The 115,343-nt window shown below is 62.9% G+C and carries 100 protein-coding genes, 2 tRNA genes and 1 riboswitch; of the genes, 51 read left to right on the top strand and 51 right to left on the bottom strand.

Translation table 11 applies throughout. The features are described from left to right. Window positions 1-360 precede the first annotated feature (360 nt). The 8 genes from LB533_RS17250 (at window position 361) to LB533_RS17285 (ending at window position 9,862) form a co-directional block, all read left to right on the top strand. A complete protein-coding gene (locus LB533_RS17250) occupies window positions 361-822 on the top strand; it encodes a MerR family transcriptional regulator (protein WP_140497287.1) in 462 nt (153 codons plus the stop codon). 265 nt (window positions 823-1,087) lie between these two features. Then, the gene (locus tag LB533_RS17255; protein WP_140639930.1) at window positions 1,088-2,878 is read left to right on the top strand and encodes an acyl-CoA dehydrogenase; all 1,791 of its coding nucleotides are present in this window, start codon (window positions 1,088-1,090) and stop codon (window positions 2,876-2,878) included. Between the two features lie 110 nt (window positions 2,879-2,988). Continuing rightward, window positions 2,989-4,158, top strand: coding sequence for an acyl-CoA dehydrogenase family protein (locus LB533_RS17260; protein ID WP_140639929.1), 1,170 nt, complete (start codon window positions 2,989-2,991; stop codon window positions 4,156-4,158). A 31-nt stretch (window positions 4,159-4,189) separates the two neighbouring features. Then, complete coding sequence (locus LB533_RS17265) at window positions 4,190-5,398, top strand: acetyl-CoA C-acetyltransferase (protein WP_140639928.1); 1,209 nt, start codon at window positions 4,190-4,192, stop codon at window positions 5,396-5,398. A 14-nt stretch (window positions 5,399-5,412) separates the two neighbouring features. Then, the gene (locus LB533_RS17270) at window positions 5,413-7,632 is read left to right on the top strand and encodes a 3-hydroxyacyl-CoA dehydrogenase NAD-binding domain-containing protein (protein WP_224677810.1); all 2,220 of its coding nucleotides are present in this window, start codon (window positions 5,413-5,415) and stop codon (window positions 7,630-7,632) included. 55 nt (window positions 7,633-7,687) lie between these two features. Further along, the gene (locus LB533_RS17275; protein WP_140639926.1) at window positions 7,688-8,233 is read left to right on the top strand and encodes a thioesterase family protein; all 546 of its coding nucleotides are present in this window, start codon (window positions 7,688-7,690) and stop codon (window positions 8,231-8,233) included. A 121-nt stretch (window positions 8,234-8,354) separates the two neighbouring features. Continuing rightward, window positions 8,355-8,999, top strand: a complete 645-nt coding sequence (locus LB533_RS17280; RefSeq protein ID WP_140496665.1) for a helix-turn-helix transcriptional regulator — start codon at window positions 8,355-8,357, stop codon at window positions 8,997-8,999. A gap of 11 nt (window positions 9,000-9,010) precedes the next feature. Beyond that, on the top strand, window positions 9,011-9,862 hold the full coding sequence (locus LB533_RS17285) for a thermonuclease family protein (RefSeq protein WP_348641692.1): 852 nt from the start codon (window positions 9,011-9,013) through the stop codon (window positions 9,860-9,862). Here the strand turns inward: LB533_RS17285 and LB533_RS17290 are convergent. Next, entirely contained in the window at window positions 9,828-11,474 is a 1,647-nt protein-coding gene (locus LB533_RS17290) for a lysine--tRNA ligase (protein WP_140639925.1), read from the bottom strand. The genes LB533_RS17285 and LB533_RS17290 overlap by 35 nt on opposite strands. A 160-nt stretch (window positions 11,475-11,634) precedes the next feature. On the opposite strand from LB533_RS17290, the gene LB533_RS17295 reads away from it, so the two are divergent. Continuing rightward, window positions 11,635-12,042: a tellurite resistance TerB family protein gene (locus LB533_RS17295; RefSeq protein ID WP_140550041.1), complete on the top strand. Its 408-nt coding sequence runs from the start codon at window positions 11,635-11,637 to the stop codon at window positions 12,040-12,042. 69 nt (window positions 12,043-12,111) lie between these two features. Here LB533_RS17295 and LB533_RS17300 read toward each other — a convergent pair whose 3' ends face one another. Next, the gene (locus LB533_RS17300; RefSeq protein ID WP_140639924.1) at window positions 12,112-12,963 is read right to left on the bottom strand and encodes a transporter substrate-binding domain-containing protein; all 852 of its coding nucleotides are present in this window, start codon (window positions 12,961-12,963) and stop codon (window positions 12,112-12,114) included. 238 nt (window positions 12,964-13,201) lie between these two features. Between LB533_RS17300 and LB533_RS17305 the strand changes: the two genes are divergently transcribed. The 3 genes from LB533_RS17305 to LB533_RS17315 all read left to right on the top strand — a co-directional run bounded on the left by LB533_RS17305 (window position 13,202) and on the right by LB533_RS17315 (window position 15,450). After that, window positions 13,202-13,951 carry a helix-turn-helix transcriptional regulator gene (locus tag LB533_RS17305; RefSeq protein WP_224518984.1) on the top strand — a complete coding sequence of 250 codons (750 nt, stop codon included), beginning with the start codon at window positions 13,202-13,204 and terminating at the stop codon, window positions 13,949-13,951. Window positions 13,952-14,047: 96 nt separating this feature from the next. Then, on the top strand, window positions 14,048-14,686 hold the full coding sequence (locus LB533_RS17310) for an acyl-homoserine-lactone synthase (RefSeq protein WP_140496654.1): 639 nt from the start codon (window positions 14,048-14,050) through the stop codon (window positions 14,684-14,686). Between the two features lie 14 nt (window positions 14,687-14,700). Continuing rightward, window positions 14,701-15,450: an enoyl-CoA hydratase-related protein gene (locus LB533_RS17315; RefSeq protein WP_140496652.1), complete on the top strand. Its 750-nt coding sequence runs from the start codon at window positions 14,701-14,703 to the stop codon at window positions 15,448-15,450. 56 nt (window positions 15,451-15,506) lie between these two features. Here the strand turns inward: LB533_RS17315 and ppk2 are convergent, their stop codons facing one another. Then, window positions 15,507-16,415: a polyphosphate kinase 2 gene (gene ppk2 / locus LB533_RS17320; RefSeq protein WP_140639923.1), complete on the bottom strand. Its 909-nt coding sequence runs from the start codon at window positions 16,413-16,415 to the stop codon at window positions 15,507-15,509. Window positions 16,416-16,609: 194 nt separating this feature from the next. On the opposite strand from ppk2, the gene LB533_RS17325 reads away from it, so the two are divergent. From LB533_RS17325 to LB533_RS17335, 3 genes are all read left to right on the top strand, one after another. Beyond that, window positions 16,610-17,875, top strand: coding sequence for a sensor histidine kinase (locus LB533_RS17325; RefSeq protein ID WP_140639922.1), 1,266 nt, complete (start codon window positions 16,610-16,612; stop codon window positions 17,873-17,875). A 112-nt stretch (window positions 17,876-17,987) separates the two neighbouring features. After that, window positions 17,988-18,713 carry a phosphate signaling complex protein PhoU gene (gene phoU / locus LB533_RS17330; protein ID WP_140513249.1) on the top strand — a complete coding sequence of 242 codons (726 nt, stop codon included), beginning with the start codon at window positions 17,988-17,990 and terminating at the stop codon, window positions 18,711-18,713. 95 nt (window positions 18,714-18,808) lie between these two features. After that, window positions 18,809-19,816: a magnesium and cobalt transport protein CorA gene (locus LB533_RS17335; protein ID WP_140639921.1), complete on the top strand. Its 1,008-nt coding sequence runs from the start codon at window positions 18,809-18,811 to the stop codon at window positions 19,814-19,816. A gap of 120 nt (window positions 19,817-19,936) precedes the next feature. Here LB533_RS17335 and LB533_RS17340 read toward each other — a convergent pair whose 3' ends face one another. Then, window positions 19,937-20,455, bottom strand: coding sequence for a GcrA family cell cycle regulator (locus tag LB533_RS17340; RefSeq protein WP_140639920.1), 519 nt, complete (start codon window positions 20,453-20,455; stop codon window positions 19,937-19,939). Window positions 20,456-20,810: 355 nt separating this feature from the next. On the opposite strand from LB533_RS17340, the gene LB533_RS17345 reads away from it, so the two are divergent. From LB533_RS17345 to LB533_RS17355, 3 genes are all read left to right on the top strand, one after another. After that, the gene (locus tag LB533_RS17345; protein ID WP_140639919.1) at window positions 20,811-22,010 is read left to right on the top strand and encodes an aspartate aminotransferase family protein; all 1,200 of its coding nucleotides are present in this window, start codon (window positions 20,811-20,813) and stop codon (window positions 22,008-22,010) included. 14 nt (window positions 22,011-22,024) lie between these two features. Further along, window positions 22,025-22,936, top strand: a complete 912-nt coding sequence (gene argF, locus LB533_RS17350; protein ID WP_140580389.1) for an ornithine carbamoyltransferase — start codon at window positions 22,025-22,027, stop codon at window positions 22,934-22,936. 123 nt (window positions 22,937-23,059) lie between these two features. Beyond that, the gene (locus LB533_RS17355; protein ID WP_140639918.1) at window positions 23,060-24,091 is read left to right on the top strand and encodes an Hsp33 family molecular chaperone; all 1,032 of its coding nucleotides are present in this window, start codon (window positions 23,060-23,062) and stop codon (window positions 24,089-24,091) included. 199 nt (window positions 24,092-24,290) lie between these two features. On the opposite strand, the gene apaG is transcribed toward LB533_RS17355, so the two are convergent. Continuing rightward, window positions 24,291-24,683, bottom strand: coding sequence for a Co2+/Mg2+ efflux protein ApaG (gene apaG, locus LB533_RS17360; RefSeq protein WP_140639917.1), 393 nt, complete (start codon window positions 24,681-24,683; stop codon window positions 24,291-24,293). Between the two features lie 231 nt (window positions 24,684-24,914). Here apaG and LB533_RS17365 point away from each other — a divergent pair, with 231 nt between their 5' ends. Beyond that, window positions 24,915-26,066 (top strand): ceramide glucosyltransferase, encoded by a 1,152-nt coding sequence (locus tag LB533_RS17365; RefSeq protein WP_140639916.1) that lies wholly within the window; start codon window positions 24,915-24,917, stop codon window positions 26,064-26,066. Window positions 26,067-26,096: 30 nt separating this feature from the next. Here the strand turns inward: LB533_RS17365 and LB533_RS17370 are convergent, their stop codons facing one another. After that, window positions 26,097-27,287 (bottom strand): O-succinylhomoserine sulfhydrylase, encoded by a 1,191-nt coding sequence (locus LB533_RS17370; RefSeq protein WP_140639915.1) that lies wholly within the window; start codon window positions 27,285-27,287, stop codon window positions 26,097-26,099. A gap of 57 nt (window positions 27,288-27,344) precedes the next feature. Next, window positions 27,345-27,422, bottom strand: a riboswitch (SAM riboswitch). 77 nt (window positions 27,423-27,499) lie between these two features. On the opposite strand from LB533_RS17370, the gene LB533_RS17375 reads away from it, so the two are divergent. Next, a complete protein-coding gene (locus LB533_RS17375; protein WP_140639914.1) occupies window positions 27,500-28,594 on the top strand; it encodes a 2'-deoxycytidine 5'-triphosphate deaminase in 1,095 nt (364 codons plus the stop codon). A 98-nt stretch (window positions 28,595-28,692) separates the two neighbouring features. Further along, complete coding sequence (locus tag LB533_RS17380) at window positions 28,693-29,466, top strand: ABC transporter substrate-binding protein (protein WP_140639913.1); 774 nt, start codon at window positions 28,693-28,695, stop codon at window positions 29,464-29,466. A gap of 215 nt (window positions 29,467-29,681) precedes the next feature. On the opposite strand, the gene araD1 is transcribed toward LB533_RS17380, so the two are convergent. The 4 genes from araD1 to chvE form a co-directional block, all read right to left on the bottom strand. Beyond that, window positions 29,682-30,674 (bottom strand): AraD1 family protein, encoded by a 993-nt coding sequence (gene araD1, locus LB533_RS17385; protein ID WP_140639912.1) that lies wholly within the window; start codon window positions 30,672-30,674, stop codon window positions 29,682-29,684. Between the two features lie 201 nt (window positions 30,675-30,875). Next, entirely contained in the window at window positions 30,876-32,168 is a 1,293-nt protein-coding gene (gene mmsB / locus LB533_RS17390) for a multiple monosaccharide ABC transporter permease (RefSeq protein WP_140496616.1), read from the bottom strand. Next, on the bottom strand, window positions 32,165-33,697 hold the full coding sequence (gene mmsA, locus LB533_RS17395) for a multiple monosaccharide ABC transporter ATP-binding protein (protein WP_140639911.1): 1,533 nt from the start codon (window positions 33,695-33,697) through the stop codon (window positions 32,165-32,167). The genes mmsB and mmsA overlap by 4 nt, the downstream gene beginning before the upstream one ends. 98 nt (window positions 33,698-33,795) lie before the next feature. After that, entirely contained in the window at window positions 33,796-34,866 is a 1,071-nt protein-coding gene (gene chvE / locus LB533_RS17400) for a multiple monosaccharide ABC transporter substrate-binding protein (RefSeq protein WP_140496611.1), read from the bottom strand. 289 nt (window positions 34,867-35,155) lie between these two features. On the opposite strand from chvE, the gene LB533_RS17405 reads away from it, so the two are divergent. Then, window positions 35,156-36,145 carry a LysR family transcriptional regulator gene (locus LB533_RS17405; RefSeq protein ID WP_140513261.1) on the top strand — a complete coding sequence of 330 codons (990 nt, stop codon included), beginning with the start codon at window positions 35,156-35,158 and terminating at the stop codon, window positions 36,143-36,145. 543 nt (window positions 36,146-36,688) lie between these two features. Here the strand turns inward: LB533_RS17405 and LB533_RS17410 are convergent. The 4 genes from LB533_RS17410 to LB533_RS17425 form a co-directional block, all read right to left on the bottom strand. Continuing rightward, a tRNA-Gly gene (locus LB533_RS17410) sits at window positions 36,689-36,762 on the bottom strand. A gap of 108 nt (window positions 36,763-36,870) precedes the next feature. After that, complete coding sequence (locus tag LB533_RS17415) at window positions 36,871-38,763, bottom strand: acyltransferase family protein (RefSeq protein ID WP_140639909.1); 1,893 nt, start codon at window positions 38,761-38,763, stop codon at window positions 36,871-36,873. 202 nt (window positions 38,764-38,965) lie between these two features. Further along, window positions 38,966-40,456 (bottom strand): hypothetical protein, encoded by a 1,491-nt coding sequence (locus LB533_RS17420; protein ID WP_140639908.1) that lies wholly within the window; start codon window positions 40,454-40,456, stop codon window positions 38,966-38,968. Window positions 40,457-40,526: 70 nt separating this feature from the next. Then, window positions 40,527-41,555, bottom strand: coding sequence for a glycosyltransferase family 2 protein (locus LB533_RS17425; protein WP_140639907.1), 1,029 nt, complete (start codon window positions 41,553-41,555; stop codon window positions 40,527-40,529). 446 nt (window positions 41,556-42,001) lie between these two features. On the opposite strand from LB533_RS17425, the gene LB533_RS17430 reads away from it, so the two are divergent. Further along, complete coding sequence (locus LB533_RS17430) at window positions 42,002-42,265, top strand: DUF6460 domain-containing protein (RefSeq protein WP_140496599.1); 264 nt, start codon at window positions 42,002-42,004, stop codon at window positions 42,263-42,265. Window positions 42,266-42,268: 3 nt separating this feature from the next. Here LB533_RS17430 and LB533_RS17435 read toward each other — a convergent pair whose 3' ends face one another. Continuing rightward, on the bottom strand, window positions 42,269-43,171 hold the full coding sequence (locus LB533_RS17435; RefSeq protein ID WP_140639906.1) for a histone deacetylase: 903 nt from the start codon (window positions 43,169-43,171) through the stop codon (window positions 42,269-42,271). A 132-nt stretch (window positions 43,172-43,303) separates the two neighbouring features. On the opposite strand from LB533_RS17435, the gene LB533_RS17440 reads away from it, so the two are divergent. Further along, window positions 43,304-44,644, top strand: coding sequence for an MATE family efflux transporter (locus LB533_RS17440; RefSeq protein ID WP_140639905.1), 1,341 nt, complete (start codon window positions 43,304-43,306; stop codon window positions 44,642-44,644). Here the strand turns inward: LB533_RS17440 and LB533_RS17445 are convergent. Continuing rightward, the gene (locus LB533_RS17445; protein WP_140639904.1) at window positions 44,637-45,716 is read right to left on the bottom strand and encodes a quinone-dependent dihydroorotate dehydrogenase; all 1,080 of its coding nucleotides are present in this window, start codon (window positions 45,714-45,716) and stop codon (window positions 44,637-44,639) included. The genes LB533_RS17440 and LB533_RS17445 overlap by 8 nt on opposite strands. Beyond that, complete coding sequence (locus LB533_RS17450; RefSeq protein ID WP_224677811.1) at window positions 45,713-46,063, bottom strand: DUF952 domain-containing protein; 351 nt, start codon at window positions 46,061-46,063, stop codon at window positions 45,713-45,715. Before LB533_RS17450 ends, LB533_RS17445 begins: the two co-directional genes overlap by 4 nt. 106 nt (window positions 46,064-46,169) lie before the next feature. Between LB533_RS17450 and LB533_RS17455 the strand changes: the two genes are divergently transcribed. Next, entirely contained in the window at window positions 46,170-46,604 is a 435-nt protein-coding gene (locus LB533_RS17455) for a hypothetical protein (protein WP_140639902.1), read from the top strand. A gap of 127 nt (window positions 46,605-46,731) precedes the next feature. Next, on the top strand, window positions 46,732-47,391 hold the full coding sequence (locus LB533_RS17460) for a response regulator transcription factor (protein WP_140639901.1): 660 nt from the start codon (window positions 46,732-46,734) through the stop codon (window positions 47,389-47,391). 170 nt (window positions 47,392-47,561) lie between these two features. On the opposite strand, the gene LB533_RS17465 is transcribed toward LB533_RS17460, so the two are convergent. Continuing rightward, window positions 47,562-51,068, bottom strand: a complete 3,507-nt coding sequence (locus tag LB533_RS17465; RefSeq protein WP_140639900.1) for a PAS domain-containing hybrid sensor histidine kinase/response regulator — start codon at window positions 51,066-51,068, stop codon at window positions 47,562-47,564. Window positions 51,069-51,308: 240 nt separating this feature from the next. Between LB533_RS17465 and mscL the strand changes: the two genes are divergently transcribed. Then, window positions 51,309-51,731: a large conductance mechanosensitive channel protein MscL gene (gene mscL / locus LB533_RS17470; RefSeq protein ID WP_140639899.1), complete on the top strand. Its 423-nt coding sequence runs from the start codon at window positions 51,309-51,311 to the stop codon at window positions 51,729-51,731. Window positions 51,732-51,841: 110 nt separating this feature from the next. Continuing rightward, window positions 51,842-53,008, top strand: a complete 1,167-nt coding sequence (locus LB533_RS17475) for a pyridoxal phosphate-dependent aminotransferase (protein ID WP_224677812.1) — start codon at window positions 51,842-51,844, stop codon at window positions 53,006-53,008. 72 nt (window positions 53,009-53,080) lie between these two features. Here LB533_RS17475 and hemA read toward each other — a convergent pair whose 3' ends face one another. Then, window positions 53,081-54,358, bottom strand: a complete 1,278-nt coding sequence (hemA, locus tag LB533_RS17480; protein WP_224677813.1) for a 5-aminolevulinate synthase — start codon at window positions 54,356-54,358, stop codon at window positions 53,081-53,083. 274 nt (window positions 54,359-54,632) lie between these two features. On the opposite strand from hemA, the gene galE reads away from it, so the two are divergent. Together galE and LB533_RS17490 are read left to right on the top strand one after the other, a co-directional pair. Continuing rightward, a complete protein-coding gene (gene galE, locus LB533_RS17485) occupies window positions 54,633-55,628 on the top strand; it encodes a UDP-glucose 4-epimerase GalE (protein WP_224677814.1) in 996 nt (331 codons plus the stop codon). 107 nt (window positions 55,629-55,735) lie between these two features. Then, window positions 55,736-56,986: a D-amino acid dehydrogenase gene (locus LB533_RS17490; protein ID WP_224677815.1), complete on the top strand. Its 1,251-nt coding sequence runs from the start codon at window positions 55,736-55,738 to the stop codon at window positions 56,984-56,986. 16 nt (window positions 56,987-57,002) lie between these two features. Here LB533_RS17490 and LB533_RS17495 read toward each other — a convergent pair whose 3' ends face one another. From LB533_RS17495 to LB533_RS17525, 7 genes are all read right to left on the bottom strand, one after another. Further along, entirely contained in the window at window positions 57,003-58,379 is a 1,377-nt protein-coding gene (locus tag LB533_RS17495; protein ID WP_224677816.1) for an FGGY-family carbohydrate kinase, read from the bottom strand. After that, a complete protein-coding gene (gene rhaM / locus LB533_RS17500; RefSeq protein WP_224677817.1) occupies window positions 58,376-58,693 on the bottom strand; it encodes an L-rhamnose mutarotase in 318 nt (105 codons plus the stop codon). The genes LB533_RS17495 and rhaM overlap by 4 nt, the downstream gene beginning before the upstream one ends. Next, window positions 58,693-59,688, bottom strand: a complete 996-nt coding sequence (locus tag LB533_RS17505; RefSeq protein ID WP_224677818.1) for an ABC transporter permease — start codon at window positions 59,686-59,688, stop codon at window positions 58,693-58,695. The genes rhaM and LB533_RS17505 overlap by 1 nt, the downstream gene beginning before the upstream one ends. Continuing rightward, the gene (locus LB533_RS17510; protein WP_224677819.1) at window positions 59,685-60,662 is read right to left on the bottom strand and encodes an ABC transporter permease; all 978 of its coding nucleotides are present in this window, start codon (window positions 60,660-60,662) and stop codon (window positions 59,685-59,687) included. Before LB533_RS17510 ends, LB533_RS17505 begins: the two co-directional genes overlap by 4 nt. Beyond that, entirely contained in the window at window positions 60,659-62,200 is a 1,542-nt protein-coding gene (locus tag LB533_RS17515; protein ID WP_224677820.1) for a sugar ABC transporter ATP-binding protein, read from the bottom strand. Before LB533_RS17515 ends, LB533_RS17510 begins: the two co-directional genes overlap by 4 nt. Before the next feature lie 81 nt (window positions 62,201-62,281). Next, a complete protein-coding gene (gene rhaS / locus LB533_RS17520) occupies window positions 62,282-63,277 on the bottom strand; it encodes a rhamnose ABC transporter substrate-binding protein (protein ID WP_095775218.1) in 996 nt (331 codons plus the stop codon). 57 nt (window positions 63,278-63,334) lie between these two features. Beyond that, window positions 63,335-64,138, bottom strand: a complete 804-nt coding sequence (locus LB533_RS17525) for a DeoR/GlpR family DNA-binding transcription regulator (RefSeq protein ID WP_140496559.1) — start codon at window positions 64,136-64,138, stop codon at window positions 63,335-63,337. A 187-nt stretch (window positions 64,139-64,325) separates the two neighbouring features. Here LB533_RS17525 and LB533_RS17530 point away from each other — a divergent pair, with 187 nt between their 5' ends. The 3 genes from LB533_RS17530 to ggt all read left to right on the top strand — a co-directional run bounded on the left by LB533_RS17530 (window position 64,326) and on the right by ggt (window position 69,722). Then, window positions 64,326-66,428 (top strand): bifunctional rhamnulose-1-phosphate aldolase/short-chain dehydrogenase, encoded by a 2,103-nt coding sequence (locus LB533_RS17530; RefSeq protein ID WP_224677821.1) that lies wholly within the window; start codon window positions 64,326-64,328, stop codon window positions 66,426-66,428. A gap of 171 nt (window positions 66,429-66,599) precedes the next feature. Beyond that, on the top strand, window positions 66,600-67,892 hold the full coding sequence (gene rhaI, locus LB533_RS17535) for an L-rhamnose catabolism isomerase (protein WP_224677822.1): 1,293 nt from the start codon (window positions 66,600-66,602) through the stop codon (window positions 67,890-67,892). A gap of 90 nt (window positions 67,893-67,982) precedes the next feature. Beyond that, a complete protein-coding gene (gene ggt, locus LB533_RS17540) occupies window positions 67,983-69,722 on the top strand; it encodes a gamma-glutamyltransferase (protein ID WP_140639887.1) in 1,740 nt (579 codons plus the stop codon). A gap of 115 nt (window positions 69,723-69,837) precedes the next feature. Here the strand turns inward: ggt and LB533_RS17545 are convergent, their stop codons facing one another. The 8 genes from LB533_RS17545 to LB533_RS17580 form a co-directional block, all read right to left on the bottom strand. After that, window positions 69,838-70,182, bottom strand: coding sequence for a hypothetical protein (locus LB533_RS17545; RefSeq protein WP_140639886.1), 345 nt, complete (start codon window positions 70,180-70,182; stop codon window positions 69,838-69,840). Between the two features lie 70 nt (window positions 70,183-70,252). Then, a complete protein-coding gene (locus LB533_RS17550; protein WP_140639885.1) occupies window positions 70,253-70,546 on the bottom strand; it encodes a hypothetical protein in 294 nt (97 codons plus the stop codon). 787 nt (window positions 70,547-71,333) lie between these two features. Next, window positions 71,334-72,074, bottom strand: coding sequence for a ribonuclease activity regulator RraA (locus tag LB533_RS17555; protein ID WP_140496549.1), 741 nt, complete (start codon window positions 72,072-72,074; stop codon window positions 71,334-71,336). Window positions 72,075-72,098: 24 nt separating this feature from the next. Continuing rightward, the gene (locus tag LB533_RS17560; RefSeq protein ID WP_140639884.1) at window positions 72,099-73,262 is read right to left on the bottom strand and encodes a mandelate racemase/muconate lactonizing enzyme family protein; all 1,164 of its coding nucleotides are present in this window, start codon (window positions 73,260-73,262) and stop codon (window positions 72,099-72,101) included. 21 nt (window positions 73,263-73,283) lie between these two features. Next, window positions 73,284-74,381 carry an ABC transporter ATP-binding protein gene (locus tag LB533_RS17565; RefSeq protein WP_140639883.1) on the bottom strand — a complete coding sequence of 366 codons (1,098 nt, stop codon included), beginning with the start codon at window positions 74,379-74,381 and terminating at the stop codon, window positions 73,284-73,286. A gap of 124 nt (window positions 74,382-74,505) precedes the next feature. Then, window positions 74,506-75,396, bottom strand: coding sequence for a carbohydrate ABC transporter permease (locus LB533_RS17570; protein ID WP_140639882.1), 891 nt, complete (start codon window positions 75,394-75,396; stop codon window positions 74,506-74,508). Continuing rightward, the gene (locus LB533_RS17575; protein ID WP_140639881.1) at window positions 75,393-76,352 is read right to left on the bottom strand and encodes a carbohydrate ABC transporter permease; all 960 of its coding nucleotides are present in this window, start codon (window positions 76,350-76,352) and stop codon (window positions 75,393-75,395) included. The genes LB533_RS17570 and LB533_RS17575 overlap by 4 nt, the downstream gene beginning before the upstream one ends. 77 nt (window positions 76,353-76,429) lie before the next feature. Continuing rightward, window positions 76,430-77,908, bottom strand: a complete 1,479-nt coding sequence (locus LB533_RS17580) for an ABC transporter substrate-binding protein (RefSeq protein WP_140639880.1) — start codon at window positions 77,906-77,908, stop codon at window positions 76,430-76,432. A 216-nt stretch (window positions 77,909-78,124) separates the two neighbouring features. Here LB533_RS17580 and LB533_RS17585 point away from each other — a divergent pair, with 216 nt between their 5' ends. From LB533_RS17585 to LB533_RS17610, 6 genes are all read left to right on the top strand, one after another. Beyond that, on the top strand, window positions 78,125-78,835 hold the full coding sequence (locus tag LB533_RS17585) for a GntR family transcriptional regulator (protein WP_140496537.1): 711 nt from the start codon (window positions 78,125-78,127) through the stop codon (window positions 78,833-78,835). A gap of 52 nt (window positions 78,836-78,887) precedes the next feature. After that, on the top strand, window positions 78,888-80,054 hold the full coding sequence (locus tag LB533_RS17590; RefSeq protein WP_140639879.1) for a mandelate racemase/muconate lactonizing enzyme family protein: 1,167 nt from the start codon (window positions 78,888-78,890) through the stop codon (window positions 80,052-80,054). 59 nt (window positions 80,055-80,113) lie between these two features. Beyond that, window positions 80,114-81,472 (top strand): mandelate racemase/muconate lactonizing enzyme family protein, encoded by a 1,359-nt coding sequence (locus LB533_RS17595; RefSeq protein ID WP_224677823.1) that lies wholly within the window; start codon window positions 80,114-80,116, stop codon window positions 81,470-81,472. 100 nt (window positions 81,473-81,572) lie between these two features. After that, a complete protein-coding gene (locus LB533_RS17600) occupies window positions 81,573-81,899 on the top strand; it encodes an NIPSNAP family protein (protein ID WP_140639877.1) in 327 nt (108 codons plus the stop codon). A gap of 9 nt (window positions 81,900-81,908) precedes the next feature. Beyond that, entirely contained in the window at window positions 81,909-83,108 is a 1,200-nt protein-coding gene (locus LB533_RS17605) for a mandelate racemase/muconate lactonizing enzyme family protein (protein WP_140639876.1), read from the top strand. A 136-nt stretch (window positions 83,109-83,244) separates the two neighbouring features. Further along, complete coding sequence (locus tag LB533_RS17610; RefSeq protein WP_224556954.1) at window positions 83,245-84,468, top strand: T6SS phospholipase effector Tle1-like catalytic domain-containing protein; 1,224 nt, start codon at window positions 83,245-83,247, stop codon at window positions 84,466-84,468. Between the two features lie 116 nt (window positions 84,469-84,584). Here the strand turns inward: LB533_RS17610 and LB533_RS17615 are convergent, their stop codons facing one another. From LB533_RS17615 to LB533_RS17645, 7 genes are all read right to left on the bottom strand, one after another. Next, a complete protein-coding gene (locus LB533_RS17615) occupies window positions 84,585-85,532 on the bottom strand; it encodes an ABC transporter permease (RefSeq protein WP_181169380.1) in 948 nt (315 codons plus the stop codon). Continuing rightward, window positions 85,529-87,112: a sugar ABC transporter ATP-binding protein gene (locus tag LB533_RS17620; RefSeq protein ID WP_140639874.1), complete on the bottom strand. Its 1,584-nt coding sequence runs from the start codon at window positions 87,110-87,112 to the stop codon at window positions 85,529-85,531. Before LB533_RS17620 ends, LB533_RS17615 begins: the two co-directional genes overlap by 4 nt. Window positions 87,113-87,176: 64 nt before the next feature. After that, the gene (locus tag LB533_RS17625) at window positions 87,177-88,319 is read right to left on the bottom strand and encodes a substrate-binding domain-containing protein (protein WP_224677824.1); all 1,143 of its coding nucleotides are present in this window, start codon (window positions 88,317-88,319) and stop codon (window positions 87,177-87,179) included. A gap of 76 nt (window positions 88,320-88,395) precedes the next feature. Beyond that, complete coding sequence (gene aldA, locus LB533_RS17630) at window positions 88,396-89,880, bottom strand: aldehyde dehydrogenase (protein WP_224677825.1); 1,485 nt, start codon at window positions 89,878-89,880, stop codon at window positions 88,396-88,398. Window positions 89,881-89,921: 41 nt separating this feature from the next. Further along, window positions 89,922-90,953 carry a 4-hydroxythreonine-4-phosphate dehydrogenase PdxA gene (pdxA, locus tag LB533_RS17635; RefSeq protein WP_224677826.1) on the bottom strand — a complete coding sequence of 344 codons (1,032 nt, stop codon included), beginning with the start codon at window positions 90,951-90,953 and terminating at the stop codon, window positions 89,922-89,924. A gap of 223 nt (window positions 90,954-91,176) precedes the next feature. Beyond that, entirely contained in the window at window positions 91,177-92,259 is a 1,083-nt protein-coding gene (locus LB533_RS17640) for a four-carbon acid sugar kinase family protein (protein WP_224677894.1), read from the bottom strand. A gap of 4 nt (window positions 92,260-92,263) precedes the next feature. Then, window positions 92,264-93,208: a DeoR/GlpR family DNA-binding transcription regulator gene (locus tag LB533_RS17645; protein WP_318012502.1), complete on the bottom strand. Its 945-nt coding sequence runs from the start codon at window positions 93,206-93,208 to the stop codon at window positions 92,264-92,266. Between the two features lie 8 nt (window positions 93,209-93,216). Between LB533_RS17645 and LB533_RS17650 the strand changes: the two genes are divergently transcribed. Further along, on the top strand, window positions 93,217-93,666 hold the full coding sequence (locus tag LB533_RS17650; RefSeq protein ID WP_411970895.1) for a DUF1403 family protein: 450 nt from the start codon (window positions 93,217-93,219) through the stop codon (window positions 93,664-93,666). A 44-nt stretch (window positions 93,667-93,710) separates the two neighbouring features. On the opposite strand, the gene LB533_RS17655 is transcribed toward LB533_RS17650, so the two are convergent. Beyond that, window positions 93,711-93,786: transfer RNA gene (locus LB533_RS17655), tRNA-Phe, on the bottom strand. A gap of 171 nt (window positions 93,787-93,957) precedes the next feature. Then, entirely contained in the window at window positions 93,958-94,830 is an 873-nt protein-coding gene (locus tag LB533_RS17660; protein WP_140501013.1) for a helix-turn-helix domain-containing protein, read from the bottom strand. Window positions 94,831-94,934: 104 nt separating this feature from the next. Between LB533_RS17660 and LB533_RS17665 the strand changes: the two genes are divergently transcribed. The 5 genes from LB533_RS17665 (at window position 94,935) to LB533_RS17685 (ending at window position 101,211) form a co-directional block, all read left to right on the top strand. After that, window positions 94,935-96,206, top strand: a complete 1,272-nt coding sequence (locus tag LB533_RS17665; RefSeq protein ID WP_224677827.1) for an extracellular solute-binding protein — start codon at window positions 94,935-94,937, stop codon at window positions 96,204-96,206. Between the two features lie 159 nt (window positions 96,207-96,365). After that, window positions 96,366-97,226 carry a carbohydrate ABC transporter permease gene (locus tag LB533_RS17670; RefSeq protein WP_140501017.1) on the top strand — a complete coding sequence of 287 codons (861 nt, stop codon included), beginning with the start codon at window positions 96,366-96,368 and terminating at the stop codon, window positions 97,224-97,226. Next, entirely contained in the window at window positions 97,223-98,059 is an 837-nt protein-coding gene (locus tag LB533_RS17675) for a carbohydrate ABC transporter permease (RefSeq protein ID WP_224677828.1), read from the top strand. The genes LB533_RS17670 and LB533_RS17675 overlap by 4 nt, the downstream gene beginning before the upstream one ends. An 8-nt stretch (window positions 98,060-98,067) precedes the next feature. Then, complete coding sequence (locus LB533_RS17680) at window positions 98,068-99,147, top strand: ABC transporter ATP-binding protein (RefSeq protein WP_224677829.1); 1,080 nt, start codon at window positions 98,068-98,070, stop codon at window positions 99,145-99,147. Window positions 99,148-99,183: 36 nt separating this feature from the next. Continuing rightward, window positions 99,184-101,211, top strand: a complete 2,028-nt coding sequence (locus LB533_RS17685) for an aldo/keto reductase (protein ID WP_224677830.1) — start codon at window positions 99,184-99,186, stop codon at window positions 101,209-101,211. 37 nt (window positions 101,212-101,248) lie between these two features. On the opposite strand, the gene LB533_RS17690 is transcribed toward LB533_RS17685, so the two are convergent. Further along, complete coding sequence (locus LB533_RS17690; protein ID WP_263487591.1) at window positions 101,249-102,124, bottom strand: AraC family transcriptional regulator; 876 nt, start codon at window positions 102,122-102,124, stop codon at window positions 101,249-101,251. A 244-nt stretch (window positions 102,125-102,368) separates the two neighbouring features. On the opposite strand from LB533_RS17690, the gene LB533_RS17695 reads away from it, so the two are divergent. The 6 genes from LB533_RS17695 to LB533_RS17720 all read left to right on the top strand — a co-directional run bounded on the left by LB533_RS17695 (window position 102,369) and on the right by LB533_RS17720 (window position 111,350). Further along, window positions 102,369-103,835 (top strand): alpha-glucosidase/alpha-galactosidase, encoded by a 1,467-nt coding sequence (locus tag LB533_RS17695; protein WP_140643245.1) that lies wholly within the window; start codon window positions 102,369-102,371, stop codon window positions 103,833-103,835. Window positions 103,836-103,944: 109 nt separating this feature from the next. Next, window positions 103,945-106,026: an ABC transporter substrate-binding protein gene (locus LB533_RS17700; RefSeq protein ID WP_140643243.1), complete on the top strand. Its 2,082-nt coding sequence runs from the start codon at window positions 103,945-103,947 to the stop codon at window positions 106,024-106,026. A gap of 111 nt (window positions 106,027-106,137) precedes the next feature. Next, a complete protein-coding gene (locus LB533_RS17705; protein ID WP_224677832.1) occupies window positions 106,138-107,145 on the top strand; it encodes an ABC transporter permease in 1,008 nt (335 codons plus the stop codon). Beyond that, window positions 107,146-108,282 carry an ABC transporter permease gene (locus tag LB533_RS17710; RefSeq protein ID WP_140643239.1) on the top strand — a complete coding sequence of 379 codons (1,137 nt, stop codon included), beginning with the start codon at window positions 107,146-107,148 and terminating at the stop codon, window positions 108,280-108,282. Between the two features lie 10 nt (window positions 108,283-108,292). Next, window positions 108,293-109,960: an ABC transporter ATP-binding protein gene (locus LB533_RS17715; protein WP_140643237.1), complete on the top strand. Its 1,668-nt coding sequence runs from the start codon at window positions 108,293-108,295 to the stop codon at window positions 109,958-109,960. A gap of 19 nt (window positions 109,961-109,979) precedes the next feature. Next, a complete protein-coding gene (locus LB533_RS17720; RefSeq protein WP_140643235.1) occupies window positions 109,980-111,350 on the top strand; it encodes an alpha-glucosidase/alpha-galactosidase in 1,371 nt (456 codons plus the stop codon). Between the two features lie 15 nt (window positions 111,351-111,365). On the opposite strand, the gene yacG is transcribed toward LB533_RS17720, so the two are convergent. From yacG to LB533_RS17755, 7 genes are all read right to left on the bottom strand, one after another. After that, window positions 111,366-111,563: a DNA gyrase inhibitor YacG gene (gene yacG / locus LB533_RS17725; protein WP_140552671.1), complete on the bottom strand. Its 198-nt coding sequence runs from the start codon at window positions 111,561-111,563 to the stop codon at window positions 111,366-111,368. Next, on the bottom strand, window positions 111,560-112,186 hold the full coding sequence (locus LB533_RS17730; protein ID WP_140643233.1) for a Maf-like protein: 627 nt from the start codon (window positions 112,184-112,186) through the stop codon (window positions 111,560-111,562). The genes yacG and LB533_RS17730 overlap by 4 nt, the downstream gene beginning before the upstream one ends. Before the next feature lie 22 nt (window positions 112,187-112,208). After that, a complete protein-coding gene (infA, locus tag LB533_RS17735) occupies window positions 112,209-112,427 on the bottom strand; it encodes a translation initiation factor IF-1 (RefSeq protein WP_006200926.1) in 219 nt (72 codons plus the stop codon). 196 nt (window positions 112,428-112,623) lie between these two features. Further along, window positions 112,624-113,034 (bottom strand): low molecular weight phosphatase family protein, encoded by a 411-nt coding sequence (locus tag LB533_RS17740; RefSeq protein WP_140643229.1) that lies wholly within the window; start codon window positions 113,032-113,034, stop codon window positions 112,624-112,626. 48 nt (window positions 113,035-113,082) lie between these two features. After that, entirely contained in the window at window positions 113,083-113,568 is a 486-nt protein-coding gene (locus LB533_RS17745; protein ID WP_140643227.1) for a UPF0262 family protein, read from the bottom strand. A 5-nt stretch (window positions 113,569-113,573) separates the two neighbouring features. Further along, window positions 113,574-114,866, bottom strand: coding sequence for a histidinol dehydrogenase (gene hisD / locus LB533_RS17750; protein ID WP_140643225.1), 1,293 nt, complete (start codon window positions 114,864-114,866; stop codon window positions 113,574-113,576). A 3-nt stretch (window positions 114,867-114,869) separates the two neighbouring features. Continuing rightward, complete coding sequence (locus LB533_RS17755; RefSeq protein ID WP_140643223.1) at window positions 114,870-115,304, bottom strand: DUF2948 family protein; 435 nt, start codon at window positions 115,302-115,304, stop codon at window positions 114,870-114,872. Between the last annotated feature and the right edge of the window lie 39 nt (window positions 115,305-115,343).

Consider the following 115,343-nt stretch of genomic DNA (forward strand, 5'->3'; position numbering starts at 1 on the left):
CCCTCCCCCCCCCCCCACCCCCCCATAACGCGACCCGTAACGCACCGTAACGCGCTGCCTGTAAGCCATTGATACGGCTTTTCTATTTTTCAAGCTACGCTAACAACGCGTTAACCAAGCTTAAGAAGTTGCGACGAAGTTCGCGGTGAACCGCCCGCTGCGGCATAAAGCGCCGCCCGCACAACGCCCTTGCGTCATGAGAGGGCTATCGGTATAGAATTGACGTAAACGTAAAAGGCGCATCAAGCGTGCTGTTTGCGATTTGTTTGTCGAAACCACGGCTGGAAGCACGCCCCCGCTTTCAGTCAGGCATCGCTTGGTCCAGGACCGCGACGCCACAGACGGGGAAAGCCAGTGACCATGAAGCTTATCTCGGCCGGCGAGACCGCGGCCAATACCAACACTATATCCGTTGACTCGGGCGAGGACCTCGTCCGCATCGGCGAAATGGCCAAGAAATACGGCGTGACGCTGCGCACGCTGCGTTTCTACGAAGACAAGGGCCTGCTCAACCCACAGCGCGACGGTTCAACCCGCCTCTACACGCGCCGCGACAGGGTTCGGCTGAAACTGATCCTGCTCGGCCGCAAGGTCGGGTTCTCGTTGCGCGACGTCAAGCAGATGATGGATCTCTATGATCCCACCGGCTCCAACACCAAGCAGTTGCGGCTGGCATTGGACAAGTCGGAGAAGCAGCTTGCCCGCCTCCAGAAGCAGCGCACGCTCATCGATGACGCCATTAGCGAGTTGAGCACCTCCATGGCTGCCGTCCGGCAGATGCTGGTCGAGCGCTCGGCGCCGCAGGCGAGCGTCGCCGGCTGATTTGGCCTCGCCGCCTTGCGGCGCAACATCCGTGATCGACAAAAGCCGTGTGGCGAGCGCCACGCGGCTTTTTCATTGAGGGTCCTCCACATGAACTGCATCGCGTCCCGTTTGCTGCGGTGCAGGAGAAATTTTGTCGCATTGGCTGAATTGACGTTTACGCAAACGTCAATTTTTGTTATCTCCCGCTGCAACATGGGTCCGCATGCCGCCCTGACATGAATTTGGGGGTTTCGGATCAGGTTCCGCAGGGTGGAGGAAGAGCATGCCGATCTACAGGGCGCCGGTGCAGGATACGCTGTTCGTGCTCAACGAGGTGCTGGGCTACCAGCGCTATTCCAATCTCCCCGGCTTTTCCGATGCAACGCCCGACGTGCTGGAAGCGATCCTCGCCGAGGGCGCCAAGCTCGCGGAAAACGTCATGCATCCGCTCAACCGTGTCGGCGACATGGAGGGCTGTGTGCGCCATGACGACGGCTCGGTGACGACGCCGAAGGGCTTCAAGGAAGCCTTCGACCAGTATCGCGACGGCGGCTGGATGGGGTTGGCGGCGCCCGTCGAGTTCGGCGGCCAAGGCCTGCCCTATGCCGTGCATACCGCCGTGGCCGAGTATATGGTGTCGGCCAATATGTCGCTGATGATGTATCCGGGCCTGACGCAGGGCGCGATCGCGGCGATCATCACCCATGGCACCGACGAGCAGAAAGCCAAATGGCTGCCGAAGATGGTCGAGGGTGCCTGGACCGGCACCATGAACCTGACCGAGCCGCATTGCGGCACCGATCTGGGCCTGCTGCGCACCAAGGCCGTGCCGAATGGCGACGGCACTTACAAGATCTCGGGCCAGAAGATATTCATCTCGGCCGGCGAGCACGACATGGCGGACAACATCGTCCACCTGGTGCTGGCCCGCATCGAGGGGGCCCCCGAAGGGGTGAAGGGCATCTCGCTGTTCATCGTGCCGAAGCTCAAGCTCGATGCTTCTGGCAATCCCGATGAGAGGAACACCGTCTCCTGCGGTTCGATCGAGGAGAAGATGGGCATCCACGGCAATTCGACCTGCGTCATGAATTATGACGAGGCGCAAGGCACGCTGCTGGGTGAGGCCAATGGCGGTCTCAGGGCGATGTTCACGATGATGAACGAGGCGCGGCTCGGGGTCGGCCTGCAGGGGCTGTCGCTGTCCGAGATTGCCTACCAGAACGCCGTCGCCTACGCCAAGGACCGCTTGCAGGGCCGCTCGCTGTCGGGGCCGAAGGCGCCGGACAAGAAGGCCGATCCTATCATCGTCCATCCCGACATCCGCCGCAGCCTGATGACCATGAGGGCCTTCAATGAGGCCGGCCGCGCGCTGGCGCTGTGGACGGCGATCAAGTCGGACATCGCCCATCGCTCCGCCGACGACAAGGACCGCCAGGCGGCCGACGACTACACAGGGCTGATGACGCCGGTGGTCAAGGGCGTGCTCACCGACAAGGGCTTCGATCACGCCGTGATGGCGCAGCAGGTGTTCGGCGGCCATGGCTACATCGAAGAGCACGGCATGAGCCAGTTCGTGCGCGATGCCCGCATCGCCATGATCTATGAAGGCGCCAACGGCATCCAGGCGCTCGACCTCGTCGGCCGCAAACTGGGTCTGAACGGCGGCCGCGCCGTGCAGGCCTTCTTCAAGGAAGTCGGCGAGTTCTGCGAAGAGAACCGCGCCGACGAGAAGATGGCCCCCTTCACCAAGGCATTGAAGAAGAGCCTCAACGATCTTCAGGCGGCGACCATGTGGCTGCTGCAGAACGGCATGGCCAAGCCCGACAACGCCGGCGCCGCCTCGACCGACTACATGCATCTCTTCGGCCTCGTGGCGCTCGGCTATATGTGGGCGCAGATGGCGAGGGCCGCTCAAGGTAAGGCGGGCGCCAACGGCGTGTCGTCCTTCTACGACAACAAGCTGGTGACGGCGCGCTTCTTCATGGAGCGGATCATGCCGGAAACCGCGACGCGTCTCGCCCGCATCTCCAGTGGCGCCGATACGTTGATGGCACTGCCGGCGGAAGCGTTCTAGAAATAGTCCCTCTCGCTTGAGGGGAGGGCGGTCCAAAGGGCCGGGAGGGGTCGCCGCGACAGTGCGCGGATTTCAATTTCGATGGCAGACCTTGGGAGGAAGATCATCGCATGACCAACCCAGCCGAAATCCTTGGCCTGCCGAAGCCCGCCTGGGCGGCGGACGAGGTCGGCATGCTCTACGACATGGCGCACCGCTTTATGTCCGAAGAGATCGCGCCGCGTTACGACGAGTTCGAGAAGAACGAAATGGTCGACCGCGAGAGCTGGCTGAAGGCCGGTGCCGCCGGCCTGCTCTGCGCCTCCATGCCGGAGGAATATGGCGGATCGGGCGGCACCTTCGCCCATGAGAGCGCCATCATCGAGGCCATCGGCCATGTCGGCGTCGACGGCTTCGGCATCGGCCTGCACAATTCGATCGTCGCCCCCTACATCCTCCACTACGGCTCGGAGGAGCAAAAGAAGAAATGGCTGCCGAAGCTCGCCACCGGCGAACTGATCGGCGCCATCGCCATGACGGAGCCCGGCGCCGGCTCCGACCTGCAAGGCGTCAAGACGCGGGCCGAGAGGGACGGCAACCAATACAAGATCAATGGCTCCAAGACCTTCATCACCAATGGCCAGCTCGCCAATTTCATCATCGTCGTCACCAAGACCGATCCGGACAAGGGCGCCAAGGGGACTTCGCTGATCGTCGTCGAGACCGACGAGGTCGACGGCTTCGAGCGCGGCCGCAACCTCGACAAGATCGGCCTGAAGGCCAATGACACGTCCGAACTGTTCTTCAACGATGCGCGTGTGCCGACCTCCAACCTGCTCGGCCACGAGGAGGGACAGGGCTTCATCCAGCTCATGCAGCAATTGCCGCAGGAGCGTTTGCAGATCGGCACCGGCGCGATTGCCATGGTTGAGCGCGCGCTGGCGCTGACCATCGATTACGTCAAGGAGCGCAAGGCGTTCGGCAAGGCGGTCATCGATTTCCAGAACACCCAGTTCAAGCTGGCCGAACTGAAGACCGAGGCCACGATCGGTCGCGTCTTCTACAATGATTGCGTGGCGCGCCACATCGATGGCGGTCTCGATCCGGTGACCGCGTCGATGGCCAAGTACTGGCTTTCCGACCTGCAAGGCAAAGTCGTCGACGAATGCCTTCAATTGCATGGCGGCTATGGCTACATGAATGAATATCCGATCGCCCGCATGTTCCGCGACGCCCGCGTCCAGCGCATTTATGGCGGCACCAACGAGATCATGAAATTGCTGATCGGCCGCTCGCTCTGAGCATCGATCGGCAAACCCAAGGAGCAGGAAAATGGCCGAAGCTTACGTCTATGACGCCGTTCGCACGCCGCGCGGCAGGGGCAAGAAGGATGGCTCGCTGCACGAAGTGCCGGCAGTGAGGCTCGCCGCCAGGACGCTGGAGGCGTTGCGCGACCGCAACGGGCTCGACACCGGAAATGTCGATGACATCATCTTCGGTTGTGTCGACCCGGTCGGCGAGGCGGGGTCGGTCATTCCGCGCGCCGCGGCCTTCGAGGCCGGCTACGCGACCTCGGCGCCCGGCATGCAGATCTCGCGCTTCTGCGCCTCCGGCCTCGACGCTATCAATTTCGGCGCCGCCAAGATCGCCCAGGGCGCCGACGAGATCGTCATTGCCGGCGGTGTCGAATCGATGTCGCGTGTCGGCATGGGCGCCTCGGGTGGCGCCTGGTTCATGGACCCTTCGGTCGGCCTGCCCGGCTGGTTCGTGCCGCAAGGCATTTCGGCCGACCTGATAGCCACCAAATACGGCTTCAGCCGGGATGATGTCGACGCCTATGCCGTCGAGAGCCAGAAGCGCGCGGCAAAATCCTGGGCCGATGGCCGCTTCAAGAATTCGGTGATCCCGATCAAGGACCAGAATGGCCTCACCATCCTCGATCACGACGAGCACATGCGCCCGTCGACCGACATGCAGTCACTGGCCTCGCTCAATCCCTCCTTCGTCATGCCCGGCGAAATGGGCGGCTTCGACGCTGTCGCGGTTCAGAAGCATCCCGAGGTCGAAGAGGTCAACCACGTCCACCATGCCGGCAATTCGTCCGGCATCGTCGACGGCGCGGCGGCCGTGCTGCTCGGTTCGAAGAAGGCCGGCAAGGCCATGGGCCTGAAGCCGCGCGCCCGCATCCGCGCCTTCGCCAACATCGGCTCCGAGCCGGTGCTGATGTTGACCGGCCCCGTTGACGTGACCGAGAAGCTGTTGAAGCGCGCCAAGATGAAGCTGTCGGACATCGATCTGTTCGAACTCAACGAGGCCTTCGCCTCCGTGGTGCTGCGCTACATGCAGGCCTTCGATATCGAGCACGACAGGATCAACGTCAATGGCGGCGCCATCGCCATGGGCCATCCGCTGGGCGCCACCGGCGCGATGATCTTCGGCACCGTGCTGGACGAGCTCGAGCGCCGCGATTTGAACACCGCGCTGGTGACGCTGTGCATCGGCGCCGGCATGGGCACCGCAACCATCATCGAACGCGTCTGACGGGGAGAGAAACGATGAGCTACACCAATTTCGCCCTGGACATCGACGCCGACGGCATTGCACTGGTCACATGGAACATGCCGGACCGCTCGATGAACGTCTTCACCGAGGAGGTGATGCGCGAGCTGAACGCCATTATCGACAAGGTGGCGGGCGACGCCGCCATCAAGGGCGCGGTCATCACCTCCGGCAAGGATACGTTCTCAGGCGGCGCCGACATCGCCATGCTCCAGAAGATGCTGACGACCTTCGCGGCTGAAAAGGGCAAGGATGTCGAGAAGGCCACCAAGGCGCTGTTCGAAAACGCCGGCACCATGACCGGCCTGTTCCGGAAGCTGGAAACATCGGGCAAGCCGTGGGTTTCGGCAATCAACGGCACCTGCATGGGCGGTGCATTCGAAATGTCGCTGGCCTGCCATGGCCGCGTCGCCGCCGATTCCGACAAGGTGAAGATGGCGCTCCCCGAGGTGAAGATCGGTATTTTCCCGGGCGCCGGCGGCACCCAGCGGGTGCCGCGTCTCACCGACCAGCAGCAGGCGCTGCAAATGCTGACCTCCGGCCAGAACCTGTCGCCGCAGAAGGCGAAGTCGATGGGCCTGATCCACGAGGTCGCCGAGCCGGCCAAGCTGGTCGAGACTGCGAAGGCCATGATCAGGAACGGCCTCAAGCCGGTAGCGCCGTGGGACGAGAAGGGGTTCAAGCTGCCCGGCGGTCCGGTCTATTCGGCGGCGGGCGCCAATCTGTGGCCGCCGGCCATCGCCATCCTGCGCCGCGAGACCTATGGCAATTATCCGGCCGCCGCGGCGGTCCTGAAATGCGTCTATGAGGGCCTGCTGGTGCCGTTCGACACCGCGCTCAGGATCGAACAGCGCTATTTCACGGAGATCATGCAGACCAAGGAAGCGGCGGCGATGATCCGCTCGCTGTTCGTGTCGTTGCAGGAACTCAACAAGGGCGCGCGCCGCCCGGCCGGCGTGCCGCAAACCAGGTTCAAGAAGATCGGCATTCTCGGCGCGGGCTTCATGGGTGCCGGTATCGCCTATGTCACGGCCAAAGCCGGCATCCCGGTCGTGCTGCTCGACCGCGACATGGAGTCCGCCGAGAAGGGCAAGGCCCATTCGGATGGCCTGATCTCGGATCAGGTGAAAAAGGGTCGTGCCAAGCCCGAGGACAAGGACAGGCTCCTGTCGCTGATCACGCCGACATCGGATTATGCCGACCTTGCCGGCTGCGATCTCGTGGTCGAGGCGGTGTTCGAGGATTCCGCGGTGAAGAAAAGCGCCACCGAACAGGCGGAAGCGGCGCTGAAGTCGTCGGCGATCTTCGCGTCGAACACCTCGACCATTCCGATCACCGCCCTGGCCAAGAATTCGGCGCGGCCGAAGAATTTCATCGGCATCCATTTCTTCTCGCCGGTCGACAGGATGATGCTGGTCGAAATCATCCTTGGCAAGAAGACCGGTGACAAGGCGCTGGCCACCGCGATCGACTTCGTGCGCGCCATCAAGAAGACGCCGATCGTCGTCAACGACACGCGCGGTTTCTACGTTAACCGCTGCGTGCTGCGCTATATGTCGGAAGCCTACAAGATGTTGATCGAGGGCGTTCCGGCGCCGATGATCGAGAACGCCGCCAAGGCCGCCGGCATGCCGGTCGGCCCGCTGGCGTTGACCGACGAGACGGCCATCGACCTCGCCCAGAAGATCATGAAGCAGACCATCAGGGATCTCGGCGACAAGGCGGTCGACCCGAAGCAGATGGCGCTGATCAACACCATGGTCGACGACCACGGCCGCTTCGGCCGCAAGAACGGCAAGGGCTTCTACGACTATCCGGCCAAGCCGGCCAAGAAGAAGCTGTGGCCGGGCCTCAAGGAGCTCTATCCGCAGCTCAAGCCGGAGAAGGTCGACTATGCGGAATTGCAGCAGCGCCTGCTGGTTACCATCGCGTTGGAAGCGGCTCGGGTGATGGAGGAGGGCATCGTCACCGATCCGCGCGAGGCCGATGTCGGCTCGATCCTGGCCTTCGGCTTCGCGCCCTATACGGGCGGCGCGCTGTCCTACATTGACGGCATCGGCGCCGGGCAGTTCGTCAAGATCGCAAAGGGCTTGCAGAAGAAATACGGGGCCGAGTTCAAGGCCCCCAAGTTGCTGCTCGACATGGCAGAGAAGGGCGAGACTTTCTACCAGCGCTTCGACCCCCACGCGAAGGGCGACGTGAAGCAGGCGGCCTAAGCGTGGCCGGAATCAAAGGTGTCGCGACGCGTCCGAAAAGACGCGCCGCGCCCTAATGTATGTCTGGGGGCGCCTTGCGCGAATGATGGCCACGGCGCGCAGCCGTGGCTCTTACCAGATGGGTGACGAAAGCCGGTTGGCCTTTCGCTGCCTGCCGACGGACATCGATTTCAACCGCCATCTCAACAATGCCCGCTATATGATGCTGGCGGACCTTGGCCGCATCGATATCTTCATCCGCGCCGGCCTCATCACGCTGGCGAGAACGAATGGCTGGGCGCCGATGATCGGCGGACTGCAATCGGCCTATGTGCGTGAAATCAGACTGTGGCGGCGTTTCGAAGTGGTGTCTTCGATCGAGACCTGGCAAGGCAGCCAGGTCATCGGCAAGCACCGTTTCGTCCTCGACAATGGCGAGACCGCCGCATTGATCATGACGACGGCCGGCGTCTACGACCGCAACGCCCGGCGCTTTCTCGATATTGACGAGGTCGTCGCCGCGCTTGGCCGCTCCGCCCAGCCGCGTCCGCCCAGCGAAGCCGAGCGGGCGTTCATGGCCTCGCATCAAAACCTGCGCGATCAGGCCAAGCGGACCGGTTGACCTGGAAGCCGGAATTGGCGCGGCCAGCAAAGATGTGGTGCGATGGCACAGCCGGTGGACAAACCTTCATTCGAAGACTAGAAAGGAAAGGCATTTTTTCCTTTTTGCAAGGAGAGCGGAATTGCTCTCGCATGACCGTGTTTGGGCCGCCATCGACGCTCTGGCCGAGCGGTATTCGCTCTCGGCTTCCGGCCTGGCGAAGCGGGCCGGCCTTGATTCGACTGCCTTCAACAAGTCGAAGCGACTGTCGTCGGACGGCAGGCCACGCTGGCCCTCGACCGAATCGCTGGCCAAGATCATCGAGGCGACGGGCGCTTCGCTCGACGAATTCACCGGGCTGATAGAAGGTCGGGCCGGCCACGGCGCGATGCCCGCCCGCGGGCGTGCCGTTCCGCTGCTCGGCTTTGCCCAGGCCGGCGCCGGCGGTTTTTTCGACGATGCCGGCTTCCCGGCCGGTCAAGGCTGGGATCTGGTGGAACTGCCGGCGCAATCGACCGAGAGTTCCTATGCGCTTCAGGTGCAAGGCGATTCCATGCTGCCGCTCTACCGCAATGGCGACGTGCTCATCGTCGAGCCGGCAGCCCTCATCCGCAAGGGCGATCGCGTCGTCGTCAAGACGACGGGCGGCGAGGTGATGGCCAAGGTGCTCGATCGCCAGACCGCCAGGTCGATCGCACTGGTTTCGCTCAATCCCGATCATCCCGACCGCGACATTCCCATGCGCGAGGTTGAATGGGTGGCGCGGATCGTCTGGGCAAGCCAATAGGGTGCGGGCGGGTGCGGCTTCCTCATCTTGTCCTTGCGGTTCTGATGATCGCGGTGATGGCCACCCTGGTGGTCGCCGGCGGCCGCGCGCTGAAGGGCGGCGAAACTGCCGTCGCGGTGGAACAGATCGATCCGAGCGCCGATACGGTCTCCGAGCCAGGCACCGACGGCGTGCCGGAGGAGCCGGCCACATCGGCCATTGCCGCTCCGCCGCCGTCTGCCGCTAGGCCGCACTCGCGTGCGATCGATCCCCAAGTCGTCGCGCCGCCGGAGCTTCCCGGCAAGGAACTGGAGCGGGTGGAGCCGCGTGCGCCGTTGAGCAAGCTGGCGCTGGCCATGCCGCCCAAGCCGAAAATGCCGGACGACTGGAAAGGGACGAAGCTGTTCCAGCCGGTCGCGCCCGCCGCCGGACTGATCGAGGCGAAGGGCTATTCGGTCGCGGTTTCCGGCATCGAGATCATCGGGCAGGACGAGACCTGCACCTCGGACGGTAAATCCTGGCCCTGCGGTGTCCGTGCGCGCACGGCGTTCCGCGCCTTCCTGCGCGGCCGGGCGGTGGTCTGCGCCGTGCCGCCGGAAGGCGGCCGCGACCTGATCGCGGCCGACTGCCGGATCGGCAAGCAGGATGTCGGCCAATGGCTGGTCGAGAACGGCTGGGCGCGCGCCGCCAAAGGCGGCCCTTACGTCGAAGCCGGGGAAAAGGCGCGCAGCGAAAGGAAAGGCATTTTCGGATCGGCGCCAAGCCTTTCAGGCGTGCCTTCGATGCCGGCCGTGCCCGCCCAGGCCCCGCAAGCGCCGGGCTCGATCCTGGAAGAGGTCGGCGGCATTCTCAAGCCAGCTGACCAGCCAACGCCTTCTGAATGAGCCCGCGCGTCTCGGCGATGCCGTAGAGTGCCGCGAACGAGCCGAAGCGCGGTCCGCGCTCCTGGCCGATCAGCACCTGGTAGATCATCTGGAAGAAGGCGCCCGAAACGCCGGGACCACCTTCGGGGCTCTTCTTGGAATGATCCTGATAGCGTTCCACCTTGCGGGCGACATTGAGCGCGGCGTTCTGGATCGCCTCGCCGTCCGAGCCCGCCGGCAGCGCGCCAAGCGCCTGATCCAACGCTTCCAGCGCCTGCCGCTCGACGTCGTCGGGCGCGCGGAAGGTCTTCGTCGGCTTCACGAAATCGTCGAAATAGCGGATTGCATAACCCGTCAGCCTGTCGAGCTCAGGGTGGGTCGCCGGCGTCACGCCCCGCACATGGCGCGAGATGAAGCCCCACAGCACGTCCTTGTTCTGCGCATTGGAGGCGCTGACCAGGTTGAGCAGCAGCGAGAACGGAACGGGCATGTCGATGGCGGGCGGATTGCCGTCGTGCATGTGCCAGACCGGGTTGCCCAGCCGTTCCTTCCAGTCCTGCCTCCGATAGGCTGAAAGGAAGGTGTAATATTCGTCCACGGCCCGCGGGATGACGTCGAAATAGAGTTTCTTGGCCTGCCGCGGCCGCTGGTACATATAGAGGCCCAGGCTCTCCGTCGGCGCATAAGTCAGCCACTCGTCGATGGTCAGCCCGTTGCCCTTGGATTTGGAGATCTTCTGGCCGTTCTCATCCAGGAACAGCTCGTAGACGAAATGCTCCGGCGCGTGCCCGCCCAGGATGTTGCAGATGCGGTCATAGACCACCGCATTGGTCTGATGGTCCTTGCCGAACATCTCGAAATCGACCCCAAGGGCCGCCCAGCGCATGCCGAAATCGGGCTTCCATTGCAGCTTCACCTTGCCGCCGGTAACCGGCAGCGTGGTCTCGGTACCGTCATCGTCGAAGGTGATGGTGCCCGCCTTGGCATCGACATGCTTCATGGGAACGTAGAGCACGCGGCCGCTCCTCGGCGAAATCGGCAGGAACGGGCTGTAGGTCGCCTGCCGCTCCTCGCCCAGCGTCGGCAGCATCACCGCCATGATCTGGTCGTAGCGTTCGGCCGCGCGCAAGAGCATCGCGTCGAAGCGGCCGGTCTTGTAGTACTGCGTCGCGCTGGCGAACTCGTAGTCGAAGCCGAACGTGTCGAGGAAGCGGCAGAGCATCGCGTTGTTGTGGTCGGCGAAACTCGCATAATCGCCGCCGAAAGGGTTGGGTACCGAAGACAGCGGCTTGTGCAGATGCGGCTCCAGCGCCGCGCGATCCGGCACGCTGTCGGGTATCTTGCGCATGCCGTCCATGTCGTCGGAAAAGCACAGCAGCTTGGTGGCGACCTTGTCCTGCGTGATGACGCGGAAGGCATGCCGCACCATCGAGGTGCGTGCCACCTCGCCGAACGTGCCGATATGCGGCAGGCCGGACGGGCCATATCCGGTTTCGAAGAGCACCGTCTGCGGGAGTTCGCGACCCTTGTAGCGCTCGATGATCTTGCGGGCCTCCTCGAACGGCCACGCCTTGCTTTCGGCGGCCGCCGTCAGCACTTCGGGATTGAGATCGATGATGTTTGATCCCGCCATGTCACTGTTTTCCAAAATTAGACGCCGGCAAAGCCGCAAATGAGGATTTTCAACCGGTCTCTATGCGCGCCTGACCGGAGCGTCAACGAGCGCGGCGCTTTTTCCTTGCAGCGCAGGGAACGCGTTCCTACCTTCGCAGCCCGTATCGAGGAGTTGTTGAATGCCGACCCCGCATGAAGCGCTGATCTACCTGATGGTCATCACCTCCGCCTCCGACCGCGACATGACGGATGTCGAGCTGGCGCGGATCGGCGAGGTCGTCCGCTCATGGCCGGTGTTCGAGGATTTCGACCACGACCGCCTGGTTGGCGTCGCCCAGGCCTGCCAGAAGAAGCTGCATGAAAAGGGCGGGCTGGAGGGTGTCCTGGCAGGCGTGGCCGAGGCCCTGCCGGAGCGCCTGCGCGACACCGCCTATGCGGCCGCCTTCGAGGTCGCGGCCGTCGATCTCGAAATGCGGATGGAGGAGGTGCGGGTGCTCCAGCTCATTCGCCTCAAGCTCGATCTCGACACGCTGACCGTCGCGGCGATCGCCCGCGCGGCCAAGGCGCGCTTGCGCACGTTGACCTGAGGGGCGACATTCAACCCGACCGGAAGAAACTGATCGGGACCGGATCAGAAAAAGCTGACCGGGACCGGATCAGAAGAAACTGACCGGGAAATAGCGCAGGTAGAACTCGGCGAACGTGCCTTTCAGCGAAATCTCCTGCAGCGCGTAGTCGAGAGCGGCGGCCAGCGCCGGGTCATCGGATCGGGCGGCGATGGCCATGCCTGAACCCAGATATTCCGGCGCCAGATAGGGTCCGCCGGCAAAACGGCAACAGCCGGCAGCATCCGAACCGCCCAGCCAGAATGCGAAACGCATGCCATCGCCGAAGGCGGCATCGATCTTGCCGGCCTTGAGGTTGGCGTAGAGGTCTTCCGGCCTGTCGAAGGTGACGACCTGAACGGTGTTGAAATAGTCGCGCAGCATGCGCTCATGCGCCGAGCCTGATATCACGCCGACACGCTTGCCGCGCAGCTTGGCGAACAGCGGCTCGGTCAGCGCCTCGCCCCTCGGCATGATGAAGCGCGCCGGAAATTGCAGGTAGGAGCGCGAGAAGGCGTATGTCTGGCGTGACTGCGGCGTCGCGGCGATGCCGGCGATGATCGCTTCGCCTTCGCCTTTCTCAAGTGCTCCTTCGAGCTCGGCCCACGGCAATGCCTGGATCTGACATTTGTCGACGATGCCGAGCTCGGCGCAGATGGCGCGCGCCAGGTCGATGTGGAAACCGGACAGTTTTCCCGCGCCGTCCAGGAAGTTGAAGGGCGGGAAATCGGTTGTGGTCAGGAACCGCAGCCGCGGCAGTGCGGAGAGATCCGGTTTCGGCAGCCGCTCCTTGGCATCCCACAGCACCGGCACCTGCGGCTCGGCCGCGCGCGCGTCCTCACCCGACGCCAGCGACGCGATCAGCATCGACGCAAGGACGAGGGACCTCCGCTGGAACGCCATGATAAATTTCCACCGCACCTGTGTTCGCATCGGTTCTGGTACGAAAATAGTACAGGCACAATGCTTTTTGATTTCAACGCGCCGATTTCAGGATATGCTTTAGCAGGTTTGCAAACAGCAGTGGCTGCCCTGGTGGGGGACCAGGGTCGAGAACCACAACCACAAGGGAGCGCTTTGCAATCCATGGTCGGTGGCGAAGTGCCAACAAGGCACGGATCATCGATCTCAACGAGGCAACATGGGGTTTGATGTTGCGATGGGTCAGTTCGATCGCACGTTGGAATACATAGATCACCTGCAGCATGCCGGAACGGCGGCTGCGGTTTGCGAGAGGCTGTTGGGCATAACGTCGGATTTTGGCCTGACCGCTCTGATGGCGGGCACCGTGCCGCAGCCGGGCACGCCGACCGGCCAGCAAAAGCAGCATGTGCTGCTTTGCGACTGGCCTGTCGAATGGCTGGAGCGCTACGTGGCGCGCAACTATGTCGATCACGACCCGATCGTCAGCCACATGAAACAGTTGCAGGCGCCGTTCCAATGGCGGGAAGCGGCCCAGGGCGTTAGCATCGACAGAAGCAGCGGCGAAGTGATGGGCGACGCCGTCGTGTTCAAGCTGCGCGACGGGCTGGCCTTTCCGCTGATCACGCTCGATGGCCAGATCGTCATGGTATCGCTGGGCGGCGAGGCCGTGGAACTGTCCGCCGCCGAGTTCGGCCTGGTGTCGCTGGTGTCGACCTATGCGGTGGGCCGCGCCATGCAGCTTCACACGAAGGCCAGCAAGACCATTGATAATGTCGAGCTGACGCCGCGCGAACGCGAATGCCTGCAATGGGCCGCCGTCGGCAAGTCTGAATGGGAGATTTCGCAAATCCTCGGCATCTCCGAACACACGTCGGAGAAACACCTCCTTAACGCCAAAAGCAAACTCGGCGCCGTCAACCGCGTACAGGCAGTCGCTGAAGCGATAAGGCGCGGCTACATTAGTTAGGTCGGCCGGGTCGGCCTAGAAATTCCTGCCTACGTGATCGCGTAATTTTCTTGCGAGGGCACGGCCGTATCTTCCTCTTGAACAGGAGACGGCAAAATGATTTTTTCCCTTACAACAAAAGAACTGATGGAACATCCCGATCTGTGGGAGGCCGTGCATCGGCTGCGCTACAGGATCTTTGTCGAGGAAATGGGGTGGGAGGACCTGCGGCGCCCCGATGGCTTCGAGATCGACCAGTTCGATCATGACGAAGCGGTGCATCAGATCGTCATCAGAGGCAACGAGGTCGCGGGCTATCAGAGGATGTTGCCGACCACGCGGCCACATCTCTTGACCGAGGTGCTGGCCGATCTTTCCGTGGGAACGCCGCCCTCGGGTCCGAACATCTGGGAACTGACCCGCTATGCGGTGGCCCCCGGCTTTCGCGACGGCCGCCGAGGCGTCTCGACCGTCGGCACCGAGCTTATTGCCGGCTTCGTCGAGTGGGGTCTGAAGCGCGGCGTCGACAAGGTGATCATCGAGTTCGAGCCAATGTGGGTGCTGCGTGCGCTGCAGCTGCATTTCCTGGCCACGCCGCTGGGCTATCAGCGCACCTATGGCAACCAGCAGGTCGTCGCGACGCTGCTCACCTTCAACGAGCACACGCTGGATGTGGTGCGTTCGCGTCGCAATCACCACGCTCCCGTTCTGGCCAGGGGATATCCCGATATGTTCGGGCAAAGGCGGGCGTCATGAGATCGGAAACGGCCATGAACGCGCACCCGCAACCCGAACTGCGCAACCACACGCTGATCGTCACCGTATCGTCGACCGACGGCCGGCCGGTGCTCGACAGAAGGGCCTATGAAAGCCTGGCAAGGACGTTCCACGAAGCCGCCGACAATGACGACGTTCGTGTCGTCGTGCTGCGCGGCCTGGCGGGCTGCTTCTGCCTCGGCGGCGATTTTTCCGAATTCCTCGACGCTACCAAGCACCAGAAGCTGATCGCCGCCGTCACCGACATGTTCCGCACGCTGGCGACGTTCCCCAAACCCATACTGGCCTGTGTCGACGGCGATGCGGTCGGCGTCGGCTGCACCATCCTGTTCCATTGCGACATGGTGATCGCGTCCGCCGAAAGCACGTTCCGGGTGCCGTTCGTCGATTTCGGCCTGGTGCCGGATGCCGCGACCAGCATTCTGGCGCCGCAGAAGCTCGGCTATGCCGGCGCCTTCCGCTTTTTCTGCCTCGGCGACACGCTGCGCGCCGACGACGCCAGGGCGCTCGGCCTAGTCGCCGAGATCGTTTCCGAAGGCAGCGTCGAGGAGGCAACGCTCGGCCGGGCAAGGCAGCTCGCCAGGAAGCCGGTCGCCGCCCTGCTGCAGACGCGCGGCCTGCTCAAGGGGAACCCCGCGGAACTTTGCGAACGCATCGATCAGGAGATTTCGCTGTTCCAGCAGGCGCTGCAGGACGACACCACGCTGCGGCGGCTGCAGCGGATTGCCCGGTTGGCAGCCTGAGCGTCGCGCCGAAGGCGTTGCGCCACGCGGTCCAGTGCCGCGTGGCGCAGGCACCGTCAGTCCTGTTTTGCCAGGAATGACGGCCCTTCGCCGATGATTTTCTTGTCTTCCTTGCCGATGATGTCGAGGTCGCGGCCGTCATAAGGCAGCGACAGGAGGATGCGCCGCATCACCGCCAGCCGCGCGCGGCGCTTGTCGTTGGCACGCACGATGATCCAGGGAGCGAATTCCTTGTGGGTGCGCTCGAACATGGTATCGCGCGCCCTGGTGTAATCGTCCCACTTGGTAATGCCGGCAATGTCGATCGGCGAAAACTTCCAGCTCTTCAGCGGACTGTGGCGGCGATCGTGAAATCGCTCGAGCTGCGTTTCCCGGCCGATGTTCAGCCAGAATTTGAAGAAGTGGATGCCGTCATTGACGATCATCCTTTCGAAGTGCGGCGTCTCGTCGAGAAACTTCTCGTGCTGTTCGGGCGTGCAGAAGCCCATCACCGGTTCGACGCCGGCGCGGTTGTACCAGGAACGGTCGAACGTGACGAATTCGCCCGCGGTCGGGAAGTGGTCTGCATAACGCTGGTAGTACCATTGCCCCAGCTCGGTCGGCGTCGGCTTGGTCAGCGCCACGTTGCGTGCCGTGCGCGGGTTGAGGTACTGGCGCAGGACGAAAATCGTGCCGCCCTTGCCGGCCGCGTCGCGGCCCTCGAACAGCGCCATCATCCGCTTGCCTGTCGACAGCAGCCACGCCTGCGCCTTGACCAGCTCGATCTGCAATGCCTCGAGCGTCTCGTCATACTCGTCGCTTTTCATCTTCTTGTCGTAGGGATAGCCGCCCGCGGTCAGCTTACGCTCCTCGACCCAGTCCGGCAGTGCCGGATTCTCGATGTCGAACTCCCGCTCCTTGCCGTTGATCCTGAGCTTCAGCGGCCCCGGGGTCGGCGCGGCGGTGTTTTCCTTGGCTTTTTTCATCGAGACGAACCTTTCCAGCTTACGGACTCGTGCTATTGAGCCATTGCAGTGCCGCGCGCCGCTTCAGACGCAAGGGGCGCTGCACTTTTGGATTTTGCGCATGATCCTTTCCGAAAATCGATTCTGATTTTTCGGCGTCATGCGCCAGGCCGGTCCAGCGAAATTGCCGGACCGGGAGCGGGGCGCAGGCGCGAATGGCGGACCAGGGCGCAGACGAGAAGGGTATGGCGCAAGCGCTTGCCGCGCGGCTGTGGAACAGCCGATGGCTGCTCGTCGCCGGTCTTGTCGCGGTCATGGCGGTTTATGCCTTTGCGGGCATTTCCGCCTATGTGCTGCTGCCGGCGCTGGCTTTGCTGCTGGTGGCGGCGATGATACCGGCTGGAGCCACGCGCCAGCCCGGCGAAAGCGGCGCGGCGATCGAGGCCATCGGCCTGCAACGCCTGTCCGGCGAATATCTGGCGGCGGCCGTCGCCGACCCCTTGATCATCTTCGACCATGCCGCGGCCATCGTTCATGCCAACGCCGCCGCCTTCGCCGCCTTCGGCGGCATCGCGCCTGGCGTATCGCTGTCGCTGAAATTCCGGGCGCCGGAAATGCAGGCTCTTCTGGACGGCGTGCTGTCGGGCGAGGTCGCGTCGGATGTCATCGACTACACCGAGAGGCTGCCGGTCGAGCGGACGTACCGGGTCAGTGCCTCCTCGGTCGGTCACGGCACCGATCTCTATGTAATGGTGTTCAAGGACCAGAGCGAAGCGCGCCGCATCGACCGCATGCGCGCAGATTTCATCGCCAATGCCAGCCACGAATTGCGCACGCCGCTCGCCTCGATATCCGGTTTCATCGAAACGCTGCGCGGGCCGGCCCGCAACGATCCGGCGGCGCGCGAGCAGTTCCTGCAGATCATGCAGAACCAGACCGGCCGCATGGCACGCCTGATCGATGACCTTTTGTCGCTGTCGCGGCTGGAGATGAAGCCTTATCTGCGGCCGGGGACGGAGGTCGATCTGCGCCAGACCGTCGACAGCGTTATCGATTCGCTGGCCCCGCTGGCGCGCGAAAACGGCGTCGTCATCGAGCGGGATTTCGCCGGCGGCCCTCTCGAAGTGCCGGGCGACCGCGACGAACTGTTCCAGGTCTTCGAGAACCTTCTGGAAAACGCCTGCAAATATGGGCAGTCGGGCGGCCGCGTGGTGGTGTCGATCGCGCGCCGCGACCCCGAGGGCGAAGCGGGCATCGACGTGACGATCAGGGATTTTGGCCCCGGCATTCCCGAGGAGCACATTCCGCGCATCACGGAACGCTTCTATCGCGTCGACGTCGAGAGCAGTCGAACCCAGAAGGGCACAGGCCTTGGCCTGTCGATCGTCAAGCATATCCTGACGCGCCACAACGCCAGGCTCTCGATCAAGTCCGAAGTCGGCAAGGGTGCCGCCTTCTCGGTTCATTTGCCGGCGGCCTGAGCCGCCCTAGTTTTCAGGGTGCCATTTCTTTTTTCTGTCATCCGGTTAGCGTATCAGCGGGGATTCGAGGAAACGACTCAAAATCAGATCATCCGTGGGAAGGCATTCGGTCATGCAGTCCGTGCACATAGTCAGCGCCTATGACGAGGAGCTGAAAGATCTGTCGAAGCGCATCGCCGCCATGGGCGGACATGCCGAACGCATGGTCGAACAGGCGATCTCCGCTCTGGTCAACGCCGATCCCGGCCTTGCCCAGAAGGTGATCCGCGACGACGCCGTCCTCGACGAAGGCCAGCGCGAAATCGACGACAGGGCAATCATCATCATCGCCAGGCGCCAGCCGATGGCGACGGACTTGCGCGAGATCGTCGGCGCAATCCGCATCTCGGCCGATCTCGAGCGGGTCGGCGATCTTGGCAAGAATGTCGCCAAGCGTGTGGTGGCGGTTGCCGACGGGCGCCAGCCGACCAGCCTGTTCCGCGGCCTCGAAGCCTTGGCCGACCTGGCGTTGACCCAACTCAAGGAAGTGCTCGACGTCTACGCCTCGCGCTCGGTCGAAAGGATCGGCTTCGTACGTGACCGCGACGACCAGATCGACGCCATGTACACGTCGCTGTTTCGCGAATTGCTGACCTACATGATGGAAGATCCGCGCAACATCACGCCTTGCACGCATCTGCTGTTCTGCGCCAAGAACATCGAACGCATCGGTGATCATGCCACCAACATTGCCGAGACGATCTACTATATCGTCACCGGCGACCAGATGCCGAGCGAGCGGCCGAAGGGCGACAAGACGGACAAGATCGGCCTTTCCGCAACGCAGCCGGTCAAGTGAACGCACTTTCTCTCGAACGCTTGGTCGTATTGCGCTAGACTATCCCCAGGCAAGCCTGCTGTTCCCCAGGGAAGGCAGTGCTTCGGGAGGCTGCGATGGAATATGTCCGGGATTTCAAGCCCGCGCCGCCGACATCGGCCGTCATCGCCTCCAGCGTCTACACGGCCGGGCGCCGCATCGCCGACATCCCGATCGAGGAAGCCGGCGAGTGGGCCAGGAAAGCGGGCCACGTCGTATGGATCGGGCTGCTTGAACCCGATCGCGAGCTCTTGTTGCGCGTCCAGGCTCAATTTCATCTGCATGAGCTAGCAATCGAGGATGCGGAGCATCCGCACCAGCGGCCGAAGATCGAGCAGTATGGCGATGCGCTGTTCATCGTCGCCCGCACCGCGCAGCTGATCGAGGGCCGCGTCACCTTCGGCGAGACGCATCTGTTCGTGGGCAGCGGCTACATCGTCAGCGTCAGGCACGGCCCTTCGACATCCTATGCTGCGGTGCGCCAGCACTGGGAAAGCTGCCCGCATTCACTGGCCAAGGGCGAGGATTTCGTCCTCTATGCCATTCTCGATTTCATCGTCGACAACTACATGCCGGTGCTCGAGCAGATCGAGGATGAGGTCGAGGCGATCGAGGACCGGGTCCTGCTGAAGCCGATGAGCGGCCCCGATATCGAACGCCTTTATATGCTGCGCCGCGATCTGTTGCGGCTGCGCAATGCCGCACTGCCGCTGGTGGAGGTCTGCCGACGGCTGACCAGCGCCGACCTGCCGCAGATCCATTCAGCCATGCACCCGCTGTTTCGCGACGTGACCGACCATATCCGCACCGTCCAGGAAAAGATCGACAGCTTGCGAGAAGTGCTGGCCTTCGCCTTCGAGGCGAGCCTGCTGGTGGGCCAGAGCCAGGAAACGGCGATCTCGAAAAAGCTCGCCTCATGGGCGGCAATCCTGGCTGTGCCGACAGCCTTCGCGGGCATATACGGCATGAATTTCAGCGACATGCCGGAACTGAAAATGGAATGTGGCTACCCGATGGTGCTGCTGGCGATCGCGCTGATCTGCAGCTTCCTCTACTGGCGGTTTCGCAAGAATGGATGGCTGTGAGAGTAGGGCAGTAGGGCAGTAGGGCAGTAGGGCAGTAGGGCAGTAGGGCAGTAGGTTAAGAGAACGCTCGGGAGCGGAAATTCAAAACATACTGCCCTACTGCCCTACTGCCTTAGCCCCTTATCGATTGCGCCTCCGCTCCGCGGCCGGCTGGAACGCCACGCGGGCATGGTATTTACAATAGGGGCCGGTTTCGGCGGCTTCGTTGCCGCAGAAATTGAAGTCCTCCGACAGCGGATCGCCGTTCGGCCATTTGCAGGTGCGCTCGGTGAGTTCGGTGAGCTGGAGGTGCCGCGAGATCGGCACCACCACATTCTCGACCGGCCGGATATAGTGGCGGGCCACCGGCTCGGCATCGAACTGCGCCTGCAGCGCCGTTGCTCCGATCGACGTCGTGACGTGGCGGGTCGCACTCGCGGCGCGCGGCACCGATTTCTGCGCGCCCGACCCTTGCGCCGTCTTCTTCTGGCGTGCCGGCGCCGCCGTGGCGCGCCCGCGGCCCGACAATTTCAGCCGGTGCACCTTGCCGATGACGGCATTGCGGCTGACCCCTCCAAGCTGGGCAGCAATCTGGCTTGCGCTCAGACCCTCCGACCACAGTTTTCTCAAGAGTTCGACCCGCTCGTCAGTCCAATTCATGACCGCGCTCCTGCTAAGCGTACGGCAATCAGAATCCCTTCCCGGCCCAGCACCACTGCTGGGGCAGACACCACATATATCTGGTGATTAGGTCCGCCGCACGAAATCTAGTTATTTCCCGACTACAACTACCTTATGCGCTGACTCGGTGACAAGAGTCCGAAGTGCAACACGAATCGGTTTTTTCGGTTTTCCCCAACTTGCCAGCTCACTTATGAGCCGGCGTCCCGTCGGGAGGCTTGCCGCGCGCCACTACGCGACGTTTTCGTTGACTTCATGGCTGAAAAACCCGATAAGCCGCAAAGGCCGCCGCTTTGGCGGCTTTTTTGATTTTCCGGTTCCGGAGACGCATATAATGAGCGGTTCGGCGCTTTTCGAGACCTTTGCTCGCGCACCCCTGGCCTTCGACCATGGGGAAGGCACCTGGCTGGTTACCGACAAGGGCGAGCGATATCTCGATTTTGCCGGCGGCATAGCCGTCAATTCGCTGGGCCACGGCCATCCGCATCTGGTTGCGGCGCTCACCGAGCAGGCTGCCAAGCTCTGGCACGTCTCCAATCTCTACGAGATCCCGGGGCAGAGCCGACTTGGCGAGCGGCTGGCCGACGCCACCTTCGCCGACAAGGTGTTCTTCACCAATTCGGGCGCCGAGGCGCTGGAATGCGCGATAAAGACGGCGCGGCGCTACCATTTCGTCAAGGGGCATCCCGAGCGCTTCCGCGTCATCACTTTCGAAGGCGCCTTCCATGGCCGCACGCTGGCGACCATCGCCGCCGGCGGCCAGTACAAATATCTCGAAGGTTTCGGCCCCAAGGTCGAGGGTTTCGATCAGGTCGGCTTCGACGATATCGACGCCGCCGAAAAGGCGATCACGCCGGAGACCGCGGCGATCCTGATCGAACCGGTGCAGGGCGAGGGCGGTATCCGCCCGGTGCCGACACAATCGCTGAAGCGGCTGCGGCAGCTCTGCGACCAGCACGGCCTGCTGTTGATCTACGATGAAGTCCAGTGCGGCATCGGCCGCACCGGCAAGCTGTTCGCTCATGAATGGTCGGGGGTCGCTCCAGACATCATGGCCATCGCCAAAGGCATTGGCGGTGGCTTCCCGATGGGCGCCTGCCTTGCCACCGACGAGGCGGCTGTCGGCATGACCGCGGGTGTCCACGGCACTACGTTCGGCGGCAACCCGCTGGCCATGGCGGTCGGCAATGCCGTGCTCGACGTGGTGCTGGAGGAGGGCTTCCTGGCGGATGTGCAGCGCAAGGCGCTGTTGTTGAAGCAAGGGCTGGCAGGGGTGGCCGACGAATTCCCCGAGGTCATCGAGGGCATCAGGGGCACGGGGCTGATGCTGGGCCTCAAATGCGCCATGCCCAACGGCAAGGTGAACATGGCGCTGCGCGACCAGCATCTGCTCGCGGTTCCGGCTGGCGACAACGTCATTCGCCTGCTGCCGCCGCTCACCGTCACGGACAGCGAGATCCATGAAGCGCTCGAGCGCATTCGCGCCGGCGCCAAGACCCTGTCCGAGGCCATCGCCGCTGAAGCCGCGAAGTAATTCGAAAGCTCCTGATGTCACTTCGTCATTTCACCGACCTCTCCGCCGTTTCCGAAGGCGACCTGCGCTCCATGCTGACCGACGCAGTGGAGCGCAAGGCGCGCCTCAAGGCGGGCGAGCGGTCGAAACCGCTCGAAGGCAAGGTGCTGGCGATGATCTTCGACAAGCCGTCGACGCGCACGCGCGTCTCCTTCGATGTCGGCATGCGTCAGCTTGGCGGCGAGACCATCATGCTGACCGGCACCGAGATGCAGCTCGGCCGCTCCGAGACCATCGCCGACACAGCCAAGGTTCTGTCGCGCTATGTCGATGCCATAATGATCCGCACCACCTCGCATGAGCGGCTGCTGGAGCTGACCGAGAATGCGACCATCCCGGTGATCAACGGGCTCACCGACGATACCCATCCTTGCCAGCTGATGGCCGACATCATGACCTTCGAGGAGCATCGCGGTCCGGTCGCCGGCAAGACCATCGCCTGGACTGGCGACGGCAACAACGTGCTGCATTCGCTGCTGGAAGCCTCGGCGCGGTTCCGCTTCAACCTCAACGTCGCGGTGCCCGAAGGCAGCGAGCCGGCGCAGAAGCACGTCGACTGGTCAACCGCACATGGCGGCAAGCTCTCCTTTACCCGCTCGCCAGAGGAAGCCGTCGACCAGGCCGACTGCGTCGTCACCGACTGCTGGGTGTCGATGGGCCAGGAGCACCGCGCCCGCGGCCACAACGTGTTTTCGCCCTACCAGGTCAACGCCAAGCTGATGGCCAAGGCAAAGCCCGACGCGCTGTTCATGCACTGCCTGCCGGCGCATCGCGGCGAGGAAGTGACCGATGAGGTCATCGACGGTCCGCATTCGGTGGTCTTCGACGAGGCCGAGAACCGGCTCCACGCCCAGAAGGCCGTGCTTGCCTGGTGTCTTGGGGCCTGAAGTGGACTTGAAGTGTCTTGGCGCTCGACGTGCCGGGGAACTTGATCTCCGGAGGCGCGATGCCTATCTGCGCGGCATCACGCAAATCAAGCGCGTTTAGACGCATGCTCCCCAAAGGGCGGCATGGCCGCGCCCTGGAGCTTTGTCATGCTGGAAACCCATCAAGTGGCTGAACATCACCCCAAACTCGGCGAATTCGGTTACGCTGGCGATGATCACGTCGTGCCCTTCGAGGTCGGTCCGCTCGATGTGCGCGGCCGCACCGTGCAGCTCGGGCCGATGCTCGATGCGATCCTTGGCCGCCATGACTATCCCGAGCCGGTCGCCCGGCTGCTGGCGGAAGCCTGTGTGCTGACGGTGCTGCTAGGCACCTCGCTCAAGTTCGAGGGCAAGTTCATCCTGCAGACCCGCACCGACGGGCCTGTCGACATGCTGGTCGCGGATTTTTCCACGCCCTCGGCGCTGCGTGCCTATGCGCGCTTCGATGCCGACCGGCTGGAGGCGCTGATTGCGGCCGGCGAGACCTCGCAGCAAACGCTGCTCGGCAACGGTGTGCTGGCGCTGACCATCGACCAAGGTGCCCACACGCAGCGCTACCAGGGCATCGTCCAGCTCGACGGCGAGACCCTGGAAGAGGCCGCGCGCACCTATTTCCGCCAGTCGGAGCAGATCCCGACCGATCTCCGGCTTTCCGTCGCCAAGCTTTTGACGCCCGGCCCCGGCGGCGCGCGCGAGCAGTGGCGGGCGGGCGGCATCCTGGCGCAGTTCCTGCCGCAGGCCTCCGAGCGCATGCGCGTTCCTGACCTGCCCGGCAGGGATGGCGATCCGCGCGAGGAGATCCACGATCCCACAGACAATTCCTGGCAGGAATTGCTGGCGCTGCTCGGCACCATCGAGCCGACCGAACTGATCGATCCGACCATCGGCGCCGAGCGGCTGCTCTATCGTCTGTTCCACGAGCATGGCGTGCGCGTCTTCGGCGGCGTTCCCGTCGCCGATCAGTGCTCATGCTCCCGCGACAAGATCCGCGGCATCCTCGAGGGCTTCTCCGCGCAGGAGATCAAGGACAGCACCGAGGACGGCGGCATCCACGTCGCCTGCGAGTTCTGTTCGACGCAATATGACTTCGACCCGGCCGAGTTTGCGGCGCAGTGAAGTGCTTCGTTCTCCTCGTCACTATACGGGGAGAAGGTGCCGGCAGGCGGATGAGGGGCAGCGCTGAGTTCGGCGTTAGGGCAGTCTTCATTCGGTGCGCGAGATAGATCTCCAGAGTCGGCGCCGCCCCTCATTGTCCTGCCGGACATTTCTCCCCCGTATAGTGACGGGGAGAAAGAGGCTGTCGCCGCCGCTTTCGCTAATTCACCGTTCGCCTCGTCCCTGGCAGATCCAGCGAAAACGCGGGGATAGCGATGTCGAATGTCTCGCCCCGCTCGTTGCGCATGGTGTAGTGGCCGACCATGATCCCCGACGGCGTCGAGAGCGGACAGCCCGACGTGTATTGGTAGCTGTCGCCGGGATTGAGTTCGGGCTGATCGCCGACCACGCCGGCGCCTCGCACTTCCTCGACCCGGCCGGCGCCGTCGGTTATGTGCCAATAGCGCGATAACAGCTGCACGAATTCGTCGGACTGGTTGTCGATCGTTATCTGGTAGCCCCAGACGTAGCGGTTTTCCGTAGGATCCGAGCGGTCCTCGAGATAGAACGGCCTGACCTGCACTTCGATGTTGCGCGTGACGGCGCGGTACATGAGCGGCTCCAAAACAAATCCGGTGTGGAACATTCGGCGCTCTTTGCGGTTCGATCAACCGTGCGCGTCCGAGTTGCCACCTCGAGGGGGCAAGTGCCGACAAACAATGTCATTTGAGTGACACATGACAATGATGGTGTGCACCAGCAATGCCGGGCGACTCGGGCGCTCTGTCGAACTGTCGAAAACGGCCGCCAGGCGGGCCGGTTTTTCTGGAGTGACCGGATATCGATGGAACTCGCTCTCATAACCGGCTCGCTTTCGATCGCTCTCATCGCCTCAAATCTCGCCAGCATCCTGCTCGCCTGTTCGCGCCTGAAACGGCGCGCCGCCATCGCGCCGCCGGCCGGCAAGCCGCTGCCTGTGTCGATCGTCATCCCGGCGCGCGGCGTCGAGCCGTTTACCCATGAGACGCTTGAGCGCGCTTTCTCGCTCGACTGGCCGCGCTACGAACTGATCTTCTGTGTCGCCCATGCCGACGACCCCGCGGTCAAGCCGATCCGCGCCGCCATCGCCCGCTTTCCAGCCGTGCCGGCCCGCCTGCTTACCGGCGACGACCGCATCAGCGCCAACCCGAAACTGAACAATTGCGTCAAGGGCTGGGAGGCTGCGCGCCACGACTGGGTCATTCTCGCCGATTCCAACGTGCTGATGCCGAAAGACTACGTCCAGCACCTGATGGCGGCATGGCGGCGGGACACCGGCCTGGTTTGCTCGACGCCGATCGGTTCGCGGCCCGACGGCTTCTGGGCAGAAGTCGAATGCGCCTTCCTCAACACGCTGCAGGCGCGCTGGCAATATGCCGGCGAGGCGCTTGGCCTCGGCTTTGCCCAGGGCAAGAGCATGTTGTGGAACAAGCAGATGCTCGACGCCAATGGCGGCATCCGTGCGCTCGCCGCCGAGATCGCGGAGGATGCCGCGTCGACCAAACTGGTCAACAGGCTGGGCCTGCGCGTCAATCTCGTCGCTTCGCCTTTCGAGCAGCCGCTCGGGCAGCGCATGCCGGGCGAGATCTGGTCGCGCCAGGCCCGCTGGGCGCGCCTGCGCCGCGTCACCTTTCCGCTGTTCTTCGCACCCGAGATCCTGACCGGCGTGGCGGCTCCGCTCGTGCTGGCGCTGATCGCCGCAGCCAGCGCCGGCGTCAGCCTGCCCATGACAGCGCTCTGCGTGCTGGCGCTCGCCTACCTGCCGGAATGCATGCTCGCCTCGGCAAAGGGCTGGTATCTGTCGCCGCGCATCGTCACCGCGATGATCGCACGAGACCTGATGTTGCCCGCCATCTGGGCGCGCGGCTGGCTGGGTCGTGCGGTCGACTGGCGCGGCAACGCCATGACCATCGGCACCAAGGCGGCTGAACTGGAAGAGACGCCATCGCGCGCCTGATCGACGCGGACGACGATGCCTCGACCGGCCTTATTTGGCGGCCTCAAGCGCCTGCGCGATGTCTTCCAGCAGATCGTCGGTATCCTCCAGCCCGACCGACAGCCTGAGCGTGCCGGGTCCGATGCCGAGCTCGGCGCGCGCTTCGTCGCTGAGGTTCTTGTGCGTCGTCGTCGCCGGATGGGTGATCAGGCTTTTGGCGTCGCCGAGATTGTTCGAGATCAGGACGATGTCGAGCGCGTTCTGCAGGGCGAAGGCACCCTGCTTGCCGCCCTTGACGTCAAAGCAGATCAGGGTGGAGCCGCCCGACATCTGCTTCTTGACGATATCGGCCTGCGGATGGTCGGCGCGGCCGGGATAGATGACGCGGGCGATCTCCGGCTGCTCGGCCAGGAAATCGGCGATCTTGCCGGCGCTCTCCGTCTGCTGGCGCACGCGCAGCGGCAGCGTTTCCAGGCCCTTCAGCAGCGTCCAGGCGTTGAACGGCGACAGGCTGGGGCCGGTATGGCGGAAATAATCGTGCAGGTTTTCGTCGATCCATTTCTTGTCCGACAGGATGACGCCGCCGAGACAACGGCCCTGGCCATCGATGTGCTTGGTCGCCGAATAGACCACGACATGCGCGCCGAGCTGCAACGGCTTCTGCTGCAGCGGCGTGGCGAAGACATTGTCCACGACCAGCCGCGCGCCGATCGAATTGGCAAGCGAAGCGACGGCTGATATGTCCACCACCTCAAGCGTCGGGTTGGTCGGGCTTTCCAGGAAAAACAGCTTGGTGTTGGGCCGAACCGCCTTTTCCCAGTTGGCAATGTCGGTGCCGTCGACCAGCGTCGCCTCGATGCCGTAACGCGGCGCCAGCGTCTCGACCACCCAGCGGCAGGAGCCGAACAGGGCGCGCGCCGCAACGATATGATCGCCGGCCTTGACGCTGCACAGGAGGGCTGCCGTCACCGCCGCCATGCCGGACGCGGTGGCGCGCGCGTCCTCGGCGCCTTCGAGCGCGCACATGCGCTTCTCGAACATGTCGACGGTCGGATTGGCATAGCGCGAATAGATGAAGCCCGGTTCCTCGCCCTTGAAGCGGGCTTCGGCGGCTTGGGCCGTCTCATAGACATAGCCCTGGGTCAGGTATATCGCCTCGGAAGTTTCACCGAAGCCGGAACGCAGGGTCCCGCCATGCACGAGTGCGGTCTGAGGCTTCCAGTTGCGCGTCTTGCTCGTCATCGTCCTATCCAAACACAAAAAAACCGGCCGCGAAAAAGTCGCAACCGGTCCATACGGCCTTGCGGCCCGACGGTCCTTTAGCGACTTGTTTAACGTGGCTGCAAGCCGACCGGCCAAATCACCACGGGATAACGACCCTTTAGACCCGCGCCACGCTTGCGTCAATTGCCGGCTTCATTAAGAGACTTGTACCAGCAGAGCGGAGCCAGACTTTGCGGCAGACAGGAATTCTTCCCGATCAGGACATTGCGGCGCTGTTCCAGTCCGGCGCGCTGAAGTCGTCGCGTGCGCTCGACGCCGACCAGATCCAGCCGGCCAGCCTTGATCTGAGGCTCGGCCAAAAGGCGTGGCGGGTGCGCGCGTCCTTCCTGCCGGGTCCCAACCACAAGGTCAGTGAAAAACTCGACCGGCTGAAGCTGCACGAGATCAGCCTGGCCGACGGCGCCGTTTTGGAAACCGGCTGCGTCTACATCGTGCCCCTGCTCGAAAGCCTGGCGCTGCCGGCGGAAATTTCGGCGTCCGCCAATCCCAAGAGCTCGACCGGGCGGCTCGATATCTTCACCCGCGTGATGACCGATCGCGGCCACGAGTTCGACAAGATCGCCGCCGGCTATCATGGTCCGCTCTATCTCGAAGTCAGTCCACGCACCTTCCCGATCGTCGTGCGCGCCGGCTCGCGCCTTTCGCAGATACGCTTCCGCACCGGCAATGCGCTGCTCTCGGAAGCAGAGTTGCATCAATTGCACCGGGCCGAAATGCTGGTCGCCACCGAACCGCCGAACATTTCCGGCGGCGGCATCGCATTGTCGATCGATCTCAACGGCGACAGTGACGGGCTGGTCGGCTATCGCGGCAAGCACCATACCGGCCTCGTCGATGTCGACAAGCGCGCGGCGCAGGAGATCGTCGACTTCTGGGAGCCGATCCACAAGAGCGGCGCCGGCGAGCTGGTGCTCGATCCGGACGAGTTCTACATCCTCGTCAGCCAGGAAGCGGTGCATGTGCCGCCGCTCTACGCGGCCGAAATGACGCCCTTCGATCCACTGGTGGGCGAGTTCCGTGTCCACTATGCCGGCTTCTTCGATCCGGGCTTCGGCCATTCGGCGGCCGGCGGCACCGGCAGCCGCGCCGTGCTCGAAGTGCGCAGCCATGAGGTGCCGTTCATCCTCGATCATGGCCAGATCGTCGGCCGGCTGGTCTACGAGCATATGCTGAAGCGGCCGCAGGCGCTTTACGGCACCGAGCTCGGCTCGAACTACCAGGCGCAGGGCCTGAAGCTGTCCAAGCACTTTCGCGCCGCGCCCTGAACGCTCATCACCGTCAGGCAAGATACTTGCCTGCGCCGGCTCGCCATGCTTGGCTGCCTCGCCGGCCGCCGACGTGGCGGCGCTCAAGGGGAATGAAAATGCAGATTTCGAAATGGATCATATCGGCGGCGGCCGCCGCCATGCTGACGCTTGGTGCTGGCGCCCTGTCGGCGCATGCGGCGGAGAAAATCAAGATCGGCACCGAGGGCGCCTATCCGCCGTTCAACACCATCACGCCCGACGGCAAGGTCGAGGGCTTCGACATCGACATCGCCAACGCCTTGTGCGCGCAGATGAAGGTCGAATGCGAGATCGTCACCCAGGACTGGGACGGCATCATCCCGGCGCTGCAGGCCAAGAAATTCGACGCCATCATCGCTTCGATGAGCATCACCGAGGAGCGCAAGAAGCAGGTCGCGTTCACCCACAAATACTATACGACGCCGCTGTCGCTCGTCGCCCTCAAGGACAGCGACATCGCCTCGACCGAATCGGCGGCACTCGCCGGCAAGACGGTCGGCGCCCAGGCGGCGACCACGCAGGCTAACTACGCCCAGGACGTCTATGGCAAGGCCGGCGCCGAAGCGAAGCTCTATCCGACCCAGGAAGAGGCAATCACAGATCTCCAGAACGGCCGCCTCGATGCCGTCCTTTCCGACAAGTTCGTGCTGATGGACTGGATGAAGAAGGCGAGCGACGGTTGCTGCAAGATGGTCGGCGACGTCAAGGGCACCGAGACCGAAGCCGGCATTGCCGTGCGTCTCGAGGATACGGCGCTGCGCGACAAGCTCAACGCAGCCATCGACGCCATCGTCGCCGACGGCACCTACAAGAAGATCCAGGACAAGTATTTCGATTTCGATATTTATTGAGATCTGAGACGCTTCTTACCTTCTCCCCTTGTGGGAGAAGGCGGCCTCGCGAAGCGAGGTCGGATGAGGGGTGTTCCAGGGAACGCCAACGCCTCACTCCGGCCAGCACCCCTCAACCGTCTCGGCGCTGCGCGCTGGTCCACTGCCCTGGGGCGAGCCACGGGTCTCGCCCCTCCCTTCGGACCCCACAGGGGAGAAGGAAGTGATGTCCACCCTCACAGCGCCTTCACCGCCACCTTCACCGGCTGCTCGATTTCGAGCGGATTGCGCAGCGGCAGGCCGAAATCGCCGGCCTCGATCTCGAACACGTCGCCGGCCTCGGTCTTGATTCCGTCGGCGAAGGACAGGGTCGCGGTGCCGAACATGTGCACATGCACGTCGCCCGGCTGGCGGAAAGCCGAATATTTGAAATGGTGGTGTTCGAGATTGGCGATGGTGTGCGACATGTTCGCTTCGCCCGACAGGAACGGCTTTTCCCACATCAGCTTGCTGTCGCGCCAGATGCGTGAGGAGCCCCTGATGTCGGCGGGCAGGTCGCCGACTAGGATCTCCGGTCCGAAGGAGGCGTTGCGCAGCTTGGAATGGGCGAGGAAGAGGTAGTTCACGCGTTCGGTCACATGGTCGGAGAATTCGTTCGACAGCGTGAAGCCGACCCGGAACGGCGCGCCGTCGTCGCCGATGACATAGATGCCGGCCACCTCGGGCTCCTCGCCGGCGTCCTTGGCGAAGGCCGGCGACATCAACGCGGCACCCGGCGCCACGGCCATCGTGCCGTTGCCCTTGTAGAACCATTCTGGCTGCACCCCGATCTGGCCTTTCGCGGGTTTGCCGCCTTCCAGCCCCATGCGGAACATCTTCATGGAATCGGTGAGCTGCTCCTCGCCGTCGGTGCTGAGCTTCTTGTGCATGGAATCGCGCGTCGCTGCCGAGCCGAGATGCGTTAGCCCCGTGCCGGTCAGATGCAGATGCGCCGGATCGGGATGATTGATCGGCGACAGCAGCCGCCCCTTCTTGTAGGCGGCGTCGAGATCGACGGTCTCGCCGAGCCCCTTGCGTTCGATCAGCGCGGCAAGGCCGACGCCGGTACGAGCGGCTTCCATCGCCAGCGAATAGACGCTGCGCGCGCCGTTGATGATCCGGGTCTTGCCGCCCGTGCGGGCAACGACACGGATGGTCTCGGCGTCGTCGAGAATCTGCGAGATCAGCATGATCAGTCCTCTCTCATATGTCTTGGCATGGCTGCCTTCTGGCAAACCCTGACCTGCGCGGCTCGGACTGGCCGTGCCACGGGTTGAACTCTTCGTCCGGATTGCGCTCGCGAGCCCGGTCCCTGAAGGACTTCTTCAAGCCGGCGAATTGCCGGCAGCGCCGCGACCGTATGCCTCCTGCTTGCCTCGCCTGAAATCTGTTCAGGCCTTGTTCTTGTTGTAGACGTCGAAGATAACGGCGCCGAGCAGCACCAGGCCCTTGACCACTTGCTGCCAGTCGACATTGACGCCCATGATCGACATGCCGTTGTTCATCACGCCCATGATGAAGCCGCCGACCACCGCGCCGATGACCTGACCGACGCCGCCCATCGCCGAGGCGCCGCCGATGAACACCGCGGCGATGACGTCGAGCTCGCTGCCGAGGCCTGCCGCCGGCACGGCCTGGCCAAGGCGCGCCGCGATGATCAGGCCGCCAAGCGCCGACAGCACGCCCATATTGACGAACACGTAAAGCGTCAGGCGCTCGGTCTTGATGCCCGACAACTGCGCGGCCTTGGCATTGCCGCCCATCGCATAGATGCGACGGCCGATCGTCATGCGCTTGGTGACGAAGACGAACAGCGAGATCAGCAAGCCCATGACGAGCAGCACCACCGGCAGGCCTCGATAGCTGGCGAACTGGTAGACCAGGAACAGCGCCAGCGCGCTGCCGACCAGCGTCTTGATGACGAACAGGGTAAAGGGCTCGGCCTCATAGCCGTGGCGTTCGCGTTTGCGTCGCGTCCGCAGCCCGAAATAGGCATAGGCCAGCACGGCGATCAGGCCCAGCACGATCGTCGTCATGTGCAACGTCAGACCGCTGCCCATAATCGTCTTGCCGGCTGCATTCACCGTTGGCGGGATCAGCGTCAGCGGTCCGATGACATCTGGAATGAAGCCGGAGCTGAGCGCCTTGAACTCGGGCGGCAGCGGTCCGACCGAAGATCCGCCGCCGAGCAGCGCCTGGCAGATGCCGCGGAAGATCAGCATGCCGGCCAGCGTCACGATGAAGCTCGGTATTCGGTGATAGGCGATCCAGTAGCCTTGCGCCGCGCCGATCAGCCCGCCCACGATCAGGCAGACGATGGAAACCACCAGCGGGTTACTGAATATGCCGAGAGGCCAGATCACCATCATCATCGCCGCCAGCGCGCCGATGAAGCCGGCCACGGACCCCACGCTGAGGTCGATATGGCCCGATACGATGACCAGCAGCATGCCGAGCGCCATCACGATGATGAAGGAGTTCTGCTGCACCAGATTGCTCAGGTTCACCGGCTTGAACAGCGTTCCCGAGGTGGTGAACTGGAAGAACACCATGATGGCGATCAGCGCCAGGATCAGGCCGTATTCGCGCAGGTTCGTCGCCAGCGCCGATACGGCGATGCGCGGACGCTGCCCTACATCTTCGGCGACGTTGCTTTGCGGGGCGGGGGCGCTTTCCGTGCTCATGCTGCTTTTCCTTCTCCCCGAACGATGGCGCGCATTATTCTTTCTTGGCTTGCGTCCGCCGCGGGCATTTCGCCGACGATGCGGCCTTCGTTCATGACATAGATGCGGTCGGTGATGCCGAGCAGTTCTGGCATTTCCGACGAGATGACCACGATCGCCTTACCTTCGGCGGCGAGGCGCGCGATGATCGTATAGATTTCATATTTGGCGCCGACATCGATGCCGCGCGTCGGCTCGTCCAGGATCAGCACTTCCGGGTCGGCGAACAGCCATTTCGACAGCACCACCTTCTGCTGGTTGCCGCCGGAAAGATTGCCGGTCATCTGATAGACGCTGGAAGCGCGGATGTTGGTCTGCTTGCGATAGTCGTTGGCGACCGCAAGCTCGCGCAAATCGTCGATCACGCTGTGGCGCGACACGCCGCCGAGATTGGCCAGCGTAATGTTGTGCTTGATGTGGTCGATGAGATTGAGGCCGTAGGTCTTGCGATCCTCGGTCACATAGGCAATGCCGTGTTCGACCGCCCTGCTCACCGAGGAGACGTCGATCGGTTTACCCTTGAGCAGCACCTCGCCGGTGATGCGGCGCCCATAGGAGCGGCCGAACAGGCTCATGGCGAATTCGGTTCGCCCGGCGCCCATCAGCCCGGCAATGCCGACCACCTCGCCCTTGCGCACATTGATGTCGATGCCCTTGATCACCTGCCGCTCGGCATGGAGCGGGTGATAGACCGACCAGTTCTTCACCTCGAACACGACCTCGCCGATATCAGGCTCGCGCGGCGGATAGCGGTCGTCTAGCGAACGGCCGACCATCGAGGTGATGATGCGGTCTTCCGAAATGTCCTTCCTGGACAGCGTCTCGATGGTTCGCCCGTCGCGGATGACGGTCACCTTGTCGGCGACCCGGTTCACCTCGTTGAGCTTGTGCGAGATCAGGATCGAGGTCATGCCTTGCCGCTTGAATTCGAGCAGAAGGTCGAGCAGCGCCTGGCTGTCCTTTTCGCTGAGCGACGCCGTCGGCTCGTCGAGGATCAGGAGCTTGACCTCCTTGCTCAGCGCCTTGGCGATCTCGACCAGCTGCTGCTTGCCGACACCGATATTGGTGATCAGCGTCTTGGGGTCCTCCTTGAGGCCCACCTTCTTCAGCAGGGCGCTGGTGCGGGCCTCATTGGCGTTCCAGTCGATGATGCCGTATCGGGCGTGTTCGTTGCCCAGGAAGATGTTTTCGGCGATCGACAGCATCGGCACCAGCGCAAGCTCCTGGTGGATGATGACGATGCCCTTGCGTTCGCTGTCATGAATGCCTTTGAACTGGCATTCCTGGCCCTGAAAGATGATCTGGCCGTCATAGGTGCCGGAGGGATAGACGCCCGACAGCACCTTCATCAGCGTCGATTTGCCGGCGCCGTTCTCGCCGACCACGGCGTGGATCTCGCCTTCCTCGACCCGAAGGTTGACGTTCGACAGCGCCTTGACGCCGGGAAACGTCTTGGTGATGTCCTGCATCTCCAAAATCGTCGAGGCCATGGTAAAAGTGCTCCTGCGAGACCCGCAACAATACCGGGGTCGCTGGTGAACGAAAAGGGGCCCTGCGTTGCGCAGGACCCCTGGTTATGCAACCGAATTTACTTCAGTTCGTCGGCCTTGATGTAGCCGGAGTCGACGACCAGAGCCTGGTAGTTCGACTTGTCGACCTCATGCGGCGTCAGCAGGATCGAGGGAACGACCTTGACGTCGTTGTTGTAGGTCTTGGTGTCGAGGCCTTCCGGCTTGCCGCCCGAGAGCACCTTGTCGACGAGCTCGACGGTGGCCTTGGCCAGTTCGCGGGTGTCCTTGAACACGGTCGAGTACTGCTCGCCCGAGATGATCAGCTTGACCGAGGCGGTCTCGGCGTCCTGGCCGGTCACGATCGGCCACGGCTGGGCTTCCGTGCCGTAACCGACGGCGCGCAGCGAGGCGGTGATGCCGCGCGACAGGCCGTCATAGGGCGACAGAACGCCGTCGACGCGGCTGCCGTCCGAGTAGTTGGCCGACAGCAGATTGTCCATGCGCGCCTGGGCGGTGGCGGCGAGCCAGCGCAGCGTGCCGACCTTGTCCATGCCGGTCTGGCCGGACTTGATCTTGATCGAACCGTCGTCGATCAGCGGCTGCAGGACGGAAATCGCGCCATTGTAGAAGAAGAAGGCGTTGTTGTCGTCGGGTGAGCCGCCGAACAGTTCGACGTTCCACGGCTTGGTATTCGGGAAGCGCTCCTTGAGGCCCTTGACCAGCGAATTCGCCTGGATCACGCCGACGCCGAAATTGTCGAAAGTGGTGTAGTAGTCGACATTAGGCGTCTTCTTGATCAGGCGGTCATAGGCGACGACGACGACGCCGGCGTCAGCGGCCTTCTGCAGCGCATCCGACAGGGTGGTGCCGTCGATCGAGGCGATGATCAGCGCCTTCGGACCCTTGGTGATTTCGTTTTCCAGCTGGCTGAGCTGGTTGGGGATGTCGTCCTGCGCATATTGCAGGTCGACCGTATAGCCCAAAGCTTCGAGCTGGGACTTGACGGCGTCGCCGTCGTTGATCCAGCGCTGCGAGGTCTTGGTGGGCATCAGCACGCCGACGAGACCCTTGTCGGCGGCGTGCGCCGAATAGGTCATGGCAGCGATGCCAAGGGCCGCGACGGCGGCCAGCGTCTTGATGATCTTCACAATTACTCTCCCTGGTTGATGGACGCGACACCTCGGGGCTTCGCGGGCCGCGCAGGCGAGCAGGAGCGCAAGCGCCGCTGTCGTCTATCGATCTCCGGTATCCTCCCAATCGGCCCTGGGACTGATTTCAATCGACACGATTTTCCTCGTCATCGACTGGCACGCCCCAGGACGCGCGAAGGGTGTGTCCCTTTGCCATAACTGTCAAATGCGATCTTTGATGATTGCTATACCGAAACTGGTATACGTTGACGCTGAACTCAAGGGCATTGGGAGCGTAGGGAAATCCATGGCAACGTTGCGCAATCCTGGCGGGATTTCAGAAGGTTACGAGGTGCTCCCCGGTGACGGCGAGACCCTGCTGCGCAGCGGCCTCAGCCTGCGCCATATGCGCATGATCGTAGCACTGGACGATCACGGCCGGGTCAGCTCCGCCGCCCAGGTCATGAATATCTCACAGCCGGCGGCCTCGCGCATGATCGCCGAGATGGAAGCCGTGCTGGACGTCACGCTCTGCGAAAGGCTGCCGCGCGGCGTCACCTTGACGCCCTATGGCAAGGCGTTGGCCAGGCGCGCGCGCTCCATCCTTTTGGAGATGCGCGAGGTCGATCGCGAGATCTCCGAACTCAAGGCGGGCAAGGGCGGCTCGGTGTTCCTTGGTGCGGTGACGGCGCCCGCGATCGAGCTCGCGGTGCCGGCGATCCGCGAAATCCGCCGCATCTACCCGCGCATCGAGATCACCATGCAGGTCGAGACCTCCAACGTGCTGGCGCGCGAGTTGATCGCATCGCGCCATGACTTCATCATCGCGCGCATCCCCGACGATCTCAACCCGCGGCTGTTCGAGTCCCGTGTGATCGGCGTCGAGAAAGCCTGCCTGATCGTGCGCCGGGGCCATCCGCTGACCGAGGGCAAGGCGGTGCGGTTGGAGGAGACCGCGGCCTATGACTGGGTTTTCCAGTCCGGCGGCTCGCCGCTGCGCCAGGCCATGGAGAGCAATTTCCTGAACCGCAACATCGCGCTGCCGGACCGCATCCTCAACACCAGCTCGCTGCTCCTGACCCTGGTCATGGTCGCGCACTCCGACGCCATCGCGCCGGTCTCGGTCCAGGTGGCGAAATTCATCCAGAATCCCGAAGGGCTGGCCGGCGCCATCGATGTCGTCCAGACAGAATTCGACATCGAGGTCCGGCCTTACAGCCTGATCACGGTGAAGAACCGCGCGCTGTCGCCGGCGGCGAAGATGCTGCATGACTTCATCCTGCGCGAGGTTGGGTGACCGGAACAAAAACCAGGTAAGTGCGTTCAAACGCCAGTCGGCGTTGGCGCCGGAGCTCGTTTTGAGCCGGGGAACGATACGCCGATGGCAAACAACTCGGGAGATTTTGATGGAACGTCGGTTGTTTCTTACTGGAATGCTTGGCGTCGCGGGGGCAGTTGCTTTTGCAGGCCTGGCCAGGCCCGGCAGAGCAGTTGCCGGGGTCCCGAACGGCAACGGAATCCTTGACGAGCTCGACAAGGACGACCTCGACAGGGCGGATGCGGCCGTCTTCGAAGGAGACGATCAAGCCGAGGTGGAGCAGATCTCGCATCGCCGGTGGCATCGTCCCTATGGACGGCGTAGGCGTCGCCGCGTCTGGCGCAGGGTCTGCCGCAGCTATTGGCGTCGCGGCCGCCGTCGTGTCCGCTGCTGGCGCAGGCGCGTCTGGGTCTGGCTCTGAAGCCATGCCGGGAAAACGGCTTGAGCGGTTTTCCCGGAATTGCGCACGAACACGATAGTTGAAGCGGCTTGGCAAGGGCGCAAGCCCCTTGCACCACAAGCTGGAGCGGGTAGCGGGAATCGAACCCGCGCGTTCAGCTTGGGAAGCTGACAGGCTACCATTACATCATACCCGCGCAGCAGGTTCGTTACCATGAGGGCTGGCCATCGGGCAATCGCAAAGCGGCTTACTTTCCACACGGTACCGTCCCCGCGACCAGCGCGCCGCATGCCGGTTCCATCGGCTATTTCACTTTCGCGATCTCGGTGCCGGCGGCAAAGCTCGGCCAGTATTTCGAGATGGCGAGTGCTGCGCCCGCGGAGGAGAAGTGACCATAGTCGAAATAGAGAAATTGCTTGTTGCCGGCATCGGCATACGAGCAGCCTGTGGCGTCGCACAGATAGGTCAGCGGGTCTATGAAGTCAGCGCCTTTGACGAAGGGCAGCACCCGCTTGTTGATGTCCGGGTCCATGGCCATCGGCCAGGACATGTTCGCGGTATCTCCCCGTCTTGCGAAGAAGGCGATTTTCTGGACGTCGGCGATGAATTCGGGCGACTGGCCGATGACGTAGACCTTGACGCCCATCTGGCGAAGCCGGTCGATCGTCTTCTGGAGACCGCCGAAGCCCCTGACCTGGTAGTCGGTCCATCGGCCACTAAGGATCACCGCCTGAATGTTGGCTTCGCGGATGATCGACAGGGCCCGTTCGTTGAAGCTGGTACAGGCAGGTCGGGCGTAGGAAAAATAGGTCAGGTCCGGAGGGCAGCCGGCATAGGTATATTGGATGACGTTGGCCTGGATTTTCTGGGCGTTGGCTTCAAGTCCCGAGACATAATGGGCGGCGAAGGAATCGCCCCACAACAGCACATTGGTGGCAAAGCCGCGCGTTCGGGTGCAGGCGGCAACATTCCAGTCCTCGATCCGGTTCGAGCCTTCGTTGAAACAGATGCCGTTGCGCCAGTCGCCAACCTGGATACGTTCCGTTGAAAAGTCCGGGAAGCGTTGCGGAAAACCGTTGCCGAGCGCCCCGGCCACGCCGCCGACGCACAGCAGGACGATCGCCGTCGCGGAAAAGGCGAAGATGGGCAGCGGCGCGGTGTAGGCCCGTTTCCGCCGAAACGGCTGCTCGACATATTTCCACGAGAACGTCGCCAGGGCGAAGCTCGCCACGGTCATGGCGATGATCGTCGGCACGCCGATGGCTTTCAGCGAAACGTAATGGACGAAGGAATTGATCGGCCAGTGAACGAGGTAGAGCGAATAGGAAATAAGGCCGATCCAGACCAGCGGCGGAAACTGCAACACCCGCGTGGCGATGGTTGCCGGCCGCTGTTCGCCCGCCCTGTCGTGGCCGGCATAGATGAGCAGGGCGGTGCCGATGCAGGGGAACAAGGCATTGTAGCCCGGAAACGGGTCGCTCTCCGAAATCGTGACGAAGCCGAAGGCGATCATGGCGAAGCCGGCGAGGCCGATCAGTTCCATTGCCGGCCGGCTGGCAAGTGCCGGCGGCTTTCTCAGCATCAGCATGGCTCCCAGCGCCAGTTCCCAGATGCGCGTCGGCAACAGGTAGAAACCCGCCGTGGGCGCCATCGAGGTCGCCATGACCGCCAGGGCGAAACTGCCGATCGCGATCGGCAGCAATATCGTCAGCCAGCGTTTCGAGGCATAGCGATAGATCAGGTACACCAGTATCGGCGCGAAGATGTAATATTGCTCTTCGACCGAGAGCGACCATGTGTGCAGCAGCGGCCGCAGCGCGGCATCGATCGAGAAATAGTTCGTCGTCTTCCAGAAATAGATGTTCGACCAGAAAGTCGAGGCAGCGATGACGCTGAGGCTGAATTCGTTGAGGTCCGACGGCAAAAGGATGAACCAGGCGGCAATGCTTGCTAGCACGATGACGAAGGTCAGCGCCGGCAGGATGCGCCGCGCGCGGCGCCAATAGAAGCGGCCGATCGAGAACTGGCCGCGTTCGAGATCGTCGAGCAGGCTGCCGCTGATCAGATAGCCTGATATGACGAAGAAGATGTCGACGCCGGTGAAGCCGCCTGGGATGGCGGACAAGCCGAAATGAAAGAGGACGACAGGCAGCACCGCTATGGCCCGCAGGCCGTCGATGTCGCGTCTGTAGTTCATGCGATCGGTTCGAGCGCCGTGGCCGGCGACAGTCGTGGCGCATCCGGTTCACCGGCCCATGCGGCGGCATTGCGGCGATGCGAGAAAGCCTTGGTTCTCGGTCCCACTTTGTTCGTCCTCTCCGGTGCAATTTGCTGCACCGCAACATCGGTGTCAAGGCGAATGCTGGAGGGCCGAAGCCGGTTTGGGCCGGCGCCGCAGATCAGGCACCGGGCAGGTAGATCACGGCGTATTCGTCCGCGTAGGCCCGCTTCCAGCCCAATTGCTCGAAGAAGGGAATGCGGGCGTCGCCGGCCGCCAGCAGCGCCCAGCCTATGGCGTATTTCTTCAGCCGGGCCTCGAGCAGTGGTTTGCCGTCACTGTGTCCGGTCGCGTCGTCGGTTTTCGTGAACCCGTCCAGGAACAGCTGGTCCGTCCTGCCGTCGATGTAGGTCTTGATCCCGTGGAAGATCAGCGTGCCGCCGAAATTGTAGGAATTCAGCACGTTGCCGGACAGGTGCTGATCCCTAGCGAAGGCGAGTGCTCCGCTGGCGGACGTCTTCGGGCTCGGCGCGATCTGTTGGACACTGCCGAGGACCGAGACCGCGCCGATCAGCAGGACGGCCACCGCGCCTGAGATGGCGTAGTAATGCCTGGCGAGGACTTTTTCCAATCCGTCGCGCTTTTGCGCTAGCCAGGTCGCGGCTGAAAGTGCGGGATATTGCTGTGCGATCTCAACCATGATCACCAGCGGAACCAGCAGGAAGAACAGATACATGAACCGCTGGTGGCTGAGATAGGCATGCAAGGTGAAGACGATGAATAGCGCCTTGGCCCAGCCGATCCGCAGCCGTGACACCAACAACCCGAAAAGCGCCAGCAGCATCACAGCTTCCTTGATGAGCTCTTCCTGAGCGTTGAAGGGCCGCCACTCCAGGATAAGCGGCACCGCCTCGTTGCCATAGGCGACGGTAAGCGTCGCCAGGATGGCCTTGACGCCATAGGGATGGACCAGGCTGACCACCGGGCAAAGCAGGCCGAACGCGATCCATTTCGCCAGGAGAACCGGTTTCGACAGGCCTGTGCGCGACAGGAGATACAGACCGGCAAAGCCGGCGATGACGAAGCTCAAGGTGAATGTGGCATGCAGGTTCGCCCACAACACAACGAGCGCGAGCAGCCACGGTGATGGCGCTCTTTCCTCCTGCGCCGCGCGAAACAGCATTGCCGTCCAAATGACGATGATCGGCAAAGTGAAGACGTGGGGGCGCGCCGTATAGATCGGGGCGACAAGGAAAGCCGCGACGAAAGCCAGCACTACCGCCAATACCGGCTTCAGCCATGCGCTGAGGAACCATCCCATCAGGAAGACTGTCAGGCCGATCGTGGCGATGATCAGCGTGACGACGCCATTCCAGCCTCCGGCGCCATAGGCGAGGGCCAGAAGCACCTGCCCCAGCCATTCCTTGGCGATCCAGGGCTGGCCGGCGAAGGTATACGAATAGGGGTCGACGGTCGGAAATGTCCGGTTCGCCAGGAAATCCAGCCCTACCTTCACCTGCCACCAGCTGTCAGGATCCAGAAGGAGGGAGTTGGCATGCCTCATCAGCACGTAGGCAACGGTGCAGGTGCAGAAAAGACAGAACAATAGTCTGCTGCGCTGTGCGTCTTCGAGCGACGGCGCAGCCATCGCGATTGCCGTGGCCTGATTCATGTCGCGGCTCCCGGCCATTTTCGCGTTCGTTCCGGTCGAGAGGTCCCGTTGCGGCCGGTCGGTCGTCGCCTTAGCCACGCGCGGCTCTCTTCACCATTTCCTGGAGGCGGTGGACAGGCAGGTCCTGGTTTTCGACGGCCACATCGCTTCGCGAAACGATCTCGTTGACGAAATAGAGCGGCCGCCGCTTCGTCTCCATGTACATCCGGCCGAGATATTCGCCGAATATGCCGAGCACCAGAAGCTGAACACTGCCCAGGATCAGCATGATCGCGGCAAGGCTGGTCCAGCCCGGCAGCACGTTTCCCAGCGACCATTCGAGCAGCGTATAGCCGAGCACGACCATCCCCAGCACGCCGGAAAGCATCCCCAGAAGCGAGGCGAACCGCAACGGCGCGATGGAAAAGCTGGTCATTGCGTCGACAGCCAGAAGAACCATCTTCTTCAGCGGATAGTGGGTGGCGCCGGCGAAACGCCGTTGCCGTTCATAGGAGAAGGCGGCCTGTCTCAGCCCGATCCAGCTCACCATGCCGCGAATGAACCTGTAGCGCTCCGGCATGGCGTTCAGATGGTCGAGGGCGCGGCGGCTCATCAGCCTGAAATCACCGGTATCCGGCGCGATCTCGACGTCGACCATCCGGCGCAGCAGCCGGTAGAACATCGACGCGGAAGCCAGCTTGAACCAGCCTTCGCCATCACGCTTGACCCTTTGACCGTAAACGACGTCGAAGCCTTCATCCATCTTCGCCATCATCGCGCCGAGCAGTTCAGGCGGATCCTGGAGATCGGCATCGAGAATGAGGATGCGCTGGCCCCGGCAGAACTCCAGCCCCGCGCTCAGCGCGATCTGGTGGCCATAGTTGCGGGCAAGGTCGATGGCGACGACATGGTCGTCCTTTTGCGCCAGTTCGAAAACGGCCTCGCGGGTGCCGTCGGTCGCCCCGTCGATGACGAGCACGATCTCGTAGGAAGGGTTTTGCGCCAGGCAAGCGGCGGTGACGCGTCGGTGAAGCTCAGCCACGCCGTCCCGCTCGTTGTAGCACGGCACGACAACCGAAAGCATGACCGCGCGGCGCGCGCCGATTTTTTCCGCTTCCATCAAAGCCTGGCTCCCGCTCCAGGAATGGCAATAGCGGCAATTGGTTAGAAAACAGATAAGCCAGCCGCGATCAGCCGCCGCCGCCGGCCCGCTCGCCTGCCATGCGCCTGTGGTCGCCGGCTTGGTACCAAGGCACGATCCGCGTTAACGGGTTCCTTCGGAGCTTTCGACGGCGTGCTGTTGACGGAGCCTTGAATGGAAAAACCCGCCTGTGCGGCGGGCCCTTGGCGCAACTCAGCACCATAACCGAATATCTACCATAGTTGCCTTCACCCCGTCAAGGAAAAAATTCCTACCATGAAAAGCTGCCGGCACAGTCGGGCCGGCCCTCACAGGGTTTGTCAGCCAAGGTTCGGCGCCTCGGCCCGCCCGGCTTGAAGCGGGGCGGCCAAGTGCGTATTTCTGATCCTGTCGCCGAATCGGGCGATCAGAGCCGGAGACAGGTCTTGTCCGCATTGACGCGCTTTCTCGGCGACACCCCGCTCAGGGTACTCCTGAAGTTGCTGGTGGTGTCGTTCCTCGTCGGCCTCGTCATGACCGCCTTCGGCTGGTCGCCGATGGACGTGCTCTACGGCATCCGCAAATTCTTCCTGGATCTCTGGAATCTGGGCTTCCATGCCATCGACCGCTTCCTGGGTTATATTCTGCTGGGTGCGGCGATCGTGGTTCCGGCGTTCATCCTGCTCAGAATCGCCAACTACAGGAAATAGCGGTCAGGCGTAGTCCGCCGCCGCCTCGAACAGAATGGCATGGCGCGCCGCGAGCGCGGCTACGTCGGTCGAATAGCCGCCGCCGATGACGCCGCATAGCGCGATGCCGCGCGAGCGGAAGTGACCGATCACCATGGCGTCGCGGGCACGAAGCCCGTCGTTTGAAAGCGCCAGCCTGCCGAGCCGGTCCTCGGCATGGACGTCGACACCGGCATTGTAGAAAACGATGTCCCAGCGCGCATGGGCGGACAGCTCCGGCAAGATGGCGGCCAGCCTTTCGAGATAGGCGCCATCGCCCGTGCCGTCGGGCAGTGCGACATCGAGATCGGAGGCGATCTTGCGCGCGGGATAGTTGCGCTCGCCATGCATGGAGAAGGTGAACACGCGCGGATCGGCCGCCAGGATATCCGCCGTGCCGTCGCCCTGATGCACATCCAGATCGACCACGAGTATGTTCCGCGCCGCGCCTTCGGCAAGCAGCACCAGGGAAGCGACGGCGACATCGTTGAAGGTGCAGAAGCCCGCGCCTTGCGCGCGGCGCGCATGATGGCTGCCGCCGGCTGTGTTGCAGGCAATGCCGTGGCGCAAGGCCAGCCGGGCCGCCAGTACGGTGCCGCCGGTGGCGAGTTGGGCGCGCGACGAGACGCGCGGGCCGACCGGAAAGCCGATCTCGCGTTCGATCTTTTCCGGCACCGAACAACTGATGACCTGGTCGACATAGTCTGCCGCATGGGCAAGCCTCAGCCACAGCGCCGGCGCCGCTTCCGGCATGCTGAGCGCCCCCTGCACGGCCAGTCCGCGTACGCGCAAAGCCTCCATCAGCAGCGGATATTTGCTCATCGGAAAGCGATGGTTGACGGCGAAGCCGGCGTCGTAGTCGGGGTGATGGACGATCTGGAGGGGCATGAACCGGATCCGGCGGCTCGCGCCAGACCGGAATTTCGGTTGGCCGCCATGGCAAGGATGGATTGCGCGGTGGCCGGAAAATGGGGCACACCGGCTGTTCGATCAAGCCGCAATCAGCAAGGCAGCAGTTCTTTGGACAAGGGTGCAATCCCAGCCGATGCCAGCTCTTTTGTCGTCACCAACCGCACGGTTCTCGTCATCGCCGTGCCGATGACGCTCGCCTACCTGACGACGCCGCTGCTCGGCATGGTCGATACGGCTGTTGTCGGACAGCTCGGTGACGCCGCCTTGCTTGGCGGCCTGGCGGCAGGCGCGCTGGTCTTCGACGTCGTCTTCACCACCTTCAATTTCCTGCGCTCCGGCACCACCGGTCTGGTCGCCCAGGCTTTCGGGCGCAACGACGCGCTGGAGGAACAGGCGGTCTTCTGGCGCGCCGTGCTGATCGCTGTCGTCGCCGGCATCGTGCTGGCGGCGCTTTCGCCGCTGATCGCGGCCGGCGGGCGGTGGTTCATGGATGCCGGGCCGCGCGTCAGCGAGGCGATGGGCGTCTATATCGGCATCAGATTGCTCGCGGCACCTTTCTCGCTGATCAACTACGCCATTCTCGGCTATGTCCTCGGCCGAGGCGAGGGCGGGCTCGGGTTGGTGCTGCAGCTGGTGCTGAACGGCATCAACATCGCGCTCTGCATCCTGCTTGGCCTGGAGCTTGGCTGGGGTGTCGCCGGCGTCGCCTGGGCAACCGTCACCGGCGAATTCCTTGTCATGCTGCTTGGCCTCGCCATCGTCGTCAGGCGGTTCAGGGCAAGCCCGCCCGTGCCACGCCAACGCCTGCTCGACATGAGCGCGTTCCTGCGCATGCTGTCGCTCAACCGCGATATCATGATCCGCTCGTTCTCGCTGCTTGCCGCCTTTGCGCTGTTCACCCGCCAGGGTGCGCAATTCGGCACGGTTACGCTGGCCGCCAACGCCGTGCTGATGAATTTTTTTCTCGTCGCAGGCTATTTCCTCGACGGTTTCGCCACCGCCGCGGAACAACTCGCCGGCCGCGCCGTCGGTGCGCGGGCTGAGCACCCGTTCCGGCGCGCGGTGCGGTTGACCTTGTTCTGGGGGTTCGGATTGGCGGGCGCCGCAACCTTGGTGCTTCTGCTGGCCGGTGTCAATCTGGTTGCCGTCGTTACAACGTCGCAGGAAGTCCGCTCGGTGGCCGACACCTATCTGCCCTGGGCGGCCTTCACCGCGCTGAGCGGCGTGCTGGCTTTCCAGATGGACGGCATCTTCATCGGCGCGACCTGGTCGCGCGACATGCGCAACATGATGCTTTTGTCTTTCCTGGCCTTCGCCGCCGCGCTGATTACGCTGGCGCCCGCTTTCGGCAATCATGGCCTGTGGGCGGCATTGCATGTCTTCCTGCTGGTGCGTGGCCTCAGCTTGGCTGCCATCCTGCGGCTGCGGCTGCGGACGGCGTTCAGTTGAGCGGCCTTGAAGCCCATTGGTCGAGATGGCGGTCGCGCAAGTCGCTGATGGAGTTGAGCCGTTCCGTGTCGGCGAAACGCGCCATGCCGGCGACGATGCGCCCCGGCAGCGCCGGCCCGGCATAGATCATGCAGGTGTAAAGCTGGACGAGATCGGCGCCTGCGCGGATCTTCTCGAGCGCCGCCTCGGCGGAGTTGACCCCACCCACGCCGATGATGGCCATGTCCGGCCCCAGCAGCCTGCGCATACGGGCCAGCACGATGGTCGAGCGCTCGAACAGCGGCCGGCCGGAAAGCCCGCCGGTCTCGCTTGCCGCGCCGCTGGAGCGTAGCGCCGGGCGAGAAATGGTGGTGTTGGAGACGATGATGCCGTCTATGGCCTTATGGGTGACCTCGGCGGCGATGTCTTCCAGCTCGGCTTCGACCAGGTCCGGCGCAATCTTGAGAAACACAGGCGGCTGCCTTGCCGCCACCGCGCGCGCGGCCATGACGCGCGACAAGAGCTCGCCAAGCTGTTCGCGCGCCTGCATGGTGCGCAGGCCGGGCGTGTTGGGCGAGGAAATATTGACGGTGAGATAGCTGGCGTAAGGCGCGAAGCGGATGACGCCGCGCTCATAGTCGCCGACACGGTCGGCGCTGTCCTTGTTGGCGCCGATGTTGATGCCGACGATGCCGGAGCGCCCCTTGCGGCCGACCAGGCGTTTCTCGGCGGCCGCATGGCCTTCATTATTGAAGCCGAGCCGGTTGATCACCGCTTCATCCGCCGGAAGCCGGAAGATGCGCGGCTTCGGATTGCCAGGCTGCGGCAGCGGCGTCACCGTGCCGACCTCGGCAAAGCCGAAGCCGAGGCCGAGCAGCGCATCGGGCACCTCGGCGTTCTTGTCGTAACCGGCAGCCATGCCTAGCGGATTGGGGAAATCGAGGCCGCAGAGGCTGACCTTCAGCCGCGCATCGCGCGCCGTCCGTGCGCCGACCGGCAAGCCACAGCGCAACGCCGCGATCGACAGGCCATGCGCGGTTTCCGGGTCGAACGTGAACAGCAGCTTCTGGCCAATCCGGTCGAGCACGCTCATTCGGCCTCCAGCGCCGGGAACTGGTGGGTGCCGTCGGCGCCGAGCGGCAGCGGCCGGACCCACAGCACGGCTTTCAGGTCGAGCACGCCGTAGAGGTGCGGAAACAGCGCGCCGCCGCGCGAGGCCTCGTATTTTAGCGCGTCGCCCAGGCTGGCCCCGTCTATGGCGGCCAGCAGAAGCCCCGCCTGGCCGGCAAAATGCTTCGCCGCCGTCTCCTTGACCTGTGCCGCCGTGGAGAAATGGATGAAGCCATCGGCGACATCGATCGGCGCTCCGGTGAAGCGGCCCTCCGCTTCGGCCTCGCGCCAGGGCGCTTGCGGGGTTATTTTGTAGATAATCTGAGACATGGTTGCGCTATAATCCGAACCAGCCGTGCGGGGAAGGCCATGCCAAGGATCTTCCCCATTTCCGGCGCAAACATGCGATATCTCAGCCCTGGCCATGGAGGACAACATGCGTCTGCAGCACATCTTGATCCCCGCCGCGCTCGTTTCGCTGGTCGCGGCGTCCGCCTTTTCCGAGGAGACCGACCGCTACCGTCTGGAGAAATCCGCCAACGGCTATGTCCGCATGGACACGCAGACGGGCGCGATGTCGATCTGTGAGGAGCGCTCCGGCCAGCTCGTCTGCAAGGTGGCGGCCGACGAACGCGCTGCCTTCCAGGACGAAATCGACCGCCTGCAAACCTCGATGAAGGCGATGGACGAACGCGTCACAAAGCTCGAGAATTCACTCTCCGCCCGCCTCGAATCGCAATTGCCGAGCGAGGAGGATTTCAACAAGACGATGAGCTACATGGAACGCTTCCTGCGCGGCTTCATGGGCATCGTCAAGGATATGGACAAGGATAGCGGCGACGGCGCCAAGCCCAACGCCCAGAAGACCTGAAGACAGGCTTCTTGGGGAAAATCCGGTGCGCCGGCTTTGCCGCTTGAAAACAGCGGCAAGCGCCGCATAATCGCCCGACTGGTCCCAAGAAAACAGAAGACCATCAAGGGGATCCGGGGAGGGATATTTGCCGTCAGGCTATTCTTTCGTCATCGCCGACGATCATCCGCTGTTTCGCGGTGCGCTGCGCGAAGCGCTTGCCGGCATTGGCAATGTCGCCGCCATCCACGAAGCCGGCGATTTCGAAAGCGCCAAGGCGCTACTCGTGGCCAACGAGGATGTCGATCTGGTGCTGCTCGACCTGTCGATGCCGGGCGCAAGCGGCCTCTCCGGCCTGATCTCGCTGCGCGGCATCCATCCGGCGGCGCCGCTGGTGGTGGTCTCCGCCCATGACGACCCGGCGACCATCCGGCGCGCGCTCGACCTCGGCGCGTCCGGTTTCATCTCCAAATCGGCCAGCATGGAGGAAATCCGCGACGCCGTGCGATCGGTCCTTGCGGGCGACATCGCCGCACCTGCCGGCATCGATCTCGGTGTCGAGCGCGATCCCGAAATATCGGACCTGATCAAGCGCCTGCAGGCGCTCACGCCGCAGCAAACCCGCGTGCTCGGCATGCTGGCGGAAGGCCTTCTCAACAAGCAGATCGCCTACGAGCTCGGCGTCTCCGAGGCGACCATCAAGGCCCATGTCTCGGCGGTACTACAGAAGCTCGGCGTCGACAGCCGCACCCAGGCGGTGATCCTGCTGTCCAAGATCGGCAGCGATCCGCTGCAGCCGGTGAGCTGAGCGCCCGAGCCTGGCGGATGGTTATTCGGATGTCGACCCGGCGACCAGTTTTTCGGAAAAGCCTCGCCCATCAGCAGAGATAGGCGCCATGATGCGATGGCCGAGATGTTTTGCGCCTATCTCCAAGCCTGGGCGCCGTCGGCGGGCCGAAATGAAATGAAATCTGACAACTACTCCGCCGCCGGCGCCAGCGGCCTGACCCTGGCCATCATCGAGCGCAGCACGGCCGGTTTGAGCGGCTTGTTGATCACCGGGATGTCGAGTCCGGCTGCTGCCGTGCGTACCTCGTTGGAGCGGTCGGCGGTGACCAGCACGGCGGGCAGGTCGTCGCCGTGGATCGCTCGCAGCCTGACGATGGCATCGAGGCCGGTTTCGCCATCGAGGTGATAGTCGGCAAGGACAACGTCCGGGCGGCGGAGCGCGATATCCAGGTTCTTTGTGCCGGACACGGTCTCGACGGCGCAGCCCCAGCCTTCGAGCAGCAGCCGCATGCCCTCAAGGATGCGGGCGTCGTTGTCGATACAGAGCACGCTCAGCCCGGACAGCGACGCCGCCACGCGGGCCGGCGCCCTGGTTTCGACCTCGCGTTTCGGTTCGTCCACGGCTGCCACCGGCAGGATGACGGAAAAGCGCGTGCCCTTGCCCGGATTGGAGAAAATACGGATCTCAAGCCTCAGCACCCGTGCGATGCGGTCGACGATCGAAAGGCCGAGACCGAGACCCTCGGCCTCGCGCGCGCCTTCGTCCAGCCGGGTGAATTCGCGAAACACCGTGTTCAGCTTGTCGCCGGCAATGCCGATGCCAGTGTCGATTACCTGGATTTCCGCCAGTTCGCCACGCCGTCGCACGCCAACCAGGATGCGGCCGCGACGCGTGTATTTGATGGCGTTGGAAACGAGGTTCTGGATCAGGCGGCGCAACAGGTTGCGATCCGTCACCACCGTCAGCGACGAGGGCATGATCGTCAGCTTGAGTTGCTTTTCCGCGGCAAGCGGCCGGAAATCGTTGCCGATCTGGCGCAGCAGCCCGTCGAGGTTGAAGGCCGTGTCGTCCGGTTTCATGGCGCCGGCATCGAGGCGGGAAATGTCGAGCACGGCGCCCAGAATGGTCTCGACCGATTCCAGCGAGGAGTCGATGTTGACCGCGGCCTTGCCGGCCGGGCCCTTGCCGGCCTTTTCGATCAGCGACGAGCAGTAGAGCCTGGCAGCGTTGAGCGGTTGCAGGATGTCGTGGCCGGCCGCGGCGAGGAAGCGCGTCTTGCCCAGATTGGCTTCCTCGGCCAGCATCTGCGCCTGTGCCAGTTCCTCATTGACCCGGGTCAACTCCTCGTTGACCCTGGTCAGTTCGATGGTGCGGGTCTTCACCCGCTGTTCCAGCGACTCGTTCGCCCGCTTCAGCGCCAGGTCCTGCTCGACGCGGCCGGAAATGTCGGCATAGGTGGCGACGATGCCGCCGTCCGGCATCGGGTTGGAGCGCAGCTCCAGGATCCGGCCGCTGGTCTTCAGTTCCATCTGCCAGGGGCTGACGAAGCTGGTCAGCCGGTTGAGCATCGTCACCCGCTGGTCGGTCGGGATATCGCCGCGCTCCGCCAGATGGCGCAGGATCTGGTCGAGCGAGACGCCGACCTGGCCCATGTCGTCGGGCAGGTCGAACAGCTCGCGGTACTGGCGATTCCAGCAGATCAGCCGGAAATCCCGGTCGAAGACGGTGATGCCCTGTTCCATCTGGTCGAGAGCGATCTGCAACAGGTCGCGATTGTGTTGCAACGCTTCCGTGGCGTCGTCGAGCAGCCGGAAGGCATCCCTGGATTCGCGGTCGTGGCGGCGAAACAGCAGCGACAGGATCAGCCGGGCCGACGAAGAGCCGACGGCACTGGCCAGAAGCTGCTCGGAAAAGCGGATGACGTCCATGCTGGCCTGCTCATTGCCATGCAGGATGACGTTGGTGGTCTTTTCGAAGGACTGGAACGACCGCTCGGTCCGCTGCACGCCGAGATAGCGCGCAATCGTGTCCTTCAGGTCGTTGACGGTGACGGCGGTGCGGAAGCGGCGCAGGCTGGGCATCGGCCCGGCCTCGCGCGGCACGAAGATCGACGCCTGGATGCGCTCCAGCGGCACCGCGGCGCGCGACAGCGAGCCCAGCACGAAAAACAGTGCGTTGATCGACAGGCTCCACAGCACGCCGTGGTTCAACGGCTCCGCGACGGTGCCGAACAGCGCCTGCGGCCGCAGCGCCTCGAAGCCGAACAGGCCGTGCACCAATATGCCGGTCTCGGGCGCGACGAGCGATGGCAACAGCAGCGTGTAGCCCCAGATCAGGATGCCGGCGACCATGCCGAGGGCCGCACCCCTGCCATTGGCGCCGCGCCAGATCAGCCCGCCGATCAGCGCCGGCGCGAATTGCGCGATCGCCGCGAACGACATCAGGCCGATCGACGACAGCCGCGCGCTGTCGGTACTCTCGCGGTAGTAGAGGAACGCGATGAAAAGCATGATGAAGATCGATGCCCGCCGCACGTTGAGGATGAGCGTCGACCAGTCCTCGTTTTCGGAAGACGTCGTCCTTAGCAGCCGCCGCACGAACAGCGGGATGATGAGGTCGTTGGAGATCATGATCGACAGCGCCACGCTCTCGACGATGACCATGGCGGTTGCCGCGGACAGGCCGCCGATGAAGGCAGCCATGGCCAGGAAATCGTGACCGCTGAACAAGGGCAGCGACAGCACATATAGGTCGCTGCTCGTCTTCGTGCCGACCAGCGACAGGCCGGCGAAGGCGATCGGCAGCACGAACAGGTTAATCGCCACCAGATAGAGCGGAAACACCCATGTCGCGGTGCGCAGTTCCGCCTCGCTGCGGTTCTCGACGATGGTGACGTAGAATTGCCGGGGCAGAAGGATGATGGCGAAGCCGCTCAGGCAGGTCAGCACCAGCCAGGTGGCGAGCGACGTCGAATAGCCCATCGCCTGCCGCACCTGGCCATTTTCGGCCAGCTTGCCGAACATGTCGCCGGGCCCGCCGAAGACCAGGAAAGTGACCATCAGGCCGATCGCCAGAAAGGCGGCAAGCTTGACCACGGTTTCGACCGCCACCGCAAGCACCAGCCCGTCCTGGTGCTCGGTGGCGTCTGCATGGCGTGTGCCAAACAGCACCGCGAACAGCGCCAGGAGCATGGCGACCACCAGCGAGATGTCGCTGACGAAGGGGTCGAACGAGGGCGGCGAGCCGGTGTAGTGCTCGACCATCAGGCTGACGGAACCGGAGATCGCCTTCAGCTGCAGCGCGATATAGGGCACCGCGCCAATGGTCGCGATCAGCGTGGCGATCGCGGCCACGGTGAAGCTCTTGCCATAGCGCGCGCCGAGGAAGTCGGCGATCGAGGTGATCTTCTCTGTCTTGGCCAGCCGCACGAGGCGGTTGAGCAAGGGAAAGCCGAACACGAACACCAGCACCGGGCCGGTGTAGATGCCGAGGAATTCCAGGCCGCGCTCCGAAGACAGGCCGACAGAACCGAAGAAGGTCCAGGAGGTGCAATAGATGGCCAGGCTGAGCGCGTAGATGAACGGGCGCGCCCGTCCAGGCCCGGAGCTGGCCGAGCGGCGGTCGCCAAGGCTGGCGATGGCGAACAGAAGCGTCACATAAGCGATCGCGATGACAACGATGAACAAGCCCTGCACGGCTCGCGCTTCCTCCCTGGCCGGCTCGACGTCCGCTCACCGCGCACGCAACCACAGCTTGGAAGCTGAGTCCATCGCGGCGTTCGGCGCATGGACGTCTGATGATGCGGGTAAAAACAAACCGGTGCCTTGGCCCTTTTTCCGGTTTTGCAACCGGAGGTTTTTGCTATTGTGGGCTTGGCCGGCGCTGGAGAACGGTGGTGAGGCGGCAGCGCGGCCGGTCATGACAAGGAGGGTCGAATGCTGAAGGAATTCCAGGAATTTATTTCCAAGGGCAATGTGATGGATTTGGCCGTCGGCGTCATCATCGGCGCGGCTTTCGGCAAGATCGTCGATTCCCTTGTCAACGACATCATCATGCCGATCGTGGGCGCGATTTTCGGCGGGCTGGACTTCAACAACTATTTCTTTGGGTTGTCCTCGACCGTCCATTCGGCCGCTCTGGCCGACGCGAAGAAAGAGGGCGCCGTTTTCGCCTATGGCAGCTTCATCACTGTCGTGCTGAACTTCGTCATCCTCGCATTCATAGTCTTCCTGATGGTCAAGGCCGTGAACAATCTGCGCAGGCGCCTGGAACGCGAAAAGCCCGCGCCTGCCGCCGCGCCGCCGCCTGCCGATGTGCAGCTTCTGACCGAAATCCGCGATCTGCTCGCCAGGAGATAGAGGCATCAGGTTCTTCTGGACCAAAACCCCGGTCGTCCACGGCCGGGGTTTTTTGCTTTCGCCCGTAGTAGAACAGCCGGCACGCTATCCCTATTGGAACGGACCTGCCCATGACCCTGATCCAGAACCTGCGTCCCGAGGCCCTGGCTGCGCCTGAAAGCGGCATCGTCGCCGTCGTCAACTATGGCAGGCTGCGCGACGGTTTGATCCCGCTCTGGGCCGGCGAGGGCGATCTGCCGACACCGGCCTTCATCACCGATGCCGCGTCGAAGGCGCTGGCCGGTGGCGAGACGTTCTACACCTGGCAGAGGGGCATCCCCGATCTCAGGCAGGCGCTTGCCCGCTATTACCAGAGGCATTTCGGCAAACACTTCGCCGAGGACGAATTCATCGTCACCGGCTCGGGCATGCATGCGATCCAGCTTGCGCTCGACGCGCTCGCCGGTGCCGGCGACGAGGTGATCTACCTGTCGCCCGCCTGGCCGAATTTCGATGCCGCCGCCGCCATCGCCGGTGCCGTGCCGGTGCCGGTCATGCTCGATCAATCCGGCAATGGCTGGTCGTGCGATGTCGAGAAGATCGCGGCCGCCATCACGCCCAGGACCAGGGCGCTGTTCATCAACACGCCGTCCAACCCGACCGGCTGGACCGCCGACCATGAGACCTTGCGCGCCATTCTCCATCTCGCCCGGGCAAATGGCCTTTGGATCATCGCCGACGAGATCTATTCGCTGTTCCACTATGGCCAAGGCCGCGCGCCGTCCTTCCTCGACATCGCGACCGGAGAGGACCGCATCCTGTTCGTCAACAGCTTCTCCAAGAACTGGGCGATGACCGGCTGGCGCGTCGGATGGATCAAAACCCATCCGAGTTTGCAGCAGGTGTTCGAGAACCTGATCCAGTATTCGAATTCAGGTGTCGCCCAGTTCATGCAGCGCGGCGCGGTCGCGGCGCTCGATGAAGGCGATGTCTTCGTCGCCGAACAGGTGGAGAGGGCTAGGAAGGCGCGCGATCTGGTCTGCGGCATTCTCGGCGCCACCGACCGCGCTCGGTTCACCGTGCCGCAAGGTGCTTTCTACCTGTTCTTCAGGGTCGACGGCATTACCGATTCGCGCAGCGCCGCCTTCGAGATCGTCGACAAGGCCAATGTCGGCCTGGCGCCGGGCACGGCCTTCGGCCCGGGCGGCGAAGCCTTCCTCAGGCTGTGCTTCCACCGCCGCCTCGACCAGCTCGAGGAGGCGGCGCACCGACTTGCGAAGTGGATGGCGGCTGTTTGAGAGATTGACGAAGCCCGAATTGAAAGTCGCTCCGGCGCGCCAGATGGCCGCCGGAGTGGAGTTCAAACGGCTTCAGCCGCCTGACTTGGGCACCAGCAAGGGAATGATCCGGTCAGTCTTGGCCACGGAAGGTCGTCCTGCTGAACCATAGGAAATGCCGAGCGCGTCCCAGGTCTCGACCAGGGCGTCCTGCAGCTCGGCGATCAGCGCATCCGAATGGAACGGCGTCGGCGTGATGCGCAGCCGCTCCGTGCCGCGCGGCACGGTCGGATAGTTGATCGGCTGGATGTAGATGCCGTGCACGCCAAGTAGCCGGTCGCTCGCCATCTTGCAAAGCTCGGGGTCGCCAACCAGCACTGGCACGATGTGGGTCGCCGATTCCATCACCGGCAGGCCGGCGGCGGAGAGGATCTGCTTGGTCCGCGTCGCCTGCTGCTGCTGGGCGTTACGCTCGGCCTGCGAGCGCTTGAGATGACGGATCGAGGTGGTGGCAGCGGCGGCGATGGCCGGCGGCAGCGCGGTGGTGAAGATGAAGCCCGGCGCGTAGGAGCGCACGGCGTCGATCACCGCGCTCGTGCCGGTGATGTAGCCGCCCAGCGTGCCGAAAGCCTTGGCCAGCGTGCCCTCGATGATGTCGATGCGGTCGGCGAGGCCTTCCCGCTCGGTGATGCCGCCGCCGCGCGGACCGTACATGCCCACGGCGTGGACCTCGTCGATATAGGTCATGGCGTTATAGCGCTCGGCGAGGTCGACGATCTCTCTGATTGGCGCGATATCGCCATCCATCGAATAGACGCTCTCGAACACGATCAGCTTGGCGCGTTCGCGGCCCGCTGCCTGCAGCAGGCTTTCCAGATGCGCGACATCGTTGTGGCGAAAAATCTTCTTTTCCGCGCCCGAGCGCCGCACGCCTTCGATCATCGAGGCATGGTTGAGCTCGTCCGAAATGATCAGGCAGTTGGGCAAAAGCCGCGCGATGGTCGAGATCGAGGCCTCGTTGGAGACAAAACCGGAGGTGAAGACCAGCGCGGCTTCCTTGTCGTGCAGGTCGGCGAGCTCATGCTCGAGTTCGACCAGCGGATTGCTGGTACCGGAGATGTTGCGGGTGCCGCCGGCGCCCGAACCCATCCGGCCCGCCGCGTTCTGGAACGCTGCGATGACATCCGGGTGCTGGCCCATGCCGAGATAGTCGTTGGAGCACCAGACGGTGATTTCCTCAGCGCGGCCGTTGGCGCGCCAGATGGCACGCGGAAATTTGCCCGCTATGCGCTCGAGGTCGGCAAAGACGCGGTAGCGTCGTTCCGCATGGAGCTGGTCGATCGCGTCCTCGAAGAACCGCTGATAATTCATGTCGGCTTCCCAGTTTTGCGCTGGATCATAATCATTGCCCGATTGGCCGTCCACCGGGCCGTTTTGGTCAAAATGCCACGCCCCGCACGTTCCTAACGAGGGCGGATCATGGCCTATTTCCTGGCAACACCGGGCTGTAGGCCGCTTTTGTTTCGACATGATGCCATATGCCGGCCAAGTCGGTTACGCAGGGTTTTATTGGTCATGGGGCGGGCTTTCCAGTAGAGCGGTTGTTGAGACAGTTTCCGATAGATCTTGAATGCGAGGACGCGGAATGACGGTTTTGGTGACGGGCGGCGCCGGCTATATCGGCAGCCATATGGTCTGGGAATTGCTGGATACGGGCGAAAGCGTGGTCGTTCTCGACCGGCTTTCGACCGGTTTCGAATGGGCGGTGGCACCGGAGGCAAAGCTGGTCGTCGGCGACGTCGCCGACAAGGAATTGGTCGGCTCCATCATCCGCGACAACAATGTCGATGCGATCATCCATTTCGCCGGCTCGATCGTCGTTCCCGAATCCGTCGCCGATCCGCTCGGCTACTACGAGAACAACACCTGCAAGACGCGCACGCTGATCGAAACCGCGGTGCGCGAGGGCGTGCCGAACTTCATCTTCTCCTCGACCGCCGCCGTCTATGGCGGCGCTGGGCTGGAACCGGTGCGCGAGGATGCCCGCCTGGCGCCGGAATCGCCCTACGGCCTCTCCAAGCTGATGAGCGAATGGATGCTGCGCGATGCGGCCATCGCGCATGGCCTGCGCCATACGGCGCTGCGCTATTTCAACGTCGCGGGCGCCGATCCCAGGGGGCGCACCGGCCAGTCGACGCCGGGCGCCACGCATCTGATCAAGGTCGCCTGCGAGACGGCGCTCGGCAAGCGGCCGTTCATGCAGGTGTACGGCACCGATTACCCGACGCCGGACGGCACCTGCATGCGCGATTATATCCATGTCAGCGACCTGGCCGCGGCGCATCGCCTGGCCCTTGAGCGGCTGCGCGCCGGGGGCACAAGCCTGGTCGCCAATTGCGGCTACAGCCACGGTTATTCGGTGCTGGAGGTGATCGAGAGCGTGCGCCGCGCCTTCGGCCATGATTTCGAGGTCAGGACGGGCGAGCGCCGCCCCGGTGACGCCGCCGCGGTGGTTGCCAATTCCGATCTCGCCCGGACGGAACTCGGCTGGACACCGCAGCGCGACGACCTCGATCAGATCGTTGCAGACGCGCTCGCCTGGGAGCGTATCCTGACGGGGAAGAATTCCGCACGCGGCTGAGCGGGTTTTCCCAAGGGCTCGCAAGCCATTCCGGGAAGCGTTATGGAAGGCGTTCGCGGAGGGCGCGAAAGCGCGCTGCCCGGTTCGACCTTTTTTGGGGGGACGACATGAAGATAACGGTGCTCGGGGCCGGCGTCGTCGGCACGGCGGCGGCCTACTATCTGGCCGGCGACGGCCATGAGGTCACCGTCATCGAGCGTCATCCGGCGCCGGCGCGGGGCACCAGCCAGTCGAATGCCGGGCTGGTGTCGCCCGGCGATGCCACCGCCTGGGCTTCCCCGGCGGCGCTGAAGACCTTCCTGCGCGGGCTCTACAACCACGATCTCGGCATCAAGGTGCGGCTGCGCTTCGATCCCTATTTTCTTGCCTGGAGCCTGCGCTTCCTGCGCCAGTGCACGGTGGCACGCCTGCGCGCCAACACCGACATCAAGTTGCGGCTCGCGCTCTATTCGCGCGACTGCATCAATGCGCTGTCGGAGGCGACCGGCATCCACTATGACGAGCGCAAGAAGGGCATCCTCTACTTCTTCCGCTCGCAGAAGAGCCTCGACACCGGGACCGACAATTATCGCTATCTTGCCGAGCATGGCTTGCCGATCGAGATCGTCGGACGCGACCGGCTGGTCGAACTGGAGCCGGGACTTGCCGGGGTGAAGGACAAGATAGCCGGCGGGGTTTATTCGCCCACTGACCAGACCGGCGATTCCAAACTGTTTGTCGACAGGCTCGCCGCCTACGCGGCCGAGAAGCTTGGTGTCGAGTTCCGGTTCGGCACCACGGTCGAAGGCTTCGATATCGAAGGCGACAGGGTACGGGCCGTCATCACCTCGTCAGGTCCGGTGGCCGGCGATGCGGTTGTTATCGCAATGGGCCCGGAAAGCGGCCTGCTCGCTCGCCGCTACGGCATCGACCTGCCGGTCTATCCGGTGAAAGGCTATACCGCGACGATTCCCCTGGAGGATGAAAGCAAGGGGCCGACCATGGGCGGCGCCGACGAGGACCGGCTGATTGGCTATTCCAGGCTGGGCAACCGCTTGCGGATGTCCTCGACGGCCGAGTTCACCGGCTTTGACCGAAGCTTCAAGCCCGCTGACTTCAACACCATCATCAGCACCGGCAAGGATCTTTTCCCGGGCGCGTTCGACGAGAAGAAGGCTGTGTTCTGGGCGGGCCTGCGGCCGATGATGCCTAATTCCGTGCCGGTCATCGGCCGGGCCCGCTACAGAAATCTCTATCTCGACACCGGCCACGGCCATGTCGGCTGGACCATGGCCTGCGGTTCGGGCAAATTCCTCGCCGACCTCGTCGCCGGCCGCAAGCCCGAAATCGATCCGCAAGGGCTGGTCTATGAAAATTAGGCGAGCGGATCCGTAGTCAGTCCCGCCTTTCGACTGCCGCGCGCCAGGTGCTTGCATAATCCGTCCAGGCGGGGTCGGCGGGCGGTTCTTGTCTCGAGCCCTTGCCATGCGCCTTTGCCTGGTCCGATGCCAGCAATGCGGCGCCGATGCTGGTGCCGGTCGCGGCTTCGGAGGCGACGACGCTTCTGGCGGTCGCCGCCGCCAGCATGCCGACAAACAGCCGGTTGCGGGCGAAAGGGCCTTCGACAATGGTCGGGCCGTCGGCGCCGATCAGATCGAGGCAGGTCGCCGTCATCAGCGCCAGATAAAAAGAGATGGCGGCAAAGCGCTGGCCGCTGTTCATGCCGTCGGCGTTGAGCCACGCCGCCGCATGATGCGGGAACGGTCCCGACCCCTGCTGCATCGACGGCAGCAGCAGCGTCCTTTTTGCCAGCACGGCACCGACATCGTCTTCGGTCCAGTTCTCCGGCTGATCTTCCGTCAGTATGGAAAATTCCCTGCCCCCCATGAAGCGCGCCGATGGCACGGGATCGCCCAGCGCGTTGACGTTGACCAGCGTATCGCGCGCCGGGTCGAGCGCCACCGATCTACCGCTGACCGCCATCGACACCACCCAGGTGCCGGTCGAGACGACGCTGAAAGGCGGCGCGTCCGCGAGAAGATGTGGCAACAGCGAGGCGTTGGAATCGTGTAGGCCGCAGAACACAGGCGTCCGCGGATCGAGCCCCGTGCGCTCGGCAAGCGCCGGCAGGAGCGGGCCGAGCCGGTCCCTTGCCGGCCGCACCGGCGCCATCAACGCGCGCCAACCGAGGCGGTCGATCATTGCCGAAAAATCTGCTTTCCACGGGTTCCACAGATCGGTGTGGCAGCCGAGCGAGGTCACCTCGTTGGCGGCGATGCCGGTCAGCCGCAGCGCCCAATATTGCGGATACATCAACATCGCCGTTGCCCTGGCGAATTCCGTCGGAAAGTGCTTCTGCTGCCAGAAGAATTGCGCGCCGAGATTGAGGCCGAGCGGCAGCCGCGGCGTGCCGGTTTCAGTGAAGGGCGGCCGGATCGCGTCGTACTCGGTCGCGAGTTCCTCGGGGCCGTCGAATTCGTAGTCGAGCACTGGCAACACCAGTTCGCCGGAGGCCTCTACCAGAGCGCCCGTCGCGCCATGCGTGGTGATCGAAACGGCGTCGATGGTCTGTTCGCGGTTGAGATCGGCAAGACTGCCGAGGATGAAGGCCCACAGCGCCTCGACGTCGTGATGCGGGTAGGGAGCTTGCCGCAGCGGCGCGTTCGCCATTCGGCGCAGCGCGACCTCGCGCAGCGTGGCGAGGTCGACCAGCGCCACCTTGGCGTTGGTCTTGCCGATGTCGATGACAGCGATGTGGCGCGGGGCACTCATGCCATGTGGAACATGGTTTCCAGGGGCACGGCCACCGGCTCATTGTCAGGCTTGGTCTCCATGAGGCCGGCCATGTCTGCCCACCAGCGCTGCATCACCGTATGCTTCGGCAGGTCGGCCATGCCATGGTCGTCCCGCCGCCACAGCACGCCGAACAGGATGTTGGTCTCCTCGTCGAGATGGATGGAATAGTCGCAAACCCCGGCCTGCTTCAGCAGCGCGACCAGCGATGGCCATATCTCGTCGTGACGCTTCTTGTATTCCGCCTTCATGCCGGGCTTGAGCATCATCTTGAACGCGTATTTTTCGGCCATCAGCGTCCCCCGCGCAGCCGCCGCCAGACGATCGGCAGCGCGATGACGATGATCAGGAGCAGGCCGATGAAGATCGACATGACGATGCCGGGCACATTGAGCAGGCCGAGCCCGAAGGTCACCAGCCCCATGATGAAGGCGGCGAGCACGACGCCGACAATGCTGCCGGCGCCGCCAAGGATGCTGACGCCGCCAAGCACCACCATGGTGATGACTTCCAGCTCATAGCCCTGTGCGATCGACGGCCGGGTCGAACCGAGCCGGGAGGTGATCACCACAGAGGCGATGCCGGACATCAGTCCGGTCAGGCAGAACAGGATGAATTTGATGCGGCCGACACGTACGCCGGAAAACTGTGCCGCGACCGGATTGTTGCCGATGGCGAAGACGCGCCGGCCGAAACTCGTGCGGTGCAGCGCGAACCAGTAGGCGACGGCGGCGATGAGGAAGAGCACCAGCTCGAACGACACCACCCACCAGACATAACCCTGGCCGAAGAAGGCGAAGCTCTCGGGATAACCCTTGTAGGCCTGGTCGCCGAGGATGATGAAGGCGATGCCGCGAAACAGGCTCATCGTGCCGATGGTGACGACGATCGAAGGCAGGCCAAGCCTCGTGACCAGCAGGCCGTTGAAGGCGCCGCAGCCGAGCCCGACGACGATGCCGATCGCCACCAGCACCGGCGTACCGGCGCCGGCCTGCACCGCCATGCCCATCATGGTCGAGGCCAGCGCGATGATGGCGGCGACCGACAGGTCGATCTCGCCCGAAATGATCAGCAGCGCCATCGCAAAGGCGATCAAACCCTTCTCGGTGAAGTTGAAGGTCAGGTCCGACAGCGAATAGGGGTCGAGGAAATAGGGCGAGGCGAAGCTGTTGATGGCAAAGATGGCGAGTGCCACCACGACCAGCAGCGCTTCCCAGGAAAAGATCGCCGAATGAAACGGCTTGTCGAGCCGGTCCGGAATATGGCGCGGGGCAGGGACGTCGGTCATGCCGCCTCCACTTTTCTAAGGATGATGCGGCCCTGCTGGCGTTCGCCGCGCGCATTGAGCACGACGGCGAGGATGATGGCGCTGCCCGAAATAGCCATCTGCCAGAAGGGCGAGATGTTGATGACCGGCAGCGCGTTGGAGATGATGCCGAGAAACAGCGCCCCCAACACCGCGCCCCCGACCGAACCGATGCCGCCGGCAATCGAGATGCCGCCGATGACGCAGGCGGCGATGATGTTGAGCTCGTAGCCATTGGCGACCTCGACCGAGGCGATCACGTAACGTGAGATCCAGAGATAACCGGCAAGGCCGCCGATCATGCCGGAGATGCAGAAGACGATGAATTTCGTCCGCCCGACATCGATACCGGCATAGACCGACGCCGTCGGATTGACGCCGATGGCATAGATCGAGCGGCCGAGCGCGGTGCGTGTCATCAGGATGAAGAACAGCGCGATGACCAGAATGGCGAGCCAGGACAGCACCGGAATGCCGAGCAAGGCCGCGCGTTGGAAGCCGATGAACTCGGGGCTCATTTTGTCGGCATTGACCCAGGCGCCGCCGGACAGGACGAAGGTGGCGCCGCGATAGATGGTCAGCGTACCCAATGTCACCACGATCGAGGGGATGTTCAGCCGCCACACCAGAAGGCCGTTGATGGCGCCGAGCACCAGGCCGACGACCAGCGCGATGACGATCAGCAGCGGGATCGGGATCGCCGGGTGGGCGGCGTTCAGCATCGCCACCACCATGCCGGTGAAACAGAGGTTCGACGCCATCGACAGATCGATCGAACGGGTCAGGATGACCACCATCTGCCCGAGCGCCAGGATCATCAGGATCGAGGTGTCGTTGAACACCTGGCGCAAATTGCCGGGGTCGGCGAAGGCGGGAAAACGCGTCGAGATCAGCCCGATCAGCACGAGAATGGCCGCCAGCAACCAGATTTCGCGATATTTCAGCAAAGCCTTCATGCCGCAATCCCCGCCGCCGTCCGGACCAGCGTCTCGGCGTCCAGTCCCTTGTTGTCGTAGACGGCCACGACGAGGCCCTCGCGCATGACGACGACGCGGTCGGACATGCCGAGGATTTCGGGCAGCTCCGAAGACACCATGATCACCGACAGGCCTTGCGCCACCAGCTCGGCCATGAAGCCGTGCACGGCGGCCTTGGAGCCGATGTCGATGCCCTTGGTCGGCTCGTCCAGGATGATGACCTTGGGCGTGGTCGCCAGCCATTTGGCGATGACCACCTTCTGCTGGTTGCCGCCCGACAGCGTGCCGACATCCTGGCTGAGCGAGGAGGCCCTGAGGTCGAGCCGCTCGGTGTAGGAGCGGGCGAGCGAAAACTCCTCCGCCAGCCGCAGCACGCCGGATTTGGACGTGCGTGCCAACGACGGGAGAGAAACATTCTGGAAGATGGGCAGGCCGATCACCACGCCTTGCTTGCCGCGTTCCTCGGGCACGTAGACGATGCCCGCCTCGATCGAATCCGCCGCTGATCTGGGAATGATCGTCTTGCCGTCCAGCGTGATCGTGCCGCCCGAAATGCGGGTGATGCCTGAAATCGCCTGCATCACCTCGCTGCGGCCGGCGCCGACAAGGCCGTAGAAGCCGAGAATCTCGCCCTTGTGCAGCTCGAAACCGATGTCGTTGAATTCGGTGGGGTGCGACAGGCCGGAGACCGACAGCACCGGCGCGCCGATCTCGGCCTTGCGCTGTGGAAAGATGTGGTCGACCGCACGTCCCACCATCATGCGCACGATCTGGCTCTGGGCGGCATCCTTGATCAGCCCTTCGCCGACCATCTCGCCGTCGCGAAACACGGTGTAGCGGTCGGCGATGCGGTAGATCTCGTCGAACTTGTGGCTGATGAACAGGATCGCCTTGCCTTCGCTCTTGAGGAACTCGATCAGCAAAAAGAGCTCTTCGATCTCCTTCATCGAAAGGGCGGCCGTCGGCTCGTCCATGATGACGATCTGCGCGTCGATCGACATGGCCCGCGCCACGGCGACAAGATGCTTGTTGGCGATGCCGAGGTCCTTCAGCCTTGCGTCGGCGTCGATATGGCCGGCATGCATCGTGTCGAGCACTTCGCGCGCATTTCTGCGCATGGTGCGCCAGTCGATGGTGCCAAAGCGGGTGCGCGGCGCGTGGCCGAGAAAGATGTTTTCGGCGACCGTCAGATCGTCGAACAGCACGGTTTCCTGATGGATGGCGGTAACGCCATGGCCGAAGGCGGCGTGCGCGCTGGGCAGGGTGACGTCCTGCCCGTCTATGCTGATCGTGCCCGCATCGGGCTGGTAGATGCCGGTCATGATCTTGACCAGCGTCGACTTGCCGGCGCCGTTCTCGCCGATCAGCGCCGTCACCTGGCCCGGATAAAGCGACAGGCTGACATTGTGCAGCGCGCGCACGCCGGGAAAGCTCTTCGAGATGCCGGACAGCGTCAGGCGTGGCGTGGAGGCCAGGGGCCCGTCCTTCACCGTGCCGTGTTGGGCTGTCGTGTCCATGATCGTATCAAGCCCTGAAACAAGGTGCGTTTGAAGTTGCGGCGGGGCGTGAACCCCGCCGCGTCAGCCTGAAGCTCCGGATCAGTAGATCTTGGAGAACTTCTCGATGTTGGTCTTGTCGAACTGGAAGGGCGGAGCCATCGCAGCCGAATTGGTGTCGTCGAGCGTGACCTTGCCGACGCGGCCGATCGACAGCGTCGCGCCGGGCTTGGCCTCTTCCTTCTTCACCGCCAGATCGTGGGCGAGGTAGACGGCGGAGTAACCAAGGTCGATCGGGTTCCAAAGAGCCACGGCCTGTGAAGCGCCGTTGTCGATGAACTTCTTGAACTCCGACGGCAGAGCGAGACCGGTGACGTTGACCTTGCCGATCAGCTTCTCATCGGTGACGACCTGGGCGGCGGCAACGACGCCGACGGTGGTCGGCGCGATGATCGCCTTGAGGTTCGGATAGGACTTCAGCAGGCCCTTGGCTTCGTCGGTGCTCTTGGCCGAGTCGTCATCGCCATAGACGGTGGCGACGAGCTTGATCTTGGGGAATTTCTCCGGCAGCACCTTCTTGGCCGCGTCGATCCAGGCGTTCTGGTTGGTCGCGGTCGAGGAGGCCGACAGGATGGCGACGTCGCCGCCCTCAGGCAAATAGTCGGCGGCGAGCTTGATGATGGTCTCGCCGATCAGGCCGGTGTCGGACGGATTGAGGTGAAGCTGGCGGCCTTCCTTGGCGACGCCCGAATCCCAGGAGATGACGGTGATGCCGCGCTCCATGGCCTTCTTCAGCACCGGCACCAGCGCGTCGGCGTCATTGGCCGAGATGGCGATGGCGTTGACCTTTTGCGCAATCAGCGAATTGACCACTTCGATCTGCGCTTCGGCGGTCGCCTTGGTCGGGCCGGTGTAAATGATGTCGACGTCGCCGAGTTCCTTGGCCGCCTCTTCGGCGCCCTTGTTGGCGGCGTCGAAGAAGCCGTTGCCGAGCGACTTCACCACCAGCGCGATCTTGACGTTCTCGGCATAGGCGGCATTCACGAACATGGCGGCGGAAAAGGCCGCCGTTACCATCAGTTTCTTCAGAAAGCTCATCGAATATTCCTCCCTTGAGCGGTTGCATTCCATCGCCGCTGCGGGCGTGAGGGTATCTCAGGCTTGCAGCGAAGATTCTTCCTTTGCCGACTTGCGGGCGACGATCAGCGTTACCCCTGCTGTCTCCAGCATCTTTGCCTCGCGGTCCTCTATGCCGTCATCGGTGATGACGGTGGCGATGCGCGAGAGGCCGCACAGGATCAGGCTGGAGCGTTTGCGGAATTTCGAGGAATCGACCAGCACCACCAGCTCGTCGGCCTGGTCGATCAGCTTCTGTTCCGCCTGGATCAACAGCGGGTCGCCTTCCATCAGGCCGAGCGGCCCGAGCCCCTGCGCGCCCATGAACATGCGGCGCGCGTAGAAATTGCGCGTCACGTCATTGTCGAACGGCGACAGGATGATGTTCTGCTCGCGGTAGATGGTGCCGCCGGACAGCATCACCGTGTTCTTGGAGTGCTTGAGCAGGCTTTCGGCGATCGGGAAGGAATTGGTGAAGATCGGCATGCGGCGGCCGGTCAGGAAATGCACCATCTGGAAGGTGGTGGTGCCGCCGTTGATGATGATCGGCTCGCCGTCCTTGCAGAGCTCCACCGCTTCCCGCGCTATCGCCCGCTTCTGCGCCGCATTGAGCGTCTCGTTGACGGAAAAAGGCCGGCCGGCAAGGCCGATGAACTGTGGCGGCGTGATTGCCTCGGCGCCGCCGCGCACCCGGCGCAGCCGCTTTTGCACGTGCAGGGCCGCGATATCGCGCCGGATCGTCGCCTCGGAAGACTCCGTCAGGTCGACCATTTCCTGCACCGTCACCACAGGCTTTTCCTGGACGGCGGACAGAATGATCCTGTGGCGCTCTTTTTCGTGCATGGTTCCTCCCTGCATGGCCATCTGGCATTAGAAATCGCGCAGTGTCAATCATTTCCGATCATATAATTTCATTGTGCAGTGCAATATGATTGATGTTGATCGTTTGTGATTGACAAGCCGGCATCTTGCGTAGACATTCCCGACGAAAAGAGGAGCGCACCGTCCGCGCTTCAAGGGAGGATTACCCATGCTCGACAAGCGCTCCGGCTCGCGCCTCGCCAATCTTTGGGATGATGCGAAGGCAAGGGGAATGAGTGATCCCGAGCTTCTGGTCTATCGTTCGAACACGCTCGGCTCCGACAAGCGTGTCACCAATTACGGCGGCGGCAACACATCGTCGAAAATTCGGCAAAAGGATCCGCTCACCGGACAGGACGTGGAAGTGCTGTGGGTGAAGGGTTCGGGCGGCGACAGCGCTTCCATCAAGCTTGATGGCTTTGCCACGCTCTACATGGACAAATTGCAGGCCCTCAAAGGCCTTTATCGGGGCGTCGAGCATGAAGACGAGATGGTGGGTTATCTGCCCCATTGCACCTTCAATCTCAATCCGCGCGCAGCCTCCATCGACACGCCGCTGCATGCCTACGTGCCGAAGCCCTATGTCGATCACATGCATCCCGACGCCATCATCGCCATCGCTGCCGCCAAAGATTCCAAGGCCCTAACGAAAGAGATCTTCGGCGATGCCATTGGCTGGCTGCCGTGGAAGCGGCCGGGCTTCGAACTTGGCCTGTGGCTGGAGAAATTCTGCCTCGACCATCCAGCCGCCAAGGGCGTTATCCTGGAAAGCCACGGCCTGTTCACCTGGGGCGACAGCCCGAAGGAATGCTACGAAACGACGATCTCGGTGATCAACCAGGCGATCGAGTGGTTCGAGCGGCGTTCGGAGGGCGTCGCCATTTTCGGTGGCGAAGCGGTCAAGTCGCTCGAAGCCGCCGAACGCCGCGCCATCGCCGCGAAGCTGATGCCGAGGATCCGCGGCCTGATCTCGGAAAAGAGCCATAAGCTCGGCCATTTCGACGATTCCGCCGCCGTGCTCGAATTCGTCAATTCCAGGGATCTGCGCCCGCTGGCGGCACTCGGCACCTCATGCCCGGACCATTTCCTGCGCACCAAGATCCGACCACTGGTCATCGAATTCGATCCGGCCAAGCCCGATGTCGATGCCGTCATCGCGCGGCTGGCCAGCGACATTGCCGAATACCGCGTCGGCTACCAGGCCTATTATGACAGCTGCAAGCATGCGGACTCGCCCGCCATCCGCGATCCCAATGCCGTGGTCTATCTGATGCCCGGCGTCGGCATGTTCACCTTCGCCGGCGACAAGGCGACTGCTCGCATTTCGGGGGAGTTCTACGTCAACGCCATCAACGTCATGCGCGGCGCCTCGACCGTCTCCTCCTATGTCGGCCTGCCTGCACAGGAAGCCTTCGACATCGAATACTGGCTGCTTGAGGATCTGAAGCTGCAGCGCATGCCAAAGCCCAAGGCTCTTGCCGGCCAGATCGCGCTCGTCACTGGCGGCGCGGGCGGCATCGGCCGCGCGACGGCGAGCCGGCTGCTGCGCGAAGGCGCCTGCGTGGTGCTTGCCGACATCGACGAGACAGCACTTGCCAGCGCCAACGACGAACTGGCCAAGGCCTATGGCAAGGATTTTGTCCGCCCCGTGGTCATCAACGTCACGTCGGAGGATCAGGTCGTCGCCGGCTTTGCCGAAACCTCGGTCGAGTTCGGTGGCATCGATATTCTGGTCTCCAACGCCGGCCTTGCCTCCTCGGCGCCGATCGAGGACACGACGCTGGCGCTGTGGAACAAGAACATGGACATCCTGTCGACGGGATATTTCCTGGTGTCGCGGGAAGCGTTCCGGCTGTTTAGGGCGCAGAAGATCGGCGGCAACGTCGTTTTCGTCGCCTCGAAGAACGGCCTTGCCGCCTCGCCGAACGCCGCCGCCTATTGCACCGCCAAGGCCGCCGAGATCCATCTCGCCCGCTGCCTGGCGCTGGAGGGCGCGGAGGCGCAGATCAGGGTCAACGTCGTCAATCCGGACGCCGTACTGCGCGGCTCCAAGATCTGGTCCGGCGAGTGGAAGGAACAGCGCGCCGCCGCCTACAAGATGTCGACCGACGACCTCGAGGAACATTACCGCTCGCGCTCGATGCTTAAGCGCTCGGTGTTTCCCGAGGATATCGCCGAAGCGATCTATTTCTTCGCCTCCGACATGTCGGCCAAGTCGACCGGCAACATCGTCAATGTCGACGCCGGCAACGCGCAGAGCTTTACGCGCTAGAGTGTTGAAGGCGGCGCTGCCCCTCGCCAATCCGCTCTCCGGGTGAAGAACTGGGAGAGGGGATTGCCGCCGCCGGAGTGCTTCCCTTCTCCCCGTCACTATACGGGGAGAAGGTGCCGGCAGACGGATGAGGGGCAGCGCCAGCCGAACGCTTTCTTGGGAGGAACAGCAGTGTCCGAAACCATCATCTCCGCCGACCTCGTCGCCAGCCATAATGCCGCGCGCAAGGCCGACCTCGAGCGTGACTACGCCTCGCTCGGCGAACGGCTCGACCGTCGCGGCATCGCCATCGACCCGATCCGAGACAAGGTCGAGAAATTCGCGGTGGCGATCCCCTCCTGGGGGGTCGGTACCGGCGGGACGCGCTTTGCCCGTTTCCCCGGCGCCGGGGAGCCGCGCGACATCTTCGACAAGATCGAGGATTGCGCCGTCATCAAGCAATTGACGCAGGCGACACCGACGGTGTCGCTGCACATTCCCTGGGACAAGGCCGACCCGAACCGGCTGAAGCAGGCGGCCTCGCGTTTCGGCCTCGGCTTCGACGCCATGAACTCCAATACCTTCTCGGACGCCAGGGACCAAAAGCTGTCCTACAAATTCGGCTCGCTGTCGCATGCCGACGCCGGAACGCGCCGACAAGCGGTCGAGCACAATCTCGAATGCATCGAGATCGGCAAGACGCTTGGGTCGAAGGCGCTGACGGTGTGGATCGGCGACGGCTCGAACTTCCCTGGCCAGGTCAATTTCGCCAAGGCGTTCGAGCGCTACCTCGACGCCATGAAGGAGGTCTATGCCGGACTGCCCGCCGACTGGAAGCTGTTCACCGAGCACAAGATGTACGAGCCGGCCTTCTATTCCACTGTCGTGCAGGACTGGGGCACAAACTACATCATTGCCAAGGAATTGGGCGACAAGGCCTTCTGCCTGGTCGATCTCGGCCATCACGCGCCCAACGTCAACATCGAGATGATCGTGTCGCGGCTGATCCAGTTCAGGAAACTCGGCGGCTTCCACTTCAACGATTCGAAATATGGCGACGACGACCTCGATGCCGGTTCGATCGACCCCTACCGGCTGTTCCTGGTCTTCAACGAACTGGTCGACGCCGAACTGTCCGGCGCCGACGGCTTCGATCCGGCGCATATGCTCGACCAGAGCCACAACGTCACCGATCCGATCGAGAGCCTGATGCTGTCGGCGTCCGAGGTGCAGCGCGCCTACGCGCAGGCGCTGCTGGTCGACCGCAAGGCGCTTGAAAGTTTTCAGGAGGCCAATGATGCGCTGATGGCGACACAGACGCTAAAGGCGGCCTACCGCACCGATGTCGAGCCGATCCTGGCCATGGCGCGGCTGAACACCGGCGGCGCCATCGATCCGGTCGCCGCTTACCGGGCGGCAGGCTACCGCGCCAAGGTCGCGGCGGAACGCCCGGCCGTTGCCGGCGGCAGCGGTGGCATTGTCTGAGGCCGAGCTCTTTCTCGTGCTCCCTCAATTGTTAGTGGACTCGATCACCCCAACACGGTTTCCTAGGCGTCCCCCGCCAGGAGCCTCGCCATGCATATTACTCGCCGCACGCTGATCGCCGTCAGCCTCTCCTTCACGATCGCTTTCGCGCCATGGGCGGCCGCCATCGCCGCCTCGCCAGCGCCTGCCAAGGGCGAGAACGGCATGGTTGTCACCGCGCAGCATCTGGCGTCGGAGGTGGGCGTCGAAGTCCTGAAGAAGGGCGGCAACGCCGTCGATGCGGCGGTCGCTGTCGGCTATGCGCTCGCCGTCGTCTATCCCAATGCCGGCAATATCGGCGGCGGCGGCTTCATGACCGTCCGCTTCAAGGACGGCAAGTCGACCTTCCTCGATTTCCGCGAACGTGCGCCGCTGGCCGCGACCAAGACCATGTATCTCGACAAGGACGGCAATCCGGTGAAAGGCGCCAGCCTCGACGGCTACCTCGCCGTCGGCGTGCCGGGCTCCGTCGCCGGTTTCGAGATGGCGCGCGAAAAATACGGCACCTTGTCCCGGCAGGACCTCATGGCGCCGGCCATTCGCTATGCCAAGGACGGGTTCATCCTCAATCAGGGTGACGCCGCCTCGTTTGCCGGAGGTGCCGACAGGCTGGCGAAGGACCCCGCTGCGGCGGCCATATTCCTGAAGCCGGATGGCAAGCCCTACGGCATCGGCGAGCGGCTGGTCCAGCCCGACCTCGCCGCGTCGCTCTCGGCGATATCCGAAAAAGGCCCCGACGCCTTCTACAAGGGCGCCATCGCCGACGCCATCGTCAAGGCTAGCGGCGCCAAGGGCGGTATCCTGGCCAAGGACGATTTCGAACAATATGCGGTGCGCGAGCTCAAGCCGGTGACCTGTTCCTATCGCGGCTACGAGATCATTTCCTCGCCGCCGCCGAGCTCCGGCGGCGTCATCATCTGCGAAATCCTCAACGTGCTGGAAGGCTACCCGCTGTCCTATCTCGGCGCCGGTTCGGCAGAGACCGTGCATGTCATGGTCGAAGCCATGCGCCACGCCTATGTCGATCGCAACTCGGCGCTCGGAGATCCCGATTTCGTCGACAATCCGGTCTCGAAACTGCTGGACAAGGCCTACGCCAAGGACATCCGCGACAAGATCGATCCGTTCCGGGCCGGCGTCTCTCAGGACCTGATGCCGAAGGGGTTCGGCGAGAGCAAGGAGACGACGCATTATTCGATCATCGACAAGGATGGCAACGCGGTCGCTGTGACCTACACGCTGAACGGCTCGTTCGGCGCCGGCGTCGTCGCCGACGGCACCGGCATCCTGCTCAACAACGAGATGGACGATTTCACCCAGAAACCGGGCGTGCCCAACCTCTATGGCCTGGTCCAGGGCGAAGCCAACGCCATTCAGCCGAAGAAGACGCCGCTGTCGTCGATGAGCCCGACCGTGGTGGCCAAGGACGGCAAGCCGTTCATGGTCATCGGCAGCCCCGGCGGTTCGCGCATCATCACCATTACGCTGGAAGCCATCGTCAACGTCATCGACCACGGCATGAACATCCAGGAGGCGATCGACGCACCGCGCATCCATCATCAATGGCTGCCCGACACGGTCTATATCGAGCCGTTCGGACTGTCGCCGGACACCGAAAGGCTGCTGGCCGGCATGGGTTATCATCTCGATCTCAGCGACAAGCCCTGGGGCCAGGCGGCGGGCATCCTGGTCGGCGGCAGGAGCCTGGCGGAAATCGGGAAGGGTGGCGGCGCGCGCTACAATGGCGCCATCGACAGCCGCGCCGCTTCCGGCGAGGCGCTCGGCTACTGATCGGACTGGCGCACTCCGCAAGCGCGTGAACCCGCGTCCGCAATCGCGTCGAAAACGAAAAGACAGGGCGGCCTGAGTTTCCGTGAAACGACCGCTCTAATTGACGATCAAGCCGTCACGAAATCAGCGTGACGGTGGATGCAATCAGCATCAGGGCGGCGATGCCGACGAACAGCGCGTAGATGCGCGGCCGGTCGAGCAGCAGCGCATTGCCGGATATCCAGGCCGATGTGGCGCCGCCGAGCGCGAAGAGGAAACCGTTGCGATGACCGAAGGTCATCGACGCGGCCATCAGCCCGCCAATGATCAGGGCGCCGAACACGATGATCACGGCGACAGCGTATCTCTCGAAGTCGTTGCCGCCGCCCATGGCTGGCCCGATCGCATTCAAATTCGGCAGGTCGTCCGGATCGAAGGGGCTGGTCGACCCGTATTCGTCTTGACCGATGGATTCTCGCATCACTCGTTCTCCGCTGACCGGCAACAAACCATCAACACATGCCGAGCGCAACCCGATCGCGTGTTTCTCCCTACGTGTTGACCGCGATATCAAACCCTTCCGGCAGGGCGCGCCAACCGTTTGGCGGGTTCGGATCACCGCCGCAACTCCAGCGATGTCTGCCCGAATGGCAACGGTTCGCCAACCTGTTTTTAATATGGGCGTTTCTTCTGGAGAAAACATGATGGCGGAGTTGATTCGGCTTCGGCAGAAGCATTTTTACGCGGCCGGAGCCGCGGCGCCAGGCGCGGCCGCGTAAATTTTCGGCTCCGGGCGTCCGCTTGATGTTGAGCCAGATGTGTTCCGCACTTGGGGCGGGCGTCATGCTGGCGCTCGCGGGCTCATGATGAACCGAGCTCGACGAAAGCGGTCCGGGCTGATCGCATGGACAAAGCCCGGCCTGGGATCGAATTTCGGGGACGGCCTGCGATACCCTAAGTTGGTATCAGGGCGGCGATACGATGGATGCTGATCTTCTTGCGTGCCTTGGACGCCTCGTTGGTCAGCCCCATGTCGAACCTCTGTACTGGACAGCCTCAATCCAGAGTGCGAGCGCGGTGGCCGGCGACCGTCCCTTTACTTTCAAATCGCGGCCTCGATAGCCGCCGGCCGCGATCCATACCGTTTTTGAACGCTGATAGATTGTTACGCCTCGTGCATTCGCCCAAGCGCATGATTCCGCGAACTTTGGAGCCATTGCCGAGCTCGCTCCCGAGGATGCTGTCTCTATGTGACAAAGCTGCGTGGCCATATCAGGTCCCCTAATTTTGACGGTCCCGGCCGACGATCCCGGCCCTCGCCCAAAATCACCGAATGAATGATAGGACCGCTTCCGTTACGGTAATGTGTCGCCACCAGCCCGGCCAGGTATCTCCCGATGCAAAAGCCGCCAGCTTTCGGCAGGGACAGGTCTGGAGTGGCTAGGGACTAAATCCAGCTTAGGTCAACGAGCGGGCCGAGAGCCGGGATCGGCCGCCACTCAAACCTGATCAGGAGATCGGGCTGGCGGATGATGGTGCGCAAGGCGCACCTGTTCGACGCACAACGCGGCGCCAGGATAAATTAGGGGGAATGGCTGACGCGCGCTGGCGACTGTCAGCTCATCCTGTCTATCAAGGTTTGGCGTTGGCTTTCCGCCAAGCCTCGTACTCGTCGTTCGCGCTTGGGTGCAGTGGATAGTAGCGTTGCAACGGCGCGCCCCCCATGAGCTTCATTCGTGAGAATTCCTCCCAATCGTGATGTTTCTGGGATTCTTCGATGACCTTCGGGGCCATCGCGACGGGAAGCACCACCACCCCGTCGTCATCGGCGACGATGATGTCGCCGGGGATCACCGTGACACCGCCGCAGGCAATCGGAACGTTGACCGCATTGGGATAGATGCTGGTCTGCACATGATAATTTGGCGTCCAGCCGCGCAGCCAGAGAGGCAGGTCGAGCTTTTCGACATTGGGCCGGTCGCGCATGCACCCGTCGATGACGATGCCCGCGCCGCCTCTGCCCTTGAAATAGGTCGACATCATATCGCCGAAGACACCGGAGCTCATGTCGCCGCGCGCGTCGACGACGACCACGTCGCCCTCCTGCGCATGGTAGAGCACATGCCTGTGAAGCTGCGTCTCCGGATCGGCATATTCTCCCTCGGTGAAGAGGTCCGGTCGCTGCGGCATGAACTGCAATGTCAGGGCCGGCCCGACGATCGACTTCCCATGGTTCTGCGGCACCGGGCCGACCATGTGCGGATTGCGAAAACCCATATGGCCAAGTGTGCCCGCGACCGTAGCGGCGCCGATCTCCCTTAGCGCGTCGATCAGGTCCTTGGGCGGCCGCGTGATATCGGGAGTATGCGTCAACTTCGGACTCCGGTTGAAATTGAATTACCAGTTGGTGACAGAACCGTCGCGGCGCTGGAGATGTGGCGCTTCCCAGAAACGGAAACTCTGCGCCTGGACCGCCGCTTCATTGACCTCGACGCCGAGCCCCGGCAGGTCGCTGACCGGATAATCGGTCCCGTCGAGTCTTGGCTGTACGGGGAAAAAGTCGGAATTGTCGAAACCCAGCTTCCTTTCGGGGATCCTGGTCTCTAGCCACGCGAAGTTGGGCACCGCGGCGGCGAGATGCACGGTTGCGGCCGTGCACACCGGGCCAAGGGGATTGTGCGGCATCAGGTCCACATAGTGCGCCTCGCTCCAGCCAGCGACTTTCATCGCCTCGGTGAGCCCGCCGACATTGCAGACATCGAGCCGGTTGAACTGGTGGATGCCGCGCTCGATGTAAGGCAGGAACTGCCACTTGCTGGCAAATTCCTCGCCGATGGCAAAGGGGATGTCGGTCATCGTACGAAGGGACTCGTACGCCTCTGGTGTCTCGGCCCGTATCGGCTCCTCGAGGAAATCAAGCACGCCGCGGCCGAGCTTGTTGCAGAAGCTCGCCGCCTCGGCCACCGACAACCGGTGATGATAATCGACGCCGAGCACCACCTCATCGCCCAGCGCCTCGCGCGCTTTGTTCAGCATGCTCGCCGTAGGGCCGATCGATTCACGCGGCTCGAAGACGTCCTTGCTGCTTTGTCCGGTGGGGAAGAAGCGGATCGCCTGCCAGCCCTGCGCGCGCAGTTCGCGGGCGCGTTCGATCGCAACATCGCCCTCGGCCTCGTCTCCGGTCGAGGCGAAGGTGGGCACGCGGTCGCGCTGCTTGCCGCCAAGCAGCTCGTAGACCGGCACCCCCAGCGCCTTGCCTTTGATGTCATGAAGGGCGATGTCGATGGCGGAAATCGCCGCCTGCAGGACCCGACCCCCTTCGAAGTACTGGCTGCGATAAACCTCCTGCCAGATACGCCCGATCTGCATCGGGTCGCGGCCGATGAGAAACTCGCGATAGTGCTCGACCGCGCCCGCCACGGCTTTCTCGCGACCGCTCAAGCCGCTCTCGCCCCAGCCGAAGATACCCTGGTCGGTCTCGACCTTGACGAGCATCTGGTTGCGCGTTCCCACCCACACCGGGTAGGGCTTGATCGCGGTGATCTTCAGGTTCTTAGTCATCCACGCCTGCGTTCCACTGTCTCAGTCGGCCTTGAGGGCCATTTCAGTTTCGCCGTCGAACAGATGCATCCGCTCCTGGTCGAACTCGAGCCAGATCCGCTCATCAGGTTTGACGGCGACGTTGGGCGACACGCTGATGTTGACGATGGCGCCCGACAGGAATGCTTGCACGAAGGTGACGTCTCCGGTCGGCTCCACCGTATAGGCCTTGGCCGGAATGGCGCCGGGGACCGCGCTTTTGTGCAGCCTGATCGTCGAGTGCCGCGCGCCGAGCACGACCTTCTTGGTGGTCGCTCCCTGAACCTTGCGCGCGTTGAGTTGCGACAGCTCAAGCGTCCAGCCTTCCGCGCTGGTCAATGCGGTGCTGCCGTTTGCCGTCGAAGCCTCCAGCGGAATGAGGCTCATCGCCGGGCTGCCGATGAAGCTGGCGACGAACATGTTGACCGGATGGGCAAAGACCTGCGCCGGTGAATCGTATTGCTGCAGATAGCCGCCATTCATCACCGCCATCTTGTCGGCCATGGTCACGGCTTCGAGCTGGTCGTGCGTCACATAGATGATCGTTGCCTTGAGGTCCTGGTGGAAGCGCTTGATCTCGGATCGCATCTGCACGCGCAGTTTGGCGTCGAGGTTGGAGAGCGGCTCGTCCATAAGGAACACAGCGGGGTCGCGGACGAGGGCACGGCCAAGGGCGACGCGCTGCTGCTGCCCGCCCGAAAGTTCCCGCGGCTTGCGCTCGAGCAGGTGCGTCATGTCGAGAACGCGCGCCGCTTCCCTGACCTTCTTGTCGATCTCGTCCCTGGAGAGTTTGCGCATCTGCAGCGGGAACGCCAGGTTCTTATAGACCGATTTCTGCGGATAGAGCGCGTAGTTCTGGAACACCATTGCGATGTCCCGGTCCTTGGGGTCGAGATCGTTGACCACCCGGTCTCCGATGACGATGTCGCCCGATGTGATCGAGGTCAGCCCCGCGACGAGATTGAGCGTGGTTGTCTTGCCGCAGCCTGAAGGGCCGACCAGCGCCACGAACTCGCCGTCATCGACCGTCAGCGAAACATCGTTGACAGCTTTGAAGCCGCCATAGGTCTTGACGAGATCTTTGAGGACCACGTGGGCCATAGGCAACTCCCTAGAGCATGATGCCGAAACGTATGAAGCGGTTTTCGGGCGGCATCGTGCTCTATCTCCTTGATTTAGAGCCGGATTCAGATTTCAGGCCGGTTCGACCTGAAATCATCCGGCTCTAGTGCTTGACCGCGCCTTCTGTAAGCGCGCGTACGAAGTATCGTTGCAGGACGAGGAACAGCACCACGACGGGCACGCTCATCATGAAGCTGGCCGCCATCAGGCCCGGAAAGTCCGTCGTGTTTTCCGAGAAGAAGCGTTGGATGCCGACCGGCAGCGTCAATTGCTCGTTCTTGGAAAGGAAGGTGTAGGCGTAGATGTATTCGTTCCAGGCGCCGATGAAGGAATAGATCGCTGTAGCGATGATCCCGGGCGTCGAGAGCGGCATCACGATCAGGATGAAGGCCTGGAACCGCGTTGCGCCATCGATGCGCGCCGCCTGCTCGAGCTGCACCGGGATGTTGTCGTAGAAGCCCTTGAGCAGCCAGATCGCCAGCGGCAGCCCGAAGGTGAGATAGGTGAGAATGAGCGAGCCGTGGGTGTTCACCAGGCCGATAGCGCGCATCAGGATGAAGAGCGGCACGAGAAAGATCACCGCCGGGAACATGTTGCGCAGCAAAACGGCGAAGAACAGGAAGTTCCGTCCGGGGAAACTGAAGCGCGAAAAAGCGTAGGCCGCGGGGACAGCCACGATCACGGAAAGGATTGTCGTGAAGGTCGACACGAACAGGCTGTTCCAGAAGAAGCGGAGGAAGTCCTGGCCGACGCTGTTCTGCGGATCGAGCAATTTCTGATAGCTGGCGAGGGTCGGCTCGTCCGGCCACCATTGCGGGGGGAATTGCGTCGCCGCGAACCCGGATTTGATCGAGGTGATCAGCATCCAGATCATCGGCAACGCCGTATAAAGCAGCATGAAAACGAGAAAGATGCGCCCGGCCCAACGCCACCCGCCGACGCGCATACGGCGACGGGCTTGGCCTCGGGAGGCCGTCTCGGCAATCGCGCTCATGCGCCGCTCTCCTTCCGCTCGTTGCCGCTCAGCGCACGGACGTAGAAGTAGCCCAGCGTCATCAGGATGATGAACAGGAGCACCGAATAGGCCGATGCCACACCCCAGCGCTGCCGGCCGAAGGCGAGCTCGTAAATGTGGGTGATCCAGATATGCGATGCGTTCGACGGCCCGCCGCCGGTCATGATCCAGGGGATGATGAAGGAATTGAAGTTGGCCACTGCCAGCAGCAGGATCGTCACCACCGAGACGTTGCGCAGATGCGGGAACGTGACGTGCCAGAAGCGCTGCCAGGCATTGGCTCCGTCAACTTTCGCGGCGAGCAGCAACTGCTCGGGGACTGTCTGCAGGCCCGCCATCATCATGATCATGGCGAACGGAAACTCGCGCCAGATGTTGACGACGATCAGGGAGGGGAGAACCGTGCTGACATTGTCTATGAAATTCGGCGGTCGGTCGGCCAATCCGAGGCCGACCAGCACTGCGCCGATGATGCCGAAATCCGAATGGTAGATCCACTTCCAGATATAGGAGGCGGCGACCGCGCTGATGACCCAGGGAATGATCAGGATAGCGCGCAGCACACCGCGGCCGATAAAGTCGCGGTGGAGCGCCAGCGCTGTGGCAAACCCCAGGACAAAGGAGATGAAGGTGGATCCGAATGTCCAGACCAGCGTGTTCCAGGTGACTTTCCAGAACACCTCGCTGGTGAGGATGGCCGTGTAGTTGTCGAAGCCGATGAAGGTCTTGTCACGGAGCTGCAGGCCGGGCGGCGTCTTATAGAACGACAGCTCGATCGTGTAGTAGATCGGATAGGCGATGACGATGAGCATCACGGCGATCGCGGGCAGCACGTACGCGTAGTCGGCGCGATGCTCCCAGATATTCCGCAGCGCGCCGGACCTGCCGGGTTGCAATTTTCGGCGCGCCTCGGCCTTGCCGGTCACGATCGTCACGATGGTATGCCCTTGTTCTTCGGAACGAACCGGCTGCACTGTCGGCGCAGCCGGTCAGGTCGTAGGTCAGGCGCGGACTAGAGCCCGCCCATCAGGTCCTTCACCTTCTGGGCCGCGTCGTCCGCCGCCTGGTCGACGGTCATCGCTCCGGTCAGGGCATTCTGCAGCATGTCCGGGACGATGATGTTCATGATCTCCGGGGCCTGCGGCAGCGCCGGGAACGGGATGCCGTATGGCAGCATCGAGGTCGTGACATCGAGGAATTTGATGTTGTCCAGACGTTCCTTCATCCATTTGGTCTTGAAGCCGTTCAGGTTGCCGGGATTCGATCCGGCATAGGCCATCTTCAGCGACCATTCAGGGCTCGTCCACATGCAGATGATAGCCTTCGCGGCCGGCTCGTCTACCTTGCCGCCTTCGACATATTCGGGCTTCAGGATGTGGATGTTCGAGCCGCCGAACACGACCGCGCGCTTGCCGTCGGGCCCAGCCGGTATCAGGCCGTAGCGCATATTGTCGATGACGGTCTGCGCCTTGTCCTTGTCGGTGCCCGTCGCCTTCTTCTGCAGGTCGAGCATGACGTTGTAGTCGGACGGGTGCGAGATCATCATGCCCAGTTGGCCGGCGACGAACAGGGGCTGGTTGTCGGCCTGCTGGTTGGTGAGTGCCGAAACCGGAACCGACTTGTCACGAACATACATGTCGTAGGAAGCCTGCAGCGCCGCCTTGCTCTGCGGGCTATCGAGCTCGACCTGCTCATAGGTCGGGTTTGCCGCCGCTTCGTCGAAGACGCCGCCACCATAGGCCCATAGCTGAGGCATGAAGCGATAGGGCGTATTGCCGGCATTCTTGCGAGCCACGAGGCCGTAGCCGGCAATGCCGAGCTTGTCGTGGATCTGCTTGGAATATTTGACGACGTCGTCCCAGGTTGCCGGTGGCTTTTCCGGATCGAGGCCGGCGCGTTTGAAGATGTCGGCGTTCCAGATGAACGCCATCGTTTCGTTGTTGGTTGGAATGCCGTAGGTCACCCCGTCCCAGGTCACGGCCTTCATGGCGCCGGGCCAGAAGTCCTCGGTCGAATAGCCGACATCCTCGGGCTTGAGCGGCTGCAGATAGCCTTTTGAAGCGAATTCGGTCCCACCCAGGATTTGCAGGCGGACCGCCATCGGCGCGGCATTGCCCAAGAGCGCGGTGCGGAACTTGTCGAGAAGGTCGTTATAGGTGAGGGCTTGTTCCTCGAGCTGGATGTTTGGATAGGTCTTCCGGAAGGTTTCGAAGAATTCCTTGTAGTACTGGCGCAGGAGGTCAGGGTCGCCCTCGAACACACCCTGATACCAGAAGGTCAGTCGCCCCTTGTAGTCCAGCGGGGTGACCTTGGCACAATCGGCCGCCGTGTCGAAATCCTGTGTTCCCGCAATGGCGCGGACATATTCCGGCGACCACTTGCTGAGGTCGACCGGCGGCGCGCCCAGCGCCGCTGTGGACATCAGCGATGCCGCCAAGGCGCTGACGACAGTGCCGCGCAGGACCGCACTGCCGAGTATAATCCTCGTCATAGGTATCCTCCCTGGTTCTCCCATGCCGCTTTGCGGCGAGGCAAAAGCGGTTTTTGCTCGTTCGATCGCAGGACGTCTTTGTACCTGTGTACCCGTTCGGGAGCCTTGTACGTTTTCAGATCATGAATTGCCTGTCAACGCGTTAGATCGTACATTGTTTATCCAAACTTTGCGTGTTAATCGGAAAGAGTGTGTATTAATCCAGGGGAGCCGGCCTTGGCCGAACCAAACGATTTCAAAGCCAAGCCACCGGTGGGGATTGACCCCATAGGGGCGTCTAGCGAGGGCGCCTCGCTTTATGAGCTGATCAGGGAAGACATTATCGAGGGACGGCTTGCCGCCAACGAACGGCTTGTGGTCACTGATCTCGCCCGGCGCCACGGCACCTCGACCAACCCCGTTCGCGAGGCCCTGCAGCTCTTGCGCGGCGAAGGCTTTGTTACCTTTCTCCCCAACCGCGGGGCGCGCGTCCGGCCTATCGATCAGGAGTTTGTCCGCGATATTTATGAGATCGGCGTTCTGATCGAGCCGGCCCTGACGCGATGGTTTGTGAATATGGCCACCGGCGAGGACATTGCCGAACTCCAACGTCTCCAGGACCTGATTGAAGAGAACAACTTCGCCGATACATTCAGGCACAGCGAGCTGGATACAGCCTTCCACACAGTGATGTACCAGCGGCATTACAACCGCCATGCCGCCGAGCTTTGGTGGAAGCATCGTGAAGTGCTGCGAGCCGTAAGCCGGCGTTTCAATTTCACGCTTGCCCGGCGTGCCGCGATCATTCGCGAGCACCGCGAGCTCATCGCGTTCGTAAAAGCCGGAGACGCCGACAAGGCGGCCGAACTCGTTGCTCGCCACGTCGAGGGCTCCGGCCGGCACATCCTCGAACATATGCGTGCGCGCAACGCCGCTCGGGCCGGATAGTATGCCCGATCCAGAACATCGTTAGCCCGACGATCAGACAGAGGTAGCTGATATGAAAATTACGAGCATTCGGCCGTGGCTGATCAAGTCCGACGCGTCCTATTGGGGAGAGTACCTGTTCGTCGAAGTGACGACCGACGAGGGGGTGAGCGGCTGGGGAGAGATCACAACCACCACCAGGCTCGCCAACCGCGCTCTCTGCACGATCCTGCGGCAGATCGGTGCTGCCGTGACCGGCGAGGACCCGGCCCGGATCGAGCATCTCTGGCACAAGATTTTCCGCAGCTTCACCTATATGGGCAGCCGCGGCGCCGCGGTCGAATGCGTGAGCGCCATCGACATAGCTCTCTGGGACATCCGGGGCAAAGTTTTGGGCAAGCCGATCTACGAGCTGCTGGGCGGGCCGGTGCGCGATGAAATCGCGCTCTACACCCATCCCAACCAGTCCAAATTTACCAGCAAGGAGGCGGTGGTCCGCGAAATTCGGGACATCGTCGAGTCCGGACACACTGCGCTCAAGTTTGATCCTTTCCCGCATCAGGGACGTGGCGCCGATGGCGTGTCGCGCGAACAGCGGGACGGCTACCTCGATGGCAGCATGACCCGCAAGGACGAGCGCGAAGCGGCCGAACTCACGGCTCTGATCCGCGAAACGGCGGGCCCTGATATCGATATCCTCATCGATGCGCATGGCCGTTTCGACGTTCCGACCGCCATTCGCCTCTGCCGAAGCCTCGAGGAAGCCGGCCAGATCGACTGGTTCGAGGAGCCTTGCCCGCCCGAGAGCCTCAATGCCCTCAAGCAGGTGCGTGAGAAGGTCAGCGCCGCCATCTCGTGGGGCGAGCGCGGCCACACCAAGTGGGACTTCGTGCCGGTGCTCGAAAACAAGCTCGCTGACTACATCATGCCTGACGTCACCTGGACCGGGGGCATTACCGAACTCAAGAAGATCTCTGCCCTGTGCGAGGCCTACTACGTCCCGGTCTCGCCGCATGACGCTGCGGGACCGATCAACGTGGTTGCAGGCGCGCAGGTGATGATGACCGTTCCTAACTTCTACAAACTCGAGACGTCGGAGTGGAACCTGGGCAAATACGACCATCTCATCGACACACCACTCGACGTTTCGAACGGCAGCCTCAAACTGACGTCGAAGCCTGGGCTCGGTGTCGAGATGAACCGCGATTACCTGCAAGCCCATGAGATCGAGCTGAGTTAGCAACGCTCGATGCCGGCCCGCGTCGGGGGCGACAAACCCAACCAGAACGAGGACGAGTGATGCCAAAGACGGGCGGAGCCGGCGAGGCTCTCGATCGGGTCAACACGAACTCCAAACCATCCGACCTTCGCATCACCGACATGCGGGTGGCCGAGATCGTCGGCGCACCGTTCACCACGGCGCTGCTCAAGATCTACACCAACCAGGGCATCGTCGGGCTTGGCGAGGTGCGTGACGGCGCCAGCGCCACCTACGCGCTGATGCTGAAAAGCCGGCTGCTTGGCGAGAACCCTTGCGATATCGATCGTCTGTTTCGCCGCATCAAGCAGTTCGGCGGTCACGGCCGGCAAGGCGGCGGCGTGTCGGCGGTCGAGATCGCGCTGTGGGATCTCGCCGGCAAGGCCTATGGCGTCCCCGTCTACCAGATGCTTGGCGGCAAGTTTCGCGATCGGGTGCGCGTCTACTGCGATACCGATGCCGAGAAACCGAGCGGCACCGAAACCGGAAAACGCCTCAACGAGCGCATGGACCGCGGCTTCACCTTCCTCAAGATGGACCTTGGCCTGATGCAGATCGCCCATGTCCCGGGCGCGGTGGCCGCTCCCGCCGGCGCGCTCCAAGGGTTTTACGCCAACCCGCGCGGCCGCGGCGGATCCCTCGGGGAGCGCAAGGCGCGCAATCTCGCCTACGATGCGCAGAACGTGCCGCACCCGTTCACGGGCCTGCATTTCACCGAAAAGGGGATCGACCTGCTCGAGCAGTATATCCACGAGGTCCGCGAGGTGATCGGATACGAGATCCCGCTCGCCATCGACCATGTCGGTCACATCTCGCTGCAGGACGGCATACGCCTGTCGCGCCGTATCGAGAAATACGCTCCTGCCTGGCTCGAGGACGTGATTCCCTGGCAATATACCGAGCAGTACCGTCAACTGCAGCAGGCCACCTCGGTGCCGATCTGCACCGGCGAGGACATCTACCTCAAGGAGGCCTTCGAACCCCTGCTCAAGAGCGGCGGTCTCTCCGTCATCCACCCGGACCTGCTCACCAGCGGGGGCATCCTGGAGACCAAGAAGATCGGCGACATGGCGCAGGATCACGGCGTCGCCATGGCCATCCACATGGCCGAAAGTCCAATCGCCGCGATGGCCGCGGCCCATGTCGCGACCGCGACCGAGAACTTCATGGCGCTCGAATACCACTCCGCCGATGTGGACTGGTGGGACGATATCGTCACCGGCCCGCCCAAGCCGCTCGTGAAGGGCGGGTTCATCACTGTTCCGGACAAGCCGGGTCTGGGGATCGACGACGTCGTCGACGAAGTGATCTCGCAGCATCTGCAGCCGGGTGTCGCCGGCATCTGGCAATCCACCGAGCATTGGGACAATGAATATAGCTGGGACCGGACCTGGAGTTAGCCCGGACCCCAGCCCTCATTCCAAGCTCACAGGGGCCAACGACCGACCATTCGTGTCGACCTCTCCGAGGGGAGAGGCGAAGAAAGAAACGGACGAAACCATGATCTACGAACTGCGTATCTATGACTGCCTGCCGGGCAGGCTGCCGGCTTTGCTCAAGCGCTTTTCCGACCAAACGCTGGCCATCTGGGAGAGGCATGGCATCCGCCAAGCCGGGTTTTTCACCACGGCGATCGGCGAAAACAGCAATCGCCTCACCTATTTCCTCGCCTGGGAATCGCTGGCCGAGCGAGAGGCGAAATGGGCGGCTTTCGTCACCGATCCGGCATGGCACAGGGCCCGGGACGAGTCTGAGCGTGACGGCCAGATCGTTGCCAATATCGGCAGCCAGCTGCTCACGCCGACAGCTTTCTCGTCTGTGAAATAGGACTGCGCCATGAAGATCACCGACCTGCGCTGCGCCGTCATCGGCAAGCACCCGATCGTCCGCATCGTGACCGACGAGGGCCTGCATGGCCTTGGCGAGGTCGAGTTCACCAAGACCTACCTCAAGCCCTTTGTGCTGCATTTCCGCGAGGCGCTGATCGGCGAGGATCCGACCGACGTCGAGCGGGTGATGCTGAAGATCCGCCAGCGAGGTTCGTTCAAGCCCTATGGCGCCGCCGTCTCCGCGATCGAGCATGCGCTGTGGGACATTGCCGGCAAGGCCGCTGGCGTGCCGGCCTACAAACTGCTCGGCGGCAAGGTCCGCGACAAGGTGCGCGTCTATAACGGCTCGATCCGCCGGAAACGCGCGGGCGACCGGCCGGAGGATTATGCAGCCGACGTCAAATGGATGATGGAGCAGCCGCAGAATTTCTTCATGGTCAAGCAAGGAATCTCGTTCCACTCGAACATGAAGGACAGCATCGAGGACTTCCATTATGGCGTGACGCAGAAGAAAGCCGGCTATCACGGTGCCATGGATCAGGGCGTGATCAGCGAGCGCGGTTTCAACCACATGCTCGACTGCGTGATCGCCATGAAGGAAGTGCTGGGCGACAAGGTCAGCCTGGCGCTCGACTGCGGCCCGGGCTGGATGCTGCCCGATGCGATCAAGTTCGCTCGCGCGGTGGAGAAGTACAATTTGATGTGGCTAGAGGACATGCTGACCGGCGACTACGTGCCGTGGGTCAATCCGCAGGCCTATCGGGAGCTGACCACCTCCACCTCGACGCCAATCCATACCGGCGAGCAGATTTACTTGCGGCACAATTTCAAGGAGCTGATCGAGACGCAGGCGGTGCGCGTCATCGGCCCCGATCCTGCCGACATCGGCGGCATTGCCGAGCTCAAATGGGTCGCCGAGCACGCCTACATGCACTCGATCCTGATGGCGCCGCATGGCACCGCGAACGGCCTGCTGGGCCTCGGCGCCCTGATCAACGTTTGCGCCACCTTGCCCGCCAACTACATCGCCTTCGAATATCCCAGCGCCTCCGACCCCTGGTGGGAGGATCTCGTGATCGGCCTGCCGTCGCAGATCGTGAAGGACAGCATGGTGGACCTGCTGGAAGCGCCGGGACTGGGCCTCGATATCGACGCCGAAGCAGCCAGGAAGTATCTCAGGGAAGAGGATACGGGCTTCTTTGATTGAAGGCCTCTTCTTTCGCCACCGCACACACGCCGACCGCGCCGCCTACATTCTCATCGGTATCCGTCGTCAGACGCCTGTTGATGTGATCGACAGCTTGGGTCAAAGTCGGTTGGTCTGAACTGGACCTTCAGAGGCCGTGGCGTTGAAGCAGACTGGCAAAAACATCGTTGTCTGCTGCGATGGAACGGGAAACCAGATCGAGCGCAATCTCTCGAATGTCTTGAAGTTGTTCCGCATTCTGAAGAAGAATGAGGAGCAGCGCGTCTATTATGACGCCGGCATAGGAACCATCGGTGCCAGCGATGCCTGGACGCGATGGCGCCAGAACGCGAAATCCGTGTTCGAGCTCGCAACTGGATATGGTCTCGACGCCGAAATCGCCGGCGCCTACGCCTTCATCTGCAGGCACTACGTCGAAGGGGACGCAATCTTCCTCTTTGGCTTCAGCCGGGGAGCCTACACAGCCCGCGCCGTTGCGGGCTTGATCCACATGATCGGCCTGCTGCATCCGGACCAACTCAATATCGTCGAGTATGCCGTAAGCTCTTACAAGCAAGCCAGCGATGAGCACGACCTTAACGTTGCCTGGCACTTTTCCAAGGTTTCAGGAGCCCGGGAAGCGCGCATCAGATTTCTTGGTGTCTGGGACACCGTGGCGTCGATCATCGTGCCGCGAAGCGACCGGCTTCTGCCACAGCTTCTGACACTGCCGCATACGAGGACCAACCCGAGCGTCGAAGTCTTTCGACATGCAATTGCGATCGATGAGCATCGCCGCATGTTCCGGCTGAACCGGTGGATCGAGCCGCAGCCATTCGTCGAAAACCCTTTCGACAAGATTGCGCCGGCAAAAGAGCAGGACATCAGGCAAGTCTGGTTCGCCGGATCTCATTCGGATGTCGGCGGTGGCTATCCTGAAGAGGAAAGCGCCATATCCAAATTTCCGCTCGCCTGGATGATTGATCAGGCCAAAGCATCTGGATTGCAGACCAATTCCCGCATGCTGGAGCGGCTTGTCTTCGGGGAAGGGAAGGGCGAGGGGACGATGACGTTCGTCAGCCCCGACCCGCTGGGGATCGTGCATGATTCAATGACCCTGGGCTGGAAGCCGCTCGAGTGGGTCCCAAAATCGGTCAAATGGCGTGAATGGAAGCGAAGATCGGTCCTCGGCTTCTACCTACCGCAAGCCGAGCCTCGCATGATCGAGCGACAGGAACGGCGGCCGCTGGTCCATCAGTCGGTTCTGGATCGGAAGGCGGCGATCCCGACATATAAGCCTGAGAATTTTCCGACGGCATTCAATGTTGAACCCTATGGTGACCTCATGAAGGACCACCTGGCCAACGAAGTCGGCGGTTAGCGCTGGCACCGAGCGGGCCGTGAAGCCGGGGGAGAAATTCAGGTGGGCGCGGCGCGATTTCATCAGTCAACGCGTGGAAAGCGCGCGTTTCGTCGGGTCATGGAACTCTGCTGCTTTCAACGCCGGTTCAACGAGACGGCAATGATGATGATAGCGCCCTTGATCACCTCCTGGATGCTGGTCGAAAGACCGAGCACGAGAAGACCAAATCCGAGAATCCCTATGAAGATTGCGCCGACGACAGAACCGACGATCGATCCAGAGCCGCCGAAGAGACTTGTCCCGCCTATGATCACGGCCGCGATGACGTCGAGTTCGAGACCCGCTCCCAGGCTGGGATTGCCGGCGGTGGAGCGGGCCGCGAGCATCATGCCTGCAAGGGATGCCATCATGCCGGACAGCACAAAGGCGAAGATCTTGACGCTGTCCGTCCGCACCCCGGAAAAGCGGGCGGCAACAGGATTTCCACCGGTCGCATAGACACGCCTGCCGAAGGGCATTTGATGCAGAAGATAATAGCCGACGGCGGTTAGGACGATTGTCCACCAGATTGGCGCCTGCACGCCCAGAAAACTGCCGTTCCAGAACAGGTTCGAGAAGTCATCATCGACGATAGACACTGGCCGGGTGCCGGTGATCGTCAGCGCCAGTCCGGAGAAGATCGACAGCATGCCAAGGGTCACAAGAAACGATGGAATGCGTATTTTCGTAACAAGGATGCCCGAGGTGGCCCCGATCGCTGCGCCGGCGGCCAGCACCAGAAGAGCTGCCATATAGGTGGGAACATCCTGGCCGAGCAGCAGCGCTCCGATCATCCCTGAAAAACTTGCAACCGATCCTACCGACAGGTCGATTTCGCCGCAGATGATGACGAATGTCATGCCGATCGCCATTGCCGAAACGATGGCTGTGATGCGCAGAACCGCGCTTGCGGTCGAGACAGACGCGAAGTGGGGAGCAAACAGGACGAAGTAGAGGGTTATCGCCAGGAAGATCACATAGGTGATGTGATCGCGGAGAAAATTTATCGCATTTGCGTGCGAGGGCATAGGGGACGGTTTCATGCTGCAACTCCCTGGGCGCGCGCACTGACTTGTCTGGCCGCCTCGGCCTGCAGCAACGCGCGAAGTTTTGTCTCGTCGTCCGCGCGATCGATGCTGCGCGTAATCCGCCCCTGCGCCATCACCAGAATGCGATCGGACAAATCCAGGAGTTCTTCGAGTTCCGAAGAAATGAGCAGTACGGCGACGCCTTCGCCGGCCGTGCGGCGCACAAGTTCGCGCATATCGCGCTTGGCATTGATGTCGACTCCGGAGGTTGGTTCGTCGAGGATCAACAGCTTCGGCTTCATGGCTAGCCATTTGGCGAAGACGATCTTCTGCTGATTGCCGCCCGAAAGCTCCTGGGCTTTCTGTAAGGGACCGCGGCACAGAATACTGAGATCGTCCCGGTATTGTCTGAACAGAGCCGTTATCCGGGCCTTCGCCATCGGCCCGAACGGACCCGCCAGCGAGAAATCGGAAAGGCGCGGAAGGGCGAGGTTCTCCTCGATCGAGCGACCACCCACAAGACCTTCGAGCCGACGGTCTTCGGGAACAAGCGCGATACCGGCAGCGATGGCCCTGCTGACACTGCCCGGCTGGACGGGATCGTTCCCGACGGCGATATCGCCGGTTACATCCGGAAGGACGCCGAACAAGGCCTTGCCCAGGGTCGAGCGGCCACTGCCGACAAGCCCGGCAAGGCCGACGATCTCGCCCGGGCCGATCGAGAACGACACGCCGGACAGTTTGCGCGAGGTGGCAAGGTCACGGACCTCAAGAGCCGGCGTCCCGGCGGGCGTTGCCGGTTTACGATTTGCTGGCGCGGCTGCGGCAGGGGAAGGTGTTTCGACCTTGGGCCGGGACATCAACGCCGCGATATCCTCGATGGACGTCTTCTCCGGATCGAGCGGACCGACCAGTCGTCCATCCTTGATGATCGAGATGCGATCCGAAAGCTGCAGCACATCGGCCATGCGATGGCTGATGTAGACGATACCGATTCCGTTCTGCTTGAGCTGACCGATTGTCCGAAAAAGCGTTTCCTCCTCATGGATGGTCAGGGACGAAGTCGGCTCGTCCATTACGAGCAGCTTGGCGCCTCGCGAGATCGCTTTGAGAATCTCGACCATCTGGCGCTGAGCGAACGCCAGGTCGCCCACACGTGCCGAAGCATCGAGCGAGAAGGCATATCGCTCGATCAGAGCCCGGGCCTCGCGCAGCATCTTTCGGGCATCGACACGTCGGCCGAAGGCGAGCGGCTCGCGAAGGATAAACAGGTTTTCGGCAACCGAACGGTTCGGCAAGACGCTCAGCTCCTGGAAGATCATTGCGATTCCGCGATCGATCCTCTCTCGAAGCGACAGGGCGGTGACATCCTCGCCGTCGAACAGAATCCGGCCTTCGTCCGTCCGATACGCGCCCATGAGGATCTTCATGAGCGTCGACTTGCCCGCACCGTTTTCGCCGAGCAGTGCATGCGTTTCGCCGGCCTTGACCTCGAACGAAATGTCCGACAGCACGCGGTTCGCGCCAAACGACTTGCCGATGCGTTGCATCGTTACGATAGGGCGCTGGGACGTTGAAGTTTTCGCTTCGGCCATGACGATTTCTCGATCGCTCGGGGAGCGCCGGCGGACTGCTGCGGCCCGCCGGCGAAAGAATGAGCTAGAAGCACTCGCCGTTGCAGATTTTCACCACCGAAGCCGGCGCATCTTCCTTGGTGACCTGCTTGAGGGCACTGAGAAGGTCGAGCTTCTTGACGCGCAATGTCGGTACCGAAATGTACGGCGGGACGTCATGTCCAAGCAGAGCAAGCGCGGCCGCCTTGGCCTCCGCGACACCCTGGTCGTAGGGGCGTTGCGCACCCACGGCCAGAAACTCGCCACGTGCAACGTTCAGCGCGCTGTCTGCGGCAATGTCATTCGTGGTGATGACGATGTCGCGGCCGAGTGTCTTGGCCGCGGCCACGACCTGCTGCGCGGGCGTGTCCCAGGCAACGAAAATGCCCTTCATGTCGGGATGCGCCGTCAACATGGCGGTGGCGACCTCGTAGGCCTTCTCAGGCGCCGTGAAGGTACCGACGTCCGCGACCTCGATGTCGGGGTGTTCGCCGAATGCCTTGAGTGCGCCGACCTTGCGGGCCGCGACCGAGTAGTAATAGTCATAGACCAGCGTGATGATGCCGACCTCGCCCTTGCCGCCAATGGCCCCGACAAGTTCCTGCGCGGCGAAATAGGCGTTCTTCTCATTGTCGGAAGCGACAACGGACACATAGTCCTTGCCCGGCGCCATATCGACCGGAACGTTGTCCATGAAAACCAGCTTGATGCCGGCTGCCGCCGCCTTCTTGTAGGCTTCGGATTCGGACTTCGGATCGATCGGGATCGAGAAGATCACATCCGGCTTGCGTGCGATCATCTGCTCGAGATCGCTGATCTGCTGGCCGGGCTGGAACTTGGCGTCGGTGGTTCCGACAACCTCGATGCCAAGGTCCTTGAGCGTGTTCGAGATCCCGGCCACCTGCAATTGAGGCCAGCCGGCATCCATGGTGTGCATCACCAGCCCGGCGGTGAACTTTCCGGCCTTCAGCTTTGCAAGGTCGGCATCGGAGAATTTCAGCACGTCTGGCGACACCGCCGGTGGACCGTCCGGGAAGCCCGGAACGGGTTGGCCTCTCGGCGATAGGGGCAACGGCTCAAGCAACGCCTTTGCTTCCGGTGGAATGGTGTCGTCGGCGATCGCCGAAGATGCGGCCAACCCCGACAGTGCCACGGCCAAAGCCGCCGCCATGAATCCACGATAGTGCATTTTATTCCTCCCGATGAGATGAAACGGCCATTTTGGCCGGGTAGCGACCTGGCTGGTCGTACTGGCTGGGCGCTGTTCAGCGCCCGTAAGGCATCAATGCCGCCGTGGCGGCACCCGAGTAATTCACATAGACCGTCTTCTTGCGCATGTAGCTCTCGAGCCCGTGTACGCCGTCGTCACCGCCCAATCCGCTCTCGCGGAAGCCGACATGGAAGCCCTGCAGCATTTCTGGCCCGATCCGGTTCACATAGATTTCGCCAAACGAAACCTCGTTGACGGCGTTCATGACGCGACCCAGATCGTTGGTGAAAAGATAGGCCGACAGGCCATAGCGACTGGCATTGGTGATGCTGACGGCCTCCTCGAAGGTATCGAAAGGCATGATCGGCACGACCGGACCGAAGATTTCCCGCGTCATGATCGGCATGTCGGGCGTCACGTCGGTCAATACGGTCGGATTGAGCCAGTAGCCGCCGTCGATCGGCGCCTTGGCCGGGCGTCCGCCGGCCAGAGCCAGCTTCGCGCCGCCCGCGACGGCCTCCGCCAGGACCACCTCGACCTTTTCCAATTCCTCACGGCTTACTTTGGGGCCGATATCGGTATTCGCCTGCATCGGATCACCGACGACCAGCGACTTCGAGAACTCCACGAAACGCGTGACGAACTGATCGTAAATCGAACGGTGAACGAGCGTGCGTTCGTTGCATATGCAGACCTGCCCGCAATTCATGTAGCGCGAAGTGGCCGCCGACCGCACCGCCAGGTCGAGATCGGCATCGGCCAGGACGATGAAGGGGGCCTTGCCGCCAAGCTCCAGCGAAACGGGCGTCAGGTTGCGCGAGGCATTCGCCATGATGCGCTTGCCGGTCGGCACGCTTCCGGTCATGGTGATGAGGTCGACGCCGGGTTCCGTGCACAGCACCTCGCCTATGGTTTCGCCTCGTCCTGTTATGATGTTGACCACGCCGTCCGGCACGCCCGCCTCCACAAAGATGCGAGCCATTTCGAGCGCCGAAAGCGGCGTGTCTTCATGCGGTTTAAGGACGATGGTGTCGCCGGCGATCATGGCGGGCGCCACCTTTCGGCTGACCAGGGCGCTCGGATAATTCCAGGGAATGATGGCGGCGACGACGCCTACGGGTACGCGCTGGATCCAGACCTGCTCTCCCGCGTAGTCGGATGGCAGGATCTCACCTTGAATGCGGCGGGCAAACTCGGCGTAGTAGTCGAAGAACTCGGCCGCACCGCCGACTTCACCCATGGCCTCATTGATCGGCTTGCCTTGTTCCCTGACGACCACCTCGGCCAGATGTCGGGCGTTCTGCCGGATCAACACCGCGATCCGCTTCATGATCGCCGCACGGGCGAGGGGTGATTTGAGCCCCCAGGCTTTCTGCGCCTTACGGGCTGCCTCTATCGCCTGGCGAGCCTGATCCGGACTTGCCTCGGGCACGTCGACAAAAGCCTTGCCGTTGGCCGGGTTGATCACCGGGCGCCTGCCGGCTTCGCCGGTGACAAATTTGCCGTCGATCAGCATGAGATGGGACTTCTCTACAGCCATGGTTCGATCCGCTTCTTGGTGCGTTGCAGGCGTGCCGGCGCCTAAGGTTTGGATTTTGCCGCGGCCATCTGGACGGCGAATTCGATCGCCTCGACCAGACTGTCCTCGTTGGCGATGCCCTTGCCGGCGATATCGAAGGCCGTGCCGTGGTCGACGGACGTGCGGATGATCGGAAGGCCGAGCGTGACATTGACACCGGAGAGCGCTTTCCACTCACCGGTCGCGGGGTCGACATTGAAGCCGAGCAGTTTCACCGGGACATGGCCCTGGTCGTGATACATCGCGACCACCGCGTCATACTGACGGGCACGCAGCTTGACGAAGACCGTGTCGCCCGGAACAGGTCCAACCACGGTGAAATCGGGCGATGTGTATGAGGCGACGACCGGGGTCGTGATGTCGATATCCTCACGACCGAAAATGCCGCCTTCGCCAGCGTGCGGGTTGAGCGCGGCAATCGCAATGCGCGGATGGGCAATGCCGAGCCCTTGCAATGCCTCGACGGTCAACTGGATCACCCGCCGCAATCGGGGTTCGGTCAGTTTCGAGGGAACCTGAGCCAGCGCCACATGGGTCGAGACATGGCTGACGCGAAAATCGCCGTGGGCAAGCATCATCACGGAATCGCGTGCGCCCGTCAGTTCTGCCAGCATGTCGGTATGGCCGGCATAGTGATAGCCGGCCAGGTTGAGCGCTTCCTTGTTGAGAGGAGCCGTAACGATGCCTGCAATCGAGCCGGCCTGGGCCAGGCGAACAGCTTTTTCTATGGCCAGGTAGGCAAGGCGCCCGCCTTCGGCCGACATGACGCCTGTCTCTATGGGGGCCCGCTCTGGTCCGGCCTCAAGAATGGCCACGGGCGGAAAAGGTCTGGCGGCCGAAGCCGACGGTTCTTCCCGCTCGATACGTCCTGAAATGAACTCCATCGCGTGCATCGCGGTGACGCTGCCGATGATGAGAAGCGACAGTGACCCGTCGGCAAGGCGCGGTTTCAGCCGTGCGCATGCCTTCGCGATGATCTCGGGGCCGATGCCCGCGGGATCACCCATTGTGATGCCGAGCCTTGGACCAGACATAAACACCCCATATCGGTCAATTGTGATCATCTTCTAATCCTTCTAGCCACATATGCGCAATAGTTTTCTTTCGCGATCATTCGCAATCAAATTTCACGGCCGATCGGGCCTGCGCCTCTCCTCTGCGGGCTGAGATCTCGGCCACGCTCGGCTTCGCAGTGTTTTTTGACGCTATTTGACAAGCAGGGCGGATGGGGCGCCACTTTGCCGGCAATCGTCCTGATCAGGGACGCGCGAGAACGGCAAGCCTGCAGAGCAGGGCGCTGTCGCCGAACGCGCCCGATTTCGAAATCGTGGCCAGTCCTTCGAAAATGCCGCCTTTGATGACGGAAACCGGCAGCCCCGGCTCGATCTCGCTTTCGACCGTGAGTTCGACGGCGCCTAGGCTGTCGCACACCGACCGCAATGTTTCGCCGCCAGTGACGAGCAACGTGCCGGGCCTTGGCAGGCCTTCGAGAAGCGAGGCAAACACCTTGCCGATATGATCCGCCACCGCGTGGCGATCACCCGATGCGGCGACGCTGACAATCGAAGGCGCGCCTTGCATCATCCGTTCCGCCAAGCGCTTTTTCGCTTTGTCGATGTCGCGTTCGATAACGATATGCGCATCCGCATGCCGGGCGGCAAAGAGGGCCACCTGTCCCGCTGTGACCTCGTGATTTGTGCCGACAAGGCCAAGGAACGGCGCGGATAACGCAAGAGCAGGCTCCCGCGGCGCTTTCATGTACCGTGCAAGTGCCGCCGCCAAGCCGCCCGTACCGACCCACAAGGTCCGTGCCTCCGGCACTCTGGCCGTTGCGACGATCTTGTCCAGGTCCGTGTCCGTTTCGGCATCGTAGAGGGTGATGAAATGAATCGGCCGGGCCCCCGGTGTTGAACGCCCGGCCGAAAAGCGCTGGCCGAGGTCGGCGAGGAGGTCGGGACCTACCATTTCGGGCCGATCGAGCCGCCATTGGCGCCCGACGCGCGTAACGCGCCCCTGAAATGGGAAAGCAGGCGCCAGCACAACGCGCTGGTACGTCCCCTTGGCGATGCAGGCTTCTATTTCGGCGATGACGTGACCGCGCAAAAGGCTGTCGATCTTCTTGAAACTCAATTGTCCGGCGGCGAGCCATGGCGCGAGCGCCCGGTGCCTGGCGACGGCCGTCGCCTCGGCGCCCTCTCGTGTGGCGACATCGACAGCCATGCGCTCCGAAAGCGGACCGTCCAGTCGCCAGCTCACCCCAATGCCGTGGCCAGGCGATGCGAAGGAAACCGCGCTGTCCAGGGCGCCGGTCAGGTCGTCGGCTACGACCCGGATATCCACGCCCTCAAGAGCGCTCAACTGAAGAACCTGGGCGGCTGACGCGCACGACGCGGACGTTCACATCGAGCGTCCGAAGATTGGTGAGGTGAGCTTGATCGATGCCCTCGTCGGTAATGATCTGGTGAATATCGGCCAGACGGCAGATGGTGCAGAAATTGGGGGCAGTGAACTTCGAATTGTCCGCAAGCACGACCACACGGCGCGCCGCCGCGATCATCGCCTGCTTCATCGCCGCGACCTCTAGCGAGGTCTCCGTGAGCATGTCCCCTGTGATGGCATGAGTCCCCAGGATGGCCACGTCGGCGTGGATGGTTCGCAGGAAATTCTCGCCGGGCTGGCCGACCAGGGTCAGAGAGCCCGGCTTGCAGGTGCCTCCCAGCATGACCAGGCGCACTTCCGGCACGGTTGCAAGTATCTGCGCGATCGCAAGGCTGTTGGTGACGGCCGTAAGCGGGATAGGCGCCGCAGCGATAGCGCGGGCGACTTCCAGCACGGTCGTGCTTGCGTCGAAAATGACACTTTGGCCGGCGCGAAGTTCCGACATCATGGCGGCGCCGATGGCCTCTTTCTCGGCCCTGGCGAAATGGGCCGCGGTGGCGAGATCCGGCTCGAAGGTGGCGAGTTGCGTGCGTTGAAGCATCGCCCCGCCATGCGTTCGCTCCAGTGCTCCCTGCCGTTCAAGCGTCTCGAGATCGCGCCGGATGGTCGAAGGCGATGCGCCGATGAGGTCGATGAGTTCCTGAACGCCTACGGCTCCTTGCCGTTTAAGGCATTCGAGAATGAAGGCATGACGCTTGGCCGGAATCAAATCGACCCGTCCGCGCCCGCCATCGTCTTCCCATGATCCGGCGGACGCCGATGGCGCCATGTCCTCCACCGCTGATTTCCGGACATTCCTTGCCACGTCTGTATCTCCGCACGGTGCCGCAAACGCGCTCGCCTGAATCACGGCGAGCGATGTCCCGCAAATATCACGAATCCATCCAGCGAGCCCAATCGTTTGTCATTCTTGGTCGGCGAATTCCCACCGTTTTTGGCTTCATTGGAATTATTTTGACTGATTTTGACGGCATTTGCCAATCAAATGTGGTCAATGTTGGTCAGGAGGATTGGAAGAACGAGCAGGTTTCGTCAAAAAAGCTTTCTGCGGCGGCGGTAAACGCGCGGCAGATGGGGCGTGTAGAAGATGAAGCGGCACTTCATGATGCCGTTCTGCCGACGCGACCTGGAGACGACGTCGGTCCCGCCGGCCGAATGCTGTTGGCTTGGCGCTGGCTGGCAACTCGGCCCGCGGAGGATCTTCTGACGGAGGCGAGCGTCGTCGGAGTTCTCGATGCCCTGGGCTTGCCCGGGATGACGAGACGGCGGCCGACCTGGCAGATGGCCACGGATGTTAAAGCCATCTAGGCTATTGCGCTAGAGAGTAAGTCTTTGGTTCAATTGAGAAAAAATGGTGCCCAGAGGCGGATTCGAACCACCGACACGCGGATTTTCAGTCCGCTGCTCTACCAACTGAGCTATCTGGGCCTGTTCCGGCTAACGAAAACTCGCGCTCCGGATTTCATGGAAGCGCCGTGGGCGTCCCTTGAAAGCGCGTGGGTTATAGCATGGGAATCCGGCCTGTCCAGCGCCCAGATGCGGATTTCCGGCAGGAAAAGAAGTGCCGCCCGATGCGCTGGTTTCCGCGCCGCGTCGCCGCTATCTGGCGCCCGCCAATCCCTTGCGAAAATCCGTAGGTGTCATGCCGGCGAGCTTCCGGAACGACTTGTTGAAGGCGCTGAGCGAACCGAAGCCCGAATCCATCGCCACCCTGAGCACATTGGCATCCTGGTGCATGAGCAGCGCCTGCGCATAGCTCAGCCGCAACAGGTTGACATATTCGTTGAGCGTCATGCCGGTCGATTTCTTGAAGATGCTCATGGCGTATTTGGGATGGAGGTCGGCGGCCGCCGCTATGTTCATGCAATCGATGTCGTAGAGGAAATTCTCGGCGATGAAATCGCACATGCGCCCGACATTGCGTGACGACTGCTGGTCGAACGGGCTGCCCGCTTCCTGTCCGGCCGCGTTTTCCGGCACCAGCCTGTAGGGCTCGAATCGTACCCGCTCCAGCCGCAGCAACAGTTCGTTGACGGCGTGCTCCGCCCTGGCCGGGTCGCCGGAGCGGGCGTAGCGGTTCCAGCGGTCGAAATTATCGTTGTCGGATTGATCGGTGGCGCTGGTCACCAGCGTGGCACCCGTCATCAGCCGGTGACGTATGTCAGCCGGCAGATGCAGCCGGAAGAAATGCACCAGCGGCAGATGCGCGCCGGCATAGATGGCGTCGTCGCTCAAATCGTCCATCTGGTGCGGCAGTCCGCCCCAGAACAGGCACATCTCACCGGCCGAAAGCGAGATTTCGTGGTCGTTCATGCGGTAATGCACGCTGCCGCGCACGATGAAGTTCACCTCGACCTGCGCATGCCAGTGCGGCTTGAGCATCACCAGGGGTGCGGTGTGGAACATCTGCAACAGCAGCGGCATTCCTTCCACGCTGCTGGCGCCAGGCTGGTAAAACGGCCGGTCCGGCATCTTACTTTCCGCCAATTTCGTATTCCCTTTGTCGGGGACAAGCCTTCCGCGCCGCATAGTCTAGCCCGGCTCGCAGAGAGAGCAAATGAAATGGGAGGATTTCAATGCGCATCATACTGTCCTGCGCCGCGCTCGCGCTTGCCTTGGGTTCAGCCCCGGCCTTCGCGCAATCGGGCGAAATCACCATCTGGAGCTGGAACATCGCCGCCTCGTCGCTGAAGGCGACGATTGCCGGGTTCAACAAGCTGCATCCTGACATCAAGGTCACCGTCCAGGATCTCGGCAACCAGCCGACCTATGACAAGTCGATCGCCGGATGTGCCGCCGGCGGCGTCGGCCTGCCTGATGTCGTCACCATCGAGAACGGCGAGGCCGAGAATTACTGGAGCCAGTTTCCCGATTGCTTCGTCGACCTGCACACGCTGGGCTACAGCGCCGAGGATCAGGCGAAATTCCCCGATTTCAAGCGCACCGAGCTCGAGGTCGGCGACAAGGCCTATGCGATGCCATGGGATTCCGGCCCGGTCGCCGCCTTCTACCGCCGCGACTTCTACGAAAAGGCCGGCGTCGATCCGGCATCGATCAAGACCTGGGACGATTTCATCGCCGCCGGCAAGAAGATCCAGGCCGCCAATCCCGGCGTCACCATGACCAACGCCGACTTCAACGGCGACACCGAATTCTTCCGCATGATCTCCAATGAACAGGGCTGCGGTTATTTCTCCGAGGATGGCCAGTCGATCACGGTAAACCAGCCGAAATGCGTCGATACGCTGGCCAAGATCAAGGAGATGAAGGACGCCGGCATCATCTCCTCGGCCGACTGGGGCACCAAGATCACCAACAACACCGCCGGCACCGTCGCCACCCAGGTCTATGGCGGCTGGTATGAAGGCACCATCCGCACCGAATCGGCCGGCGAAAACGGCAAATGGGGCGTCTACCTGATGCCGAGTCTTACCGCCGACGGGCCACGCGCCGCCAATCTCGGCGGGTCGTCGCTGGCCATCACTTCGGGGTCGAAGAACAAGGAAGCGGCTTACGAGTACCTGAAATACACGCTCGAAACCAATGAGGGCCAGATCACCATGCTCAAGGAATTCGGCCTGGTCCCCTCGCTGGTGTCTGCCCTGAATGACCCCTACGTCTCGCAAGGCCTGCCCTATTGGGGCGGCCAGGCGGTGTGGAAGGACATCCTCGCCACTTTGCCCAAGATCGTCCCCAGCCGCGGCACGCAGTTCCAGAGCGACGCCGAAATCATCATGCGCGCCGTGCAGACCAAGTATCTCGCCGGCGGCTATCCCGACGCCAAGGCAGCCCTCGACGATGCTGCCACCCAGATCGCGGCGGCGACCGGGCTGCCGGTCAAATCATAACCTCCCAGACGGGGTCCGGGCAGGCATGCGCCGCCCGGGCCCGACCGAGCCACGGGGGCCGCCTCGCGGGACGTGTGAAATGTCGCATGTCCTGACCAACCGGTTGCCGCTGCCTGCGGGACCACAGCTTGAAACGCCGACGAGAGAAGGAGGAGCAGGATGCGCAACCGCAACGCCACAGCCTATCGTTTCCTTGCGCCTTACCTGCTGATCTTCTCCGTCTTCTGGGTATGGCCGATCATCTCTTCGTTCCTGATCTCGTTCCAGGCGACGCGCACAGTGCCCTGGCGCTTTGCGCCCGGCTTCAACTGGGGCCGGCTGATCGGCGATCCGGCCTTCTTCAACGCGCTGAAGAACACGCTGCTCATCCTCGTCATCCAGGTGCCGGTGATGATCGCGCTGGCGATGGTGATGGCCGTGCTTTTGAATTCACCGCTCTTGAAGGCGCGAGGCCTCTACCGCTTCGCCTTCTTTGCTCCCGTGGTGGTCGGCGAGGTCGCCTACTCCGCGGTGTTCCGGCTGATGTTCAATCTCGATTTCGGCATCATCAACAAGCTCCTGAACAGCGTCGGGCTGCCCAAGATCGACTGGTTCTCCAATGTCACGCCGGCCATGGCGCTGATCATGATCGCGGTCACCTGGCGCTGGGCCGGCTACAACGCCATCATCCTTCTGGCCGGCATGCAATCCATCCCCGAGGATGTCTACGAGGCGGCGACGCTCGACCGGGTCAGCAAGCTCAAGCAGTTCTTCTTCATCACCTTGCCCCTGTTGAAGCCCGTCATCGTGTTCTGCACCGTGCTGTCGATCATCGGCACCATGCAGCTGTTCACCGAGCCGTTCCTGATCACCGAACGCGGCGGACCGGGCGGCGGCACCGAGACGCTCGGCCTGTTGCTCTATCGCCAGGGCTTCCGGTCGCTCAATTTCGGCTACGCCTCGGCCGTCGCCTACACCATGGCGGGGTTGGCGATCGCCATCACGCTGGTGCAACTGTGGCTGACGAGGGAACCGAAATGAGCTCGCTCGCCTCGGCCAGGCTGAAGCGCAGCCTCTTGCTGCATCTTTTCCTCACGCCACTGGCGCTGATCTGGCTGTTTCCGCTGTGGATGATGGTCGTGTTCTCGACCATGCCGGACAACGGCATCTTCAGCCCCGGCATCGAGTTGCTACCGCACGGCAATTTCGTGGACAATTTCAACAACCTGCAGCGCGACACCGACTTTGTCGGTGCGATTTTCATCTCCGTCTCGGTGGCGGTCACCTACACTTTTCTGTCGGTGCTGCTGACTTCCATGGCCGGCTGGGCACTGGCCCGCTACCGGTTCGTCGGCAAGGGCGTGGTCGTCGCCATCATCCTGGGCACCATCACGCTTCCCTACGCGGTGGTGCTGATCCCGCAATTCATCATGGTGGCGCGCGATTTCAAGCTCGCCAACACCTGGGTGGCGCTGATCGTGCCGCCGCTGTTCAATTCGCTCGGTGTGCTGTTCATGCGCCAGAGTTTTTCGATGATGCCCGATGACCTGTTCGACGCCGCCCGCGTCGAAGGCGTGAAGGAGTGGCGCATCTTCGTTTTCATCGCGCTGCCGCTGGCGCGGCCGATGCTGGCCGCCCTCTGCATTATCCTGTTCCTGGCGTCCTGGAACAATTATCTCTGGCCGCTTTTGATCAACAGCCAGCCGGGCGCGATGACCGCACCGGTGGCGCTCGGCACGCTGATCGGCCTCACCAAAGTGTCGTGGGGCGGCATCATGGCGGGCGCGGTAATGCTGACGGTGCCGATGCTGATCGTGTTCGTGCTGCTGCAACGCCATTTCATTGCCGGCATCGCCGCCGGCGCGGTCAAGTAAGGGTAGGCATGGCAACCGTCACGCTCACGAATGTCGTCAAGCGCTTCGGCGTTTTCGAGGTCGTCCATGGCGCCAACATCGACATCAGGGATGGCGAGTTCGTCGTGTTCGTCGGCCCCTCCGGCTGCGGCAAGTCCACGCTGCTCAGGATGATCGCCGGGCTGGAGGATATCAGCGATGGCGAGATCGCCATCGGCGGCAAGGTGGTCAACGATGTCGAGCCGGCCGACCGCGGCATCGCCATGGTGTTCCAGTCCTACGCGCTCTATCCGCATATGAACGTGGAGCAGAACCTTTCCTTCGGGCTGCGTATGACCGGCAATCCGAAGGCCGACACCGACCGCAGGGTGAAACGGGCGGCCGAGATCCTGCGCATCAGCGAATTGATGGAGCGCCGTCCGAAGAAACTCTCCGGCGGCCAGCGCCAGCGCGTCGCCATCGGCCGCGCCATCGTGCGCGAGCCGCAGGTGTTCCTGTTCGACGAGCCGCTGTCCAATCTCGACGCCGAACTGCGCGTCCAGATGCGGGTCGAGATCTCGCGCCTGCACAAGGAGCTTGGCACCACCATGATCTATGTCACGCACGACCAGACCGAGGCGATGACGCTCGCCGACCGGATCGTCGTGCTGCGCGGCGGCCATGTCGAGCAGATCGGCCGCCCGCTCGATCTTTATGACAATCCCGACAATCAGTTCGTGGCCGGTTTCGTCGGCTCGCCGAAGATGAATTTCATCAAGGGCCGCGTCGTCGGCTGCGATGCGCGCGGCGTTGTGGTGGAACTCGCTGGCCAGGAGAAGACCCGCATCACGCAGCCGCTGACGGGCGCCGCGTCCGCAGTCGGCAGCAAGGTCATCGTTGGCGTGCGGCCCGAACATTTCGGCAGCGCCGGGGAGGGGGACGCCGATCTTGCCGTCACCATCGATGTGGTCGAGCACCTGGGCGGCACGAGCTTCCTCTACGCCAGAACGGCCAATGGCGAGGACGTGGTGATCCAGCGTGACGCTGCCAAGGTCCCCGACACATCAGAGATCACCGTATCCATCCGCAAATCCTACCTGTTCGACGAAAAAGGGCTGCGGCTGCGCTGATCGGCTGCCCTTTCCCATCCCGCAAGGAGAATGACAATGACTGCAACCACGCCCATCCGCTGGGGCATTCTCGGCCCGGGCAGCATCGCCAAGGCCTTCGCCGGCGGCGTCGCCGGCTCCCGCAACGGAAAGCTGGTCGCCATCGGTGCGCGCGATCCGGGCAAGCCGAGCTTGGCGCAGAGCTTTCCCGGCGCGCGCATTCTCGACGGCTACGAAGCATTGCTCACTGACGCGGAAATCGACGCGATCTACATTTCGGTCCCGCACCCTGGCCATGCGCAATGGGCGATCCGGGCGGCGGAGGCGGGAAAGCACGTGCTGTGCGAAAAGCCGCTGGCGCTGACCGCCTTCGAGGCGGACGCCATGATGCATGCGGCGCGTAAGGCCGGCACCTTCCTCGGCGAGGCCTTCATGTACCGGCTGCACCCGCAGACGCTGAAGCTGGTGGACCTGATCAAATCCGGCGTCATCGGCGAGATCAGGATGATCAAGTCGAGCTTCGGTTTCGCCATGCCTGATTTCATGCCGCAGCACCGGCTCTACGCCAACGATCTTGCCGGCGGCGGCATCCTGGACGTCGGCGGCTACCCCGTCTCGATGGCGCGGCTGATTGCCGGCGCCGCGGCCGGCAAGCCGTTCCTCGAGCCGGACAAGGTGACCGGCGTCGCCCATCTTGGCCAGTCCGGCGTCGACGAATGGGCGTCCGCGCTGCTGCATTTTCCAGGTGGCATCCTCTCCGAGGTCTCCTGCAGCATCTCGCTCAACCAAGACAATGTCTTGCGCATCCTCGGCACCAGGGGCCGCATCGAGGTGCCGGATTTCTGGTTCGCCGGCGGCGACCGCGATGTCGGCTTGGGCCGGATCGATGTGATCGGCGCGGACGGCGTGCGCGAAACCATCAGCGTCAACGAAAAGCGTCACGTCTATTCCTTCGAGGTCGACGCCGCCATCGACGCCATCCTTGCCGGGCGGCAGGAATTCGCCTGGCCGGGCATGGCCTGGGCCGACAGCCTCGGCACATTGCGCGTGCTCGACAGATGGCGCGCGGCCGCGGGGCTGGAGTACGAGATCGAGAAAGCTTCGCTGCGCACCAACACCATCTCCGGCCGGCCTCTGCGGTCCGCAGGAACGGCAATCGGCAAGCGTGCGATCCCTGGCTTGGCTAAACCGGCCTCGGTGGTGGCGCTCGGCTTCGAGGATTTCCGCACCTTCTCATCGGGTTCGATCCTGCTCGATGCCTTCTTCGAGGCAGGCGGCAATCTGTTCGACACCGGCTATGTCTATGGCGGCGGCTACACCGAGACGCTGCTTGGGCTATGGCTGAAGAACCGTGGCGTGCGCGAGCAATCGGTGATCATCGCCAAGGGTGCGCATTCCCCGCTCTGCTATCCCGACGTGATCGGCAAGCAGCTCGACCAGTCGCTCGACCGCCTGCAAACCGACCATGTGGATATCTATTTCATGCATCGCGACAATCCGGACGTGCCGGTCGGCGAATTCGTCGATGCGATGGACCGCGAGGTCAAGGCAGGCCGCATCCGTGGCCCGTTCGGCGGCTCGAACTGGACGATGCAGCGCATGGACGAGGCGATCGCCTATGCCGAGCGCACCGGCAAGCAGAAGCCCGACGCGCTCTCCAACAATTTCTCGCTGGCCGAAATGCTGGAGCCGATCTGGGCCGGTTGCGTGACCTCCTCCACCGATGACTGGAAGGCTTGGCTGACCGCGCGGCAGATGCCGAATTTCGCCTGGTCGAGCCAAGGGCGTGGCTTCTTCACCGAACGCGCCGGGCGCGAGCGGCGCGACAATGAAGAACTGGTGCGGGTCTGGTACTCGGAGCGCAATTTCGGCCGCCGCGACCGTGCGATCGAACTTGCCGCGCGGCTGGGCAAGAGCCCGATCCATGTTGCGCTCGCCTATGTGCTCAACCAGCCTTTCCCATCGGTGCCGTTGATCGGCCCGCGCACGCTGGGCGAACTGGACGACAGCTTGCGCGCCCTCGACATCGCGCTTTCACCTGCCGATCTCCAATGGCTGGACGGCGGCAGTCGGCAAGCAGCGTAGTGCATGTCGTCCAAGGCTGCGCTGGACGGCGACCGGGTCAGGTCTCGTCGTCGGACACCCTGATGTCGCGCCTGCCCGGAACCCTCATGCTGGCATACATGCCGGTGGTGCGGAACTGGCCCGGGCTAATGCCGTAACAGCGGCGGAAGACCTTCGAGAAATAGTTCGCGTCCTCGAAGCCGCACAGGATGGCGACTTCCTTCACCGGCAGGAAGTCAGCCTTGGTCAAAAGCTTGGCGGCGCGTTGCAGCCGCTGCTGCAGCACGAACTCCGCGGGCGGGATGCCTTCGCTCTCGGCGAAGCAGCGCGAGAAGTGGGCCCGGCTGAGGCCGCTGATCTGGACGAGGTCCGCTACCGGTAGCCGCCTGTCGAGATTGGCGTTGATGTGGTCGATGACCGGCTGCATGGCGCTCTGCTTTTCGGCAAAGGCATGCGAGCCGAAGACATCGTCATAGAGCGCCATCGCCGCCTCGTAGGCGATCGCCGAGGCCGCGCCCGGCGAAACGGCCCCGTTTATGAGCCGCAGGCTGCAATCGGCGAGGTGATCGATCGTCTCCGGCTGCAGCCGGAACACGGGACCCGAGACGTCGAGGATGGATTTGTGGATGCGCAGCGCCTCCTCGCCATTCATCGAGATCCAGAAATATTCCCAGCGCTCGTCCTTGGCCAGCCAGTAGCGGTGGTTGTGCGGCACCAGCACCAGCAGCGTGTCGTTCTGCTGCAGGCGATAGTTTCGGTTCTCATAGCGAAGCCGGCCGCTTCCGTTGATCGTGTGCTGGAGCACGGTGAATGGCGTCTGGCCGCGCTTGCGCCCGTCCCAATCGTAGATTTCGCCCTCGCGCACTTCGTAGCCGGTGCTCGTCGGCATGGCATGCAGGCGCTGGCGACCGCGCGGCAGCGAGATCGTGCGCATCGACTGTCCGTTGGCGATCAGATCCCGCAGCACAAAATTACCCTTGAAAGCATAATCCTTCTCTGGTCGCGCCCGCGAATAAGCGCATAATCGGGTCCTCAAGAACGCGAAGAACCCGCGGTCGAGGAGCGGGCGGGAGGAGAAAAGCCGGAATCCGGCTCGATTGGCGCGCGCGCCTTGGCGTGTCGCCATATCCTCCCTTGCTGCCCCTTGCCTAGCATTCGATCGGATCGAGGTGAAGGTGATGAGTTTCAAAATCGCTATTATCGGCGCCGGCAGCGTCGGCTTCACCAAGAAGCTGTTCACCGACATATTGTGCGTACCGGAGTTCAAGGGCATTGAATTCGCGCTGACCGATGTCAGCGAGCACAATCTCCAGATGATCAAGGCGATCCTCGACCGGATCGTCGAGGCCAACAAATTGCCGACCAAAGTGACGGCGACGACGGACCGCCGCAAGGCGCTCGAGGGCGCACGTTATGTTATCAGCTGTGTGCGGGTCGGTGGGCTCGAAGCCTATGCCGACGATATCAGAATCCCCTTGAAATATGGCATCGACCAATGCGTCGGCGACACGATCTGCGCCGGCGGCATCCTCTATGGCCAGCGCAACATCCCTGTGATCCTCGATTTCTGCAAAGATATACGCGAAGTCGCCGAGACCGACGCGAAATTCCTCAACTATGCCAACCCGATGGCAATGAACACCTGGGCGGCGATCGAGTACGGCAAGGTCGACACGGTCGGGCTCTGCCACGGCGTCCAGCACGGCGCCGAGCAGATCGCCGAGGTGCTGGGCGCGAAATCGCCTCGGGAACTCGACTATGTCTGTTCCGGCATCAACCACCAGACCTGGTTCATCAAGCTGCGCCTGAACGGCCGCGAAATCGGCAAGGACGAGCTGGTCGCCGCCTTCGAGGCGCATCCGGTCTATTCAAGGCAGGAAAAACTGCGCATAGACGTGTTGAAGCGCTTCGGCGTCTATTCGACCGAAAGCAACGGCCACCTGTCCGAATACCTTCCCTGGTATCGCAAGCGTCCGGACGAGATCACCCGCTGGATCGACATGTCCGACTGGATCCATGGCGAGACGGGCGGCTATCTCCGTTATTCCACCGAGACCCGAAACTGGTTCGAGACGGAATATCCGCAATTCCTCGAAGCGGCGGCGAAGCCGATCGATCCGTCAAAACGCTCCAACGAGCATGCCAGCCACATATTGGAGGCGCTGGAGACCAACCGCGTCTATCGCGGCCACTTCAACGTCAAGAATGACGGCGTCATCACCAATCTACCGCAGGACGCCATCGTCGAATCGCCCGGCTTCGTCGACCGCTTCGGTATCAACATGGCGGCCGGCATCACCTTGCCGGAGGCATGTGCCGCGACCTGCATGTCCTCGATCAATGTCCAGCGCATGTCGGTGCATGCTGCCATATCCGGCGACATCGACCTGCTCAAGCTTGCAGTGCTGCATGACCCGCTGGTCGGCGCGGTGTCGACACCGGAGGAGGTCTGGCAGATGGTCGACGAAATGGTCGTCGCCCAGGCGCCCTGGCTGCCGCAATATGCGCATGCGGTGCCGGCGGCAAAAGAGCGGTTGTCCAAATCCAGCGTCAAGACCCGCGAATGGGCGGGTGCCGCGCGGCGCAGCGTCCGCTCGATCGAGGAGTTGCGCGCCGAGAAGGCCGCGCTGAAGCAGGCTGGCTGAAAACCGGGTGCGACGGCGGATCCACGGGAGGTAGGTCCACCGCAGTCAGCCGTCCAGGCACAAGACGAGCAGCAGCAAAACAAAGCGTCTGAACACGAGGGAGGAGAAAATGAGGAACATACGCAGCATTGGCATGGTCGCGGGACTGGCGCTGAGCGTCTCCGTCCCGGCGCTCAACGCTTTCGCCTCCGAGCCGACGGTCCCGCCGGTACCGGCGGCGTTTCCGGCCGAAGGCAAAATCACCTATGTGCCGCGCGACTCCATCCTGGAGTTCAAGGCGCTGCCGGACTATCACGAGCCGGACTGGGTGACCGAGAAATACGTCAAGGCCGGCAAGCTGCCACCGGTCAAGGATCGGCTGCCGAAGGAGCCGCTGGTCTTCAAGACCGCCAACATGCCGGATGGCATCGGTGTCTACGGCGACACGATGCGCCATGTCATCGGTGGGCGGCCGGAAGGCTGGAACTACGGCGCCGGCCAAACCCAAGGCTGGGGCGGCATCGATATCGGCCTGTCCGAATGCCTGACGCGCACCGCGCCGCTGTTCCAGGTCGAGGCCAAGGACACCGAACCGCTGCCCAACCTCGCCAAAAGCTGGGACTGGTCGGCGGATGGCCACAAGCTCACCATGCATCTCGTCGAGGGTGCCAAATGGTCCGACGGAGCGCCCTTCAACGCCGACGACGTCATGTTCTACTGGGACGACGAGGTCGTTGACCCGAACGTCTCGCCGCTCAATGGCGCCACCCAGGAAACGTTCGGCGTCGGCACGACGCTGAAGAAGATCGACGACTACACCGTCGAGTGGACCTTCAAGGAGGCCTTCCCGAAACAGTATCTCTACGCAATGGCCTACGGCACTTTCTGCCCCGGCCCCGCGCACATACTGAAGCCGCAGCATCCGAAATATTCGAAGAACACCTACGACCAGTTCAAGAACGCCTTCCCGCCGGAATATATGAACATGCCGGTCATGGGCGCCTGGGTGCCGGTCGAATACCGGCCGGACGACATCATCGTCATGCGCCGCAATCCCTATTATTGGAAGGTCGACGAGAAGGGCAATCAGCTGCCCTACCTCAACGAGTTGCATTACAAGCTGTCCACCTGGGCCGACCGTGATGTCCAGGCGGTGGCCGGCTCGGGCGATTTCTCCAATCTGGAGCAGCCGGAGAACTTCGTCGCCTCGCTAAAGCGGGCCGCGGAGGCGAATGCCCCTGCACGCCTGGCGTTCGGCCCACGGCTGATCGGCTACAATCTGCGCCTGAACTTTTCCGCCAATGGCTGGGGCAACCCGGACGAGCGCGGGCAGGCGATTCGCGAGCTGAACCGCAATGAGGATTTCCGCAAGGCCGTTACCATGGCGCTCGACCGCAAGGCGCTCGGCAACTCGCTGGTCAAGGGGCCGTTCACCGCCATCTATCCCGGCGGCTTGTCCTCCGGCACCAGCTTCTATGACCGCAAGTCGACGGTCTACTATCCCTTCGATCTCGAGGGCGCTAAGGCCGAACTCGCCAAGGCCGGCCTCAAGGATACTGACGGCGACGGTTTCGTGAACTTCCCGGCCGGCACGGCCGGCGGCAAGAATGTCGAGATCGTCATGCTGGTCAACAATGACTACGGTACCGACAAGAGCCTCGCCGAAGGCGTCGTCGCCCAGATGGAGAAACTCGGGCTGCGGATCGTGCTCAACGGTCTCAACGGCACGCAGCGCGATGCCTCGCAATATTCCGGGCGCTTCGACTGGCTGATCCGGCGTAATGACCAGGAGTTGACATCCGTCGTGCAGAACACCGTGCAGCTCGCTCCCGTCGGCCCCAAGACCAGCTGGGATCACCGCGCACCTGAAAGCGGCGAGGTCGACCTGATGCCTTTCGAGAAGGACCTCGTCGACATCGTCAACAAATTTGTCACGTCTGAGGACAATGACCAGCGCGCTGCCCTGATGAGAGACTTCCAGAAGATTTCGACGGAGCACGTCTACAATGTCGGCCTGACGGAATATCCCGGTGCGCTGATCGTCAACAAACGCTTCTCCAACGTTCCAAAGGGCACGCCGATCTACATGTTCAACTGGGCAGAGGATTCGATCATCCGCGAGCGGGTCTTCGTGGCGGCCGACAAGCAGGCGAAATACGAATTGTTCCCGGAAGAGCTGCCTGGCAAGCCTGGAGACAAGGGCCCGATGTAAGTTTACCTCCCCTGACTGAGACCTCCGGCCGCGCCGCTGGCGCGGCCGGACAAAGGCAACCTCCGAACGCACCAAAAGACGCGATCGGCAAGACGAGGAAGCGGACCGTCCATGCTGCGATTTCTGCTCATGCGCATAGCGTCGGCAATCCCGGTCCTTGCCATACTGAGCCTCGTCACCTTCGCCATCATCCAGGCACCGCCCGGCGACTATGCCGACTACATCCGCTCGCAGCTGATCAACCAGGGAGGCGCTTCCTTCGCCGAAGCCGACGCTCAGGCCAACGCCTACCGGATCGAACATGGCCTCGATAAGCCGCTGCCCGTCCAGTATCTCAACTGGATCGGCGGCATCGTCACCCGCGGCGATTTCGGCTACAGCCTCTATTACAACAAGCCGGTGGCCGACGTCGTGGGCGAGCGCCTGCCGCGCACCCTCATCCTGGCGCTTGTGTGCCATCTGCTCGCCTCGGTGCTCGGCATCACCTTCGGCATCTGGGCGGCGACCCGGCAATACACCTGGATCGACTCGACACTTTCGGCCATTTCCTTCCTCGGCATGACGGTGCCGCGCTTCCTGATGGCGCTGATCATCGTCTATCTCCTGGTCTTCCAGTTCAACGTCTCGGAGATAGGCAGCTTCTTCTCGCCGCAATATGGCGGCGCCCCATGGTCGTGGGCCAAGTTCGTCGATCTGATCAAGCATGTCTGGCCGGTGGTTGCGATCGCCACCTTCGGCGGGCTCGCCTACAACATGCGCGTCATGCGCGGCAATCTGCTCGACACGCTGAATGCGCAATATGTCGAGACGGCCAGGGCCAAGGGACTGACCGGGAGCGCCGTCGTCATGCGACACGCCGTGCCCAATGCGCTGCATCCGCTGGTCATGTATCAGGGCGTGGTGCTGCCTTACATGCTGACCGGCGAAATCGAGACGGCGATCATCTTCGCGCTGCCGACCGTCGGCCCGGCGATCGTCGGTTCGATGGCGGTCGGCGACGTCTATGTCACCGCCACCTTCATGATGGTGCTGTCGGCGACGCTGATCGTCGGCAACATCATCGCCGACATGTTGCTGGTCCTGCTCGATCCGCGCGTGCGCCAGTTCGGGGAGAGCTAGATGCTGGCCCGCGATACATCGCCGCCGCCGCTGCCGGCCGAAGGACCTGTCGAGAGACCCGCGCGCGGCAACGAGAGCTACACCGCGCTTGTCTGGCGCCGGCTGAAGCGCTCCTGGACCGGCATGGCGGGGTTCTGGCTCGTCGTGCTGCTGATCCTTATGGCGGTGTTCGCGGAGTTCCTGGCGCCGATGGACCCGAAGGTGACCGATGTCGCCTTCGCGCCGCCGCAAACCCCTGTTTTCCACGACAGGGACGGCAATTTCGTCGCCCGGCCCAGGGTCTATGCGCTGGCGGATTCGGCGGATCTCGATCCGGTCACCTTCCAGCCCATCGTCGGTCCCGACTATGATCATCCAAGACTGCTCGGCTTCTTCGTCGAGGGCGCGCCCTACAGGCTCTTCGGGCTCATTGCGGCGAACCGGCATTTGTTCGGTTCGATGGACGGCCAGCCGGTGCATTTCCTCGGCACCGACAAGTTCGGACGCGACGTGCTCTCGCGGGCCATCCATGGCTCGCGCGTCTCGCTGATGATCGCGCTGACGGTGGTCTTCATCATCACCGTCATCGGCACTACGGTCGGCATGGCTTCCGGCTATTTCGGCGGTCGGTTCGATGTCTGGATGCAGCGCTTCGTCGAACTCGTGCTGGCCTTCCCGCAGCTGCCGCTCTATCTGGCGCTGACGACGCTGATCCCGGTCACCGCGCCCACCAACGTCTTCCTCGCCTTCGTCATCATCGTGATGTCGGCGCTGGGCTGGGCGCAGATGTCGCGCGAGGTGCGCGGCAAGACGCTGGCGCTTGCGCGCATTGAATACGTACGCGCCGCAATGGCGGTCGGCGCCACCGACCGGCGCATCATCATGCAGCACATTTTCCCCAATGTGATGAGCCATGTGATCGTCGCGGTGACGTTGGCGATCCCGACCGTGGTGCTGCTCGAATCCTTCCTCGGTTTCCTCGGCTTCGCGGTGAAGCCGCCGCTGATCTCCTGGGGGCTGATGCTGCAGGACACCGCGACCTACTCCGTCATAGGCACCTATCCGTGGATCCTGTCGCCGGTCGGTTTCGTGCTGGTCACCGTCTTTGCCTTCAACGCGCTGGGCGACGGGCTGCGCGACGCCGTCGATCCTTATTGAGGTGGTTGGGATGACGCTCGCGCTCGCCGAACCCTTCGCACCTTCCGTACGGCACGACCATGACGGACGCCAGGAAGAACCCGTCATCGATGCCCGCAACATCGAGGTCGCCTTCAAGGTCGAGCACGGCACCGTCGAGGCGGTCAAGGACGTCTCGTTCCAGCTCTATCGAGGCGAGACGATCGCCATCGTCGGCGAATCCGGTTCCGGCAAATCGGTGACGGCGCGCACCGTCATGGGATTGCTGTCCCGGCGCGCCACCGTGTCGCCGAGATCGACCGTCTGTTATGATGGGCAAAACATCCTAAAGTTCCCCGAGAGCGCCCGGCGCAAGCTGCGCGGCAACCGCATCTCGATGATCTTCCAGGAGCCGATGAGCTCGCTCAATCCGATCTACACGATCGGCAGCCAGATCGTCGAGGCGATCAGGGTTCATCGCAAGGTCGGCCGGCGGCAAGCCTGGGCACGGGCGCTCGAACTCCTGCAGCATGTCCAGATCCCGGATCCGGTCGCGCGGCTCAAGCAATATCCGCATCAGCTCTCGGGCGGACAGCGCCAGCGCGTGATGATCGCCATGGCGCTGGCCAACGACCCCGACGTGCTGATCGCCGACGAGCCGACGACGGCGCTCGACGTCACCGTCCAGGCACAGATTCTGAACCTGATCCGCAACCTACAAAAAGAGCTGCGCATGGCGGTGATCCTGATCACCCATGACCTCACGGTCGTGCGCAAATTCTCCGACTACGTCTATGTCATGCAGCATGGGGAAATGCGCGAACACAACGTCACCGAACGTCTGTTCTCCGATCCCCAGCATCCTTATACGCAACGACTGCTCGCCTCCGAACCGCGCGGGCGACCACAGCCGCTGCCGGAGGGCTCCGGCACCATTCTCGAAGCGAACGGGGTGCGCGTCTGCTTCATGCTGAGCCACGGCACTTTCCTCAAACCGGACTGGCGCGAGCTGGTCGCCGTCGACGATCTCGATCTCAAGCTTTGTCGCCACGAAACGCTGGGGCTGGTCGGCGAGTCCGGCTCCGGCAAGACCACTTTTGGCCAGGCGCTGCTGAGGCTGATCGATGCCAAGCGCGGCGAGATCCGTTTCGACGGCCAGCCGATCCAGGGGCTGTCCCGCAATGAGATGCGGCCGCTGCGGTCGCGCATGCAGATCGTCTTCCAGGATCCCTTCTCCTCGCTCAACCCGCGCATGACGGTCGGGCAGATCATCGAGGAAGGGCTGGTCGTCAACGGCATCGGGGCGACGCGGCGCGAGCGGGTCGAGCGGGTGCGCGAGGCGCTGGTCAGTGCCGGCATGCCGGGCGGCATCCTTTCGCGGTTCCCGCACGAATTCTCCGGCGGCCAACGCCAGCGCGTCGCGATTGCGCGCGCCATCGCATTGGAACCCGAATTCATCTTGCTCGACGAACCGACATCGGCACTGGACCTCTCCGTCCAGGCGCAGATCATCGATCTCTTGCGCAAGCTGCAGGACGAGCGTGGCTTGAGCTATCTCTTCATCTCGCACGATCTCAAGGTGGTTCGCGCTCTGTGCCACCGCGTCATCGTCATGCAGCACGGCAAGATCGTCGAGCAGGGACCTGTCGACGAGGTCCTCACCAATCCCAAGACCGCCTACACCGAACGGCTCGTCCGGGCCGCTTTCGACGTGGCTTGAACATATGCCGGAGCTTAGCGTGGCAAGAAATCCCAGGATCACTTTCATCGGCGCCGGCTCGACCGTGTTCATGAAGAACATCGTCGGCGACGTGCTGCAGCGGCCGGCGCTTTCGGGCGCGACGATCGCGCTGATGGACATCGATCCGCAGCGGCTGGAAGAGAGTGCCGTCGTCGTTAACAAGCTGATCGCGACGCTCGGCGTGAAGGCCAAAGCGGAGACCTATTCCGACCAGCGCAAGGCGCTGGCCGGTGCCGATTTCGTCGTCGTCGCCTTCCAGATCGGCGGCTACGAGCCCTGCACCGTCACCGACTTTGAAGTGCCGAAGAAATATGGCCTGCGCCAGACCATCGCCGACACGCTCGGCGTCGGCGGCATCATGCGAGGCTTGAGGACCGTGCCGCATCTGTGGAAGATCTGCGAGGACATGCTCGCCGTCTGCCCCGATGCGATCATGCTGCAATACGTCAATCCGATGGCGATCAACACCTGGGCGATATCGGAGAAGTTCCCGACCATCAGGCAGGTCGGCCTCTGCCACTCGGTGCAGGGAACCGCGATGGAACTGGCGCACGACCTCGACCTTCCCTACGAGGACATCCGCTATCGCTCCGCCGGCATCAATCACATGGCCTTCTACCTCAGCTTCGAGCACCGCCAGGCCGACGGCTCCTACCGCGACCTCTACCCAGATCTCCTGCGCGCCTATCGCGAGGGCCGCGCGCCCAAGCCCGGCTGGAATCCGCGCTGCCCCAACAAGGTGCGTTACGAGATGCTGACCCGGCTCGGTTATTTCGTCACCGAAAGCTCCGAACATTTCGCCGAATACACGCCCTATTTCATCAAGAGCGGCCGTCCCGACCTGATCGAGAAATACGGCATCCCGCTGGATGAATATCCCAAGCGCTGCATCGAGCAGATCGAGCGTTGGCAGGGGCAGGCGGAAGCCTACCGCTCGGCCGAGCGCATCGAGGTCGAGCAGTCGAAGGAATATGCCTCCTCGATCATGAATTCGGTCTGGACCGGCGAGCCGTCGGTGATCTACGGCAACGTCCGCAACAATGGCTGCATCACCTCGCTGCCCCGCGAATGCGCCGCCGAGGTGCCGTGCCTGGTCGACGCTTCCGGCATCCAGCCGACTTACATCGGCGACCTGCCGCCGCAATTGACGGCGCTGATCCGCACCAACATCAACGTGCAGGAACTGACGGTGCGGGCGCTGATGAGCGAGAACCGGGAACACATCTACCATGCGGCGATGATGGATCCGCACACGGCAGCCGAGCTCGATCTCGACCAGATATGGTCACTGGTGGACGAGCTTCTTGCCGCTCACGGCGACTGGCTGCCGGCCTGGGCACGCGTGAGCCGCAAGATCCAAGCCGCCTGACCGGCAGCCGGTCTCTCACTTCGGCTCGTCGGCGTCTGGTTCTTCCTCGTCGTCGCGGGCTTTGATGACATAGGCGCCCTTCAGCCAGCGGTTGAGGTCGATGTCCTTGCAGCGCTTGGAGCAGAACGGGTAGGTCTCGCGCGCCGAAGGCTTGCCGCATTCGGGGCAGGGGCGCTTTGGCCGCAGCGGCGTCACCTTGTCGTCCGAGCTCATGGCCGCGCCGTGGACCAGTTTTGATGGACTTTGAAGCCTTCGCCCGAAAGCAACGCGACGGTCTCGTAAAGCGGCAAGCCGACCACATTGGTGTAGGAGCCGACCAGCTTGACGACGAAAGTGCCCGCGAGCCCCTGTACGGCATAGCCGCCGGCCTTGCCGCGCCATTCCCCCGACGCGACATAGGCGTCGATCTCTTCGCGCGGCAGCCGCTTGAACCGCACCCGCGTCTCGACAAGCCGCTGGCGCAGTTTGCCGCCGGGCGTGATCAGGCAGATGCCGGAATAGACCCGGTGCGAACGCCCCGACAGCAATCCGAGGCAGTTGGCGGCATCGTCGAGCGTCTCGGCCTTGGGCAGGATGCGCCGCCCGACGGCGACCACCGTGTCGGCGGCCAGCACCAAGGCCGGCGCGTAGTCGATTTCCGACTTCAGCGAGGCGAACGCCTTTTCGGCCTTTTCCTTCGAAAGCCTTTTGGCCAGCGAGCGCGGATGCTCGGCACGCAGCGGCGCCTCGTCGATGTCGGCGGGCAGTATGCGGTCCGGCTCGATGCCGGCCTGCTGCAACAGTTCGATGCGGCGCGGCGAACCCGAGGCAAGCACCAGCTTCAGCAAAATGCTCATCGCGGACCAGTCGGCCTTGATCTTACTTGAAACGATAGGTGATGCGGCCCTTGGTCAGGTCGTAAGGCGTCATCTCGACCAGGACCTTGTCGCCGGTCAGCACGCGGATGCGGTTCTTGCGCATGCGGCCGGCCGTATGGGCTATGATTTCGTGTTCGTTTTCGAGTTTCACCCGGAACATGGCGTTGGGCAGCAGTTCCGTGACGACACCCGGAAACTCGAGGACTTCTTCCTTCGGCATTCGATACCTTTGCTTGGATGGTTTCCCGGCGTTTAGAGCACGATGCCGAAAAGTGTGAAGCGGTTTTCGGACGACATCATGCTCTACTTCTTTGATCTGGAGTCGGATCCTGTCAGGTCGAAGAGACCCAACAGCATCCGACTCCAGCCGGAAATTCGGCGGAACCTATATGATAATCGTCGGCTTGTGAACACGCTTAATCCGTCGTGTTTTTTGCTTCCGGAAGCAAAAAACGTCGGCCTATGCGCAACTTCAGCCGTTCGCGCACATCGCGATAGGCCGCGATGATCTGGTCGCGCGTGCCGCTGGCGCCGGTAGGGTCCGGCGTCGGCCAGTATTCGACCTCGACGGCGAGCGAGCGGGTGAGCTCCAGCGCGGCATGGTGCGCCTCCGGCGCGAGCGTGACGATGAGATCGAAATAGTCGTCTTCCAGCTCGTCCATCGTCCTTGGGTGGCGCTCGCCCAGCGACAGGCCTTCCTCGGCAAGCACGGCATCGACGAACGGGTCACGCTCGCCGCTGCGCACGCCCGCCGAGGCGACGAAGGTGGTGGCCGGCAGCATGCGCCGCGCCAACAGCTCGGCCATCGGCGAGCGCACGGCATTCATGCCGCACAGGAACAGGATCGAACGGGGCGGCGCGCCGGCGGTCAGGGGTTAACCCCGCCAATGGAGCACGCAGACCAGCGTGAACAGCCGGCGCGCCGTGTCGAAATCGATGTCGATCTTGCCGGCGAGCCGGTCCATCAACGTCTGCGAACCTTCGTTGTGCAGGCCGCGGCGACCCATGTCGATCGCCTCGATATGGCTCGGCGTCGAGGAGCGAATGGCGTCGTAATAGCTTTCGCAGATCATGTAGTAGTCCTTGACGATACGCCTGAGCGGCGTCAGCGACAGGATATGGGTGACTACGGCCGAACCGTCGTCACGCGACACGGCGAAAACCAGGCGGGACTCGGCCAGCGACAGCTTCAGCCGGTAGGGGCCGGCACCGCTGTCGTTGACCGGTTGAAAACTGTTCTCCTCGATCAGGTCGAAGATCGCCACCGCGCGTTCGTGCTCGACGTCGGGCGTCGAGCGGCCGATCGATTCATCGAGTTCGACATCGATCAGCCTCGCACGGGTTTGATCGGAGCCCGACATGGCGCCTACATGTTCAGCCGGATAGCGACGGAGCGTCCATGCGCGTCGAGCCCTTCCGCCTTGGCCAGCGCGATCGCGGCGGGCGCCAACGCGCGCAATTGCTCGGGCCCGAGCTTGAGGATCGAGGTGCGCTTGACGAAATCGAGGACCGAAAGGCCTGACGAGAAACGCGCTGAGCGCGCCGTCGGCAGCACGTGGTTGGAACCGCCGACATAGTCGCCGATGGCTTCCGGCGTATGGCGTCCGAGAAACACTGCACCGGCATTGTGCATCCGCGACAGGAAACCCTCGGCGTCGTCGATTGCCAGTTCGACATGCTCGGCCGCGATGCGGTCGACCAGCGGCAGCGCTGCCTCGATCGCCTCGACCTCGATCACCGCGCCAAAATCGCGCCAACTCGCCGCCGCCGTCTCCGCCCGCGGCAGGCCCGGCAACTGCCGTTCGACCGCCTCCGCCACCACCTTGCCAAAGGCCGGATCGTCGGTGATCAGGATCGACTGCGCGGACGCGTCATGTTCGGCCTGGGCCAGAAGATCGGCGGCGATCCAGTCTGGATCATTGTCGCCGTCGGCCACGACGAGCACTTCCGAGGGGCCGGCGATCATGTCGATGCCGACGGTGCCGAACACCTGGCGCTTGGCCGCCGCGACATAGGCATTGCCAGGGCCGACTATTTTGGCGACCGGCTTTATGGTTTCGGTGCCATAGGCCAGCGCGGCGATCGCCTGGGCGCCGCCGACGCGATAGATTTCCGGCACGCCGGCAAGATCGGCCGCCACCAGCACAAGCGGGTTGATGACGCCGCCGGGTGCCGGCACCACCATGACGATGCGCTCCACGCCGGCGACCTTGGCCGGTATGGCGTTCATCAGCACCGAACTCGGATAGCTCGCAGTGCCGCCCGGCACGTAAAGCCCGACCGCCTCGACCGCGGTCCAGCGCCAGCCGAGCTCGACGCCCGCGGCATCGGTAAAGCGGTCGTCCTTCGGCCGCTGCCGCTCGTGATAGGCGCGGATGCGGTCGCGGGCGAATTCGAGCGCCTCGATCGTCTGGTGGTCGCAAGCGGCATAGGCGCGGGCGATCTCGTCCTTTGACACGGCAATGCCGAGTTCTCTGAGGTCGGCCCGGTCGAATCGTCTGGTAAAGTCGACGAGGGCGGCGTCGCCGTCGGCGCGCACGCGCGCGATGATCTGGCGTACGGCCGCGTCGACATCGGCCGACACTTCCCTCTTGGTGGTGAGGAAAGCGGCGAAACGCTGTTCGAAATCGGCATCGGACTGGCGAAGCGTGATGGCCATCGCTCAAGCCCTGTGCACGGGACGCGACGTGGCTTCCCACGCGCCGCCGACATCGGCAAGGCGGGCCTCGATGCATTCGACATCGAGCATGATCGCGCCGCCTCCCGAAAAGATCAGCTCGACGATACCGGCCGGCTTGCTGATCTCGATGAAGCTGATCGCCAGCAGCGACAGCACTTCGGCCGGCTTGTCGCGGGCAATGCCGCTGGTCTTGGCGCCCAGAACCCGATCGAAATGCAGCACGGCCTGGCGCCGCTCGTTGTGCTGGCGAAAGAAGCCCGATTTGGCCTCCCAGACGAAACGGTTCATGGTCAGCACGAAACGCTTGGCCGAGGGAAGGTATTCAAGGTCCGAGACTTTCATCACGGCGTCCTGGACATGGGCGGAGACGATGCTCAGGTCCTGGTCGTCGAGGGCGATAAGCTTGAGGCCGGTCATGCGGATGTCGCACCTGAAAATTGACTGTTCAGCCTTCTG

The sequence above is a fragment of the Mesorhizobium sp. BR1-1-13 genome (assembly GCF_020165515.1).
Taxonomy (GTDB): domain Bacteria; phylum Pseudomonadota; class Alphaproteobacteria; order Rhizobiales; family Rhizobiaceae; genus Mesorhizobium.

Excerpts from the sequence above, each read along its gene's own strand:
- LB533_RS17515 (WP_224677820.1), bottom strand. The coding sequence starts at position 62,200 with ATGGACACGACAGCCCAACACGGCACGGTGAAGGACGGGCCCCTGGCC.
- LB533_RS17590 (WP_140639879.1), top strand. The coding sequence starts at position 78,888 with ATGAAAATTACGAGCATTCGGCCGTGGCTGATCAAGTCCGACGCGTCC.
- apaG (WP_140639917.1), bottom strand. The coding sequence starts at position 24,683 with ATGTACCGCGCCGTCACGCGCAACATCGAAGTGCAGGTCAGGCCGTTC.
- LB533_RS17715 (WP_140643237.1), top strand. The coding sequence starts at position 108,293 with ATGACGCTCGCGCTCGCCGAACCCTTCGCACCTTCCGTACGGCACGAC.
- LB533_RS17545 (WP_140639886.1), bottom strand. The coding sequence starts at position 70,182 with ATGCGAGAATCCATCGGTCAAGACGAATACGGGTCGACCAGCCCCTTC.
- yacG (WP_140552671.1), bottom strand. The coding sequence starts at position 111,563 with ATGAGCTCGGACGACAAGGTGACGCCGCTGCGGCCAAAGCGCCCCTGC.
- LB533_RS17690 (WP_263487591.1), bottom strand. The coding sequence starts at position 102,124 with ATGCGCACGATCTCGCTGCCGCGCGGTCGCCAGCGCCTGCATGCCATG.
- LB533_RS17255 (WP_140639930.1), top strand. The coding sequence starts at position 1,088 with ATGCCGATCTACAGGGCGCCGGTGCAGGATACGCTGTTCGTGCTCAAC.
- LB533_RS17730 (WP_140643233.1), bottom strand. The coding sequence starts at position 112,186 with ATGAGCATTTTGCTGAAGCTGGTGCTTGCCTCGGGTTCGCCGCGCCGC.
- mmsB (WP_140496616.1), bottom strand. The coding sequence starts at position 32,168 with ATGAGCACGGAAAGCGCCCCCGCCCCGCAAAGCAACGTCGCCGAAGAT.
- galE (WP_224677814.1), top strand. The coding sequence starts at position 54,633 with ATGACGGTTTTGGTGACGGGCGGCGCCGGCTATATCGGCAGCCATATG.
- LB533_RS17445 (WP_140639904.1), bottom strand. The coding sequence starts at position 45,716 with ATGAGCGTGCTCGACCGGATTGGCCAGAAGCTGCTGTTCACGTTCGAC.
- LB533_RS17425 (WP_140639907.1), bottom strand. The coding sequence starts at position 41,555 with ATGGAAGCGGAAAAAATCGGCGCGCGCCGCGCGGTCATGCTTTCGGTT.
- LB533_RS17745 (WP_140643227.1), bottom strand. The coding sequence starts at position 113,568 with ATGTCGGGCTCCGATCAAACCCGTGCGAGGCTGATCGATGTCGAACTC.
- LB533_RS17675 (WP_224677828.1), top strand. The coding sequence starts at position 97,223 with ATGAGCTCGCTCGCCTCGGCCAGGCTGAAGCGCAGCCTCTTGCTGCAT.
- ggt (WP_140639887.1), top strand. The coding sequence starts at position 67,983 with ATGCATATTACTCGCCGCACGCTGATCGCCGTCAGCCTCTCCTTCACG.
- LB533_RS17405 (WP_140513261.1), top strand. The coding sequence starts at position 35,156 with ATGGCAACGTTGCGCAATCCTGGCGGGATTTCAGAAGGTTACGAGGTG.
- LB533_RS17250 (WP_140497287.1), top strand. The coding sequence starts at position 361 with ATGAAGCTTATCTCGGCCGGCGAGACCGCGGCCAATACCAACACTATA.
- LB533_RS17475 (WP_224677812.1), top strand. The coding sequence starts at position 51,842 with ATGACCCTGATCCAGAACCTGCGTCCCGAGGCCCTGGCTGCGCCTGAA.
- LB533_RS17495 (WP_224677816.1), bottom strand. The coding sequence starts at position 58,379 with ATGAGTGCCCCGCGCCACATCGCTGTCATCGACATCGGCAAGACCAAC.
- LB533_RS17695 (WP_140643245.1), top strand. The coding sequence starts at position 102,369 with ATGAGTTTCAAAATCGCTATTATCGGCGCCGGCAGCGTCGGCTTCACC.
- LB533_RS17740 (WP_140643229.1), bottom strand. The coding sequence starts at position 113,034 with ATGAATGCCGTGCGCTCGCCGATGGCCGAGCTGTTGGCGCGGCGCATG.
- LB533_RS17315 (WP_140496652.1), top strand. The coding sequence starts at position 14,701 with ATGAACGCGCACCCGCAACCCGAACTGCGCAACCACACGCTGATCGTC.
- LB533_RS17660 (WP_140501013.1), bottom strand. The coding sequence starts at position 94,830 with ATGCCGGACCGGCCGTTTTACCAGCCTGGCGCCAGCAGCGTGGAAGGA.
- LB533_RS17620 (WP_140639874.1), bottom strand. The coding sequence starts at position 87,112 with ATGGCCGAAGCGAAAACTTCAACGTCCCAGCGCCCTATCGTAACGATG.
- LB533_RS17550 (WP_140639885.1), bottom strand. The coding sequence starts at position 70,546 with ATGACGCCCGCCCCAAGTGCGGAACACATCTGGCTCAACATCAAGCGG.
- LB533_RS17380 (WP_140639913.1), top strand. The coding sequence starts at position 28,693 with ATGCAGATTTCGAAATGGATCATATCGGCGGCGGCCGCCGCCATGCTG.
- LB533_RS17295 (WP_140550041.1), top strand. The coding sequence starts at position 11,635 with ATGCCGACCCCGCATGAAGCGCTGATCTACCTGATGGTCATCACCTCC.
- phoU (WP_140513249.1), top strand. The coding sequence starts at position 17,988 with ATGCAGTCCGTGCACATAGTCAGCGCCTATGACGAGGAGCTGAAAGAT.
- LB533_RS17370 (WP_140639915.1), bottom strand. The coding sequence starts at position 27,287 with ATGACGAGCAAGACGCGCAACTGGAAGCCTCAGACCGCACTCGTGCAT.
- LB533_RS17260 (WP_140639929.1), top strand. The coding sequence starts at position 2,989 with ATGACCAACCCAGCCGAAATCCTTGGCCTGCCGAAGCCCGCCTGGGCG.
- LB533_RS17305 (WP_224518984.1), top strand. The coding sequence starts at position 13,202 with ATGGGGTTTGATGTTGCGATGGGTCAGTTCGATCGCACGTTGGAATAC.
- LB533_RS17335 (WP_140639921.1), top strand. The coding sequence starts at position 18,809 with ATGGAATATGTCCGGGATTTCAAGCCCGCGCCGCCGACATCGGCCGTC.
- LB533_RS17615 (WP_181169380.1), bottom strand. The coding sequence starts at position 85,532 with ATGAAACCGTCCCCTATGCCCTCGCACGCAAATGCGATAAATTTTCTC.
- LB533_RS17700 (WP_140643243.1), top strand. The coding sequence starts at position 103,945 with ATGAGGAACATACGCAGCATTGGCATGGTCGCGGGACTGGCGCTGAGC.
- LB533_RS17490 (WP_224677815.1), top strand. The coding sequence starts at position 55,736 with ATGAAGATAACGGTGCTCGGGGCCGGCGTCGTCGGCACGGCGGCGGCC.
- LB533_RS17525 (WP_140496559.1), bottom strand. The coding sequence starts at position 64,138 with ATGCACGAAAAAGAGCGCCACAGGATCATTCTGTCCGCCGTCCAGGAA.
- LB533_RS17510 (WP_224677819.1), bottom strand. The coding sequence starts at position 60,662 with ATGAAGGCTTTGCTGAAATATCGCGAAATCTGGTTGCTGGCGGCCATT.
- LB533_RS17650 (WP_411970895.1), top strand. The coding sequence starts at position 93,217 with ATGTCCCGCAAATATCACGAATCCATCCAGCGAGCCCAATCGTTTGTC.
- mscL (WP_140639899.1), top strand. The coding sequence starts at position 51,309 with ATGCTGAAGGAATTCCAGGAATTTATTTCCAAGGGCAATGTGATGGAT.
- LB533_RS17565 (WP_140639883.1), bottom strand. The coding sequence starts at position 74,381 with ATGGCCCACGTGGTCCTCAAAGATCTCGTCAAGACCTATGGCGGCTTC.
- argF (WP_140580389.1), top strand. The coding sequence starts at position 22,025 with ATGTCACTTCGTCATTTCACCGACCTCTCCGCCGTTTCCGAAGGCGAC.
- LB533_RS17570 (WP_140639882.1), bottom strand. The coding sequence starts at position 75,396 with ATGAGCGCGATTGCCGAGACGGCCTCCCGAGGCCAAGCCCGTCGCCGT.
- LB533_RS17275 (WP_140639926.1), top strand. The coding sequence starts at position 7,688 with ATGTATGTCTGGGGGCGCCTTGCGCGAATGATGGCCACGGCGCGCAGC.
- infA (WP_006200926.1), bottom strand. The coding sequence starts at position 112,427 with ATGCCGAAGGAAGAAGTCCTCGAGTTTCCGGGTGTCGTCACGGAACTG.
- LB533_RS17595 (WP_224677823.1), top strand. The coding sequence starts at position 80,114 with ATGCCAAAGACGGGCGGAGCCGGCGAGGCTCTCGATCGGGTCAACACG.
- LB533_RS17665 (WP_224677827.1), top strand. The coding sequence starts at position 94,935 with ATGCGCATCATACTGTCCTGCGCCGCGCTCGCGCTTGCCTTGGGTTCA.
- LB533_RS17365 (WP_140639916.1), top strand. The coding sequence starts at position 24,915 with ATGGAACTCGCTCTCATAACCGGCTCGCTTTCGATCGCTCTCATCGCC.
- LB533_RS17560 (WP_140639884.1), bottom strand. The coding sequence starts at position 73,262 with ATGACTAAGAACCTGAAGATCACCGCGATCAAGCCCTACCCGGTGTGG.
- ppk2 (WP_140639923.1), bottom strand. The coding sequence starts at position 16,415 with ATGAAAAAAGCCAAGGAAAACACCGCCGCGCCGACCCCGGGGCCGCTG.
- LB533_RS17325 (WP_140639922.1), top strand. The coding sequence starts at position 16,610 with ATGGCGGACCAGGGCGCAGACGAGAAGGGTATGGCGCAAGCGCTTGCC.
- LB533_RS17355 (WP_140639918.1), top strand. The coding sequence starts at position 23,060 with ATGGCCGCGCCCTGGAGCTTTGTCATGCTGGAAACCCATCAAGTGGCT.
- LB533_RS17270 (WP_224677810.1), top strand. The coding sequence starts at position 5,413 with ATGAGCTACACCAATTTCGCCCTGGACATCGACGCCGACGGCATTGCA.
- rhaS (WP_095775218.1), bottom strand. The coding sequence starts at position 63,277 with ATGAGCTTTCTGAAGAAACTGATGGTAACGGCGGCCTTTTCCGCCGCC.
- LB533_RS17435 (WP_140639906.1), bottom strand. The coding sequence starts at position 43,171 with ATGCCCCTCCAGATCGTCCATCACCCCGACTACGACGCCGGCTTCGCC.
- LB533_RS17415 (WP_140639909.1), bottom strand. The coding sequence starts at position 38,763 with ATGAACTACAGACGCGACATCGACGGCCTGCGGGCCATAGCGGTGCTG.
- LB533_RS17345 (WP_140639919.1), top strand. The coding sequence starts at position 20,811 with ATGAGCGGTTCGGCGCTTTTCGAGACCTTTGCTCGCGCACCCCTGGCC.
- LB533_RS17685 (WP_224677830.1), top strand. The coding sequence starts at position 99,184 with ATGACTGCAACCACGCCCATCCGCTGGGGCATTCTCGGCCCGGGCAGC.
- LB533_RS17670 (WP_140501017.1), top strand. The coding sequence starts at position 96,366 with ATGCGCAACCGCAACGCCACAGCCTATCGTTTCCTTGCGCCTTACCTG.
- LB533_RS17530 (WP_224677821.1), top strand. The coding sequence starts at position 64,326 with ATGCTCGACAAGCGCTCCGGCTCGCGCCTCGCCAATCTTTGGGATGAT.
- LB533_RS17625 (WP_224677824.1), bottom strand. The coding sequence starts at position 88,319 with ATGCACTATCGTGGATTCATGGCGGCGGCTTTGGCCGTGGCACTGTCG.
- LB533_RS17605 (WP_140639876.1), top strand. The coding sequence starts at position 81,909 with ATGAAGATCACCGACCTGCGCTGCGCCGTCATCGGCAAGCACCCGATC.
- LB533_RS17680 (WP_224677829.1), top strand. The coding sequence starts at position 98,068 with ATGGCAACCGTCACGCTCACGAATGTCGTCAAGCGCTTCGGCGTTTTC.
- LB533_RS17755 (WP_140643223.1), bottom strand. The coding sequence starts at position 115,304 with ATGACCGGCCTCAAGCTTATCGCCCTCGACGACCAGGACCTGAGCATC.
- LB533_RS17450 (WP_224677811.1), bottom strand. The coding sequence starts at position 46,063 with ATGTCTCAGATTATCTACAAAATAACCCCGCAAGCGCCCTGGCGCGAG.
- araD1 (WP_140639912.1), bottom strand. The coding sequence starts at position 30,674 with ATGCTGATCTCGCAGATTCTCGACGACGCCGAGACCATCCGTGTCGTT.
- LB533_RS17340 (WP_140639920.1), bottom strand. The coding sequence starts at position 20,455 with ATGAATTGGACTGACGAGCGGGTCGAACTCTTGAGAAAACTGTGGTCG.
- pdxA (WP_224677826.1), bottom strand. The coding sequence starts at position 90,953 with ATGTCTGGTCCAAGGCTCGGCATCACAATGGGTGATCCCGCGGGCATC.
- LB533_RS17310 (WP_140496654.1), top strand. The coding sequence starts at position 14,048 with ATGATTTTTTCCCTTACAACAAAAGAACTGATGGAACATCCCGATCTG.
- LB533_RS17505 (WP_224677818.1), bottom strand. The coding sequence starts at position 59,688 with ATGACCGACGTCCCTGCCCCGCGCCATATTCCGGACCGGCTCGACAAG.
- LB533_RS17420 (WP_140639908.1), bottom strand. The coding sequence starts at position 40,456 with ATGAATCAGGCCACGGCAATCGCGATGGCTGCGCCGTCGCTCGAAGAC.
- LB533_RS17265 (WP_140639928.1), top strand. The coding sequence starts at position 4,190 with ATGGCCGAAGCTTACGTCTATGACGCCGTTCGCACGCCGCGCGGCAGG.
- aldA (WP_224677825.1), bottom strand. The coding sequence starts at position 89,880 with ATGGCTGTAGAGAAGTCCCATCTCATGCTGATCGACGGCAAATTTGTC.
- LB533_RS17710 (WP_140643239.1), top strand. The coding sequence starts at position 107,146 with ATGCTGGCCCGCGATACATCGCCGCCGCCGCTGCCGGCCGAAGGACCT.
- LB533_RS17290 (WP_140639925.1), bottom strand. The coding sequence starts at position 11,474 with ATGGCGGGATCAAACATCATCGATCTCAATCCCGAAGTGCTGACGGCG.
- LB533_RS17300 (WP_140639924.1), bottom strand. The coding sequence starts at position 12,963 with ATGGCGTTCCAGCGGAGGTCCCTCGTCCTTGCGTCGATGCTGATCGCG.
- hemA (WP_224677813.1), bottom strand. The coding sequence starts at position 54,358 with ATGAATTATCAGCGGTTCTTCGAGGACGCGATCGACCAGCTCCATGCG.
- rhaM (WP_224677817.1), bottom strand. The coding sequence starts at position 58,693 with ATGGCCGAAAAATACGCGTTCAAGATGATGCTCAAGCCCGGCATGAAG.
- LB533_RS17580 (WP_140639880.1), bottom strand. The coding sequence starts at position 77,908 with ATGACGAGGATTATACTCGGCAGTGCGGTCCTGCGCGGCACTGTCGTC.
- LB533_RS17705 (WP_224677832.1), top strand. The coding sequence starts at position 106,138 with ATGCTGCGATTTCTGCTCATGCGCATAGCGTCGGCAATCCCGGTCCTT.
- LB533_RS17600 (WP_140639877.1), top strand. The coding sequence starts at position 81,573 with ATGATCTACGAACTGCGTATCTATGACTGCCTGCCGGGCAGGCTGCCG.
- mmsA (WP_140639911.1), bottom strand. The coding sequence starts at position 33,697 with ATGGCCTCGACGATTTTGGAGATGCAGGACATCACCAAGACGTTTCCC.
- hisD (WP_140643225.1), bottom strand. The coding sequence starts at position 114,866 with ATGGCCATCACGCTTCGCCAGTCCGATGCCGATTTCGAACAGCGTTTC.
- LB533_RS17455 (WP_140639902.1), top strand. The coding sequence starts at position 46,170 with ATGCGTCTGCAGCACATCTTGATCCCCGCCGCGCTCGTTTCGCTGGTC.